Origin of the sequence: Ideonella livida (assembly GCF_010499455.1) — a bacterium.
GTDB lineage: Bacteria > Pseudomonadota > Gammaproteobacteria > Burkholderiales > Burkholderiaceae_C > Ideonella > Ideonella livida.
Genome location: NZ_JAAGOH010000012.1, coordinates 57,672 through 150,655 on the forward strand (window position 1 = coordinate 57,672; position 92,984 = coordinate 150,655).

Genomic DNA, 92,984 nt, shown 5'->3' on the forward strand with positions numbered 1-92,984 from the left:
AGCCACACACCAAAGCGGGTGCGCGTGGCCACAAAGCCCACGCCCACCGCCACGGCCAGCCCGCAGACGATGACCGCCAGACGCTGCGCCGGCAGGGTGCGAAAGCCCAGGTCCACCGGCTGCTGCAGCCAGGCCGGCCAGGCGATGAGCTGCACTTGCGGCCCGGCCAGGGCATTGAGGCTGGCCACCGCAAAGAAGCTCAACCCAATGGTGAACAGCACCTGGCTGAGTTCACTGCGGCGGTAGAGGTGGCGCAGCACGCCCTGCTCCAGCGCCGCGCCCAGCAGGCCACAGCCCAAGACGGCCGCGGCCACGGCGGGCAAAAAGGGCCAACCCAGCTCCCGGGTGAACACAGCGGCCAGGTAGCCGCCCACCGTGGCCAGCGCACCATGGCTGAGGTTGACGAAACGCATCAGCCCAAGGGTGACGCTCAGGCCCACGGCGATGACAAACAGCACCATGCCGTAGGCCAGACCGTCGATCAGGATGTTGAGCAGCAACATGGCAGTTCCTGAGAAATCGGGGCCGGGTCCGGGCTCACTGGCCTTGCCCGTGGTCGGGCTGCGGACCAAAGCTCTGCAGCTCTTTGTTCACCAGTGCGCCGCCGGGGGCGCGCTCCACCTGGCGCAGGTACACGTTCTGCACCAGGTGGCGGGTGGCGGGGTCCACCTTCACAGGGCCGCGCGGGCTTTCCCACTGCAGGCCCTTGGCGGCGGCCAGGGCCTTGGCGCCGTCACGCTGGCCGCCGGTGGCGGCGATCATCTGGCCGATGAGGTGCAGGCCATCCCAGGCGCCCACCGAGGCGTAGTTGGCCACCGGTGCACCGGGCTGGGCCGCCAGCGCCGCCAGGAACTGCCGGTTGACGGCCGAGTCGTGCGCCCACGCTGTAGTGGAAGGCGGTGGTCAAGCCCAAGGCGGCGTCGCCCAGCTTGGGCAGGTCAAACTCGTCGGTTTCGGCTGTGCCCAGCAGGCGCAGGCCGGCCTTGGCCAGGCCGTTCTCCTGGTAGGCCTTGACGAAGCCCAAGGTGGGTGGGCCGCCGGGCAGAAAGGTGTAGACCGCCTGCGCGCCGCTGGCCTTCAGGCGCTGCAGAAAGGGCGTGAAGTCGGTGGTGGCGATGGGCATGCGCACGCTCTCGACCACAGTGCCACCTTGGCGCTGGAATTCGGCCTTGAAGGCGGCCTCGCCGTCCAGGCCGGGGCCGTAGTCGGTGACGGCGGTGACCACCTTCTTCAGGCCGTTCTTGGCGGCCCACTGCGCCAGCGGCACCGTCACCTGCCACAGGGTGTAGCTGGTGCGCAGAAAGTAGTCGCTCTTGGCGGTGATGGCCGAGGTGGCGGCGTTGAAGATCACACACGGCGTCTGGCTTTGCTGCACCAGGGGCGCGGCGGCCAGGGCGTTGGGCGTGAAGACGAAGCCGCCCAGGTAATCCACCTTGTCTTTGACGATCAGCTCCTGCACTAGGCTGCGGGTCTGGGCCGGGTTGGGGCCACCGGTGTCGCGGTAGAGCAGCTCCACTGCGTGGCCGCCCAGCTTGCCGCCCTGGCTGGCCAGATAGGCCTCGGCCCCGCCCTTGAACAGGCCGCCGTAGTGGGCAAAGGGGCCCGAGAACGGCCCCAGGATGCCAATGCGCACGGGGCCACGCTGCGCCTGGGCCACGCCCGGCAGCGCCAGCCCGGCCGCCAGGCCGGCCCCAGCGGCCAGCACGGTGCGGCGCGGCAGCGCAGCGCAGGTGGCGGTGGTCCACGCCAAGGGCGAAGACGGGAGAGGAAATCGGGATGTCATGGCTGTCTCCTGCCCGGGGTGGCCGGGCCTGGGGCGCACGGGCGTGCACCGTGTTTGATGTGGAACAAATGGTGTCGTCAATGAGTTGATATGTCAACCATTTGATTTGTCCATTTTTCTGCGGACTTTCCCGGCCGGCGCAGGGCCGGCGCGGGGGCCTGCGGTACATTGCGCGCCGACCATGCCCAGCCGACGCCGCAACCCCGCCCCCGAAGCCCCAAACCCGCCCGTGGCCGCGCCGGCCCCCGAGGGCGCGCGCCGGGTGGTGGACCTGGACCACTACGTGCCGGCCTACTTGACGTGGATCGCCAACAAGCTCTCGCGCGGGGCGTCGCAGCACTACCTGGCGCTGTTTGACGTGGGCATCGAGACCTGGCGCTGCCTGGTGCTGCTGGCGGTGGAGGGTTCGGTCTCGGCCCAGCAGGTGTCGCGGGTGATCGGGTTGGACAAGGGTGCGGTGAGCCGCTGCTTCAAGCAGATGCAGGCTCGCGGCCTGATCCGCCTGGGGCTGGATGAGCAGGATGGCCGCCTGCGCCTGGCCACGCTCACGCCCGAGGGCCGCGCCCTGCATGACCAGATCCTGCACCTGGCGCTGCTGCGCGAGCAGGTGTTCCTGAACGTGCTCGACGCCCAGGAACAGGCCACGCTGCTGGGCCTGCTGCGCCGCCTGCACGAGAACCTGCCGGCGGTGGAGGCCGCCACCGCTGCGGAGGTCAAGGCGCTGCGGGCACGCGGCGTGGGCCGCCCGGCCAGTGGCAACCCAGAGCCTGCGGACCCCGAGGACGACGACACGGCCCCCGGGGCTTGACGCCCACGGGACCCAGCGGGCGCGGCCTTCAGGCCACCACGCCGTCCACCGCGCCGGCGGCCGCGGATGGGCTCAGGTCTGCCGCCCCGGCCGCAACCTGCTGGGCCGCAATCAGGCCGCTGATCACGCGGCGCGCCCGCACCCCGCCCGCATCGGTGTGGATGTCCACCCAGGCGCTGGGGCCGCCGCTGCGCTGCATGGCGGCCCATTGCGACTCGATCACGCCCTTGTCCTCGTCAAAGGTGAAGCGCGTCTGCTCGATCACGGTGGACAGGGTGTCGGGCAGGTCGGGGTGGCGATTGGCCGACATGCTCCAGAAGTAGTGCGCGGTGGTCTCGGATTCGGGTGTGATGCCGTGGAAGCCGCGCATGTGGAAGCCCCCGCGCGCCGGATCGTCCAGCGCCGCCTCGCCCGGGGCCATGGCCCCGGTCCAGATGGCCAGGTGGCTGGGCTGGAACACGATCTCTTGCCAGCGGTCGCAGGTCTCGCCAAACGGCCAGGCGGCCCGGTAGGTGGGCGGCGGGGTGGAGCCCGCCATGTGCCGCACCACGGTCACGCCAAGGCCTTCGCTGCTGACGCGGGTGGGCGCGTTCATGTGCAGGCGGGCATTGCCGCCAATGGTCTTGAGGTGCACGTAGCCCAGATGGCTCAGGTCCAGCAAGTTGTCGTGGATGAGCTGCCAGGGGGCGTTGTAGTGGTAGCTGCCATGGCCAAAGCGGTACCGCGGATCGTCGTGAACGGGGTAATCGGGCGGCTCGCAGATGGGGGCGGTGCCCGCCTGGCGGGGCATCCAGATCCAGAGGATGTGGTCCTTCTCGCGCAGGTGATAGGCGCGCACCCGCGCCTTGGTGGGCACCTTGGGCTGGCCCGGGATCTCCAGGCAGCGGCCCAGGGCGTCAAACAGCAGGCCGTGGTAGCCGCAGCGCAGGCCTTGGCCCTCCAGCGTGCCGCGGGACAGCGGCAGGCTGCGGTGGCAGCAGCGGTCTTCCAGCGCGGCCACCTGGCCATCCGGGGTGCGGAACATGACCACCGGCTGGTCCAGGAAGCGTCGGCCCAGGGGCTGGTCCTTCAGTTCATCGGCAAAGCCGGCCACGTACCAGCGGTCCAGCGGGTAGCGGCGGGCCAGGGTCTCGTCGCTGGGGGCGTCGGCACAGGCGGCGGCACAGGCGGTCATGGGGTCTCCTTCGGGTGGGATGGGGCGTTTGGGGGTCAAAGGTCCAACAGCAACTCCGCGCTGCGGGCGCGCGAACAACAAGGGGCAAAGCGGTCTTGCGCAGCCTGCTCGGCCGGGGTGAGGTAGCTGTCGCGGTGGTCAGCCTGGCCACCCAGCAGCGGCAGCAGGCAGCTGCCGCACACGCCCGCCTCGCAAGAGCTCTCCACCGGCAGGCCGGCGGCCAGCAGGGCCTGCAGGGCCGTCTGGTCGGCCGCGACCGACACCGTCCGCCCGCTGCGCGACAGGCGTAGGGTGAAAGGCTGGTCGCCAACAGTGGGCGCGGCGGCGCCAAATGCCTCGGTATGAAAGTGGTCGGGGGGCCAGCCGGCCGCTGCGGCCTCAGCCTGCAGCGCCGCCATAAAACCCGTCGGCCCGCAGGCATAGACCCGGCTGCCCGCCGGCACCTGGCGCAGGCGAGCCCCCAGGCCCAGGCGCGCAGTGGTCCCCTCTCCCAGATGCAGGTGCACCCGGCCCGCCGGCAGGCGCGCGGCCAGCGCCGGGCTGAAGGCGGCGCGGTCGGCGCTGCGGCAGGCGTGGTGAAGTTCCCAGGCGGCGCCAGTCGCCTCCAGCACCTCGGCCATGGCCAGCAGCGGCGTGATGCCAATGCCGCCGGCCAGCAGCACCGTGTGCGGCGCCGGCAGCAGCGCAAAGTGGTTGCGCGGCGCGCCCACCCGCAGCACCTGCCCCGGTTGCAGGGCATGCACCGCGGCCGAGCCGCCACGCGAGTCGGCCGCGTGCAGCACGCCCAGCACATAGCGATGGCGCTCCCAGGGCGGGTTGCACAGGGAGTAGGCGCGCAGCAGGCCACCCGGCAAGTGCAGCTCCACATGGGCGCCGGCCGTAAAGGCCGGCAGCTCGGCGCCATCCGGCGCGGCCAGCACCACTTGGCGCACGCCAGTGGCCACAGCGTCCACCGACTGGACGGTGAGGGTCATCGTGTTCATGTTTGTAGTATCAACTGGTTGATATATCAACCTAATGAGGGTTTTCCAGCGTCCAGATGTCTGCAGCTTGCCGCTCTACTGGTGAACCTGAGCCAGCAGACGCCTGGGGTCTGCCACCCGGCCGCCCGATGCTTGGGCAACACCGACCGCTTCGACTCCCTCAGCCCGGCCCTGCGCATGGCCCTGCAGGAGTTCAACGGCGGCTACTTCCTCAAGCTGCTGGTGCATATCACCGGCATTGGCACGCCGCTGCCCACGGCTTGAGGCGCTCCCTTAGGGCCGCCGCCCCCAGGCGGGTGCACCGTCGCCACCCCCCCGCCCACCACCGGCCGCCCGCGCTGCGGGCAAACCCCCGTCCTATTGATTTCATCGAAAGCAAGGATGGACGCAAACCATTTGGTGAATGGCTGGGGCATTCGTAACCTCTCGGTATCCGCTTAACCGAGGTGCCCTCTCCAGTCTTTGGGCTGGATCAAGCACCCACCGCGCCGGGTCAGCCGGCCCTCGGCACGGCGCGCCGCCCCGGGCGCGTCGGGGCCGAGGCCGCTGGATCCGGCGCGGCGCACCCGAGAGACAAGCAGCACCATGCCCCCCCTGCCGATGGCGCCCACGGGCCGCCAGGGCAGCGCCTTGCCCGGCGCGCCCACCTCCTCCCCGGCCCCGGCCGCGGCCTGCCTGCCCGACCGGGCACTGAACCGGCGCAGCTGGCTGGCCCTGGGCGCTACCCTGGCCGCAGCCACCACCGGTACCCTGCTGGCTGACCTGACCCGGCCTGCGCTGGCCGCCACGGCCGCGGCATCGGCCACCACCCCGGCGCTGCAGCGGCCGGCCGTGTCCACCGCCCTGGGGCCGCGCTCGGTGTTGCAGGCGGTGGCCACCGCGGGCGACCGCCTGGTGGCCGTGGGCGAGCGCGGGCTGATCCTGGTCTCCACCAACCAAGGGCAGAGCTGGAGCCAACGGCCCAGCCCGGTGAGCACGGGCCTGACCGCCGTGCGCTTTGCCGATGCCCAGCGCGGCGTGGCCGTGGGCCATGGCGGCGTGGTACTGGCCACGGCCGATGCCGGCCAGACCTGGCGCCAGCTGCTGGACGGCGTGCGCGCCGCCGCGCTGCTGCGCGAGGCCGCGCAGGCCAGCGGCGAGCCGGCCGCCCTGCAGTCGGCCGAGCGCCTGGTGGCCGACGGGCCCGACAAGCCCTGGCTGGACGTGCTGATGCCCGGCCCCGACCAGCTGCGTGTGGTGGGCGCCTACGGCCTGGCCCTGGCCAGCGATGACGCCGGCAAGACCTGGCGGCGCTGGCTCAAGCCCGCCGACAACCCCAAGGAGCTGCACCTCTACGCCATCCGCCAGCGGGGCGCGCAGTGGTTGATCGCCGGCGAGCAGGGCACGGTGCTGCATTCCAGCGACGGCGGCCAGAACTTCCGCCGCCTGACCCTGCCCTACAACGGCAGCTTCTTCACCGCCGAGCTACCCGCCGATGGCAGCCTGCTGGTGGCCGGCTTGCGCGGCAACGCCTGGCGCTCCACCGACGGCGGCGCCACCTGGCAGGCCCTGACCACCCCGGTGCCGGTGAGTTTCACCGCCTCGGCCCAGCAGACCGATGGCCGGGTGCTGCTGGCCAACCAGGCCGGCATGGTGCTCAGCCTGGAGGCCGACGGCCGCCTGCAGCCCCTGCCGCTGCCCCCGCAGCCGCCGCTCACCGCCCTGCTGCCCCTGGCGGGCGACCAGTTGCTGGCCCTGTCGATCCAGGGCGCGCAGCGCCTGAGCCTGGGCCGCTGAGCCCGCCTTGCCCCGTCCGCCCACCAAGGCCCGCCCCATGCATTCCCACACGCCCACCCCGGCCGCCTCGCTGGCCGGCTTCGACCCCCGCTCGGGCTCGCTCATCGAGCGGGCCCTGTTCAACCACCGGCACATCGTGCTGCTGCTGTGCGCGCTGGTCACGCTGCTGCTGGGCTGGCAGGCCACCCACCTGCGCCTGGCCGCCAGCTTCGAGAAGACCATCCCGGCCACCCACCCCTACATCCAGAACTACCTGGCCCACCAGAAGGACCTGCAGGGCCTGGGCAATGCGGTGCGCATCGCGGTGGCCAACCCCAAGGGCGACTTGTATGACGCCCAGTACCTGGACACCCTGCGCCAGCTGAGCGACGAGGTCTTCCTGCTGCCCGGGGTGTCCCGCATGCAGATGAAGAGCCTGTGGACCCCGAGCACCCGCTGGGTGGGCGTGACCGAGGAGGGCCTGGAAGGCGGCCCGGTCATCCCCGACGGCTACGACGGTGGGCCGGAGAGCCTGCAAAAGCTGCGCGCCAACATCGCCCGCTCGGGTGAGATCGGCCAGCTGGTGGCGCTGGACGGTCGCTCCAGCGTGATCTTCGTGCCGCTGCAGGCGCAAGACGCCGAAGGCCGGCCTCTGGACTATGCCGCACTGGCCGACAAGCTCGAAGCCCTGCGCGCCAAGTACGAGCCCAGGGGCGTGGAAATCCACATCACCGGCTTTGCCAAGCTGGTGGGTGACCTGATCGAAGGCGTGCGCGACGTGCTGGGCTTCTTCGCCCTGGCGGTGGCCATCGCCACCGCCATGGTCTATGGCTACACCCGCTGCGTGCGCTCCACGGTGCTGGTGGTGGCGGCCTCGCTCACCGCCGTGGTGTGGCAGCTGGGCCTGCTGCCGGCCCTGGGCTTTGCGCTGGACCCGTACTCCATCCTGGTGCCCTTTCTGGTGTTTGCCATTGGCATGAGCCACGGCGCGCAGAAGATGAACGGCATCATGCAGGACATCGGCCGCGGCATGCACCGGCTGGTGGCCGCGCGCTTCACCTTCCGCCGCCTGTTCCTGGCCGGCCTGACCGCCCTGCTGGCCGACGCCGTGGGCTTTGCGGTGCTGCTGCTGATCGACATCCAGGCCATCCGCGAGCTGGCCATTGCCGCCAGCCTGGGCGTGGGCGTGCTGATCTTCACCAACCTGATCCTGCTGCCCATCCTGCTGAGCTTCACCGGCGTGAGCCCGAAGGCCGCCCAGCGCAGCCTGCGCGACGAAGCCGCCGCCCTGGCCGCCAGCGGCGACGCCAGCGAAAACAGCGGACGCTTCAAGCCCCAGGCCGGCCTGTGGGCGGTGCTGGACCGCTTCACCCAGCGCCGCTGGGCCACCGGCACGTTGGTGGTCTCGGCCCTGCTGGGCGCCGCCGGCTTTGCACTGAGCACCCAGCTCAAGATTGGCGACCTGGACCCGGGCGCCCCCGAGCTGCGCGCCGACAGCCGCTACAACCGCGACGTGGCCTACCTCAACCAGGCCTACGGTGCCGGCTCCGACGTGCTGGCCATCATGGTCAAGACGCCCGAGGGCGGCTGCTCCGCGCTGGAGACGCTCAACAAGGTGGACGCGCTGGAGTGGGAGCTGCGCCAACTGCCCGGCGTGGACAGCACCAACTCGCTGGCCCTGCTCAACCGCCGCGTGCTCACCGGCCTGAACGAGGGCAACCCCAAGTGGTACGAGTTCCTGCCCAACCAGGACATGCTCAACACCGTGACCGCCGGCGCGCCGCGCGGCCTCTACAACGACGCCTGCAGCCTGCTGGTGCTCAGCACCTTCCTCAAGGACCACAAGGCCGACACCCTGGCCGGCGTGGTGCGCCATGTGGAGGCCTTTGCCGCCGCCAATGACACGGCCGACGTGAAGTTCCTGCTGGCCGCCGGCTCCGCCGGCATCGAGGCCGCCACCAACATCGTGGTGCATGAATCGTGGACCCGCATGCTGCTGTTGGTCTACGCGGCCGTGGTGGCGCTGTGTTTCATCACCTTCCGCTCCTGGCGGGCGGTGGTGGTGGCGGTGCTGCCGCTGGTGCTCACCAGCTTCCTGGCCGAGGCGCTGATGGTGGCCCTGGGCCTGGGCGTGAAGGTGGCCACCCTGCCCGTCATCGCCCTGGGCGTGGGCATCGGCGTGGACTATGCGCTCTACATCCTGTCGGTCACGCTGACGGAGCTGCGCCAGGGCGCCAGCCTGTCGCAGGCCTACCACCGCGCGCTGCTGTTCACCGGCAAGGTGGTCATGCTCACCGGCATCACCCTGGCCATTGGCGTGATCACCTGGGTGGGCAGCCCCATCAAGTTCCAGGCCGACATGGGCCTGCTGCTGGCCTTCATGTTCTTGTGGAACATGCTCGGCGCCCTGGTGCTGCTGCCCGCGCTTGCCCACTTCCTGCTCAAGCCGGCGGCGCTGGCGCCGCTTGGCTCGGCCGCGGCCACCACCGCTGCGTCCAAGACGGTACCCGGCGGACGCGCCGCCACCGCCACCTGAACACCGCCCCCCGGTGCCCGGCCGCCTTGCTCCCCCTCCAGGCGGCCGGAACGACAGCCCCCTCCAGGAGACAGCCTGATGACCCGAACCGACAGCGTCCGCGGACGCCTTGCCCTCATGGTGGCGCACTGCGCCGGCATGATCGATCTGGTGGCCCTGCCCGTCTGGGTGGGCACCCTGGTGGCCCGCTACGGGCTGCAGCCCCAGCAGGCCGGCCTGCTGGCCACGCTTTTTCTGGCCGGCGCGGTGGTGGCCAGCCTGGTGGTGGCCCCGCGCTTTGACCGCCTGCCCGGCCGCCTGGTGGCCAGTGCCGGCTTTGGCGTGGCTGCCGCCGCCTTCGCCACGGTCGCCCTCCTGGACCTGCCCTACGCCGGCATGGCCGTGCTGCATGCGGTGGCGGGGCTGGCCACCGGCGCCGCGCTGAGCGTGACGCACGGCACCATCGCCCGCAGCGGCCGGCCGCACCGCCTGTTCGCCCTGGTGGGCATGGCGTTGGGCGTGTTCGCCATCCTGTTCCTGGGCGCCACCCCCGCCCTGGTGGCCGCCACCGCCGAACGCTTGGGCGGCGCCATGCTGTTCATCGAGTTTGCCGGCGTGATGGCCGTGGGCGCCGTGTTCGCCGCCTGGGCCTTTCCCTCGCCGGATCTGGCCGCGCAGGGCGTGGCGCGCGGCCCCGCGCTGCGCGCCCCGCTGTCGGGTGCGGTGTGGGCCGGCATGGTGGGCCTGGGCGCCATGGGCCTGACCCAGGCCATGACCTTCAGCTTCCTGGAGCGGGTGGGCGACCACCGCGGCTTTGGCCTGGCCGCCGTCACCGGCGTGCTCATCGCCCTGGGCGTGGTCAACCTGTTCCCGGCCGCCCTGGCCGCCGTGCTGGAGAGGCGCCTGCCCACCCGCGCGGTGCTGGTGGCCGGACCGTTGCTGCAATCGGCCCTGTGCGCGGTCATCATGACCAGCACCGAGTTTCTGCCCTATGCGGCGGCGGCCTCGGTGTTTGCGGCGGTGATGATCTTCACCCACACCTTCGCCTTTGGCGCGCTGGCCCGGCTGGACCCCACCGGCCGCGCCCTGGCCGCCACCCCCGCCATGCTGATGGTGGGCGCCGCCCTGGGCCCCATCGTGGGCGGCACCCTGGTGCAAACGCAGGGCTACGCCAGCCTGGGCGCCGCGGCGGTGCTGATCGGGCTGGTGGCCGTGGGCTGCTTTCTGCAAGTGCGGCCTGAACGCGCTGCGCCCGCGGCGTCCACCGGGGCGCCCCACGCCCAGCCGCACGGCTGAGCCGGCCCGCACCCGCCACCGGCACGCGATGACCCCGCCTTCGGCCGCCGCGGCGGCCGTCCCTTGCACCGCGCCAGGCGCAGCCCCCATGGCGCTGCGCCTGTCCGTCCTTCACCCCTGACCCCGCCGAGAACCCCCCATGGCCCAACGCCCGCCCCGCGCCGCCCGCCGCCTGATCGACCTGTCGATCTACCTGGAAAACGACGTGCTCTCCGACCCGCCGCCCCTGGCGCCCAAGATCACCTACCAGAAGCACCAGGACACGCTGCACGAGTTCATGGCCATGATCCCCGGCACCCAGGCCGAGGACTACCCCGACGGCGAGGCCGCCGCCGCCGAATGGGTGACCTGCACCACCCACAGTGGCACCCACCTGGACGCGCCCTGGCACTTCCACAGCACCCAAGACGCCAAGAACGGCGGCGCCAAGCCCAGCATCACCATTGACCAGGTGCCGCTGGACTGGTGCCTGCAGCCCGGCGTGAAGCTGGATTTCCGCCACTTCCCTGACGGCTACGTGGCCACGGCCGCCGATGTGGAGGCCGAGCTGCGCCGCATCGGCTGGGAACTGCAGCCGCTGGACATCGTGCTGGTCAACACCCGCGCCGGCAGCCGCTACGGCCACAACGACTTTGTCAGCGCCGGCTGCGGCATGGGCTACGAAGCCACCATGTACCTGCTGGAGCGCGGCGTGCGCCTGACCGGCACCGACGCCTGGAGCTGGGACGCCCCCTTCAGCTACACCGCCAAGAAGGTGGCCGAGACGGGCGACAAATCCCTGATCTGGGAAGGCCACAAGGCCGGCCGCGACATCGGCTACTGCCACCTGGAAAAGCTGCACAACCTGGAAGCCCTGCCCGCCCACGGCTTCACCGTGAGCTGCTTCCCGCACAAGATCCGCGGTGCCAGCGCCGGCTGGACCCGCGCCGTCGCCATCATCGAGGAGTGAGCCATGCGCGCTGATGTTGATGCTGTGGTTGACCGCCGCCGCCGCACGCTGCTGGCCCAGGGCCTGAGCCTGGGCGCCAGCGCCATGGCCGGCGCTGCCCTGCTGCCCGGGGCCGCCCAAGCCCAGGCGCACTACCCGGCCAAGCCCATCCGGCTGGTGGTGCCCTTCCCGGCGGGCACCTCGCCCGATGTGGTGGCCCGCCAGTGGGCCGAGCACTTCGCCAAGTTCGCCGGCCAGGCGGTGGTGATCGAGAACAAGCCGGGTGCGGCCACCATCATCGCCACCCAGGCGGTGGCCCAAGCCCCGGCCGACGGCTACACCCTGTACTGGACGGTCAACAACACCTTCTCCATCAACCCCTTCGTGTACCGCAAGCTGCCGTACAAGCTGGAGGACTTCACGCCGGTGCAGCGCATCCTGACCGTGCCGCTGGTGCTGATGACCGGGGCCGATTCCAAGATCCGCAGCGTGGCCGACCTGGTGCGCGAAGCCAAGGCCCGCCCCGGCGCGCTCACCTACGCCAGCGCCGGCATCGGCACCTCGTTGCATGTGGTCTTGGCGCGGCTGTTCAACCAACTCGGCATCAGCCTCACCCATGTGCCCTACAAGGACGCCTTCATCACCGACCTGGCGGCCGGCCGCATTGACGTGGCGCTGGACGCCAGCACCACCGCCATCGGCAACCTGGCCGGCGGGCGGCTGCGCGGCCTGGGCCTGACCAGCGCCACCCCGGTCGACGCGCTGCCCGGCCTGGCGCCCCTGGCCTTGCAGGTGCCCGGCTTTGAGGGCACCTCGTGGCACGGCCTGTTTGCCCCCAAGGGCCTGCCGGACGACGTGCTGGCTACCCTGGTGAGCCTGTCCGACAAGGTCATGGCCCTGCCGGAGTTCCGCGCCAAGCTCAGCGGCTGGGGCCTGCTGCCTGCGGGCGGCAGCCCGGCCACCTTCCGCCAGTTCTTGGCCGAGGACGCGCGCGGCTGGGCCAAGGTGGTGCAGGACAACCAGATCACCGTGGAGTGAGCACCGAGATGAGCGCCCCCTCCCCCTTCCCGTCCATCCACCGCGTGGTCACCGGCCACGACGCCCACGGCCGCGCCGTGGTGGCCAGCAACGGCCCCCTGCCCACGGTGGCCGAGATCGCCGCCGTGCCCGGCACCGTGTTCCACGAGGTCTGGAGCACCGCCGCCACCCCGGCGCCCGTGGACAACGGGCCCGACCCCAGCACCGGCCCGCTGATGTTGCCGCCGCCTGCGGGCGGCACCCGCATCCGCTTTGTGGACATCCCGCCCGACACCGAAGAGCTGCTGGCCCACGGCGCTGCGCGCATGCAGGCCGCCTTCAGCCTGCTCGGTGACGCCGCCGCCTCCACCGTGCAGGCCGGCTCGCCCCACCCGCTGATGCACCGCACCCAATCGGTGGACTACGGCGTGGTCATCGAGGGTGAACTGACCCTGGTGCTGGACGAGGGCGAGGTGCAGCTCCGCCCCGGCAGCGTGGTGGTGCAGCGCGGCACCAACCACGCCTGGGCCAACCGCAGCGGCCGGCCCTGCCGCATGCTCTTTGTGCTGGTAGACGGGGTGTACGACCCCGCCATCGCCGCCGCGCTGGGCCCCTTCACCCACCGGTGATGCCGGCCAGGCCTGCCACCGCTTTTGACTCCTCGCGATGACCTCTTGCAACCTCTCCCGGCGACAGACCTTGGCCTGTGCCACCGGCCTGGCCTTGGGCAGCCTGGCCGCCCCTGCCGCCCGTGCCCAAGCCTTTCCCCAACGCCCGCTCTCCTGGGTGGTGCCCTACCCCAGCGGCGGTTTTGGTGACGCCCTCTCGCGCCTGCTGGCCCAGAAGATGGAAACCGCCCTGGGCCAGACCGTGCTGGTGGACAACCGGCCCGGCGCGGGCGGCCAGATCGGCGCAGCCTTTGTCAAACAGCAGCCGGCCGATGGCCACACGCTGTTCTACGGCGACATTGGCCCGTTCGCGATGAACGGCGCGCTCTACCCCAAGCTCAACTACGACACCCTGGCCGACTTCCAGCCCCTGAGCCGGCTGGTGCTCACCCCGCTGCTGGTGGTGGTGCCCGCCAACAGCCCCTGGAAGGACTGGAACGACCTGGTGCAGGCCGCCCGGCGCGGGCCGCCGCCCAGCTACGGCTCTTACGGCGTGGGCAGCCAGCCGCATGTCTGGACCGAGATGCTGGAGCGCCAGTTGGGCGCCAAGCTCAACCATGTGCCCTACAAGGGCGCCGCCCCGGCCTTGCAAGACCTGCTGGGCGGCCGCCTGGACTTCATGTGCGACGTGGCCCCCTCCAGCCTGCCGCTGGTGCGCGATGGCAAATTGCGCGCCCTGGCCGTGGTGGGCAGCCACCAGCGCCTGAGCCTGCTGCCGCAAGTGCCCACCGTGGCCGAGCTGGGCCTGCCGGCGCTGAACCTGCCCGGCTGGAACGGCGTGATGGTGCGACGCGGCACGCCCGAGCCCGTGCTGGCGCGCCTGCACCAGGCCCTGCTGGCCGCGCTGCAGGCGCCTGAGGTGGCGCAGCGCTACCAGCCCCTGGGCCTGACACTGGCGCCGCAAAGCCCCGAGGCCTTTGGCGATTTCATCCGCCAAGAGGCGCAGCGCTGGGGCCAGGTGATCCGCCAAGCCGCCATCACACTGGAATGAGCACGCTCATGCGCGACCCGCTCTTTTCCCTGGCTGGCAAGGTGGCCCTGGTCACCGGCGGCACCCGCGGCCTGGGCCGCGCCATCGCCGAAGCCTATGCCCGCGCCGGCGCCCAGGTGGTCATCAGCAGCGAAGACGCCGCCGCCTGCGCCCAGGCCCAGGCCGAGCTGCAGGCCCTGGGCCTGCCCATCACCGCCCAGGTGGCCGATGTGCGCGACGACGCCGCCCAGGCCGCCCTGGTGCAGGCCACCGTGCAGGCCCATGGCGGGCTGGACGTGGTGGTGGCCAACGCCGGCGTGGGCGACCCCATGCAAGGCAGCTTGGCCCCCAGCCCTGAGGCCTACCGCCGGGTCATGGACATCAACCTCGACAGCATCGTGCGCCTGTGCGCGCTGGCGGTGCCGCACCTGCAGGCGCGCGGCGGCGGCAGCCTGATCCTCATGTCCAGCCTCTCGGCCCTGCGCGGCAACAAGGCACTGGGCCCCTACGCCCTGGCCAAGGCCGCGCTGTCGCAGCTGGCGCGCAACCTGGCGGTGGAGCTGGGGCCGCACCACATCCGCACCAACGCCATCGCGCCGGGTTTCATCGCCACCGAGCTGAGCGGCCCGCTGCTGGCCGATGCCAGCTTCATGGCTCGCCGCCTGCAGATGACCCCGCTGCGCCGCCCCGGCACGCCGGATGAGGTGGCCGGCCCCGCCCTGCTGCTGGCCAGCCCGGGCGGCGCCTTCATCAACGGCCAAACCCTGGTGGTGGATGGCGGCACCGTCATCACCGATGGGAGCTGAGGCCGGACGCCCCCGCCTTCCCGAGACCTTCTTCGCCCCTTCCCCCGCCACGGGCCGACCGCTTCCCCCGGCCGGCCCGTGGTGTTTTCAACCTCATCGTCCCTGACAGACCCGACCGATGAAACTCGCCACCCTGGACAACGGCCGCCCCGACGGCCAGCTCGTCGTGCTCAGCGCGGATGCCCGCCTGTGCGCCCCGCACCCCGCCTGGCCCACCCTGCAGCAGGCGCTGGAAGCCTGGACCGAGGCCGAGCCCGCCCTGCGCGCCCTGGCCGCCCAGCTCAGCACCACCGGCACCGCGCCCAGCGCCCAAGCCTTTGACGCGGCCCGCGCCCTGGCCCCGCTGCCGCGCGCCTGGCAGTGGCTGGACGGCTCGGCCTTCCAGTCGCACGGCGACCTGATGTCCACCGTGTTCCACATGGACAAGCTGCCCTACGACGAGCGCCCGCTGATGTACCAGGGCCTGTCAGACCGCTTCCTGTCCGGCACCGCCGATGTGCCGCTGCCCAGCGAGGCCGACGGCATCGACTTTGAAGGCGAGTTTGGTGTCATCACCGACGCCGTGCCCATGGGCTGCACGCGCGAGCAGGCCGCCGGCCACATCCGCCTCTTGGTGCTCATCAACGACTGGTCGCTGCGCCGCATCGCCCCGGTGGAGATGAAGACCGGCTTTGGCTGGGTGCAGGCCAAGCCGGCCTGCAGCGTGGCGCCCATCGCCGTCACGCCCGACGAGCTGGGCGAGGCCTGGCGCGACAGCCGCTTCCAGATGCACCTGCAGGTGGACTGGAACGGCCAGCGCTTTGGCCTGGCCCACGCCGGCGCCATGGCCTTTGGCTTTGACCAGCTGGTGGCCCACGCCGCCTACAGCCGCGACCTGGTGCCCGGCACCGTCATCGGCTCGGGCACGGTGAGCAACGAGACCTACCGCGAGGTCGGCTCCTCGTGCATTGCCGAGCGCCGCGCCATTGAGATGCTCGACGAAGGCGCCGCCCGCACACCCTACATGGCCTTTGGCGACACGGTGCGCATGCAAGCCAAATTTGAAGACGGCCGCGATGGGCCGTTTGGGGTGGTGGATCAGCAGGTGGTGAAGGGCTGAGCGCCGCGCTGAGGTCCGCGCTGAGGTCCGCGCTGAGGGCTGCCCGCCAAACGGCGCAGCAGGCCTTCGGGCAGTCGGTACTGGCGCTTGACGACTTGGTTGGCCAGGTCGTGTGTCCAGGCCGGGCGGCGCGCCAGCTCTGCCAGCACCTCGTGCAGGGCCGCCAGGACCTGGTCGATCTGCGCCGCTGTCACGGTCAGCGGCGGGTAAAAGCGCAACACCGGATGCTCGGCCTTCTCATTGAGCGAGTGGCCGGCGTGCACGCCCCGGCGGGCCAACCCCGCCGCCACGGCGGTCTCCACCGCCGGATTGCGCATCTTCAGGCCGGTCATCAGGCCCACGCCTGGCGCGTCCAGCACAAGCTGCGGATGGGCAGCGGCCGCCCGGGCCAGCCCCGCCTGGAGCTGGGCGCCCAGCAAGCGGGCCCGCCTGGGCAGCTCGTGCTGCTCAATGAATTCCAGGGCGGCCAAGCCGGCGGCGCAGGCGTAGGGCGAGCCACCGGAGTCACTGCCCAGCCACCGAGGATGAAAGTCCGGGTGGGACTGGACACGCTGCACCAGCGCCTCACGCATCACGGCCACGGCCATGGCGGTGTGGCCCCCGGTGATGCCCTTGGACAGCAGCACCACGTCGGGCAGCACGGTGGGGTCTTCGTCAAAGGCGAACAGGCGACCACACCGCCCAAAGGCGGTCTGGATCTCGTCGGCCACCAGCAGGGCGCCGGCCTCACGGCACAAGGCTGCCACCTGGCCCACATAGCCCGGGGGTGGCACCTGCAGGTAGGCGCCGCCCAGAATGGGCTCCAGAAACACGGCTGCCACCTCTGGCGTCACCGCCCGTCGCATGGCCGGCAGGTCCCCAAAGGGCACGAAGTCCACCTCCTGCATCAGCGGCAGAAAGGGTTGACGGTGGCCGGCCTGCCCCAGCAGGTTCAAGGCGCCCAGCGTCTTGCCGTGGTACGCATGGCGCATGACAACGATGCGCCGACGAGGGCGCTGGGCTGCCAGCACCGCGCGCAAGGTCAGCTCCGTGATCTCGGCGCCCGAGTTGCCGATGACCACCCGGTCCAGGTCCGCCGGCAACAGGCTGGCCAGCTTGGCCATGAAGGCGGCGCAGGCCGGGTGGGCCACGCCCCAGGGCAGCAGCGCCGCCTGCTCCAGCTGGGCCAGCGTGCGGGCCTGTACCTGCGGGTTGGCATGGCCGACGATGAACACGCCGTAGCTGCAAGCAAAGTCCAGAAAGCGGCGACCGTCCTCGTCGATCACCTCACAGCCCTGCGCGTGGCTCTCTACCGTGCGGTGGGCTAAGGCGTAGAGGGTGGCGGCGGTGGGGTTCCAGTGCTGGCGGCACAGCGCCACCAGCTCGTCGCGGCTGCGGGCGGGTGTCCAGGTGGCGGGGCTCATGCCGGCACCTCCTGGGTGGCACCCGGGCGGCCCGAAACCGCGCCAAGGTCCGCCGGTGGCACATCGTCCAGCGCCTGCGCCCAACGGGCCAGGGCCAGGTCCAGCTCGGCCTGTGTCAGGGTCAGCGGGGCCTGCAGCAGCAGGCGCTCGCCCTGTGGCGGGCGCAGGCGCACGCCGCGCGCCCAGGCCGCCTGCCACACCTGCTGGGCCCGCTGTGCGCTGCAAAAGTCCACGGTGGCCAAGGTGCCGCACTGCTGTACCCGCACCAGGCCCGTGCCGGTGCGCCCCGCATGCCCGGCCAGCACCAGGCGCAGGTGCACGCCCAGGCGCCGGTGCCGCTGCACCAACCCTTCAGACTCAATGGCCTCCAGGGCCGCCAGCGCCGCCACGCAGCAAGCGGGGTTGCCGCCGGTGGTGCTGCCGTGCAGCGAGGGGTTGCGGCGCCCGTAGACCCGGTCGTTGATGGCCTTGCGGGTCACGTAGACCCCAATGGGCACACAGCCTCCGTCCAGGCCCGGCCCCAGCACCAGCACGTCGGGCTCCACGCCGGTCTGCTCCACCGCAAACAAGCTGCCGCACCGGCCCAGACCGGTGCGCAGCTCGCTGACGATCAGCAAGGCGCCGGTGGCCGTGCACCGCGCCCGCAGCGCCTGCCAGAACCCAGCGGGCGCCTCCAGAGCGCCCTGCCCCAGCGACAGTGGCTCCACCAGCACCGCCGCCGTGTCCGGCCCAATGGCTTCGATCCAGCGGGCGGTCTCGCCCAGGGGCAGGGGGCGGGCCTGCAGCGGCAAGCCCGCCAGCAGCGTGCCGGTGCCCCCGGCCAGGTGCTGGCCGTGGCTCAGGCTGCCGTAGTCGCCGCCCTGGCCCACCACCACGGTGGTGCGCTGTGGGGCGTGGCCCTTGGCCAGCTTCAGGGCAGAGTCCAGTGCCTCTTCGCCCGAGTTGCAGACGTAGGACACCGACAGGCTGCCGGGGGCCAGCTCGGCCAGGCGGGTTACCAGCTCGGTCAAGGGCCGGTTGACCAACAGACGGCTGGACAGGGGGCCTTTGCGCACCTGCGCCGCCACAGCGCGGCGCACCGCCGGGTGGCCGGCACCAAAGCCGCCAGACGCCAGGTCAATAAAGTGCCGGCCGTCGGCCGCCTCTACCGTGGCGCCCTGGGCCCGGGCCAGGGTGATGTCGGCGGTGCGCCACTCGGGCGAGGCCGCATGCCGGCGGTAGAGCGCACGGGTGGCGTCCACCGGGCCGCCAGAAGAAATGGGGGTGAGCATGGGAGGTTCTGACAGAAGAGGGTTTACCTGGGGCCCCGGTTGGCCGCGCCTGAGGGGCGCGCCCAAGCGGGTGCGCAAGGGTTGTGGCCTGGCTCAGGCCTGCGGGTGGTGCGCCTGTGGCGGCACATGCCGGCCCAGCGCGCCCAGTAGCAACGCCAGGCCGGCCAACACCGCGAGACTGACGCGAAAGCCGGCGGCTTCAGCGGTGGGCGCCGCACCGGCCATGCCTACCGCAGGCCACAGCACCAGGGCCACCGGGCCCAGGCCCATCTGCAGGGCGGCCAGCAAATGGATGCCCACGGCCGCCCCCAGCTGGCGGCCCAGCTGCATGGCGGCGGTGTGGCTGCCCAGGGCACCGGCCGGCGCCTGGTTCTGGGCCAGCAACAGGGTGCTGGTGGCCACAAAGCCCATGCCCAGCCCCACCGACAGCTGCGCCGCCGCCCAGCCCCACAGAGGCCATGATGGCGGTGCCACCGCCAAGGCTGCGGTGCCCAGCGCCAACGCGGCGGCGCCCATCACCACCGGGGTGCGGTGCCCCCAGCGGCCCAAGCGCTGGCCGCAGACGGCCGAGCCCACCACCCAACCCAGGGCCGCCGCCATGACGACCAGCCCGCCCCGCACGGCGTTCAGGCCCGCGCTTTGGTGCAGGTACAAGGGCAGCAAGGTGACCACGGCATACAGGATGGCTGCCGCGCCCACGGTGCAAGCCAGTGGCGCCCAGCCCGCGCGCTGGCGCAGCAGGGACAGCGGCAGCGGCGAGGCCTGCGGACGCTGGCGCACCCGGGCCCACAGTCCCGTGCCCCCGCCAATCAAGCCGGCCAGCGCGGCGGCCAAGCCCCCCGCCCCCAGCCCATGGGCCGGAGCCATGAGCAGTGCCAGCAGGCTGACCAGAACCAGGGCAAAGGCAGCCTGGGACGGCAGATCCAGCCCGGCTGCACCACCGGCTGCCCCTGTGCGGGACGGCCCGCCCGCCGGCCCTGCCGGCAGGCCCACCGCCAGCAGGCCCAGGGCCAAAAAGCCCAGCGGCACGTTCAGGCCAAAGGCCAGGCGCCAGCCCGCCAGCTCATGCAGGGCGGCGCCGGCCAAAGGGCCCACCACGGCGGCCAAACCCCACACCAGGCTCAACAGGGCCTGCATGCGGCCGCGCTGGTTGCCGGTGTAGAGCTGGCCAATGAGCACGTAGGCCAGCACCGTCACCATGCCCGCGCCCAGGCCCTGCAGCACCCGCGCGGCCACCAGCCCGGGCACCGTGGGCGCCGCCCAGACCGCGGCCGAGCCCAGCATGAACAGCACCAGCGCCACCTGCAGGGCACGCCGCCCGCCCCAAGCGTCGGCCAGCTGCCCGGAGACGGGCGTGACCACGATGCCGGCCACGATGAAGCCCGACATCAGCCAGGGGTAGAGGCTGGAGCCAGGATCCTGCGCGGTCATGTAGGGCAGCAGGGTGCCCACCACGGTGGCGTCCATGGCGGCCAGGAACAAACACAGCAGCACCACCCCCACCACCAAGGGGCGCCGGGCCGGCGCCGTGGCGGCTTCAACCCTCACCGGGGCGGCACGGGCCGGGGTGGCCAGCGGCAACAGGGGCTCAGCCATGGCGGGCTCCTGCGGCGTGGTGCACCACGGCGCTGGCCGAGAAGGATTCGATCAGCCGGCGGCCCGCGTCGTCCATGGCGTCGTCCACCCGGCGCAACGCCGGCCACGGCGCACCGGGCGCGGCCGGCGCGCCCCAGACCAGGCGCCGGAAAGTCTGCGTCAGCTGCAGCTGCACGGCATGGCCGCGATTGCCAGCGGTGTAGTCCAGGCCAAAGGTCTGCTGGGCATGGGCCTGGAAGCGCAGGGCCACCTCGGCGTTGAGCGCCTCGGTGGCCTCCAGGATCTGCTGCATGCGGCGCCGCTCGGCCAGCGTGAAGGTGGGCACCACCTGCTCGAACACGAAGTGGTCGGTCTGCACATGGCGCGCCTCGTCCAGCCCGTGGGCATGCAGCAGCTGGGTGAAGAAGTGGCGCCGGCCGGGGTCCAGGGCATGGGCGCGGCGCTCAAAGACGGTGATCACCGATTCGCCCACATAGGCTGAAGCGCACAGCGCCGCGAGCTTGACGAAGGGCGAGTCGTCCCCTTGGTAGAGCGCCACGCGCTGGCTGAAGAGGTTGTCGGGCTGCCCGAAGTCCTGCCCCGACAGCAGCCGGACATAGCGGTAGAACATGTTGGCGTGGTGCAGCTCTTCTGCCGCAAAGCACGACAGCGCGTCATGCAGGGCGAAGCCGCTGGACAGGGGTACAGCGTGGGCCTGCATCTCGGCCATGACGTAGGTGAGAACGGCTGAGACATGGCGCTCAATCTCCGCCAGCTGCGCCAGTTCCTTGGCCACATAGGCCACGGCGCCGCGTTCATGGCCCGGTGCCTCAAAGGCCATGTCAGAGAGAAAGGCCAGCTCGGCCGGGCCGAAGGCCTCGGGCCAGGCCAGCTCGCGGGGGTGGACCGTGTCCACATGGGACTGGGCGTTGATGCCAAAGAGGTGTTGGAGGTCGGTCATGGGGTGTTCCGGAGGGCTACGGGCGTGGGCCGGTCCTGGCGCCCTGGGCGGCAGAGGCGATGGCCGGACAGGCCCAGCGGTGAGGAGAAGCGGCGACGGTGGCCGCAGGCTCAAGCCGTGGCGGGCGCAGGAGATGAGGACGGCGGCGGGGCCAGCATCTCCCGCTCATACGTGCGGAAGCCGTCCTCGATGCCGATGAGCACGTCCTGGAAAGTCACCAGGCCGTCGCGGAAGACGGGGCTCTCGCGCAGGGACTCGATCAGGAAGTAGTAGGACTTCAGGTCTGCAGTCTCGAAGATCATGAAGTCAGAGCAGCGGGCGCTGAAAGCCTCGGCGTCGAAGAAGCGCACCGACACCTCCCCGGCGAAGCGCTCGAAGACCGGGCGGATGTGCTGGCGCTCATACGCCGCGCGCTCCTCCCAGGTCTTGCGCAGCCAATCGGGGTGGAAGGTGTAGGTGACGATAACGGTGTAGGTCATGGGGGTCCTGCGTGGGGCCGGCAGCCCGCGGGCCTGCCGGGCCGAGGGGGTCAGAGGTAGCTCAGGGCGTTGAAGATGCGCCGGCTGGGGTCGTCGATGGCGCGCCGGCCATGCATGACTCGGGTGTTGTCGATCAACACCACGTCGCCGGTCTGCCAGTCGATGTTCTCGGTCAGGGCCTCGGTGACCTGCTGCACCTCGGCCAGCAGGTCAGCCGGCAGCGCGCGGCCATCGGCAAAGGTGATGCGCGGACGCTCGTAGTGGTAGGACGGGCCCAGCAGGCTGTTGGCAAAGGCCAGACCGTCACCGAACAAGGTGGTGTGCACCGCGCCCACCTGGAAGCGGTACTGGATGGCGCCATCGGCCTCCAGGCTGATGCGGGTGCGCTGCGGGTCCCCGGCCTGCGCCACCAAATCGTCCACGGTGATGTGCGCCAGCGGCTTGGCCCCGCCCAGCATGTGGAAGGCAAAGCGCTTCCACTTGTCCTCCTCCACGCGGCGGCTGTAGACGATGTCCTGCTGCAGGAAGGCCTGGCGCGCAGGCGCGCTCAGGGCCGCCCAGACCCGCTGGCCGTCGCAGACGGTGGTCTGGGAGCCGGTCCTCGGCCCTTGCTCGCAGTAGAACCAACACAGGTCTGGCATGAAGGGGCTGTTGCCGTTCTCGCAGTGCAAGCCCACGGCGTCCAGGCCGGCGTCCACTTTCTGGGCCACACCGCCCTGGCCGCCAAAACTGCGCGCAGGATCCAGGGTGATGCGGCGGCTGAGGCGGCGCACCAGGTCGCTGAAGTCATCCATGGTGGGGCCGTAGCCCCGCAGCAGCACAAAGCCGGCCTGGGCCAGCCGCGACAGCAGCGGTGCCGGTGCCAACGCCTGCACCGAGGACCCGGGCGGGGCCAGCAGCAACAGGCCGCGACTGCCGGCATGGCCGGCCTGGGCTGACAGGGGCGACACCTGCGCGGGCAGGTCGGTAGCCCACGGCGCGGCAGACTGCAGGGCGGGTTGCGGTGCCCCGCGCATCGCCGGTGCTGCGCGGTCTTCTGCGGTCCCCTTCGGGGCACCGGTCGCGCCGGCCAGAGGCGCCAGGTACTGCGCCCAGATCTGGTCACGGCGCGGCCGGCCGGTGACGGTGAAGCCCTCACGCTGCACCTGCGGCCCGGCGGGCACCAGCACCAGGCGCTGCGCCCGCTCCACCTCCGACAGGTGTTCCTGGCCAAAGCGCTCGATGGCCACCTGGGCGGCTTCCAGGGTCCAGCCCGGCGCCACCACAAAGAAGCCACACACGGCGGGCAAGCCCTCGCCAAACAGTACGGCCTGTTCCACACACGCCAGCGTGCGGTAGCGGGACTCCACCCATTCAGGCGCGACGTTGCGGCCATGGGCGGTGATGAAAACGTTCTTCAACCGGCCCTTGACGGTGATGAAGCCCTCAGCGTCGATCTCGGCCAAGTCCCCGGTGTGCAGCCAACCCTCGGCGTCCACCCCGCAGCTGGACGGGTCGCCGCCGTCATAGCCGGCAAACAGCGAGCTGCTGCGCACCAGCAGTTCACCGGCGGGCGACAGCCGCACCTGCACATGGTCCAGCGCCTGCCCCACGGTGCCGGCCTTGAAGTGCCCGGGTGCATTCCAGGCCACCACCGAGCTGTTCTCGCTCAGGCCATAACCCTCATGCAGGGTCAGGCCCAGCGCGGCCAGTTGGGCCAGGGTCTGGGACGCCACCGGGGCGCCGCCGCAGGCCATGAAGGGCGGACGGGCACGGCCAAACAGGCGCTCGCTGCGCTGCACCGTGTCCTCCAGTATGTGGGTCTGGGCGGCGGCCAGCAGCGCCTCCACCATGGAGGGCGGCAGGGTGAGCGCCGAGGGCCGGGCCTGGCGCAGGCAGGGCAGCAGGGCCACCGGCGTGCCGCCCAGCTCGCCCAACAGGGGTATGGAGTCGGGTGGAAAAACCAGCGTGCCTCCGTCCAGCAGCGTGAGGTACACCGCGGTGACCTGCTCGATGAGCAGGCTCAGGGGCACCAGCGAGAAGGATCGGGCGTAGGCCCGCGCCGGCGCCCGCCGGCGCAGCGAGACCAGCAGGTCCGACAGGCCCTGGCTGCGGATGCGCACCCCCTTGGGCAGGCTGGTGGTGCCAGAGGTGTGGATGACCTTGCACACGTCGTCTTCGCGGGTCCAGCGGCGGCGGGCCCGCACAGTGTCACGGCTCAGCAACTCGTCCAGGTCTACGTTCAGCACGGCGGGCGGGCGGCGCCCCGCCCAAGCGGGCGAGGCGAGCCAGGCGTTCAGCCGCGCCTGCCCGGCGCGGTCTACCAGGCAAAGGTCTACCGGGGCCAGCAGGTGGTGCGCCTGCTCGGCGCTGAAGGCCAGGGGCACTGGCACCTCCACCGCGCCGGCGATCAGCAGGGCCAGGTCGGCCACCACCCATTCCGGACCGTTGGCCATGACCAGGCCCACCCGGGGCGAGACGGCCTGGGCGGGCAGCAGCGCTGTGAGTTGCTCGGCCGCGGCGTGCACCTGGGCATAGGTGCACGCCCGGGCGGGCGCGCCGCCCAGGCCCTGCACCTCCAGCATCAGCGCGCCAGGGTGGTCCAGGCAAGCCTGGATGAGTTGTTCATGCAAAGGCATGGGGAGTCTCCGGTTGGCGTTGGGGTTGGGGCTGCGGCTCGGCCAGCTGGACCACGGGGTTGAAGAAGCTGTAGCGCCCGGTGAAACGGCCGAACTGCCGGGACATCTGCTCCAGGCTGACGAAGCCCGTCTGCGGCGACTGGCGGTAGTAGGAGCCCCAGGCGGCCAGCGCCCCAGCGTCCAGCCGCTGCGGGTCGGCCTGCACCAGGGGCGTGAAGCAGATGCCCACGTCCTCAAACAGCGCGCGCAGCGGCCGCGTGGCCGTACACAAGATGTAGCGTTTGCCCAGGCACCAGCACAGCAGCGGCAAGGCCCGGATCAGTTCGGTGCCGGCGCGATAACTCACGGAAGCCAGTGCACCCACCTCCAGCACCGCCTCGCGGGCCACCGGTTGGCCCTCTTGCTGGCCAATGGCACGGTGGGCGGGGGTGTCCAGATAGGCTTCGGAGAACAACGGCGTCTGCCGGCTGAAGGTCAGGCCGGCGCAGGCCACGGCCCGTGGCTGCGGGCCGTCGTCTTCCAGGCAGACGACAAAGCGGTCGGGATGCGGATGGACGTCGGCGGCAAAGGCCTTGCGGTACTTTTCGCGGACGATGCGCACGGCGGCGTCCCATTCCGCGGTTTCAGGGGTGGCAACCTTGATCTGCACGATGAGGGGCTCCCATAGGGTTGGCAGGTTGGAGGTCAGAGGGGGAAGCGGAAGAAGCGGTGGGCCGCGCGGGCGGCAAGGGGGGCAACGGCACGGCCAGGGTTCGGCCCGGGGGTTCGGTGGTGAAGGCGTCGGCCGCCACACCTTGGCGCTCCAGGGCCTCGGCCAGCAGGTGCGGCGGCTCGTCCAGCGGCTCGGCGGTGAGCACAAACGTGCCCCAGTGGATGCCCACCGAGCGACGCGCCCCCAGGTCACGGTGGATGCGGACCGCCTGGTCCGGGTCCACATGCTTGTCCTGCATGAAGTCGCGCGGGCCGTAGCCGCCAATCGGGATGAGGGCCAGGTCAAACGGGCCCAGCCGCTGGCCAATCGCTTGAAACAGGGGCTGGGCGTAGCCGGTGTCGCCACCAAACCAGATCCGCTGGCCGTGGTGCTCCATCGCCCATCCGCCCCAGAGCGTGCGATCGGTGTCCAGCAAGCCCCGCCGCGACCAATGTTGGGTGGGGGTGAGCGTGAAGCGCATGTCGCCCACCTGGGTGCTCTGCCACCAGTCCAGTTCCACCACCCGGTGCACGCCCAAACGGGCGAACCAATCTCCAAGCCCCAGGGGCACCAACCAGCAGACCCGGTCGCCCAGGCGCGCCACGGTTTCGCGCTCCAGGTGGTCGTAATGGTTGTGCGAAATGAGCACCACCTGCAGCGTCGGCAGATCTTCCAGACGGGCTGGCGCGGGGGTGTAGCGGCGCGGGCCGATGAACGGCAGCGGCGAGGCCCGCTCCCCCAGCACCGGGTCGGTCAGCACGTTCATGCCCTGGCTCTGGATCAGCGCGGTGGCATGGCCCAGCCAGGTGACCTGCAGGGGATGCGCTGGCGCCTGCAGAAGCCCGCGGTCCAGGGGCGCCACGGCCAATGCGGCATGGGGCCCGGGCACAGGAAAGGGCGAGTCCCACCACTTCATCTTCAAGTAGGGCCACAACCCCTTGTGCACCGCAGCCTCACCGTGCAGGTTGCGAAAGCCCTGCCCGGTGTGGTGCGCCGGCACCCCGCCCGCTGAATCACCGTCACTGGCCAACGCCGCCAGGCCCAGCAGGGCGGCCAAGCCGCGCCGGCGATGCCCTGGGCCCCGTGGCGGACCGCCGGCCCCTGGCCGGGGCCGCCGCAGAAAACGATTCTCTTCAGTGGCGCGCACAGTTCCTCCCTCGGGGAGCCCAGCTCCCAAAGCAAGATGTCAATTCATGACGAAACGTCAAACACGGCCGCAGCCAAACGCGGGCTGCCCTGCCCCTCGCCTTGAGGCGCAGCGTCCACCCGCTGGCCGGCTCCCACACCGGCTCACATGGGTGTCAGCGTCTCGTCGGGCTCCGCACCGTGGGCAGGGCCTCAGGCCATCACCGGCCCGGCCGCGGCAGCCGTGTCCCGCGGCGTTGGCTCGGCCGTCAGCCTGAACACCTCACCCAGCCGGCGCCAGGTGTCGCGGTCGTCCTGCACGGTGGACAGGGGCGTCCAACCCATGCCGTCCAGCAGCAGCGTCACGTTGCGGCGGAAGGCTTCCGGGACTTCCAGCCGCCGGATGGAAGTGGCCTGTTGGGCAGACTGCAACAGCGCGGTGGTGCCAAAACTCACCGCCCAGTGGGCAAAAGAGATGTCGGCCACCGTGGTACCCGGTGGCAGGCGAAGGTCTCCCGCCGCCACCGCCTCACGGACCAGGGTGTCCACCCGCTCGGTCACCCGGGCCTCCAACCGCTGGCGGTCGGCCATGCGCCGGGCAGAGGTCTTCTCCACCACATGGGGCGACAGCCCCGTGAGCACACACATAAACAGCGTGGGATGACGCTGGGCGTACAGGTGGTACGCGTAATGCATGCCCATCATGCGTTCACGGGTGCTGCCTTCAAAGGCCTGCAGGGCGCTGAACATGGCCATCTGCATTTGCATACCCCGCACGCACAAAGCGGTGAACAGGTCTTCCTTGCTGGTGAAATGGTTGTAGACCGTGCCCTTGGAGAAGTTCGTACGGGTGGCCAGCTTCTCCAGCGTCAGCCCGGAAAAGCCCGACGCCTCCAGCATGTCCAGGGCGCAGTCCATGAACAGGCCTTCGCGCTGTTCCAGCTCCAGCTGTTTGCGCTGGGCGGTGCCGCGGAGGATGGCCGGGCGTGACTCGATGGTGGAGGTGCTCATGTCCGTGAGACGGGGGGACGCCCGTCAGCCCTGCTGAAGGAATGGGCACATTCTAGAAACTTTTGACTGATCGTCAAAATTTGATTGTTCGTCGTTGTAACGCCCAACGGCGGTGCGGCGCGCCTGCACCAAAGCGCGTCGCTCCTGACCAACTCCCTCGGGTTCGCCCTGCCAGAGTGCGCAGGCCGGCCCCCCGTGACACGGCGGTAGGGGGGTCCCCTGGCGTCGCCCGGTCCCTCCATCCGGGTCGGCAACGGTCAGCGCATCGCCGAGACATTCACAACAGGAGACAGCCATGTCATACAGCAACCGGGGCGTGGTCTACATGGGCCAAGGCCATGTCGAAGTCCAGCCCATCGCCTTTCCCGAGCTCGTCAACCCGTCCGGACGCGTCGCCCAACATGGCGTGATCCTGAAGGTGCTGACAACCAACATCTGCGGCTCCGATCAGCACATGGTGCGCGGCCGCACCACCGCGCCCACCGGCCTGGTCCTCGGCCACGAGATCACCGGCGAGGTGCTGGAGGCCGGCCGCGACGTCGAGACCCTGCGCAAAGGCGACATCGTCTCGGTGCCCTTCAACGTGGCCTGCGGCCGTTGCCGCACCTGCAAGGAGCAGCACACCGGCGTCTGCCTGAGCGTGAACCCCTCGCGCGCCGGCGGCGCCTATGGCTACGTCGACATGGGCGGCTGGATCGGCGGCCAGGCCGAGTACGTGATGGTGCCCTACGCCGACTTCAACCTGCTGAAGTTCCCCGACCGCGACCAGGCCTTCGAGAAGATCCGCGACCTGACGTGCCTGTCAGACATCCTGCCCACCGGCTACCACGGGGCGGTCACCGCCGGCGTGGGCACCGGCAGCACGGTCTACGTGGCCGGTGCCGGGCCGGTGGGTCTGGCCGCGGCGGCCTCGGCCCGGCTGCTGGGCGCGGCGGTGGTCATCGTCGGCGACATCAACCCGGCGCGCCTGGTGCACGCCCGCGCCGTGGGCTTTGAGACGGTGGACCTGTCGCAGGACGCCAGCCTGGGCGAGCAGATCGCGCAGATCCTGGGCACGAACGAGGTCGACTGCGCCATCGACGCCGTCGGCTTCGAGGCCCGCGGCCACGGCCATGCCGGCTCGCAGCAGGAGGCGCCGGCCGCGGTGCTGAACTCACTGATGGAGATCACCCGCGCCGCCGGCAAGATCGGCATTCCCGGCCTGTACGTCACCGAGGATCCGGGCGCCACCGACAAGGCCGCCAAGCAGGGCTCCCTCAGCCTGCGCCTGGGCTTGGGCTGGGCCAAGTCGCACAGCCTGCATACCGGCCAGACACCGGTGATGAAGTACAACCGCGGCCTGATGCAGGCCATCCTGTGGGACCGCCTGCGCATCGCCGACATCGTCGGCGTGCAGCTGATCGGCCTGGACCAAGCGCCCGAGGCCTATGCCGCCTTCGACGCCGGCGCGCCGAAGAAGTTCGTCATCGACCCGCACGCGCAACTGACGGGCACGGCGGCGGCATCTCGGGTGGCTGAGCCGGCCTGACGGCAGGGCGGCGGAGCGCCGATGCGTCGGCGAATGCGGCCCCACCTGCTGCGGCGACCCGTGGGCAGGGTCTGGCGAGGGGACGGGCGTGGCGCAGTTCCCGTCCCCAACGTTCTACATGGCCCAGGTAACCCCCCCCGGATGCACCACGCCACGGCCCGCCGGACGGTGGAAAAGAGGGCGGCCACCCGGTCAGGCGGCCTGGGATCGGCCGCTTATTCCCGCCCCGCCACCACCCGCACCGCCGCAGGCTCAGGCAAGGGCTCGGAGTCAAAGCGCTCAAAGCCGCAGTAGCACAGGAAGTGCTTGTTGGCGGCGCGGCCGAACAAGGTCATGCCCAGGCGGGTGGCCAGGTCGTGGCCCATCTGGGTCACGCCATTGCGGCTGACGACGATGGGCACGCCCATGTGCGCGGCCTTCATCACCATTTCGCTGGTCAAGCGGCCGGTGGTGTAGAAGGTCTTGTCAGCACCGCCCACGCCGTGCAGCCACATCCAGCCGGCGATGGTGTCGATGGCGTTGTGGCGGCCCACGTCTTCGATGAAGACCTGCATCTGCTCGCCCTGGAACAGGGCACAGCCGTGCACCGAGCCCGCCTTGCGGTGGATGCTGTCTTGCTGGCGCATGGCCTCCAGCAGGCGTTGCAGCGTGCCCTGGCGGATGCGGGCCTGGTCGGGCGGTGGCAGGGTCAGGCCGTCCACCTGGTCCATCAGGTCGCCAAACACGGTGCCCTGGCCGCAGCCGGTGGTGACCACGCGGCGCGCGGTGCGCGCCTCCAGGTCGGCCACGCCGCGGCGGGTCTTGACGGCCGCCGCGCCCACCTCCCAGTCCACGGTGATGGAGTCGATGTCGGCCAGGTCCTGCACCAGGCGCTGGTTGCGCAGGTAGCCCAGCACCAGCATCTCGGGGGCGGCGCCCAGGGTCATGAGTGTGACCAGTTCGCGCTTGTCCACAAAGACGGTGAGCGGCCGCTCGGCCGGGATGTGCAGGGTGCGGCGCTGGCCGTACTCGTCCAGGATCTGGATCTCGCGCAGCAGGGGCTCGCGCGCGTCGGTCATGCGCGGGGCGCCGGGCGGCAGGGCCAGCCGCAGGGCATGGCCGTGCACGGCGTCGACGGGGTCGCCGGCCACCACCGGGCGGGCGGTGGCCTCGGACGCGGGAGTCTGGCGGTTGACGGCGACGGGGGCCATGGCGGCGTGCTCCTGAAGGACGCGGTGAGGGGCGGCGGAGGGGCGCTCCGGCGGGGCTCAGGCTGGGCGGACCGCCGTTCAGCCCTTCTTGGCGGCCGAGGCGGCCGCCGGGGCAGCGGGCGCAGCGGTGGCGGTGGCCGCCGGGGCGCTGGCTGGGGCCGGCGGGGTGTAGACGAAGGGGCCGGGGTCGGCGCAGGCGGGGGTGTCCACCTGGGCGCCCGGTTCCTTGCCGGCCTTCTTGGCGTCGGCGCGGTAGCGCTCGGCCACCTTCTCGCGGCTCTTGCAGAGCTGGAAGTCGGCCACCTTGTTGCCGTGGGCGGTCTTGGCGGCGGCCTCGGCGGCCTTGGCCTTGGCCTCGTCACTGAGGGCGGGCAACTTGGCCGAGACGCCGACGGCGCCCATCACCAGGGCCAGGGAGAGCAGCAGCGTGCGGATCATGGGGGTTCTCCTGTGTTCTCGGGATGCGGCCGCGGCCGGGCGCCTCAGGTGCGGGCGGGCTGGCCGCCCGGGGCGCCAGGTCCGGCAGGCTGGCTGCGCTGGGCGGGGATCTTGCCGGCCTGGATGTCGTCGTACCAGAGCTCGTGGTGCTCCTTGGCCCAGGCCTCGTCCACGTAGCCGGTCTTCATGGCGCCGTAGGCCCCCTTGACGCCGACGGTGCCCATGTAGATGTGGCCGGCCAGCAGGGCCATCATGAGGATGGCAGCCACGGCGTGCACCATGTGGGCGATCTGCATCTCACCGCGCAGCTCGCCCCAGCCGGGGATGAGCTTGTCCAGCACCAGGCCGGAGGCCACCACGATGAGCCCCGGCACGGTGACGCCCCACCAGAACATGCCCTTCTCGCCGGCATTGAAGCGGTGCGAGGGCACTTCCTTGTCACCCAACATGCCGCCGGCCTTGGACAGCCAGATGAAGTCGGCCTTGTTGGCGATGTTGTCCTTGATGAAGGTGAGGATGACGATGAGCAGCGAGACGGCGAACAGCGGCCCGACCAGGTTGTGCGCGGTCTTGAGCAGGTAGGTGAGCCAGCCGAACAGGGTCTGGCCCAGCACCGGGGCGAGCACATACTTGCCGAAGGCCATGGTCAGACCGGAGACGGCCAGCACGGTGAAGGCGCCGGCGTTGGCCCAGTGCGCCGCCCGCTCAAAGGGGGTGAAGCGCTCGATCTTGCGGCCGGTGTCGGGCAGGTGGCCGCCCAGGCTGCCCTTGGTCTTGTAGAAGATGGCCAGGGCCAGGGCGACGATGAACAGCAGCGCCCCGCCGTAGGGCAGGATCCACTGGTTGCGCACCTGCCGCCAGGCCTCGCCCGCGGTGGTGCGGGCGGAGCCGGGGTACTGGGCCATGGACTGGATGAGCACGCCCTTCTCGGCACCGGGCAGCGAGCTGTAGCCGGCCTGCTGGCCGGACTCGCGCACGCTGCGCCAGTAGGGGGCGTTGTTGCCGGGCTGGCTCTTCTGGCGCTCGGCCTGGCTCTCGTCCGGCCGGGGTTCGGTCTGGGCCTGGGCAGCCGAGGCCGCGGTGGCGGCGGCAGGCGCAGGCGCGGCGGCACCACTCTGGGCCTGGGCGGACGGGCCCAGGGCCAGCAGGGCCAGCACCAGGGTGGGGATCAAGCCTCGCATGGCGGCTCCTTGTTCCGGGTTGCGGCGCGGGGCGGTGAGGCTCACTGCGCGGCCTGGCCCACCGGGGCGGCGGGGGCGCGGGTGTACTCGTTCTGGCCCTGCCCGCGGGTGCGGATCTGGGTCTGCCAGCTGGTGGCGTCTCCAGCCTGCCAGCCCGGGGCGGTGTAGGCGCTGCCGGTGCCGGTGTGGGCGGGGGTGTCGCTGCGCTTGGCCGCCGGGGCGGGGGCCTTCTCGCTGCAGGCGGTGGTGACCAGGGCCAGGGTGGCGGCGGCCAGGGCGGAGCCCAGGCGCAGGGCGGAGGTGCAGCGCTTCACGACTGGCCTCCTTGCTTGGCGGGCGCGGCGGTGGCGCCGCCGGCGGGCTTGCCGTAGGCGGTGCCCCAACCCCAGATTTCGCTGCCCTTGTTGCGGGTGATGACGCGGGTGCGGAAGATGTCGGCCACCACGTCGCCGTCGCCACCCAGCAGGGCCTTGGTGGAGCACTGCTCGGCGCACAGCGGCAGCTTGCCTTCGGCCAGGCGGTTGCGGCCGTACTTCTCGTACTCGGCAGCGCTGCCGTTGTCCTCGGGGCCGCCGGCGCAGAAGGTGCACTTGTCCATCTTGCCGCGCAGGCCGAACGTGCCGTTGCTGGGGAATTGCGGCGCGCCGAAGGGGCAGGCGTAGCTGCAGTAGCCGCAGCCGATGCACACGTCCTTGTCGTGCAGCACCACGCCTTCGTCGGTGCGGTAGAAGCAGTCGACCGGGCACACGGCCATGCAGGGTGCGTCAGAGCAGTGCATGCAGGCCACCGAGATGCTCTTCTCGCCGGGTTGGCCGTCGCCCAAGGTGACGACGCGGCGGCGGTTCACGCCCCAGGGCACGTCATGCTCGGCCTTGCAGGCGGTGACGCAGCTGTTGCACTCGATGCAGCGCTCCGAGTCGCAGATGAACTTCATTCTTGCCATGGTGGATCTCCGTCTCGGTCAGCGTTCAGGCCACGTCACGCACGATCTGGCAGACCGTGGTCTTGGTCTCCTGCATCATGGTCACGCTGTCATAGCCGTAGGTGGTGGCGGTGTTGATGGCCTCGCCGCGCACCACGGGCATAGCGCCCTGCGGGTAGTGCGCCGCCATGTCCAGCCCCCCCCAGCGGCCGGAGAAGTGGAAGGGCATCCACACGGTTTCGGCGTCCACGCGCTCGGTCACCAGGGCCTTCATGCGCAGGCCCTTGAAGCCTTCCACCGCGGCCATGGGCGGGGTTTTGACCCATACCCAGTCGCCGTTGCGGATGCCGCGGTCATTGGCGGCGCGGGGGTTGATCTCGACAAACATGTCCTGCTGCAGCTCGGCCAGCCAGGGGTTGGAGCGGGTTTCCTCGCCACCGCCCTCGTACTCCACCAAGCGGCCGCTGGACATGATGAGCGGGAAGTCCTTGCCGATGTCCTTGGCCTTGTCCTGCACCGTCTTGTAGAGGGTGGGCAGACGCCAGAAGGCCTTCTTGTCGTCGTGCGTCGGGTACTTGGCCACCAGGTCGGCACGGGTGGAGTACAGCGGCTCGCGGTGCTTGGGCACCGGGTCGGGGAAGTTCCACACCACGGCGCGCGCCTTGGCGTTGCCGAAGGGGTGGCAGCCGTGCTTCATGGCCACGCGCTGGATGCCGCCCGAGAGGTCGGTCTTCCAGTTCTTGCCCTCAGCGGCCTTTTGCTCGGCCTCGCTCAGCTCGCCCCACCAGCCCAGCTTCTTGAGCAGGATGTGGTCGAACTCGGGGTAGCCGGTGGTCAGGTCCGCGCCCTTGCTGTGCGAGCCGTCGTTGGCCAGCAGGGAGACGCCGTCGCGCTCCACGCCGAAGTTGGCGCGGAAGTTACCGCCGCCGTCCATCACATGGCGGCTGGTGTCGTACAGGTTGGGCGAGCCGGGGTGCTTGATCTCGGGGGTGCCGTAGCAGGGCCAGGGCAGGCCGAAGTAGTCGCCGTCGAGCTTGTAGCCGGTCTCGGCGTCCACGCCGCCCTTGGCGCGCAGCGTCTTGACGTCAAACACATGCATGTTGCGCATGTGGGCCTTCAGGCGCTCGGGGCTCTGTCCGGTGTAGCCAATGGTCCACAGGCCCTGGTTGATCTCTCGCAGGATGGACTCGGTCTCGGGCTCCAGCATGCCGCCCTTGCCCTTGACCATCTTGTAGTTCTTGACCAGTTCCTTGCCAAAGCCGAGCTTCTCGGCCAGCTGGTACATGATCATGTGGTCGGTGCGGCTCTCCCAGAGCGGCTCGATGACCTGCTCGCGCCACTGGATGGAGCGGTTGGAGGCGGTGCAGGAGCCCGAGGTCTCGAACTGGGTGCAGGCCGGCAGCAGGTAGACCGCGCGGTTCTTGTTCAGGTCGGCCGGGTTGCCGGGCATGGCGGCCATGGCGGCGGTGGCGCTGGGGAAGGGGTCGATGACCACCAGCAGGTCCAGCTTGTCCATGGCCCGCTTCATCTCCAGGCCGCGGGTCTGGGAGTTGGGCGCATGGCCCCAGAAGAACAGGCCGCGCAGGTTGCTGTCCTGGTCGATCAGCTCGTTCTTCTCCAGCACGCCGTCGATCCAGCGCGAGACGGTCATGCCCGGCTTGGTCATCATGGCCGGCGAGGCGTAGCGGCCCTTGATCCAGTCGTAGTCGGCGCCCCAGACCTTGGCAAAGTGCTTCCACGAGCCTTCGGCCAGGCCGTAGTAGCCCGGCAGGCTGTCGGGGTTGGGGCCCACGTCGGTGGCGCCCTGCACGTTGTCATGGCCGCGGAAGATGTTGGTGCCGCCGCCGCTCTTGCCGATGTTGCCCAGCGCCAGCTGCACCAGGCAGGACATGCGCACGATGGCGTTGCCGATGGTGTGCTGGGTCTGGCCCATGCACCAGACGATGGTGCCCGGCCGGTGGTCGGCCATCAGCTTGGCGATCTTGTAGGTGGTCTCGCCGTCCACGCCGCAGGCCTCTTCCACCTTCTCAGGCGTCCAGACGGTGAGGGCCTCCTCGCGGATCTTGTCCATGCCCCAGACCCGGTCGTCGAGGTACTTCTTGTCCTCCCAGCCGTTCTTGAAAATCTGGTGCAGCAGGCCGTAGAGGAAGGGGATGTCCGAGCCCGAGCGGATGCGCACGTACTCGTCGGCCTTGGCCGCCGTGCGGGTGAAGCGCGGATCCACGACGATGACCTTGCAGCCGTTCTCCTTGGCATGCAGCAGGTGCAGCATCGACACCGGATGCGCCTCGGCGGCGTTGGAGCCGATGTAGAGCGCCGCCTTGGCGTTCTGCATGTCGTTGTAGGAGTTGGTCATGGCGCCATACCCCCACGTGTTGGCCACGCCGGCCACGGTGGTGGAGTGGCAGATGCGCGCCTGGTGGTCGGTGTTGTTGGTGCCCCAGTACGACACCCACTTGCGCATCAGGTAGGCCTGCTCGTTGTTGTGCTTGGACGAGCCCACAAAGAACATCGAATCCGGGCCGCTCTCCTGGCGCAGCGCCATCATCTTCTTGCTGATCTCCTCGTAGGCCTGGTCCCAGCTGATGCGCTGGTACTTGCCGTCCACGAGTTTCATCGGGTAGCGCAGGCGGTACTCGCCGTGGCCGTGCTCACGCAGAGCGGCGCCCTTGGCGCAGTGCGCGCCCAGGTTGATGGGCGAGTCGAACACCGGCTCTTGCCGAACCCACACGCCGTTCTCCACCACCGCATCCAGCGCGCAGCCCACGGAGCAGTGGCCGCAGACCGTGCGCCGCACCACCGGCTTGGCGCCACCGGTGCCGGTGGCCACGGTGGTGCTGGCGGCCTCGGCCTTCTGCACCAGGGTCAGCTGCGAGGCGGCGATGCCGGCACCCACGCCCAGGCCCGAGCGGCGCAGGAAGGCACGGCGGTCCAGCGTGGGCATGGCCCGGCCGACGCTGCGCGCCAGGCTGGTCACCAGCGGGGAATGCTGGGCGCTGGCGGCGGTGCGGGCCAGGGCCTGCGCGTCGGCCGCGGCGGCGGGGGGTCGGCGGGTCAGCAGCATGTGAACTCCTGCGAACGGAACAGCCGCCAGGGCGCGGCAGGCGCGGGCGGCGGGGGATCGGATTCAGGCGGACCGGCAAGGTCCGCCGCGGGGCGGGCAGCGTGGGCCGCGGCGTGGGGGCCGCGCGGCGCTCAGACCCGGGCGGTCTGGTAGTAGCGCTGCACGTGTTCGGACAGGCGGTAGCCGCCGCCGGCCTCGGGTGGCTCGGCCGGGGCGGCCGCCGCCACCGGGGCGGCGGACTGCACGCCCGGCAGCACGGCGGCCGCCGCGGCCAGGGCACCCACCGTGCCGGCGCCGGCAAACAGGCGCCGGCGGGCCAGGGGGGTCGAAGCGGTCTTGGGGTCTTGGGGCTGGCTCATGGGAGGTCTCCAGGGCTGGCAGCGGGCGGGGCCTCCGCCGAGCGTCGGGTCGTGACGCATGTCAACATATGAAGCGCGCTGCAAAGCTGGGGGGCATTACCGCCCAGGGCAAACCCTTTGGCAATACGCGCCAACCCCGGAAAAGCGCGACAAGTTGTCGCAACCCGCAGGACAAGTTGACGCAGCCCTGCCAAGCTGACGCCAGCGCCTGCCAGACCCGCCGCCGCACCGGCTCCCGCCGTGCGGGCGGCCCCTCCGCTCCCGCCTCACGCCATGACCCTCACCGCCGACGCCGCCCCCCTTCCCGCCGACCACTGGCCCCTGGCCAGCGTGCTGGTGGTCGATGACGAGCCGGGCATGCGCAGCTTTCTGGAGAAGGCCCTGGCCGGCCGTGTGGGCCAGGTGCGGGTGGCCGCCCAGGCCGATGAGGCCGACGCCCTGGTGCGCCGCCACCGCTTTGACCTGGTGATCCTGGACATCACCCTGCCCGGACGCAGCGGCATCGCCTGGCTCAAGGAGCAACGCGAGCAGGGCCAGGGCTTCGAGGCGGTGCTCATCACCGCCTTCGCCGACCTCGACACCGCCATCGAGGCCCTGCGCGCCGGCGCCAACGACTTCATCCTCAAGCCCTTTAGGCTCACGCAAATGCTCAACGCCGTGCGCCACGGCCTGGAGCGCGCCAGCCTGCGGCGCGAGAACTTCCTGCTGCGGCGCACCGTGTCGCAGCGCACCCCCACGGCCGATGGCCTGGTGGGCTCGTCCATCGCCATCCGCGGCCTGCAGGCGGCCATCCACCGGGTGTCCCAGGTGCACAGCACGGTGCTGCTGACGGGGGAGTCGGGCACCGGCAAAGAGCTGGCCGCCCTGGCCCTGCACCGCCACAGCGCCCGCGCCGGCGGGCCTTTCGTGCCGGTCAACTGCGCCACGCTCTCGCCCGATCTGGTGGAGATCGAGCTCTTCGGCCAGGCCGCGCGCGCCACCCCCGGCGGGCGGGCCGGCCGCGACGGCCTGTTCGTCTACGCCCAGGGCGGCACCCTGTTCCTCGACGAGATCGGCGACCTGCCGCTGGCCCTGCAGGCCACCTTGCTGCGGGCGCTGGAGGAGCGGCGCATCCGCCCGGTGGGCGGCGAGCAGGAGATCCCGGTGGACGTGCGCATCATCGCCGCCACCCACCGCCCCCTGGCACAAGAGGTGGCCGCCGGCCGCTTCCGCAAGGACCTGTACTACCGCCTGCAGGTGGTGGAGATCAACCTGCCGCCGCTGCGCTCGCACAAGGAGGACATGGCCGAGCTGGTGGCGCACTTCATCGACACCCTGGCCCCGCAGCTGGGCGTGCCGCCCATCGAGGTGACAGGCGACGAGCTGGCCTTTCTGGGGCAGTACGACTGGCCGGGCAATGTGCGCGAGCTGCGCAACCTCATCGAGCGCTCGCTGATCCTGGGCGCGCTCAACGTCTCGGCCCTCTACCCCAGCCTGCCGCGCGCCCCCGCCACCGGCTTGGGCGGTGGCGGCGCGGTGGCCGGCGTGGGGGTCGGCGGCGCCCCCACCGACCTGCACACCCTGGAGAAGCAGCACATCCTGGCGGTGCTGGAGAGCGTGGGCGGCGACAAGACGCAGGCCGCACGCCTGCTGGGCATCTCGCGGCGCACGCTGGAGCGCCGCGTGGCCGAGTGGGGCCTGCATGCTGCTGACTGAGCAGGCCCCAGGGCAGCGCCGCCGCAGCGGGCGACTGGCCAGGCTGCCCATCCGCAGCAAGCTGCTGATGCTGGTGCTGGTGCCGCTGGGCGTGGTGCTGCCGCTGCTGGGCCTGCTGCTGCTGGGCTGGAGCAGCGTGGCGCTGGACCGCCTGCTGGTGGCCAAGGTGCGCGCCGACCTGGCGGTGGCCCACGGCTACTTTGAGCGCCTGCAGGCCCGGGTGGGGGCCAGCACCCGGGCGGTGGCCGAGTCCCACGCGCTGCACCTGGCGCTGGATCAGGCGCTGGACCCGGGCCGGCCGCCGCCGCCGGGGCGGGCCGCCAACGCCCTGCCCCCGCTGCCCGAGCTGCTGGCCCACTGGCGTGAGCGCGAGGGCCTGGACTTTGCCCAGCTGCTGGGCCCGGACGGCCGCCCCCTGGCCCATGACGCCGGCCTGGACCTGCCGGCCCTGCCCCTGCCGGCGGGGCAGGACGGCCCGGCCGCCGCCCAGCTCGTGGTGCTCTCGCCCCAGGCGCAGGCCGCCCTGCCGCCGGCGTTGCGCGCACGGGTGGCGGTGGCCCTGCGGCCCACCGACGGCGCCCAGCCCAGCGCGCGCACCCAGGAAGACCGCGCCCTGCTGCTGTTGGCGCGGGTGCCCGTGCGCCCGCAGCCCGGGGGCGCCGTGCGCGGCCACCTGCTGGCCGGCGTGCTGCTCAACCGCAACCTGGACTTCATCGACCAGCTCAACGACATCGTCTACCCCGCCGGCTCCCTGCCCTGGGGCAGCCATGGCACCGCCACCCTGTTCCTGGACGACGTGCGGGTGAGCACCAACGTACGCCTGTTCGGCCAGACCGAGGCCTCCGCCGCCCCGGAAGACGCGCCGGGCGCGCGGGCCGCCGGCAGCAGCGCCCGGCCGCCCACGGGCGAGCGCGCCATCGGCACCCGCGTCTCGGCCACCGTGCGCCAGGCCGTGCTGGACCGCGGCGACACCTGGCTGGACCGGGCCTTTGTGGTCAACGCCTGGTACGTCTCAGGCTACCTGCCGCTGGCCGACGCCCAGGGGCAGCGCGTGGGCATGCTCTACGTGGGCTTTCTGGAGCGGCCCTTCACCTGGCTCAAGTACGGCGTGCTGGCCGGCATCGGCCTGGTGTTCTTCCTGGTCATGACCGGCGCGGCCTGGGTGTGCCTGCGCTGGGCCCGGCGCATCGCCCATCCGCTGGAGCGCATGAACGCCGTCATGCAGCAGGTGGAGGACGGACAGGGCGGTGCGCGGGTGGGACCGGTGGGCGATGCCGACGAGATCGGCCACCTGGCCGCCCACTTGGACCACCTGCTGGACGTGGTGGCCGACAAGACCGCCGCCCTGGAACGCTGGAACGCCGCGCTGGACGCCAAGGTAGCCGAACGCACCCGCGAGCTGCAGGAGCGCACCCACACCCTGCAGGAGCGCACCGACGAGCTGCAGGCCACCCAGCGCCAGCTGCTGCGCCAGGAGAAGCTGGCCGCCGTGGGCCAGCTCACCGCCAGCATCGCCCACGAGGTCAACAACCCCATCGCCGTCATCCAGGGCAACCTGGACCTGGCGCGTGAGCTGCTGGGCGCGCAGGCCCGCCCGGTGCAGGCCGAGCTGGACCTGATCGATCGCCAGATTGAGCGCATGCGCCTGATCGTCACCCGGCTGCTGCAGTTCGCCCGCCCCGGCGACTACGCGGGTTATGTGGAAGCGGTGGACCTGGCCCAGGCGCTGGACGACGCCCTGGTGCTGGCCGGTCACCACCTGAGCCAGCACGGCATCGCCGTGCAGCGCCGCGACGGTGCCACCCGGCCCGCCCCGCTCAACCGCCAGGAGCTGCAGCAGGTGCTGGTCAACCTGCTGGTCAACGCCGCGCAGGCCATGCCCACCGGCGGCGCCCTGAGCCTGGAGACCGCGGACTGGGGCGCCCACGGCGTGGTGCTGCGGGTGGCCGACACCGGCCCTGGCCTGCCCGCCGACCTGCTGGACCGCCCCTTCCAGCCCTTTTCCACCCGCAAGCCCGAGGGCACCGGCCTGGGCCTGTGGATCAGCCACAGCCTGCTGGAGCGCTACGGTGGCGAGCTGCGCGCGGCCAACCGCCCCGGGGGCGGCGCCGAGCTCAGCGTCTGGCTGCCCGGCGAGGGCACCACGCCCGCCAGCGTGACGGATCCGACACCGGCGGATCCCGACAAACCCTGAGCCCCGGCCCGCCAGCCACCCCTTGCGACAGCTTGTCGCAACCCGGCCCGTAGACTGATCCGCACGGGTGCAACGCCCGTGCCCCCCTGACCGCACGCCCCTTCCGCCATGGACGCCCCCACCGCCGCCGACCCCCCCCACCACGCCGCCGCTCCCCGCCCCAGCCTGCGGGTCGCCGTCGTCATGGAACGCCTGCGCGCCCCCAGCGCCTGGGAAGACTGGCGCCACCGACTGGCCGAAGTGCTGGTGGACGAGGGCCAGTACGGCAGCGCCCCGCGGGTGCTGCGTGACGATGGCCAGACCCGTCAGACCCTGTTCCCCGGCCTGGAAATGAGCCTGTGGCGCGACGAGGGCGAGGGCTACTACCTCAACCTCAGCAGCGGGGCGCCGGTGTGGTTTGTCATGTGGCGGGTGGACGACGAAGACCCCTCCCGCGCCTGGCCCGAGCTGGTCACCCTGTCCTACAACGAGGCCGGCCGCCTGCTGGATGCCCAGGAGCGCGTGGACAACCACCCCCTGCCCGCCCCGCTGCAGGCCTGGCTGCAGGCCTTCACCGACGAGCACTACCGGCCCGAGCCGCGCAAGCGCCGCCGCCCCGTCTCCTTCCAGGAACCCGGCCAGCGGGGCGGCTGATCGCCCGCCGCCGTCCCGCTCCGCTCTGCCCGGCCCCGACATGCCCTCCACGCCCGACCCGCGCCGCCCCGCCGACGACGACACCGGCGGCGGCTTCTTCTCGCGCTGGTCCCAGCGCAAGCAGCAGGCCCGCCACGGCCAGCCCCTGGCCGAACCTGCCCCGGCCCCGGCCCCCGCCCCGGCCCCCACCGCCGCCGCTGCCGTGCCGGTGGCCGCCGCCACCCCGCCGGCGGCCCCCACCGTGGCCGCCCCCCCGGCCCCCCCGGCCCCCACCGCCGCCGACCTGCAGGCCCTGGACGCCGGCGACCCCGCCGCCGACTTCAGCCGCTTCATGCAGCCCGGCGTGGATGGCGCGCTCAAGAACGCCGCGCTGCGCAAGCTCTTCACCGACCCCCACTTCAATGTGATGGACGGCCTGGACGTCTACATCGAGGACTTCGGCCAGCCCGACCCCCTGCCGCCCGGCATGCTGGCGCAACTGGCCGGTGGGGACTTCCTGGGCCTGCGCCAGCCTGAACCCGCCCCCGGGCAGCCCACGCCCGGGCACGGCGCCGAGCCCCCCCGGACCGCCGCGGACACGGCCGCCGACCCGTCGCCCACGCCGCAGGACGTCACCCAGAACGTCACCCCGGACGACCTGCCGCCGCCCGACGCCCTGGCGCCCCGGACCGAGCCGGCCACCGCCGACCCCGCCGCCCCCCCCGATTTCCCCTCTCCCCGCCCGTCCCCATGAAAACCCTGCTCTGCGACTGCAACCGCACCCAGCCCCTGGACGGCCCGGCCCTGTCCCGCGCCCTGGCCGCCACCCCGGGCGCCAGCGCCGACGGCACGCAAACCGTGCACAGCCTGCTGTGCCGGCGCGAGGCCCCGGCCTTCCAGCGCGCCGCCAAGAGCGGCGAGGAGCTGCTGGTGGCCTGCACCCAGGAAAGCCGCCTGTTCCTGGAGCTGGCCCAGGCCACCGAAGGCGCGCCCGGCCTGGCCGAGCGGCCCATCCGCTTCGTCAACCTGCGCGAGCGCGGCGGCTGGAGCCGTGACGCCGCCCAGGCCACCCCCAAGCTGGCCGCCCTGCTGGCCACCGCGCAGCTGCCGCCGCCCGAGCCGGTGCCCGGCGTGGGCTACCGCTCGGCCGGCCGCACCCTGGTCATCGGCCCGGCCGGCGCCGCTGTGGCCGCCGCCGCCCTGCTGGCCGACGCGCTGGACCTGACCCTGCTGACCGACGGCCCCGACCCCACCGGCCTGCCCCAGCAGCGCGACTGGCCGGTACACACCGGCCGCCTGCTGCGCCTGCAGGGCTGGCTGGGCGCCTTTGAGGCCGAATGGGAAAGCCACAACCCCATCGACGCCGAGCTTTGCACCCGCTGCAACGCCTGCGTGGCCGCCTGCCCCGAAGGCGCCATCGACCTGAGCTACCAGATCGACCTGGCCCGCTGCGGCAGCCACCGCGACTGCGTCCAGGCCTGCGAGGTGGCCGGCGCCATCGACTTCCAGCGCACCCCGCTGCGCACCACCGAGTCCTTCGACCTGGTGCTGGACCTGCGGGAAGCGCCCGCCTTCAGCCAGCACCAGCCGCCGCAGGGTTATGTGCACCTGCCCCCGGGCCGGGGCGAGGCCCAGCGCCTGCAGGCCCTGCTGGCCCTGCGCGGCCTGGTGGGCGAGTTCGACAAGCCCCGCTTTGTGCGCTACACCCAGCGCCTGTGCGCCCACAGCCGTAACGAGAAGACCGGCTGCACCGCCTGCATCGACGTCTGCTCCACCTCGGCCATCCGCAGCGAGCCCAGCCGCAAGGGCCAGGCCGGCACCAAACCGCCGCGCGGCCCCGCCGCAGCCCAGGCCCCGCTGCAGCTCACCGGCGGCGCCGTGGTGGTGGACCCGCACCTGTGCGCCGGCTGCGGCGCCTGCACCACCGTCTGCCCCAGCGGCGCCCTGGCCTTTGCCGCCCCCGACCTGGCCTGGCAGGGCCAGCGCCTGCGCACCCTGCTGGGCACCTACCAGCGCGCCGGCGGCCGTGACGCCCTGCTGCTGATCCACAGCGAGGGCGACGGCGCCCGCCTGCTGGACGACCTGGGGCGCGCCGCCCGGCTGGACCCTGACCTGCACGGCCTGCCCGCCCGCGTGCTGCCCCTGCCCGCCTGGCACACCGCCAGCCTGGGCCTGGAGGTCTGGCTGGCCGCTTTTGCCATGGGCGCCGCCCAGGTGCGCGTGCTGCTGACCGGCGAAGAGGCGCCTGAATACCGCCAGGCCCTGGGTGAGCAGATGGCCCAGGCCCAGGCCCTGCTGCACGGTCTGGGCTGGCACGGCGAGCACCTGGGCCTGCTGGAGGCCCGTGACGCCCGCGACCTGGCGGACCTGGACCGCGCCCTGCGCGGCCCCACGGCCCAGGGCATCGGCCGGCCCCAGTCGCCCGCCCTGCCCAGCGCCAAGCGCGACGCGCTGGAGCTGGTGCTGGGCCTGCTGCTGGAGCAGGCCCCTGCCCTGCATCCCCAGGCCGCCCCGGCGCCGGAGGCCATCGCCCTGCCCGCCCGCGGCGCCCTGCTGGGCAGCGTGCAGGTGGACACCCAGCGCTGCACCCTGTGCCTGTCCTGCGTGGGCGCCTGTCCCGAGGGCGCGCTGCTGGACAACCCCGACCGGCCCGAGCTGCGCCTGTTGGAGAAGAACTGCGTGCAGTGCGGCCTGTGCCAGCGCACCTGCCCCGAGCAGGCCATCACCCTGCAGCCGCGCCTGTGGCTGGCCCAGGCCGGCCAGGCCCGGCGCCAGCCGCGCGTGCTGGCCCAGACCCAGCCCTATGGCTGCATCCGCTGCGGCAAACCCTTTGGCACCCTGCAGGCCGTGGAGGCCATGCTGGGCAAGCTGGCCGGCCACCCCGCCTTCCAGGGCGAAGCGCTCAACCGCCTGAAGATGTGCGGCGACTGCCGGGTGATCGACCAGTTCAGCCGCCCGCACGAGCAGACCCGCATCACCGACCTTTGACGCCCCCTCGCCCCATGACCCCTCAAGCCCTGAGCTTCAACGCCCCCGGTGACGCCGAGGAACTGGCCCGCGCCGAGCTGTACGGCCTGCTGGCCCGCCTGTGGTGGGCCCCGCCCGACGAGGCCTTGATGGCCCAGTTCCGTGTGGCCGTGACCCAGGCCCCGCAGCCCGGCGGCTTTCTGGAACACCCCTGGGAGCGGCTGGTGGCCGCCGGCCGCGCCAGCACCGTGGACAGCGCCAGCGCCGCCTTCGAGGCCCTGTTCGGCGGCGTGGGCAAGCCCGAGGTGCTGCTCTACGGCAGCCACCACCTGGCGGGCTTCCTCAACGAACAACCCCTGGCCGACCTGCGCGCCGACCTGGCCCGCCTGGGCCTGGCCCGCGACCCCCAGCGCGGCGAGACCGAGGACCACCTGAGCTTCGTCTTCGAGGTCATGCGCTACCTCATCGCCGGTGACGACGTGGCGGTGTGCAACCTCACCCAACAGCAGGCCTTCTTCCGCCGCCATGTGCAGACCTGGGTGGAACGCTGCGGCGAGGCCGTGGCCAGCCACCCGCTGGCCCAGGACAGCGCCGGCTTCTACGCCGCCCTGGCCGCCCTGACCACCGCCTTCATGCAGGTGGAGACGCAGGCCTTCGACCTGATCGACTGAAGGCTCCGCCCGCCATGACCCTGACACCCCCCTCCCGAGACGACATCACCGGCCTCATCCTGGCCGGCGGCCGCGGCAGCCGCATGGGCGGCGTGGACAAGGGCCTGCAGAACCACCAGGGCATGCCCCTGGCCCTGCATGCCCTGCTGCGCCTGCAGCCCCAGGTCGGCCAGATCCTGCTCAATGCCAACCGCAACCTGGCCGCCTATGAGTCCTTTGGCGTGCCCGTCTGGCCCGACGCCCTGCCCGACTACCCCGGCCCCCTGGCCGGTTTCATGGCCGGCCTGGCCCAGTGCGAGACGCCCTGGCTGGTGACCGTGCCCTGTGACAGCCCGCGCTTTCCCGCCGACCTGGTGGCCCGCCTGGCCCAGGCCGCAGCCGCAGCCGACGCCGAGGTGGCCCTGGCCGCCACCCGCGAGCCCGACGGCAGCCTGCAGCCGCAGCCGGTGTTCTGCCTGCTGCGCGCCGAGCTGCTGGACAGCCTGAACCGCTTCATCGCCTCCGGCCGGCGCCGCATCGACGTCTGGACCGCCCAGCACCGCCAGGTGCTGGTGCCCTTTGACCAGCCCCACGACGACCCCGACGCGTTTTTCAACGCCAACACGCTGGAAGAACTGCGGCTGGGGCCGCGGCACGCGGGCTGAGCGCGTGCCCTGGCCTGCGCCTCAGTCCCGCAGGCCGGCCAGCATGGGCCAGTCGCCCCCGTCGGCCTCGATCTGGGCGTCCATGCGGCGCACGGCGGCGCGGAACAGGTCACGCAGCCACATCAGGCCGGGGTCCTGGCTGCGGTAGCGGTGCCACTGGAGGCTCTGCGGCATGGCCGGCAGGTCCACCGGCACCGGCTTGACCACCAGGGGCCAGGCGCCCTGCAGGGCGTGGGCCATGCGGGCATGCACGGTGGCGATGGCATCGGTGCCCACCACCATGGCCGGCAGCGGGCCAAAGGCGTGGGTGAGCACGCCATAGCGCCGCTGGATGCCGGCCTGGCGGATGAGCATGGCCTCATAGGACTCGCTGGCGGCGCTGAGCTGCGGGGGCACCATCATCACGTGGCGCGCGTTCTCATAGCGCATGCGGGTGAGCGTGCCCTGGGCCAGCACGCTGCCCGACCACACCACGCAGACAAAGCGGTCCTCCAGCAAGGTCTCGCTGGGGTGCTCGGGGGAGGTGTAGCGGTGCGGGATGATGAGGAAATCGGCCTCGCCCCGTTCCAGGTCGCGCTGCGGGTTGTTGACCTGCGGGCGGAACTCGATTTCGGCCGTGCAACCCTGGGCCTGGGCCAGGGTCATGAGATGCGGGCCCAGGATGAGCTGGGTGTAGTCCGAGGCGATGACCTTGAAGCGCCGGTTGCTGCGCGCGGGGTCGAACTCGGGCTGGATGGCGATGGTGGAGTCCACCCGCATCAGCACGTCACGCACCGGTTCGCGCAGGCTCTCGGCGCGGGGGGTGGGCTCCATGCGGCGGCCCACCTGCACCAGCAGCTCGTCGTCAAAGTATTCGCGCAGGCGGGCCAGCGCGTTGCTGGTGGCCGACTGGCTGAGGTTGAGCCGCTCGGCCGCCCGGGTGATGCTGCACTCGTCGAGCAGCGCGTCCAGGGCGACGAGGAGGTTGAGGTCGAGCTTGTTGAATCGCATGGGGGCGCCGATGGTAGGCGCTGGGCCGATGGGCCTCAAGGGTGGTGGCCCTGCCCCCTTTCCCGCCTTAGCCCAGCCAGGGCAGCAGGGCCTGCAGGTCCAGGCCGGCGTCGCTGGCGTCCAGGTGCAGGCGGCCCTGGGCCAGGTCGGCGGTCAGGGTGGCGTGGTGGGCGCCTTGCGTCCAACGCAGCTGCAGGCGCTGGCCGTCCAGCAGGCGGTGCACGCAGGTGCCGGCAAAGGCCGGGTGGCGGTTGCGCAGGGCGATCAGCGCCAGCTGGGCCTGCACCACGGGTTGGGCCAGGGCGGCGTCCACCTCTTCGGGCGTGTAGTGGTGGCGGTTGATGTCACGCCCCACGCGGGTCTGGCGCAGCAGGTCCATGTCGTTGCGGCCGGCCAGCAGGCCCACGTAGTACACCTGCGGCACCCCCGGGGTGAAGAACTGCAGGGCGCGGGCCAGCAGGTAGCGGCGCGGGTCGGCGCCCAGGGCGTCGTAGAAGGTGCAGTTGACCTGGTAGAGGTCGACGTTGGAGGCGGCCGCACCGGTGGCCTCACGGCTCTGGCCGGCGCAGTTGTCGTGCATCCAGTCCACCAGGCGGTCCAGCTCGTCGTCGGGCACCAGACCGGGCAGGCGCTGGGCACCGGCGCCCGAACCGCCAATGTCGATGATGCCGATGCCATCATGGGTGTCGAGCACGGTGATGGCGTTGTGCGGGCGGATGTCCAGCCAGTGGGCCAGGCGGTCGGCCCGGCCAAAGCACAGGGCATGCAGCACCAGCGGTGGCAGGGCGAAGTCGTAGACCCAGTCCACTTTTTGGGCGATCTCCACCTGCTTGGCAAAGTGCGAATGCACCTCCACCAGCACCTCCAGGCCCAGGGCGCGGCCGCGGGCGGCGAAGGCGGCGATGAAGTCGAAGGTCTCGGGCAGCATGAAGCTGCTGGTGCCGGCCTTCTTGACGGCGTAGCCCACGGCGTCCAGCCGGATCATGGAGATGCCGGCGTCGGCAAAGGTGCGCAGGATCTCGTCCAGATAGGCCTGCCCGGCGGGCGTGGCCACGTCGATGTCCATCTGCTGGGCGGTGAAGGTGGTCCACATCAGCCGCTTCTGCCCGCCGGCCGTGACCGCCGTGAAGGGCAGGCCGGGGCGCGGCCGGTACAGGGCCAGCAGGTCGGCCTCGGTGGCGCCCTGCGGGAAGACGCTGGCCAGCGACAGGAACAGCCCGGCGTAGGCAGAGGCCTCGCCCCGCGCGAGGAAGTCCTGGAACTGCGGCGAGGCCGAGGACATGTGGTTGACGATGACATCGGCCATCAGCGGCACATCGGCCGCCAGGGCGCGCACATCGTCCCAGCCGCCCAGGGTGGCGTCCACCTGCAGGTGGTCGATGGGGTCGAAGCCGGCGTCAGCGCCGTGGATGGAGTGGAAGAAGGGCAGCAGGTGGACGCCGGCAAAGACGCCGGGCAGGCGCTGGCGCAGCAGGGCCTGCAGGCCGCGCAGGTCGCTGCGGCCGAATCGGTCCACATAGGTGATGAGCTGGACGCCGTGGTTCATGGGGTGTGGGGCTGCGGTGCGTGAAGGGGAAAGACGATGGGGTTTCAGACCTGGCCGATGCGCCGGCCCTGGGCGTTGAACAGCAGCAGGTGGCCGGCGCGGGGCAGCACGCTCAAGGTCTGCCCGGCCACCATGTCCGGCTCCCACTGCGCCACGCGCAGGGCCAGGGGGGCTTCCAAGCCCGGGACTTGGGCATAGAGCAGGGTGGCGTCCCCCAGGCGCTCGACCAGGCTGAGCGTGACCGGCCAGCCGGCAGCGGTGCTCTGCAGGTGCTCGGGGCGGATACCCACGTGGCGGACCTCGCCGGCCGTCACCCCGGCGGGCACGGCGTCCAGTCGCCACTCGCCCAGGCCCTGCACCTGCAGGCGCGGCGCGCCGCCGTCGGTGTGCAGGGTGGCGGGCAGCAGGTTCATGCGCGGCGCCCCCAGGAACTGGGCCACAAAGACGTTGTCGGGCCGCTGGTACAGGTCCATGGGCGCGCCCAGCTGCTGCACCACACCCTGGTTGAACACGGCGATGCGGTCGCCCATGGTCATGGCCTCGGTCTGGTCGTGGGTGACGTAGAGCATGGTGGCCCCCAGCTCGCGGTGCAGGCGGATCAGCTCCAGCCGCATCTGCACCCGCAGGCTGGCGTCCAGGTTGGACAGGGGCTCGTCGAACAGGAAGACCTTGGGCTTGCGCACGATGGCCCGGCCAATGGCCACACGCTGCCGCTGCCCGCCCGAGAGGGCCTTGGGCCGGCGGTCCAGCAGGTGGCTGATCTGCAGGATCTCGGCGGCGCGGCCCACGGCGTCGCGGATCTCGGCCTTGGAGCGGCCGGCGATCTTCAGGCCGAAGCCCATGTTCTCGGCCACGGTCATGTGCGGGTACAGGGCGTAGCTCTGGAAGACCATGGCCACATCGCGGTCCACGGGGGCCAGGTCGTTGGCCCGGCGCCCGCCAATGTGCAGTTCGCCGCCGGTGATGTCTTCCAGCCCGGCAATCATGCGCATGAGGGTGCTCTTGCCGCAGCCCGACGGGCCGACGAAGACCATGAACTCGCCCTCGGCGATGTCCATGCTCACGTCACGGATGACGGGCACGCCGCCGGCGTAGGTCTTGGCGATGTTCTTGAGGGAGATGGCAGCCATGGTGAGGTTCAGCCCTTGATGCCGCTGGAGATCGCACTCTTGACGAACCAGCGCTGGAAGACGATGAAGACCAGCAGGGTGGGCAGGGTGGTCATGACGGCGAACGCCATGACCGGCCCCCACTGCCGGGGAAACTGGCCGAAGAAGGTCTGCATGGCCAGGGGCAGGGTCTCGAAGACCGGCCCGCGCACCACCATCACCGGCCACAGCAGGTCGCCCCAACGGGCCAGGAACTGCAGGATCACCACGGTGGCGATCACCGGCTTGGACAGCGGCAGGACGATGCTCCAGTAGATGCGCAGCGGCCCGGCGCCGTCCATGCGCGCGGCCTCCTCCAGGTCACGCGGCAGGGCGATGAAGAACTGGTAGAACAGGAACACCGAGAAGGCGTGGGCGATGAAGGGAATCACCTGCACCTGGTACGAGTCCAGCCAGCCCACCTGCCCGCCCCACCAGGGCAGCTGGTTGACCAGCAGCAGCAGCGGCACGGCGATGGCCTCAAACGGCACGATGATGAGCGCCACGATGGCCGAGACCAGCAGGCCGCGCCCGGGGAACTGCAGCCGCGCCAGCGCATAGGCCAGGGCGCTGTTGACGAAGACGCCGGCCACCACCGTCAGCCCCACCACCAGGGTGGAGTTGCCCAGGGCGCGCAGGAAGTTGGTCTGCCCCAGCACCTGGGTGAAGTTGTCCCAGCCCACGGTGCCGTGCAGGCGGAAGGCGTCAAAGCCGGCCATGTCGCGCAGCAGCTGGGCCTCGTCGGTCTTGAAAGCCGACACCGCCATGAAGGCCAGGGGAAACAGGAAGAACAGCAGCAGCAGCGCGCCGGTGGCGTACCAGGTGGCCACGCCCAGCCAGCGGGACAGGCGCGCGCGCCGGGCGGCGGCAATATGGGGTGTCGGGTTCATGCGCGCTCCTCCTTGACCAGCACGCGCTGCAGCAGCGAAATGGACAGCACCAGCAGGAAGAACACCACCGACAGCGCCGAGGCGTAACCCACCTTGCCGCTGGTGAAGCCGCTGTGGACCATCAGCATGACCACGGTGCGGAAGGCGTCGATGGGGGCCGAGGTGCCGCTGCTGGCAATGATCTGCACCTGGGTGTAGAGCTGGAAGGCGTAGATGGTGGTGGTGATCACCACGAACAGCGTGGTGTTGCGCAGCATGGGCACGGTGATGTGCAGGAACTGCTGGCGGGCCGAGGCGCCGTCCATGCGCGCGGCCTCGTAGAGGTCACCGGGAATGGCCTGCAGGCCGGCCAGGAACACCAGCATCTGAAAACCCACACCCTGCCAGATGGACAGCACCATCACCGCGTACATCACCAGCGCCGGGTCGCGCAGCCAGTCTTGTGGGCCCACCTGGCCGAAGGTGAGCAGGCCCACCAGGCGGTTGACCACGCCCGCGTCGGGCGCGTAGAGCAGCGACCAGATCACCGCCACCACGGCCATGGTGGTGGCCACCGGCATGAAGAACACGGTGCGCAGCAGCCGGCTGCCGGCCAGCGGCCGGTTGACCAGCACCGCCAGCAGCAGCGCCAGGGCCGACTGCAGCGGCGCCACGATGACCACGAACAGGAAGTTGTTGCCCAGCGCGGCCCAGAAGGCCTCGTCCTCCCACAGGCGCAGGTAGTTGCGCCAGCCCACAAAGTCGGTGCCCAGCGCCTCGTGGCTGATGAGGCGCTGGTTGGTGAAGGACAGGCCGAAGGCCATGAGGAAGGGCACCACCATGAAGGCCAGTAGCAGCAGCAGGCCCGGCCCGGCCAGGACGGCCGCGGCCAGCAGCTCGCCCCGGCGGCGGCCCGCAGCGGTGCTGGCCGCGGTGGAGGAAGGGAACATCGACAAGACAGGGGCTCCAGAAGATTCGGGGCCGTACCGGGTGGGACGGGGGCCGGAGGGGAAAGGCAGGGTGGGATGGCGCCTCAGCGGGCGGGCGTGGCGGCGGCGGCGGTCGTCACCGCCGCCGGCAGCGGCACCGGCTTGGGGGGCGGGGCCTCCAGCAGGGTGTCGATGCGGGCCGCCGCCGCCTGCAGCGTGCGCTCGGCGTCGGCCCCGTCGGCCAGTTGGCGCACCGCCTGGGCAAACTCGGCAGACACCACCGGATAGGCCGGGGTGACGGGCCGCAGGCGCGCCTTGCGGTCCAGGATCTGGTCCACGTACAGGCGCAGCGGACCCTGCGCGCCGTAGGTCTCGGAGGCGAAGATGGCCTCCAGCGTGCCGGGGATGGCGCCATTGATGCGCGTGACCCGCAGCACCTCGGCCGGGCTCATGAGGTGCTCCAGCACCTGGGCCGCCTCCTGCGGATGCGGGCAGCTGGCCGACACCGCCCAGGCCCAGGACCCCGCACCCGTCACCGGCCGGCCCGGCCCCAGGCGCGGCATGGGCAGCAGCACCAGGTCGGCGCCCAGGGCCTTTTGGTACTCGCGGTAGGTCCAGTGGCCCACATAGGACAGGCCGGCGCGGCCCTCGACAAAATCACGCCCGCCCTGCCCGCTCGCGTCCACCCAGCCCTGGCGCACCCAGTGCTGGAAACGCTTGAAGGCCTGGACGCTGGCCGGGCTGTCCAGCGCGCCACGGGCCTGCAGCCGGCCGCCGCGCAGGGCAAGCAGGTCCCCGCCCTGCGCCTGCACCAGCGGCAGGAAGGCGTAGGTGAGCCATTCGCCCACGCCGTAGTCGAACTTCATGTCCAGCGGCTGGCGGGCGCCGGCCTTCTTCAGGGCCGCCAGCACCTGCTCAAACTCCTCGCCGCTCCAGGGCTCCAGGCCCGAAGCCGGGATGCGGGCGCCGATCTTCTGCAGCCAGCCCCGGTGGCCCCACAGGGCCAGGCCCGAGTCGTACTGGCCCAGGGCATAGAGCTTGCCGTCCACCTGCCCCTGGGCCTGCAGGGTGCGCAGCAGGCGGCGCTGGTAGGCCGCACGGTCGAGCAGGTCGTCCAGCGGCCGCAAGGCGCCACGGGCCACCCAGTACGGCAGGTTGGGCCCGTCAAGGTCGAGCAGGCAGGGCAGGGCCCCGCGCTCGGCCGCCGCCGTCAGGGCCGCCTGGTAGCCCCCCTCCTCCTGGCCCACCAGGGTCAGGCGGATATGGGGCCGGGCCTGCTGGAAGGCCCGCACCGAGGCCTCCAGCGCCTCGCGCTCCGGCCCGGGGCCGGAGTGCATCCACACCGTCAACGCCACCGGCGCGGCGGTCTGGGCGGCCTGGCCCGGCAGCGCGGCCCCCAGCCACAGGGCCAGGCACAGCGCCGCCGCGGGGCGCAGGAGCAGGGTGGACAGGCAGGACATGGCGCTGGCGGGGGGGTCAGCGGCTGGGGTAGCCGTTGTTGTCCTCGATGTCCTGGTCGATCTTGCGCACCGCCTTGTCCAGCTCCTTCTTCACATCGCCGCCGTTGACGATGTTGTTGACCGCCTCGGCAAAGGCCGCGCTGATGACCGGGTAGGCCGGTGTCTCCGGGCGCACCCGGGCCACGCCCTGGCTGCTCTGGGCCACATACAGGCTCAGCGGGCCGCCGGCCTTGTAGGCGGGGCTGTCGGCCTGGGCGGCGGCGGTGGCGGGCACGGCGCCGTTGGCGGCGGTGATGCGCAGGATCTCGGCCTTGCCCATCAGGAACTCCAGCGCCTTGGAGGCGGCCTCCGGCGCCGGGCAGCTCTTGGCGATGCCGAAGTTCCACGAGCCCGCGCCGGTCACGGCCTGCGCGCCCAGCTTGGGCATGGGGATCAGCACCAGCTCCTCGCCCAGGGCCTTGCGGTAGTCGTTGTAGGTCCAATGACCCACCCACGACAGGGCCGAGACGCCCTGCACAAAGTCACCGTCGTTCTTGGTGCCCGGGTTGACATAGCCCTTCTTGACCCAGCCCTGCAGCATCGTCATGGCCTCCACCGCCGCCGGGCCGTTGAGGGCACCCTTGGCGCTGCGGTAGGTCTTGCGGTCGATCAGGTCGCCGCCCAGGCTCTGCACGATGGGGGCAAAGCCGTAGCTGATCCACTCGCCAATGCCGTAGTTGAACTTCATGTCCAGCGGCACCTTCACGCCGGCGGCCTTGAGCTTGGCCAGCGCGTCCTCAAACTCGGCGCGGCTCCAGGCGTCGGCCGGGCCCTTGGGAATGCGCACGCCCGCGGCTTGCAGGGTCTTGCGGTTGCCCCAGATGGCCAGGCCCGAATCGAACTGCGCCACCGAGTAGAGCTTGCCGTTGTAGGTGCCCTGGCGGGTCAGCGTGGGCAGCAGGGGCTGGTCCTTGACCAGCTTGGCGATGCCCAGGCCGTCGAGCGGGCGGATCTTGCCCGACCAGGCGTAGTTGTAGAGGTTGGGGCCGTCAAAGTCGAGGATGCAGGGCAGCTTGCCGGCCAGCGCGGCCGCACTCACCTGGTCGTTGTAGCTGCCCTCGGGCAAGGCCACCAGGTTCACCTTCACGTCCTTCTGCGCGTCGTTGAAGGCCTTGATGGAGGCCACGTACACGTCGCGCTCCGGGCCGGGGCCGGCGTGCACCCACATGCTCACCTCGGTGGCGGCCTGCGCGGCCCCCATCGTGCCCACCACGGCGGCGGCCACCGCCGCCACGGCGGTCCACCGCCCTGCGTTCACACCCAGCATCTTGGCCATGTCTCGTCTCTACCTTTCGTGTCGGTGGTGGCGGCGCATCCGGCTGGACGCGGGCCGCCTGCTGACCCGGGCCGCCACGGTCCGGGCCTGCGCCCTTGCCGGCCCTGTGCCGGCTGCGCCGGCATCGGCCGGCCTTCAGCGTCCTGGAGCGCGGGGGCCGCAAGCGGCCCACCGTGCAGTGGAATCTTCAGGCAAAGCCAGCTCCAAAGCGCTTTGGATATTGTGATCCAAAGCGCTTTGGGGTGGGCCTGGGTTTTCCCCAGGCACCTTCTGTGGCCCCCGCCTTGACGGCCAAGGGCCCGGGCGGGGTACGCTCGCGCTCCTCATGGATCTCAAGCAGTTGTCTCAAGTGCTGGGCTTGTCCCAGACCACCATCAGCCGGGCGCTCAACGGCTACGCCGACGTGAGCGAGCGCACCCGCGAGCGCGTCATGGCCGCCGCGCGCGAGCATGGCTACCGCCCCAACGGCGCCGCGCGGCGCCTGGCGGTGGGCCGCTCCGAGGCCATGGGCATCGTCTACCCCACCGGCTCGGGCGACCTGGGCGACCCACGGTTTCTGGCCATGGTCGGCGGCCTGACCGATCGCTGCGCGGCGCGCAACATCGACGTGCTCATCGCCTCCTCCCCGCCCGAGGGCGAACTGGCCACCTACGAACGGCTGCTGCGCAACGGGCGGGTGGACGGCTACATCGTCCCCCATACCCGGCGCAGCGACCCGCGCATCGACTACCTGCGCACCCGGCGCGTGCCCTTCGTGGCCTATGGCCGCTGCGACGACTGCCAGGACATCGCCTGGTTCGACTTTGACAACGAGGCTGGCATGGCCCTGGCCGTGGCCCAGCTGCTGCGCGCCGGCCACCAGGACATCGCCCTGGTGCACGCCCCCACCAGCCTGAACTTTGCCCACCAGCGCCTGCTGGGCTACCAGCGCGGCCTGCAGGCCGCGGGCCTGCCACCGCAGCCGCAGCGGGTGGTGCCGGCGGAATTCACCCGCGTGGGCGGCTACCAGGCCGCGCAGACGCTGATGCAGTCGGCCCGGCCACCCACGGCCATCGTGGCCGACAACCATGTGCTGGGCGTGGGCCTGGTGCGCGGCCTGCTGGACCTGGGCCTGCGCCTGCCCGAGGACGTGTCGGTGATCGTCTACGACGGCATACCGGCCGACTCCCCCCTGCACAGCCTGGGCGTCAACGCCATCGAGCAGCCCGACGCCGCCAGCGCCGGCCACTGCCTGGCCGACCTGCTGCAGGGCCTGACCGAGGGCCGGCCGGTGGACGCCCTGCAGGTGCTGTGGCAGCCGGTGTACGCCCCCGGCCGCACCGTGGGCCCGCCGCGCGGGGCCTGAGCCGCCCGGCCCCGGGCGACCTACACGGTCCTGTCACACGGGCCACGCAAGATCGGTGGCGTTCGGGCGGCTTGCAGGCCGCTCCCCTTTGCACCCCGTGCAACGCCCACCGGGCCGCCTTCCGCCGGCGGCAACACCCATGCGACTCGCGCTGCTGACCCTCTCGGCCTTCGCCCAGGACCACCTGGCCCTGGTGTTCCAGCACTGGCAGCGGCAGGCCAGCTTCTACGTCCACGTGGACGCCAAGGTGCCCGTCTCCCCCGCGCTGGCCGACATCCAGAGCCCGCACTGGCGGCTGATGGCCCACCGCCACCGGGTCCACTGGGGCGCCTGGTCCATGGTCGCCGCCGCCCTGGACATGCTGGAGGCCGCCTATGCCGACGGCCACGACTACTTCGCCCTGATCTCCGACGACAGCGCACCGCTGCATGCTGAGCCGGTGCTGCGCCAGCGCCTGGCCCGCCACGGCGACCTGATGGCCGGCGCGCCAGTGGACCCGCAGTCGCACCTGGCCAACCGCTTCCAGTACCGCTATTTCCTGGACGTGGGGCCGCTGAACCCGCGTTTTGCCGAGCGCCCGCCCATGTACCGCTGGGGCTTCACCCCCGAGGAGGTGGAGCAGCTGCGTGCCGCCCTGGCCCAGCCCCAGCCCACGGCGCCCTACGGCACCTTCCACAAGGGCAAGGCCTGGTGGGGCCTGACCCGCGAAAGCGCGGGCGCGCTGCTGGCCGTGGTGCGCGAGCGGCCCGAAACGCTGCGTTTCTTCAGCGGCTGCGCCAACCCCGACGAATCCTTCTTCCAGACCCTGTACTTCCAAGAGCTGGGCCGCCCGTCGCGCAACCTGTTCATGTTCGACGACTTCAGCGACCCCAAGCAGCGCCCGCGGGTCTTCAACGCGCCCACCGACCCGCTGATCGACACCCGCTTCTGCTTTGCCCGCAAGGTGCGCCCCGGTCCTGAGGCGCTGGAAGCCCTGGGCCTGCACTACCGCCGCCTGGAACAGGCGGGCGCGCCCGGGCCCCTGCCGGCCGCGGCCCTCTGGCACCCCGGCGCGGGCGCCGCGCCGTTGCCCGCGCTGCCCATGGCGGGCCCCGCCACGCACTGAACCGCCCGGCAGCCCGGGCCAGGTCAGGCCTGACCCGGCCGCACCGACGCGCCATCGGCCTGCAGCGCCTGGCGCACCCCCTCCAGCAGCGCCTGCGCCGGTGCTGACGGCGGCTGCGCCACGTGGCGCAAGGCAAAAACCGGGTGGCGCGGGCTCTCGCGCAGGGGCCGCCACACCAGCACTCCAGGCGGCTGGGCTTGGGCGGTGAACCGGTCCACCACGGCCACGCCGGCCCCACTGGCCACCAGGGCGCAGGCCACCTGGCCCGAGCGCACCTCCAGCGCCGGCACCGGCCCACCGGCCGCCGCAGTGGGCGCCAGCGCCGCCAACAGCTGGCCCTGCGGCGTGTCGGCCGCAAAACCCACCAGCGCCTCGCCCGCCAAGTCCGCCAAGCCCACCGCCTCGCGGCCCGCCAGCCGGTGGTCCGGCGGGCACACCAGCCCCAGCGTCCAGTGGCCCAGGCGTTCGGCCTGCAGCAGGGGATGGGCCACCGGCAAAGTGCTGATGGCCAGGTCTGCCTCCTGCCGCACCAGCTGGGCACTCATCTCGCGCAGCAGCTGCGCCTGCAGCACCACCCGCAGGCCAGGGTGCCCGCGCACCAGGCGGGCCACCGCCTGCGGCACCACCTGCAGCGCCATGCTGGGGCTGCACAACAAGCGCAGCGTCAGCCCGGCCCCCGTGCGCAGGGCCTGGGCCCGCTCGTCAATGCGCTGCACACCGCGGTAGACCTGCTCGACCTCCTCATGCAGGGCCAGGGCCTCGGGCGTGGGCCGCAGCCGGCCCCGGCCCCGCTCAAACAGGCGCAAGCCCAGCTGCAGCTCAATGTGGGCCAGCATGCGGCTGATGCCCGGCTGCGAGACATGCAGCAGCCGCGCCGCCTGGGTGACCGAGCCGGTGCTCATCACCGCCCGAAAAACTTCAATCTGACGCAAGTTCATAACACCGTGTTATGCCATACGCAGGTCTTGGTATTGGTCAGGCATGGCCTGTGCCGCCACCATGGCCAGCCAGTGGCACGGGCCCACCGGGACGCCGCCCAGACGGCGTCAGGCGGCCTTACCCAGCCTCACGCAGCCTCACGCGGACCCACGCCACCCGCCGCCGGCACCAGCCGGAAGACCGGTCCTTACGCCAATCGGAGACACCCCATGACCACCTCCCTGCCCCGCCGCCAGGCGTTGGGCCGCCTGATGGGCCTCAGCGGCCTGGCCGCGCTGGGCCCCTCCGCCCTGCTGAGCCCCACCGGCGCCCTGGCCAGCGAGCCCTGGCCCACCCGGCCGCTGCGCCTGATCGTGCCCTTCGCCCCCGGCGGCGCGGCCGACAGTTCGGCCCGCGCGCTGGCCGACCCGTTCGCCACGGCCCTGGGCCAAGCGGTGGTGGTGGAGAACCGGCCTGGCGCCGGCAGCGCCGTGGGCGTCAAGCTCGCGGCCCAGGCCCGCGACGGCCACACCCTGCTCATGGGCAGCAACAGCATGGTCATCAACCCCTCACTGCAGCCCGCCATAGGGTACGAGGTGGCACGCGACTTTGAGCCGGTGGGCATGGTGTCGGTACAACCGTTGGTGCTGGTGGTGCCCGCCGGCTCGGGCCCGCGCTCAGTCAAGGACCTGGTGGCGCAGGCCAAGGCCCGGCCGGGCACCCTCACCGCCGGCAACAGCGGCCCGGGCACCCTGGCGCACCTCACCTCGGAGCTGTTTGCCGCGGAGATGGGCATCGACCTGATCCCCGTGCCCTACAAGGGCGAAAGCGCCCTGCTGCCCGACCTGCTGGGCGGCCTGGTGAACCTGGGCTTCCTCAACCTGCCCAGCGTGCTGCCCCACCTCAAGGCCGGCAAGCTGGTGGCCCTGGCCGTGTCGGCCCCGCAGCCGTTGGCCGAACTGCCCGGCGTGCCCACCCTGCGCAGCCAGGGTTTGCCCACGCTGGAGGTGCAGGGCTGGGCCGCCCTGCTGGCCCCGCGCGGCACCGTGCCCACCGAGGCGCTCACGCGTCTGGAAGGTCTGCTGGCCCAGGCCTTGGCCAGCGAGCCGGTTCGCGCGCGCTTTGCCGCCATCGGCGTGGCGCCCCACCCGCTGGGCCGGGCGCCCACCGCCGCCTTCTTGCAGCAGGAGGAGCGGCGCTATGCCGCCATCATCCGCAGCCGCGGGATCCGCCTGGAATGAGCGCCGCCCTGCCTGAGACCGCGGGCCCCCACGCCGCGCCCGCGCGCCACCTGGACGTGCTGGTATGCGGCGGCGGCGTGGCCGGCACCGTGGCGGCCGTGGCCGCCGCGCGCGGCGGTGCCCGTGTGGCCCTGCTGGAACGCTACGGCTTTCTGGGTGGCAACGCCACCGCCGGTGCCGTGGCCCAGTTCAACAGCTGGCAGACCGCCGCGGGCCGCACGGTGGTGGCCGGCCTGGCGCAGGAGGTGGTAGACCGCCTGCGCATCCTGGGCGGCGCCGGGGCGCATCAGCGCTTCCAAATGTCCACGGGCCACTGGATGGACCGGGTGGAATACGCGCCCGAGCTGCTCAAGCTGGTGCTGGACGAGATGGTGCTGGAAGCCGGCGTGACCCCCCTGCTACACACCAACTTGCTGGCGGTGCACACCGCGCCCCTGCCCGGGGCGCCTGCGGCCCGCGCCGTGACCGGCGTGGAGACGCTGGGCCGCGGCGGGCGCAGCCACTGGTGCCCGCGGGTGCTGATCGACGCCAGCGGCGACATGGAAGCCGCCCGCCTGGCCGGCGCCCCCCTGCTGGACCTGGGTCAGGGCGAGACCCTGCAGCCCGCCACCATGATGTTCCGCTTTGGCCCGGTGGACTTTGCCACCCTGGACGCCGTGCCCGCCGCCGCGCTGCAGGCCCTGGCCCGGCAGGGCCACGCCCAAGGCTGGCTGGCGCGCGCCGCGCTGCATGCTGCACGCGAGCCCGGTAGCGACGACGCCTGGTTCAACATCAGCCGCCTGGCGGTGGACGCCACCGACCCCGCCGCCCTGGGCCAGGCCGAGATGGAGGGCCGGCGCCAGGCCTGGCGGGCCGCCCGCTTTCTGCGCGAGCAGGTGCCGGGCTGCAGCCAGGGCCAGCTGCGTGCCTTTGGCACCCAGGTGGGCGTACGCGAAACGCGCCGGGTGCAAGGCGACTGGGTCCTGAGCGCCGAGGACCTGCTGCGCCCGACCGCGTTTGCCGACGCGGTGGCCGCCGGCGCCTACCCCATCGACATCCACCCCGCACAAGGCGGCGAGCTGGACTACCGCGGCCTGGGCGAGCACCACGCGTACCAGATCCCCTGGCGCAGCCTGTGCGCCCAGGGCCCGGTGAACCTGCTGGTGGCCGGGCGGGGCCTGTCGGCCACCCACCAGGCCCTGGCCGCCGTGCGGGTGATGACCATTGCCATGGCCCTGGGCCAGGCCGCCGGCACCGGTGCGGCCCTGGCGGTGGCCACCACCCCGGGCACCGTCCCTGCCCCGGTGCGCGCCGTGGCGGTCAGCGCCCTGCAGGCCCGCTTGCGGGCCGAGGGCGCCTGCCTGGCGTGAACTCAGCGCAGCGCCGGGGTGGGGGCCGCCTTGGCCCGCCACCCCACCGCCGCCAGGGCCACGGCCACGCCCAGGCTGCACGCCCCCAGCCAGGCGACGGCCGGCAGCAGGCCGCCGGTGGCCGCTTGCAAGGCTTGCAGCATCAGCGGGCTGAGGAAGCTGCCGGCAAAGAAGCAACTGCTCCACAGGCCCATGCCGCGGCCGCGGTGCGCCAGCGGAAAGCGGCCCAGGGCCCAGGCGATGAGTGCCGGGATGGCCACGCCGTTGCCGAACTGGGCCACCAGCGCCGCCGCCAAGGCGCTGGCCAGCGCCGGCGCGCCGCCCAGACCCAGAAAGCCCAGGCCGTAGCAGCCCAGCACCAGCGCCAGGTGCAGCGGCAAGCGGCCCACCGGCAGGCGGGTGAAGACCCAGCCACCGGCCAGCACCCCCACGCTGGAGAGCATGACGTAGAAGCCGATGCGCTCGGGCGAGGTCAGGCCATGTTCGGCCAGCAGGCGCCCCAGCTGCACCGCCTGCACAAAGTAGAGCGCCGAGACGGCCAGGGTGACGCCAGCCACCCGCAGCGCCACCGGCCAGGGCCACCCAGCGTCCGGAGCAGCGGCTGAGGCGGCGGTGGGCGCTGCCGTGGCCCCCACGGTGGCGGCGTCGCCAGCTGCCTGCGACGCGTGGGGCCGGGCCGGCTCCGGCAGGCACCAGAAGGCCGCCGCCAACACCGGTACGCCCAGCAGGTACAGCAGGAACGGCGCCTGCCAGTGCAGGCTGCCCAGCGCCCCGCCAACCACCACCAGCCCAGCGGCCAGCACGGGGCTGAGGATGCTTTGCCACCCCAGCCAGCGCTGGCGCGCCGGCCCCTCGAAGTAGTCCCCCAGCAGGGCGTTCTGGCTGGTGAAGATGCCCGCCTCGGCCAGGCCGACGGCCAGGCGGGTCCAGAGCACGGCGTGCAGCGATTCCATGAACACCGGCAGCACCCCGATGGCCGTGAACAGCACCAGGGACAGCAGCAGCACCGGGCGGCGCCCCCAGCGGTCCACCAACTGCCCGGCCAGCGGCGAGAGCAGCGCCACGCACAGCGACGGCAGCGTGAGGATCATGGGCACCAGCCAAGGCGCATGCGGGGTCTGGCCGAAGTGGGCGAAGAGCTGCGGCAGGTTGGGCACCAGGGACACGATGGCCATGGTGGGCAGCGCCACCACGGCGATCAAGGTGAGGGCCTGTGCGAGCCCGGGGGCTGCAGCCACGGCTTGGCGGGGGGCGTACACGCCTCAGCCCTCCACCGCATCCAGGCGGCGCTCGATCTGGCGCAGCAGCGCATGCTGGCGGCGCACCTGCTCCAGCGACCGCCAGGGCGCGCGGTCGCCCTCGTACTCGCTGGAGAGGTAGCCGCCGTAGCCGGCCTGCTTGAGCACCGGCAGCACCCGCTCCCAGGGGATGTGGGCGTCCTGCAGGCGCTCGTCGATGTGGTGGAACTTGGCCTGGATGAACACCACATGCGGCGCCAGGGCCAGAAAGTCCTGCGGATCGACGGCGATGCCGTTGAGGAAGTCGCGCCGCATCTCGGGGGTCTCGCCCGGCCAGTGCGGAAGCGGCCGGTCCTGGAAGATGCCCGTGTCCACCAGCAGACCGAAGTGGCGCGAGCCGGTGCGCTCGATGAAGCGCACATAGGCCTCCACCACCGGGTGGCGCAGCGGCGTGGGGGCATGGATCTCAGGGCAGATGACGATGCGGCGGCGCTCGGCCAGGTCCAGGCAGCGCTCGATGGCCTCTTCCCAGATGGGGTCGGGCACCAGGTCAAAGCTCACCACGCCGATCTTGGGGCGCACATAGGCAAAGCCCAGGCGCGCGGCCAGCTCGATGTCGCGCGACAGGTCGGCGGCGGCCTCGCGGGCGGTCATGGGCCGGGACAGGTGCAGCCGGGTGTCGATCCAGGCGCCGAAGTTGGTGGGCTCCAGGCGGTGGCGCTCCAGCAGGCGGAACCAGTGGTCGATCCAGGCGGTGTCGGGCTCGGGGTAGCCCGGCACATGGGCCTCGCCCAGCAGCTCAATGCCGGTGGCCCCCAGGTCGGCCACGGCGGCCAGCGCCTCCTCCAGGCCCATGACCGTGCCCAGGTCGTCGGTGAAGCTGTAGAGCGACACGCCGTAGCGGAAGGGTTTGCGTGTGGACGGTGTCATGGTCACCTCAGGGCAGGACGATGGTGGCCCAACGGGTTTCGACCACCACGCCGGGTTGGAACTCGATGGGGATGTAAGACTGGCGGATGCGCACCCCCACGGTGACTTCGTGCACCCCCGCCGCCAGCCCGCCGGGCCGGTCCACCTGGATGCAGGCGGGCTGGTCCAGCGGCCAGCGCAGGTCGCTGGCCTCGCGCAGCGCGGCCAGGTCCAGGCGGCGGCCCTGGAGCACGTAGTGGTTGAGGGTGTGGTCAAAGCGTTCACCGTCGACGGTGACGTCCACGCCATCCACCAGGCTGGCGCGCAGCCCCCGGTAGGACGGCAGGCGCAGCAGCAGCTCAAAGCCGGTGCGGGCGCCCTGCGGGCCGGTGTTGGCAAAGCCCCGTGACTGCACGAGGAAGCGTTCAAGCATGAGAACTCCAGAAAGAGGAGGAACAGCGCGGTGGCCTACAGGTCCACCACCAGCCGGGAGGACAGGGCGCGCGAGCAGCAGGGCGTGAACTGCCGCCCGGCTGGCCAGCCCTGCCTCGCCGCAGCCGCCCGGGTGGCCGCCAGCAGACCCGCCGGCCAGCAGCAGGCGCGGCGGCGGGGCGGCGCCCTGCCCTTCGCCCGGGTCGGGCCGCAGGGCGAACAGGTTGCGCGGTGCCCCCAGCTGCAGCACCTCGCCGCCCAGCAGCGCGCCACCCGCACCGGCCGCAGGCCCGTGGCGGGCGCGGCCGGCGGCATCACCGGCGTGTTCATGCCGCGCGGCCCCCCTGCTCGGCCGCGATCAGCTGGTCCAACAGGCGGCGGGCGCGCACGGCGGCGGCGTCGCTGGCCAGCAGCACCGGGTGGTGGTCCCAGAAGGGGGTGTCGCCCAGCGCACGCTGCTGCAACTCCAGCATGGGCAGGTCTTCGGTCTCAAAGGGCACGCGCAGCGCGGCGGTCTGCTGGCGGGCCAGGGCGGCGCCTTGCTCGCCCATGGCCTTGGGGAAGGCGATGCCGAACCAGTAGTGCGTGGTGGTGGCCGTCTCCGGGGTGAACAGGTGCGGCAGGAAGTTCTGCCGGCCCTCGCTGCGGGGGCGGCCGGTGGGCGTGGCGCCGGCATCCAGCAGCATGCTGGCGGGCGCGTCCCAGCGCACGTCGATCCAGCGGTCCACCCGCAGGCCCGGCGGCAGGCCCATGGCCTGGTAGAGGAAATCGGGCATCACCTCGTTCTCGGTCTGGCGCATCGACCAGACGGTCTGTCCCTCCTGCCGCAACTCGGTGTGGGCATGCTTGACGGCATCACTGCCCAGCGTGCCAGGGTGCAGGAACTCGATGTGTGAGAGGTCCAGGATGTTGTCCGTCTCCAGCACATAGTTGGCCCGGGCGTGCAGGTAGCCCTTGCCCACGTGCCAATGCGCGGGGTCCAGGGCCGAGAAGTCCGGAATGCGCGCGGCCTCGGCCAGGGCCGGGTCGCCCATCCAGATCCACAGGATGCTGTGGCGCTCCACCAACGGCCAGGACCGCACCCGCGCCGCCGCTGGCACCTTGCCATTGCCGTGCGGGTTGTGGGTGCAGGCGCCCGAGCCGTCAAAACGCAGGCCGTGGTAGGCGCACTGGATGGCCTGACCGTCGTCACACACCCGGCCGGCCGACAGCGGCACAAAGCGGTGCGGACAGCGGTCATCCAGCGCATGAGCCACGCCTTGCGCATCACGGAAGAAGACCAGCTTCTGGTCCAGCAGGGTGCGCGCCAGCAGGGCGCCGGGCTTCACCTCCTCGTCCCAAGCGGCCATGGTCCAGGCGTTCTTGAGGTAGCTCACGGGGTCTCCTTGTGGTGGGTAGAAAATGTGAACAGTGTTCACTTTAGAACCTGACGCCACCCACCACCCAGCGGGTAAACCCCCGGGCGCCCTGCACTGAGAATGCCGCCATGCCCCGCACGCGCGCCCCCCAAACCCCCGACGGCCCTGCCGACAACCTGACCGCCCCGGCGACCGAGCTCGCCCGCCAGACCCACCCCGCCACGGCGGACGCCCCGCGCCCCTACCACCACGGCCAGCTGCGCACGGCCGCGCTGGAGGCCGCCCGCCAGGTGGTGCGCCACCAAGGCCACGGCGCCGTGGCCATGCGGGAGCTGGCCCAGGGTCTGGGCGTGGCGCCCAGCGCCCTGTACCGCCACTTTGCGCACCGCACGGCCTTGCTGCTGAACCTGGCCGATGCGGTGCACGCCGAGCTCCTGGCCCAGTTGCAAGCCCTGGTGCAGGCCGAGGCCGACCCGCAGCGCGCCCTGCGCCACGCCGCGCACCAGTTCCTGGCGTTTGCGCAGGCCGAGCCCGGCCTCTTGCGCATGGTCTATGACGACGGTCTGATGAACGCCCCCGACGCCCAGGCCGCCCTGCCCGCCCTGCAGGCCACCCACGCCCTGCTGCTGGAGCTGACCCTGCGCGCCTGGCCGCAGCTGGGCCCGGCCGGCGCGCGGCTGCGCCTCATCGCCTACTGGTCCACGCTGTTCGGCTACGCCATGGTGCGCAGCCAGCACCTGCTGCAGCCCTATATGCACGCCGGCTTGGCCGACGCCGACATGGCGGCCGCCGTGGTGGCCGCCGCCATGGGTGAGACGGCGGTGGACTGAACGGGCCCGCCCACCTGCCACCAAGTGAGGGGCTAATCCGGTCGGGGAATGGCGTTGTACTGCGCCCGGGCGGCGTCGTATTGGCCGGCCTCGGTGGTCTGGTCGGGGTAGAGGCGGTAGCTGGGGGCCACGATGGGCTCCACGGTGTGGGGGTGCACCACGATCAGGGAGCGCAAGGCAAAGCGCTCGCCCGCCATGGCCTGCAGGGGGGCGGCCCAGCGCGCAAAGTCAGGGTCGTCCGCCGTGAGGACTTGCGCCCGGCCCTTGATCTTGCAGCCCTTCTGCACAAATACGTCGATGAAGCTCAGGCCCACCTGGGGGTGATGGCGGATATTGCGGACGGACTCCGGCGAGGCGATGTTGGCGATCACCACCCGCGCGCCGCCTTCCACCACGGCAAAGATCTCCTTGGGGCTGACGCTGGGCCCCCCTTCCGCGTCCACCGTGGCCAGCCAGCACAGGACAGAGCGGTGGGCGTAGGCGAGCAGTTCGGGATGGGTCATGGCCGGGGGGTGATGGGGCATGGGAAGCTGGTGAGGCGGGGGGAGCCGGCGGTGCAGTGGCGGTCGCGATGCATGTTGCCAAAGGTCGGGCAACGCCGTCGTTGGTGCCATCGTTGGTGCCGTCGCTGGTGCCATCGTTGACGCCACGCTTGGCTTCACTTCGCGCCGCCGTTCGCGCCGTGTTCTACCCCATTCACGCCCGCTACCGCCATTCCATCGCGACGGGCTGGCCAGGCCAGGGGCTGGAGCGGACAGTCAGGTCCATCGACACCGCTTTTGACCTCAAGGAGATTCTGATGACCCCCGCTTCTCACCTGCCCCTGTGGGTTCCCGTGCTGCTGGCTGTGCTGCTGGTGGTGGGTTGGCAGCAGTCGCAGCCGCGCCAGGTCAAGCCCAAGGCGCTGGTGGTGGTGGCGGCGGTGATGGCCGGGCTGTCGCTGCGCAGTGTGATGACGGTCTTGGGCGTTGAGCCGCTGGTGCTGGCCCTGTGGCTGGGCGGCTATGGCCTGGCGGTGGCGGCCGGGGCGCGCTACTTTGGCGCCCAGGGCTGGGTGGCGCGTGGTGAGGGCTCGGCGCTGCGGGTGCATGTGCCGGGCAGCTGGGTGCCCATGGGCCTGATCGTGGCGATCTTTGCAGCCAACACCGGCTTGAACGTGGCCCGCGCCCTGCACCTGCCGCTGCTGCAGGACGCTCTGGCCGCCGGGGTGGTGGCGGCGGTGGTGGGCGTGCTCAGCGGTGGCTTCGGGGCCCGGGCACTGGCGGTGCTGCGCTGCGCCCAGGCGGGCCGGCAAGAGCCGGGTCTGCCGGCGGCCGCCTGAGCGGCGCAGGGCCGGCGCAGACTGAAGCACAAGCCTGGGCCCCGGGCCCCAGGCTCATCAGTGGTTGTGCCCGTCACCATGCACCTGGCCGGGCCGGTGCACCACCGCATGCCCGGTGGAGGCGCGCAGGTCCACCCGGCGGCCGTGCTGCAGGAAGACCGTGGGCTGGGGCGCCGCGGTGGCGGCCAGGGCGTGGCGCCGCGTCGGCAGGCCGTCGGACAGGGGCTGCAGGGCCGCGGCCGAGGCCGGTGCCAGCGCGGTGAAGGGTGCCAGGGCGTGCACCGCCTGCCCGCCCACCACGGTCAGCAGCACCTGGTTGCGCGCCAGCTCCTCCTCGGGCACTTGCATGAAGTTCTTGTCAAGGACGATGAAGTCGGCGAACTTGCCCACGGCGATGCTGCCCACCTGCCGTTCCATGCGCAGCTGGTGGGCGGCGTTCAGGGTGATGGCGCGCAGCACGGCGGCACGGCTCAGGCCGGGGGCGTTGTTGATGGGGCCGGCAAAGTCGGGGCCAAAACCGTTGGGGCTTTCAGGGTCGCCCGCGCGGGTGACACCGATCTTCAGCGCCAGGAGCTGGTCGAAGGGGTCGATGGGCCAGTCGCTGCCAAAGGCCACGCGGGCGCCGGCCTGGTGCAGGTGGCCCGAGGGCTCCATGCGCGCAAAGCGGGTGGGGCCCAGGTGGTGCTCGGTCTCCCCCACCGAGTAGGGCGCGCGCTGGGCCCACTGGAAGGAGAAGGTGGCCGTCACGTCCAGCGCCCCGAAACGGGCGTCGTCGGCCGGGTCCACGGTCTCGTTGTGGGCGATGGCCGGGCGCCAGTCCACGCCGGGCAAGGCAGTGCGCACCTGGGCCACGCCGTCCAGGGCAGTGCGCACCGCACGGTCACCGGTGGCATGCATGTGCACATCCAGGCTGGCTTGAGCGGCTTGTCGGAGCACCGGGTTGAGCACCTCGGCCGGGAAGTACAGGTTGCCCAGGTTCTCGCCGGCCACCCAGTGCGGGGCCTCGGCCGTGCCGACGTTGGTGAAGTACGGCGTCAGCAGTGCGCCGGTATCGGCCGGGGCGTTGACCACCCCATCGACAAACAGCTTGGCGTGCCGGAAGCGCACGGTGGGCCGCACCTGCGGCGTGCCCTGGTCAAAGCGGGTGGCCAGGGCCTGCACCTCGGCCACGGCGGCGGCGGGGTCGGCCGCCGCCTCGTCAGGGCTGATCTGCACCGCGAAGAAGGCGCGGGCCGTCAGCTCACCGGCCTTCTGCAGGGTGGTGAACACCACGCCATGGTCGGCGCCGGAGGCTGCATCCATGAAGGTGGTAACGCCCTGGGTGCGCAGCGCCAACAGCGCGGCACGGCCCTGGGCCAGCTTGTCGGTGTCGCTGTCGGGCGGGATGAAGGCGGCCACCTGCCAGCTGGCGGCGTCTTCACAGATGCCGTTGGGTTCACCCGCGCTGTTGTGGGCAAAGGCGCCGCCCGCCGGGTCCGGCGTGTCGCGGGTGATGCCGGCCAGGGCCAGCGCCCGGCTGTTGACCAGGGCGGTGTGGAAGTCTGACGAGCGCACCAGGATAGGCCGCCGCGTGGTCAGCGCATCCAGCACGGTCTTGTCGGGGTCGGCGTCCACGGCCTGGGTGCCCTGGCGCGACCAGTTCACCACCTCCAGCCAGGCGTCGGGCTCTTTGCTGGCACTGCCGTCCAGGCAGGCCTGGATGGCGACCTGCATCTGCGCCCGGGTGAGCGAGGCGTATTTCAGGTCGCACAGCAGCAGCGCGCGGCCGCCGGCCAGGCTGTGCAGGTGGGCGTCCACAAAGCCGGGCATGAGCATGCGCCCGCCCAGGTCCATGACCCGGGTGCCACGGCCCACATGGGCCTCGGCGCCAGCGTCGGTGCCCACGTAGACGATGCGTCCGTCCTTCACGGCCACGGCCTGCTGCACGCTGTCGGTGGCGTCCACGGTGTAGACGTAACCGTTGCGCAGCACCAGGTCGGCATCCTCAGGGCCGCCGCTGCAGGCGCCCAGCACCGCCAGCACCGCCAAGGCCACGCCCGCCCCCAGCCCGCCCGCCGCCCAGCGTCCGGCGCGCCGTGGGGGTCTGGCCATGGTGTTCTTGTTCATCGTCCTTCTCCGTCTCTGCACCTGCCCTCTGCAGGCCCAGCCAGCGTAAAGAAGGGTGAAGCCGCGCCGCCCCCTGCAGATGCAGAGGGACAGGGTTGGCCCGAGCCCATGAAGGTGCCGGCCAAGGTGCCGGTAAGGGCGTGCGCCGAAGTCGCCCAGGTCAGCGATGGCTCAAGCCCAGGGCCTGGGCCAGCTCCACCTTGTGGCGCACGCCCAGGCTGCTGTAGACGGTGCGCAGGTAGGTGCGCACCGTGGCCGGGCTCAGGCCCAGCTGGCGGGCGATGGCCTTGTAGGTGACGCCGCTGGCATAGAGCAGCGCGGCCTCGCGCTCGCGGGGCGAAAGGTCCTGACCGGGCCCGCCGGGCCGGCCCAGGTGCAGGGCCAGCAGCTCGCCGCAGGCCGAGACGGCCAGGCTCTGGCGCCCCAGCCGTAAGGCACTGCCACCGCCCGTCAGCCGCGCCAGCAGCGCCGCCGGCAGCTGGGTGCCGCGCCAGCCCGGATGGGCCTGCTGCAGGGCGCGGGCCAGGTCGGCGCCCAGGTAGAGCAGGCGGCCATCGGGCTGGCACAGGGCCATCTGCCGGGCATCGCCCACCAGGCTCTGGCGCAGGGTGTCCTGCACCACGTCGCTCCAGTGCTGGCGCAGGTGCTGCAGGTACAGGCCAAAGAGCAGTGCCTCGTCGTCGCTGAAGGCGGGCTGGCCGGCCGGGCGGTACAGCGAGACGAAAAACATCAGGCCACTGACCGGCAGCTCCAGCGTGACCGCCATGGCGTGGTGCAGGCCGTGCCGGCGCACAAAGGCGGCCACCGCCGGCGGGTCGTCGGCATCACCGCTGTCCCGGCAAACCTGGCCCAGGCGCGCCATGGAGCCCTGGCCAAAGCTGTCCACGCTGCTGAGCGCGTTCCACTCGTCGGCAAAGCTGGGGGGCAGGCCCAGGCTGCCGTGCTGCCAGTTGTGCGCGGGCTGTGGGCCCACAGCGCCACTGTTCTCGCCCCACCAGGCGCTGGTGAAGGGCAGCAGGCCGTGAAACTCCTGCAGCGCCACCTGCAGCCACTGCGCCGGCTGGCCATGGCGGGCCAGTTCATGCAGACGCAGCAGGCAGGCGCTGAAGGCGGGCAGCAGGTCGGCGCGGGCCACCGGCTGCCCGGGTGGGCCGGTGCGGCTGGGCGAACGGGACGCGTGACGGCTGCCAGGGCTCATGCCCCGGCACCTTACACGGCTTCAGCCCAGGGCGCGCAGCGGCGCCCAGGCCGCCTGAAAGCGCGCCCGCCGCGCCAGCAGCGGCGCGCGCGCGGCCGCCGGGCGGGGCTCGAACACCTGCTCGATGGCGGGCGGGGCCATCACCGCGGCCTCGGCGTGGCCCAGGCTGCACAGCGCCAGGCGGGCCGCGCCCAGGGCCGGCCCCACTTCGGCGGCCAGCGGGCGCTGCAGCGGCAGGTCCAGCACGTCGGCCAGCACCTGCAGCCAGCGCCCAGACCGGGCGCCGCCGCCGGTGGCCAGCAGGGCCTCGGGGCGGGCGCCAGCCTCACGCAGTGCGTCCAGGCCGTCGGCCAGGGCAAAGGCCACGCCTTCCAGCACCGCCTGGGTCATGTCAGCGCGGCCATGGCTGGCGCGCAAGCCCAGGAAGGCACCGCTGGCCGCCGGGTCGGCATGGGGCGTGCGCTCGCCGCTGAGGTAGGGCAGGCACAGCGGCAGCTCGGCCGCCGGGTCCAGGGCGGCGGCATCCAACTCGGCCAGCAGGGCGGCCACGGGCTGGCCACACACCTCCGCCCACCAGGCCAGCACGCTGGCGGCGTTGAGGTGCACCGCCATCTGGTGCCAGGTGTGCGGCCGGGCGTGGCAGAAGGCATGCACGCCGCGCGCCGGGTGCGGCTGGGGCTGCGCGGTGGGCAAGAAGATCACGCCCGAGGTGCCCAGCGACACCAGGCCCTGCCCGGGATGCAGCACCCCCAGGCCCAAGGCGGCGGCGGCGTTGTCGCCCGCGCCTGCGGCCACATGGACCGCCGGTGACAGGCCCCAGGCCCGTGCCCACTGCGGCAGCAAATGGCCGACGACCTGGGCGCTTTCATGCAGTACGGGCATGTGGCGCCGCTGCAAGCCGGTGGCCTTGAGCTGTTCATCCGACCAGTCGCGCCTGGCCAGGTCCAGCCACAGGGTGCCCGCCGCATCGCTGGGCTCGCTGCTGGCCACGCCGGTGAGCTGCAGCACCAGCCAGTCTTTGGGCAGCAGCACCCGGTCCAGGCGCTCGAACACAGCAGGTTCGTGCGCTGCCACCCACAGCAGCTTGGGGGCGGTGAAGCCGGCCATGGCCACGTTGCCGGTGTCCTCGCGGCTGTTCGGGGCGCGCACTTCCAGCTCTGCGCACTGGGCCTGGGCGCGGCCGTCGTTCCAGAGGATGGCCGGGCGCAACGTCTGGTCCTGCGCGTCCAACAGCACGGCGCCGTGCATCTGGCCGGCCACCGCCAAGGCGCGCACCCGGGCCCAGGCGGCCGGCGCCAGCTGCGCGCGCAGGGCGTTCACCGCGGCGTCGGTCGCGGCCCACCAGTCGGCCGGGTCTTGCTCACTCCACAGGGGGGCCGGGCGCGAGACGGTCAGTGCCGCATGCGCTTGGGCCAACAGCGTGCCGTCGGCCTGCAGGGCCACCGCCTTCACGCCTGAGGTGCCCAGGTCCAGGCCCAGGGTCACGTCGTCGGTGCGGGCGCTCATGGCCGGGCTCCGGGGGGGCTGGCCTCTGCGCCGGGGGCGGAGCCGGCGCCCAAGCCGGCGCTGGCACCCGCATCACGCTCGACGGCCATCAGCGCCTGCACGCGTTGCATCAGGTCCAGCACGGCCGCAGTGGCCGCCACCGGGTGCTGCGGGTGCTCGGTCTGCCCGGCGCGGATGGCCTGGTGGGCGGCACGGAACATGGGCGCGTAGCCGGCCCCCTCGCGCGGGAAGTCCAGCTGCTGCACCTGGGGCGGGGCGGGCGGCCGGCCCGTGGAGACCTTCAGGCCGCCGGGCGAGAACAGCGGCTCCTGGAAGTCGATGGCGCCGCCGTCTCCGCCCAGCCAGCCGCGCGGCGGCATCCAGCCGATGATGGAGGTGGCCAGCTGGGCCATGGCGCCGCCGGCGTAGCGCAGGGTGATGGCCTCGGCCAGGTCCACGCCGTCCGGGCGCATCTGGCCGGTGACGCGCACCTCCTCGGGTTCGCCCAAGAACATTTGCGCCAGGGTCAGCAGGTACACGCCCATGTCGTACAGGGCGCCGCCGCCCAGCGCCGGGTCCCAGAAACGCGCCGGGCCGTTGGCGGGCACGGGGTAGCCCAGACCCGCCTGCAAAAAGCGCGGCTGGCCGATGACCCCCTCACGGACCAACTCGACCGCACGCTGCATGGCCGGGCTGAACTTCATCCACATGGCCTCCATGACCAGCACGCCGTGCTCGGCCGCCAGGCGGCCCAGGGTGCGGGCCTCGTCGGCGGTCATGGTCAGGGGCTTTTCGCACAGCACATGCTTGCCGGCCACCAGGGCCTGGCGCGCCAGCGCAAAGTGGGTGGCATGCGGGGTGCCGATGTAGACGGCGTCCACCTCGGGGCTGGCGCACAGCGCGGTGTAGTCGTCAAAGGCCAGGGGCAGGCCGTGCTCGGCCGCAAAGGCGTCGGCCCGCTCGCGCGAGCGCGAGCAAATGGCCACCAGCCGGGCCTCGGGGCACAGGCGCAAATCGCCCACGGTGCGGCGGGCGATGCCACCGCTGCCCACGATGGCCCAGCGAATCGGGCGGACGGCTGAAGAAGAAACGGACATGGTTGGAGGTCCTTTGGAGTAGGAACGCAAGGGCCTGGCCGCTGGGCCAGGCCCCCGAGGTCAATGCGCCGCCGGCGCTTCGCCCCCCGACACCGGTGCCGGTGCCGGGCTGAGGGCCGGCATGCGCCAGGCCAGCACCAGGCTCACCCCCAGCAGGCCGGCCAGGCCGGGCAAGGCCAGCAGCAGGCTGTGCGGGCCCAGGGCCGGCGCGCCGCCGTGGGGCAGCAGCGCCGCCACCAGGGCGATGGCCGCCACGGCGGCAAACTGCCGCCCGGCATTGACCGCGCCCGAAGCACCACCGGCCTGGGCCCGCGGCACCGACTGCAGCGTGACAGCCGTCAGCGGCGGGCCGATGAAGCCCACGCCCAGGCCCAGCAGCGCCTGGGAGAGCCACCCGGGCAGGCCCTGCACCGCCGCCACGGGCGCGCCCAGCATGCCGGCCGCCACGGCGGCCATCAGCCCCACCCCCAGGGTCTGCAGCAGCAGGCCCCAGAAGATGCAGCGCGCGCCCAGGCGGGCAAAGGCCAGCCGGCCCAGCCAGCTCACGCTGGCCATCACGCCCAGGGCGATGGGCAGGCACAGCAGAGCCATCTGCGTGGCCGACAGGCCGGCCCCCATCTGCCAGGCCAGGGTGAGCACGAACAGGTGCGCCGGCACCACCCCCGTGCACAGCAGCGACAGGCCCAGGCCCAGGCGGTAGCCCCGGTCCTGCAGCAGCGCGGGCTGCACGATGGGCTGCCCGCCCCGGGCGGCCAGGCGCTGGCAGTGCCGCCACAGCGCCCAGGTCCAGCCCGGCGCGCTGGCCAGCAGGGCCAGCAGCGGCAGCGACCAGCCCTGCTCCGGCCCCTGCACCAGCGGCACGGCCCAGGCGCAGGCGGCCAGCAGGCACCAGCCGGTGCCGGCCAGGTCCAGCGAGGTGCCGGGCTGGGGCGGGTCGGGCGGCAAGAGGCGCAGCGCGCCCACCATGGCCAGCCCCCCCACCGGCAGGTTGATGAGGAAGACCACCCGCCAGCCCAGGCCCAGCGGGTCGGCGTCCAGCAGCAGGCCGCCCACCACCGGCCCCAGGGCGGCCGACACCCCGCCCAGCAGGCCGAACAGGGTGAAGGCGCGCATGCGCTCATGCGGGGCATAGAGCGCCTGCATGAGGGTGAGCACCTGCGGCACCATCAGCGCGGCGCAGGCCCCCTGGGCCAGCCGCGCCGCCACCAGGGCCGGGGCCGTGGGCGCCAGCCCGCAGGCCAGCGAAGCCAGGGTGAAGCTGCCCACGCCCCACAGGAACATGGTGCGGTGGCCGTACAGGTCACCCAGGCGCCCGCCCACGATGAGCAACACCGCAAAGGCCAGGGCGTAGCCGGCCACCGTCCACGCCACCTGGGCCGGCCCGGCGGCCAGGGCCTGGCCCATGGCCGGCAGGGCCACGTTGACGATGGTGACGTCCAGCAGGTCCATCACGAAAGCGATGAGCACCACCGTGAAGGCCAGCGTGCGCCGGCGGCCGTCGATCATCGGGTGGCCGGCCATCAGACGAAGCGGTTGAGCAGATTCTCCAGCCGCTCCTGGCGGCCGGAGCGGGGCTGCGGGGCCACGCCCTGGGCGTGCACCCGCTCGGCCAGGGCGTCCAGGCTGGCGCCGGCCTCAATGGCAAGGCCCAGCTCGCCCTGCCAGCCGGCGTAGCGCTCCGCACGCGGCTGCTCCAGCGCGCCGGACTCGTACAGCTCAGCGGCGCACAAGAAGGCGCGGGCCAGGGTGTCCAGCCCGCCGATGTGGCCTTCGAGCTGGTCGATGGGGTCGAGGCTCTGGCGGCGCACCTTGGCGTCGAAGTTCATGCCGCCCTGCCCCAGCCCCCCGGCGCGGATGATCTCCAGCATGGCCGGCACCAGCTGCACATGGTTGTGGGGGAACTGGTCGGTGTCCCAGCCCAGTTGCTCGTCGCCCCGGTTGGCGTCAATCGAGCCCAGCAGGCCCAGCGCGGCGGCGGTGGCCACCTCGTGCTCAAAACTGTGGCCGGCCAGCGTGGCGTGGTTGACCTCCAGGTTGACCTTGACCTCGTTCTCCAGGCCATAGCGCTTCAAAAAGCCGTAGACCGTGGCGGTGTCGTAGTCGTACTGGTGCTTGGTGGGCTCTTGCGGCTTGGGCTCGATCAGGATCGTGCCGGTGAAGCCGATCTTGTGCTTGTGCGCCACCACGGCGGCCAGGAAGCGGCCGTACTGGTCCAGCTCGCGCTTCAAGTCGGTGTTGAGCAGGGTCTCGTAACCTTCGCGGCCGCCCCACAGCACATAGTTGGCGCCGCCCAGGCGGTGCGTCCATTCCAGCGCATGCTTGACCTGCGCGGCGGCATGGGCGTAAACGGCGGGGTCGGGGTTGGTGGCTGCGCCGCTCATGTAGCGCGGGTGGCTGAACAGGTTGGCCGTGCCCCAGAGCAGTTGGATGCCGCTGTCTTGCATCTTGCGGGCGGCGCGCTCCAGCACGGCGTCCAGCAGGGCGTTGGACTCGCGCAGCGTGGCGCCCTCGGGGGCCACGTCGCGGTCATGGAAGCACCAGAACGGCAGGCCCAGGCGGGTGAAGAAGTCAAAGGCGTTGTCCAGCTTGAGCTGGGCCGCGGCCAGCGGCGCGCCCTGGAACCAGGGGCGCTGGAACAGCGGATCGCCCAGGGCAAAGGGGTCTTGCCCGCCCCAGCAGAAGGTGTGCCAGTAGCAAACAGCCGGGCGCAGGTGTTCAGCCAGGGTCTTGCCCAGCACCACGCGCTGGGCGTCGTACCAGCGGAAGGCCAGGGGGTTGTGGGAGTCGGGGCCTTCGTAGCGGACGAAGGGCAGGTCGGCATAGACGTGGGCGGTCATGGCAGGTCCATCAGGAACAAAGGGGCGAGCACAGGCCTGCCGCGCCCGGCAAGGGCGCAACGGCAGGGCTCAGGCCACCAGGATGAGAGAGGGAGAACCCCCTAGGCGGCACCGGCCGGCACCAGACGGCGCCGGCACCGGCCGGGCGCTGCGGGGGTGGGGACGGGATCCGGTGGAGATCAGGACCGGACCCCGGCGCCTCACCGGGCCAGCGCGGTGCGGGCGGGCCCTCCCCGGCCCACCCACTGCTGACCCACGGCGATGACCAAGCAGATCACGCCGGACACCAGGAAGACATGCAGCAGGTTGCCGCCCACCCAGCCACGCACCAAGGTGACATAAAGCGGCGAGACGAACTGCCCCAGGAAGAAGGCACTGCACCACCAGCCCATGCCACGGCCGCGGAAGCGCTCGGGCAACTCGCGCAGGCTCCAGCCCACCAGCACCGGGATGGCCATGCCCGCGCCCAACTGCTGCACAAAGGCCGCCACCAAGGCCACGCCCAGGCCCTGGTCCAGGCCAATGCCCGTCAGGCCCAGGCCCAGCAAGGCGAAGAGCGCCGAGAACTGGGTGGCCACGCTGCGCTTGGACAGCAGCTTGTAGACCAGCGCGCCCACCGGCACACCCAGGCTGACCAGGCCGGTGTAGAGGCCCAGGTCACCGCCCCGCTTGATGCCCATCTGGTCCAGGGCCAGCGAGAACTGCAAGGTGTAGACGAAGTAGATGGCCGACAGCACAAAGGTGGTGGCGGCGATGCGCACCATGAGCCCGCTGGGGAAGGCCATGATGGTGGCGGTGCCGGGCTCGTTCACGCCGGGGGCCTGGGCGCGCGGCGGCTCGTAGGCGGTGAAGAAGGCGAAGGCCGCCATGACCAGGGCCAGGCCGTAGATCAGGAAGGGCAGGTTCCACTGGATCATGGAGAGGTGACCGCTGCTGGTGATGAGCAGCACGCCCGCGCCCGGGCCCACCAGGCTTTGCCACATCAGCCACTTGGCGCGCTCCTCCTTCTGGAAGTAGTCGCCCAGCAGCGCGTTGCCCACGGTGAGGATGAAGGCCTCGCCTACCCCCAGCAGCAGCCGGCCGGCGAACAGGGCCTCAAAGCTGTCCAGGAAGAAGGGCAGCACGCCGCCCAGGCCATAGAGGGTGGTGAAGATCAGCAGCAGGCGGCGCCGGCCAATGCGGTCGGTCAGCGCGCCGGCAAAGGGCGAAAACAGCGCCACGCACAGGCCAGGTGCGGACAGCACCAGCGGCGCCAGGGTCTGGATGCCGGGCACATGCTGAAAGTTCTTGACCAGGGCCGGCACGATGGGCATCAAGGTCACGATGGCCATCATCGGCAGCAGGCCGATGACCACGATGACCAGGCCCTGGGCCAGGCCGGCAGTTCGGGCAGCTTGCATGGGATGTCTCCGTTGTCGTTGTCCAAGGGGGCGCCCGACCCCGCAGGGGTGGGGCGCCGTCAGCTTCAGGCGCTCAGCGCCGGGGAATGACCGTACTCGCTGGCGATGTAGCCGCAGGCCCGGGCGGTCAACGCCATGGTGGTCAGCGTCGGGCCGCAGGTGCCATTGGTGACAAAGCAGCTGCTGTCGGTGACGAACACATTGGGCGCGTCCCAAACCTGGTTGTGTGCGTTGAGCACCGAGGTCTTGGGGTCGTCACCCATGCGCGCGCCGCCGCACTCGTGGATGGCGCCACCCACGGCCACGCTGCGCTTGTAGGCCAGGCGGAACATCAGGCGCTCATACCACTTGGCGCTGGGCATAAAGGGACCGTCGGAACTGATGCCCAGCGGGCTGATGAGGAAGTCGGCTTGCAGGCCGGCGGCCTTCATGACTTCCTTTTGCACCTGCACCTGGTCGCGCAACAGCTTCAGGTCGTTGTCGCGCAGCCGCACGCTGACCGAGGGGATGGGCACGCCCAGCCGGTCGCGGCGCGCGGCCAACTGCACCCGGTTGTCCACATGGGGCAGGATCTCGCCATGACCGGTCAGGCCGAAAACCGAGTCCAGGTGCGCCGGCAGCATGGGACGGCCCACGATGCCCTGCAGGTTGAAGCCGCCGGCATAGCCCAGCTCGCCCGGCTTCTTGAGCTGGCGGAAACGCGGGACGTAGATGCCGCCATGGTTGTCGGCCGGGCTGGTGCCGTCCACCAGCTCACCGCCCTTGAAGCCCGGCGCGGTGCCAAAGCCCAGCGTCAGCATCTGGTCCATGAAGTAGCGGCCCACCAGGCCTGAGCTGTTGCCCAGCCCGTGAGGATGCCGCTCTGCCTTGGAGTTGAGCAGCAGGCGGATGCTCTCGATGGTGGAGGCGCAGAGCATCACCACATTGGCGCGCACCTCGTGGCGCTGGCCGGTGGCCTTGTCGATGTAGGTCACGCCGGTGGCGCGGCCGGTGCGCGCGTCGGTGTTGACGCGCTCCACGGGCGAGTGGGCGCGCAGCGTCAGGTTCCCGGTGGCCGCGGCGGCCTGCAGCGGCGTGGTGGTGCGGTGGCGCTGGGCGTCGGCGGGCGTGGCTTCCTTGCGCACATAGCGCCAGGCCATCACCTTGGCATCGCTGAAGCGGCCCTCCACCGCGGCCTTGAACTTCTGCTCAGCCTGAGAAAGGCCTGCCGGCCGCACGTAGGCACCGGACGGACAGTAATCGATGCCATCGTCATTGCCCACGATGCCCAGAAACCGCTCCACCCGCTCGTACCAGGGCGCCAGGTCGGCATAGCCGATGGGCCAGTCAAAGCCGGCGCCTTCATGGCTCTTGAACTTGAAGGTGTAGTCCGACATGCGCAGCGCCACCCGGCCCCAGGCCAGGAAGCGGCCGCCCACTTGCTTGCCCCGCAGCCAGAGGTAGAAGTCCTCGGGCGACTCGTAGGGATGCTCGTTGTCGTTGACGAACAGAAAGGCCTTCTCGGGCGAGTAGAAGGAGGTAAGCGCCTGCTTGTGCTGGCCGCTCAGGCCGGCCTTGATGCGCGCCCAGGAACCGATGGCGGCGAACTGGGCCTTGGCGGCCAGCTCGAACTTCTCCTCGGGCAGGGGGCCACCAGCCTCCAGCACCAGCACCTTGAGACCGCGCTCGGTGAGTTCCTTGGCGGCGATGCCGCCGGTGGCGCCGGAGCCAACGACGATGGCGTCGAATGCGTCTTGGGTCATGTCAGGCTCTTCAGGCGGTGGGGGTCTCGGGATCGGTGGCGTAGGGCGCCGGCGGGCGCGGCACCACAGCCTGGGCGGTTTGGGTGCTGTAGGCCTGGTAGAAGTCCTCGGCCGGCGCGTCGGTGTCGGGCAGCCACACCGGCTTGCCGTCGTGGCCGAAGTAGGCCAGGTTCTCGTGGAAGGTCTGGAAATCGGGCACGGCTTCGGTGCAGGCGGCAAAGTCGATCCAGTTGCGGCCATAGGGCGCACGGAAGACCTCGAAGCAGCGGAAGCGCCAGATCTTCCAGACGCCGTCCTGCAGCAGGGCGTGCATCTCGTACTTCATCGCCACCCAGTGGGCCCACACCTTCTGGCCGTTGACCAGGTCCTTCTCGTACAGGAAGGCGGGCGCGTTGGCCGCCTGCGCCGGGTCGGTCAGGCCGGACTCGACGCCGCCGACGATCCAGATGCCGCGGGCGCTCTGCCCGTCGGCCGCCACCTGGATCGACGGCGTGGTGCTGTAGTGCAGCAGCAGCTTGCCCACCGGCTGGGGGCGGCCGCGGTGGTAGGCGGTGATGCTGTCCCAGTTGGTGTACAGGCCCTTGTTGGAGTACTGGGCCCGCATGCCGGGCGTGCCGGGCTTGACCCACAGGTCGATGATCTGCTCGTCGGCGTAGCCGTTGTGCAGGTGCATGTAGTTGGAGAACAGGTTCTCCACCTCGCCCCGGGCCTCGGCGCGGGCGACGCGGGCCTGCAGGGCCGCCAGCTGGGCCTGCAGGTCGGTGTGTTCGGCGGTGTGCATGTCGGCTCTCGGATTCGTGGCCCGGGCTCAGAGGCCCAGGGTGCGGCGCGTCAGCGCCAGCGATTGATCAATGGGCAGCGTGGGCAGGTACTCCAGGCCGATGGACCCGGTGTAGCCGCGCTGGCGCAGCAGGGGCAGCAGGCCGGACCAGTCCAGCGCGCCGGTGCCGGGCTCGTGGCGGCCTTCAAAGTCCGCCACCTGCACATGCGCGACCAGGCCGGTGCGGTCGGCAAAGGCCTGGGCGAAGGTCTCGCCGCTGACGGCGCCGTGGTAGACGTCGGCCAGCAGGCGCAGCGCCGGGTGGTCCACCGCCTCGACGAGGTCCAGGCCCTGGCGCACCTGGTGCACCGCCATCAGGTGGCCGCCGATGACCATGTGCACCGGCTCCAGCAGCAGTTCCACACCGCCATCGGCGGCGATGCGGGCGGCCTCGCGCAGCACGGCGACGATGTTCGCGCGCTGCTCGGCCTCGGCCACGCCGGGCATGGCGAAGCCCGAGGCCAGGATGATGCGGGCGGGCGCACCGGCGCCCTTCAGTTGACCATTCACACGGCGGGCCACCGGCACGGTGTCGCGCACGGCGGCCAGCACGGCGGCGTGTTCGGCGGGGTTGACCAGGCTGGCGCGCGGGTCGGCGCACAGGCTGAACACCTGCACGCCGGTCTCGGCCACCGCGTCGGCCACCGCGTCCATCGGCTTGTCCCGCCACAGCCACATGTCGACGGCGTCAAAGCCGTCGGCCTGGGCCGCGCGGAATCGGTCGGTGAACCCGGGATGCTCGGCCTTGTAGAGCATCTCGATGCAGGGGATGAGCTTCACGCCGCCACCTCCGACAGGCCGAAGACCTCGCGCGTGCGCTGCAGCGAGGCCAGGGTGCCGTTGCTGGGGCGGTACTCCAGGCCGATGGCACCGCTGTAGCCGGCGGCCTTCAGGTCGGCCAGCCAGGTGGTCCAGTCGATGGTGCCGGTGCCGGGCTCGTGGCGGCCGTGGGTGTCGGCCACCTGCACGTAGCCGATCAGGTGGGCGCGCTGCAGGATCTGGCGGTGGTCCTCGCCCATCACCTCGGCGTGGTAGGCGTCGTACAGCAGGCGCACGGCCGGGTGGTTGACCGCTTCGACGATGTCCAGGCCCTCGATGGCCGAAGCCATGAAGAAGCCGGGGTGGTCCACGCGGGTGTTCAGCGGCTCCAGCAGCAGGCGCATGCCGGCCGCCGCGGCCACCGGGGCCAGGTGCTTGAGGTTGTGCACCATGGCGGCATGCTGCTCTTCGGCGGACACGTCCTTGAGCGCCGGGCCGCCGGCGATCACCATGTCGGTGGCGCCCCAGCGCTGGCAGGCGGCGATGGTGCGCTCCAGGGCCTCGATGATGAAGGCGGTCTTGCTGCGGTCCACGCAGCCCACACGCGGGCCCACGGTGATGCTTTGCAGGTGGACGCCGGTTTCCTTCAGCGCGGCCTCGACCGCGTCGGCATCGACCTGGTTCCACATGTGGAACTCGACGTGCTTCAGGCCGGCCGCCGCAGCGGCGCGGATGCGCGCCGGCAGGTCGCCGGCTTCGTTGAACATGTACAGGTCTTCAATGACGGCGCACAGTTGCATGGTGTGTTCTCAATGGGGTTGCAGGGTCAGGCCAGCAGCGGCTGCAGCACATGGCGAACGGTCCAGGCGTTCTGCATCATGGCGGCGGCCTGGGGCGCCGGGCCCTTGTCGCTCTCGACGATCAGCCAGCCGTCATAGCGGGCCTCACGCAAGGCCGTCATGAAGGCGGTCCAGTCCACCAGGCCGCTGCCCAGCTCGCCAAACCAGCGCTGTACGCCGCGCTGGCCGCCGGCCAGCAGCAGGGCGCGCTCGGCATTGGGGGCGCGGTATTCGCCCTCGCTGTCCACGGCCAACGCATCCTTCAGGTGGATGTGCCAGACGCGGGGCTGAAAGCGCCGGTACCAGGCGGTCACATCGTGGCCCGCCATGGTGAGCTCGGCGGTGTCCAGCGCCAGGCCCACGGTGGTGGTGTCCAGCTGCTGCAGCCAGGCCTCGACCTCGTCCAGGCTGCGCAGGGCCGAGAGCGCATCCAGGTGCAGCACGGTCTTGACGCCCAGGGCCGCGGTCATCGCGCCGACCGCGTTCCAGCAGTCGGCGGCAGCGGCCTGGCGCTCAGCGTCCAGCCCACCATGCTTGCCATAGGGCGGCAAGGCACGCACAACCAGGCAGTCGCCGCCGACCTCGGCCAGGAAGCGGGCGAAGACCTCGGCCTGTTGCAGCAACAGGGCATGGTGGCTGCGGTCGGTGCAGTCCAGGCCGTGGTGCAGTTCCTCGAAGCTCATCTGCAGCGGGTCGAGGAACAGGCTGGCCACGCGGCGGATGCCCCACTCGCGCAGCTTCAGCTTGAAGTGGTCGACCGAGCCGAAGTTGATGACGATGTTCTCGGGCCGGCCCATCGGGTCCCAGCGGCCAGTGCCGGCGCTGAGCTCGATGGCGTCGAAGCCGCAGGCGGAGGTGACCTTCAACGCGCGTTCGTGCTGTTCCAGCCGGGCGAAGCCGGTGAAGCCGGCCTTCCATTGGTTGATGGCGTAGGCCCACTGGGCCCCGCCGACGCTCTTCTTCACATCAGTCATGAATCGGCCTCAGCACGTTGCGCAGGTACCAGGCCGCGATGGCCGTGCTCTCCGGGTAATTGCCGCCGCCCACGTCGGCCTTGTCGTGCTCGACGCCGACCCAGCCTTGCCAGTTCGTGTCCTTCATGGCGCCATACAGGGCCGGGAAGTCCACCAGGCCGCCCTCGGTGCCCATCTCGTAGAACCAGCGGTCGGTGGTGGGGGCCATGACCTCGGCGTCGGGCTTGCGGCGGTAGTCGCCGTTCACGTCCACGTGGTGGGTGTCCTTCAGGTGGAAGGCCGCCACACGCTCGCGCTGGTCGATGAACAGCTGCACCGGGTCGACCCCGGCGATCACGTGCTGCGCCGTGTCCAGGCACAGGAAGACGTAGCGCGGGTCGGTCCAGTCGTAGAACTTGCGCAGCTGCTCGGCGCTGCGGATGCCGCAGAAGAACTCGTGGTGGCAGCAGGTCTTGACGCCGTAGCCCTCCAGCGTCATTTTTCCGATGCGGTTCCACAGCTCGGCGCAGGCCCGGATCTTGTCGTCGGTGACCGGCTCCACGTCAAAGTACAGGCCGGCGGGCATGACGATGAAGTTCTGCACCCCCAGGCCGGCGCTGCTCTTCATGATGTGTTCGGCGTACCCGGCCATGCGGTCGTGCGTGGCGCGCACGTGCGGCGTGCTTTGGCGCGCGTCGTACATCACCGCGTGGAACAGGCTGAGCACGCGGTCGATGCCACGGCTTTGCATGTGGGCACGCGCCGCCTCCAGCGAGCCGAACAGGTCGCGCAGCACCGGCAGGTGGAAGTCGAAGGTCTCGATGGCTTCGTAACCCACGCCGGCGATCTGCTTGAGAAAAGCGTCGAAACGCTCCACCGAGCTGTACTGCGAGACCTGGCCCTGGGCCGTGTCCACGCGCCAGTGGTCCATGTAGGCGTAGCGCAAGTTGCGCCCGGACAATGTCTGCCCCACGGCCGACGAGTACGTCGTCCGGTCCCCCGAGGGGACGGCGGGCCGGCTTGGGAGCGGCCCGGCGCTCGGCCCGCTCACGCTGCTTGCCCCGTGTGCTTGGCGATCACGCGCCGGGCCTGCGCCTGGTGCTTGGCCACCATCTCGAAGGCGTCCACATTGCGCATGTAGAGGTGGCCCTCCCATTCGCTGGACATGAAGCCGGTGAAGCCGCCGTCGTGGAAGACCGGCAGGATGCTGTTGTAGTCGATCGAGGCCTCGTCGCCGTGTTCGTCGAAGTCGTAGAACTTGCCGTGCACGTGGACCACCTGCGGCATGATCTCCTTCCACATCTCGGCGGTGCCGGGGCTGAGGATGTTGAACATCACGGCCAGTGCGCTCACGTCCGCCGGGTCGGCGTTCAGGGGCTCGACGCGGCGGGCGAACTCCTGGCGCTTCCAGCCCGCGTCTTTGGGCAGCTGCCACACGTCCAGGGCCAGCTGGATCAGGTCCTCGGGCAGTTCCTGGCGGCGCAGGTTGGCGATGTAGGTGGCCGGCAGGCGGCTGGCGCAGCAGCCGAAGTCGGGAATGAAACCCAGCAGCGGCGAGTTGGCCTTGGCATAGGCCTCGCGCCAGGCCATCACCGGCGGCGAGCTGGGGTTCAGCGGCGCGTGCACCTCGGGGCCGATCTTGATGCCGTGCTTCTCCAGCAGCGGCAGCAGGCGGATGATCACCTCCACCGGCGCGGCGAACTGGCAGCGCACCGTGGGAAAGCCCATCTTGGCGGCGGCCTCGATCTGCGGCGCGTGGTAGGCCACGGCCTCGTCCACGCTCATCATCGTGCCGCGGCGGATGGCCATGTCGGCGTTGATGCTCAGGCAGCTCGGGGTCAGGCCGTGCTCGGCCATCAGGTCCTTGAAGCGGGCGGCGAAGTCGTCGCTGACGTTCGGAAAGCCGCGGATGCTGGAGAAGCCGATCAGCTCCAGGCCCGGGCCGAGCTGGCGCTTGGCCACTTCGGCGATCAGGTCCTCGAAGCCGTAGCGGCGCTCATGCCACTCGTTGGTGAAGCTGTAGAGCGTGGAGCCGAGCTGGAAGCCCTTGGCGGGTGTGGTCGTCATGAAAGGTCGCTCCTCAAGCTGCTTGGATTTGCGCGTCGCCGCGGGTCACATGGGTCAGCATCGGGATGTAGGGCGGGTAGAGGTTGAGCGTGACCACCACGTGGTGCGGGCCGGCCGACAGGGGCTGCGGGGTGGGCACGTGCAGCAGCACCGAGTCCTGGATGAACCAGGAGGTGCCGGTCTGCTCGGGGAGTTCCTCGAGGGTGTAGCGGCGGCCTTCGTACTCGACGGTGGCGCCCTCCAGCGAGAGGGGCTGGCCGTCGACCAGCAGCTGGGTCGGCATCACCACCGACAGCGGCAGCGAGCGGTACCAGGGCAGGCGCAGGTCCAGCACCAGGCCTTCGGGCGTGACGAGGGAGTCCTCGGGGGTGATCAGGTAGTCGCTGAAGGCGTTCTTGAAGAATCGGGCCATGGTGTGCTCCTTCCGGGGGTGCAGCTCAAGCCGCCAGGGTGAGTTGTCGGCCCGTGCGCGTGGTGGGCACAAAGGGCAGGTAGGACACGCGGTAGCGGATGGCCAGGTCCACCTGGTGGGCGCCGGCGCTCAGGCCGCCCGGCTGGGCGATGAGCACCTGGGCCTTCTCGCCAAAGTTCCACTTTTCGTCAAAGCAGGCCTCCATCTCGTCCAGGCTCCAGCTGCGGCCGCGCAGGGCCAGGCGCACCGCCTCACGCGGGATGGCCTGGCCATCCACGCAAACAGCGATGTCCTCGACCATGGACAGGCCCAGGCCGCGGTAGTAAGGCAGGCGCGCCCGCAGGGCAAAGCCGGTGGTGTTTCCGTTCTCCACGACGTTCTCGAAGCCGTCGTCGCAGAGCATGTGTTGATCCATCATGGTGGGGTTCTCCTCGTGTCTCTTGGCGTCGGCGGGTTCAGCGGGCTTGCGCTTGCAGCGCGGCGGGCATGGGCTCGTCCAGCAGGCGGCAGAGCATGCGGTGCTGGCGCTTGACCTGTTCCACCGACTCCACCGGGTGCGCGTCCTCGATCCAGCGGTTGCCTTCGTACTCGCTGCAGATGTGGCCCTTGAAACCACCGGCCTTCAGCACCGCCACGATCTCGTCGTAGGGGATGGAGTACTCCACGTCGTCCTCGGTCATCTCGTAGAACTTGCCGTGGATGTTGTGGATGCGGGGCATGAAGTCCAGCATGCGCTTGGGCTCGAAGGCGGCGTTGTGGCGCAGGGTCTCGGCCATGGCCAAGGACGGGCCGGTGCCGCCCATCTCGCGCACGTCCAGCAGCACGTACTCGCTGAGCACGCGGTCCTCGTAAGCCTTCTCGATGTAGTCCGCAATGTGCTGCGGCACACCGTTGCGCACGAAGCGCTCCTTCCACACCCGCGGGAAGCGGTGCACGAACATGCCCATGTCCGGCAGGAAACCCAGCGCCTTGGAGCCGGACTTCTCGTAGGCCTCGGCGTGGCGAATGATCCACGGGTGGTCGAAGTGCAGCGGGGCGTGGATCTCGATCAGGATCTTGATGCCCTTGTCCTCGGCATAGCTGGCGCAAGCCACCAGCACCTCGGGCGCGATGGACACCAGGGCGCGGATGTAGGGCGCGCCCAGAGCGGCACCAAAGTCGATGTCCTTCTTGACGCTGGCGACCTGCTCGTCAAAGCTCAACAGGCGGCCCTTGACGCGCTTGTAGTCCAGCATGAAGTCGTGGCAGACCGGGTAGGTGCCGTACTTCTCCATCAGCGCATGCCAGTGGGCGACCTCGGCCATGGGCATGCCCACCTCGGGCCAGCCGGTGAAGGTCTGCTCACCCACCACCTCGATGCCCTTGGCGCCGATCTCGGCGCAGGTGCGGATGCAGTCCTCCAGCGTCATGGTGCGCAGGAAGGTGTCGTTCTGGAAGCTGTAGAGGCTGACGCCCCGCTTGATTTGGTGGTTCTGACTCATGGTGTGTGTCTCCGAAGGTCGGGCCCGCTCGGGCCCTGCAAGGATGTGGGGTGGCGCCTGGGCCTGTCGGCCCGGCCCTGCCGCGGTGCGCTTACCGCGGCAGGGCCACCCACTGGCCGCCGGCACGCCCGGAGGCCACCACGGTCTCAATGAAACGCACGCCGCGCAGCCCGTCGGCCAGTGTGGGGAAGTTCAGCGCCGCCTCGTCCAGGCGGCGGCCCTCGCGACGGGCGTAGAGGGCCTGGGCCACCTCGCTGTAGACGGTGGCAAAGGCTTCCAGATAGCCCTCGGGGTGGCCGCCCGGCGTGCGGGTGACCTGTTGGGCCGCCGCGCCGGCGCCGGCCGCGCCGCGGCCGATGACGCGGGTGGGTTCACCCAGGGGCGTGTACAGCAGGTCTTCCGGCTGCTCCTGGCGCCAGGCCAGGCCGCCCCGGCTGCCGTACACCCGCAAGGCCAGGCCGTTGCGGTGGCCGGGCGCCACCTGGCTGGCCCACAGCGTGCCGCGTGCACCGCCCGCAAAGCGCAGCAGCACCTGCACGTCATCGTCCAGGCGCCGGCCGGGCACAAAGGTGGACACCTCCGCCAGCAGGCTGTGCACCTGCAAGCCGGTGACAAATTCGGCCAGCTGGAAGGCGTGGGTGCCGATGTCGCCCACGCAGCCGCCCGCGCCGGAGCGGGCCGGGTCGGTGCGCCAGTCGGCCTGCTTCTGGGCGGTGGCCTCCAGCGGCTCGGCCAGCCAATCTTGCGGGTACTCCACCTGCACCACCCGGATCTCGCCCAGGGCACCGCTGCGCACCAGCTCGCGCGCCTGGCGCACCATGGCGTTGGCGCTGTAGTTGTGGGTCACGGCAAACAGCAAGCCGCTGCGCTCCACCGTGGCCTGCAGGGCCAGCGCCTCGGCGCTGGTGGTGGTGACGGGCTTGTCGCAGATGACGTGAATGCCCGCTTCCAGAAAGGCCTGAGCGGCCGGCGCGTGCAGGTGGTTGGGGGTGACGATGGCCACGGCCTCGATGCCGTCGGGCCGTGCGGCCTCGGCCTGCGCCATGGCGCGGAAGTCGCTGTAGAGGCGATCCGGCGCCAGGCCCAGGGCCAGGCCCGATCGCAGGGCCTTTTCGGGCGTGGCCGAGAGCGCACCGGCCACCAGGGTGTAGTGGTCGTCCAGCCGCGCGGCCATGCGGTGCACCGCACCGATGAAGGCCCCTTCCCCGCCGCCCACCATGCCCAGGCGGATGCGGGGAGGCTTGGCGCCGGGTTCCGAACTGCTGCCCATGACGTCTGCTCCTGTGTCGTGATTGTCGGAGGGGTGGGGCCGTGCGTCAGCCCGCCAGGCCCAGCATGCGAGCCAGCTGCGCGGGGTCGGCGGCCGCGCCGGCAAAGTCGTCGAAGGCCTTCTCGGTCACGCGGATGATGTGGTCGCGGATGAACGGTGCGCCTTCGGCAGCGCCCTGTTCGGGATGCTTCAGGCAGCACTCCCATTCCAGCACCGCCCAGCCCTTGAAGTTGTGCTGCGCCATCTTGGAGAACACGGCCTTGAAATCCACCTGCCCGTCGCCCAGCGAGCGGAAGCGCCCGGCGCGCTCCACCCAAGGCTGGAAGCCGCCGTACACACCCTGCCGGCCGTTGGGGCGGAACTCCGCGTCCTTGACGTGGAAGACCTTGATGCGGTCGTGGTAGAGGTCGATGAACTGCAGGTAGTCGAGCTGCTGCAGCACGAAATGCGAGGGGTCGTAGGCAATGGCCAGGCGACGGTGGCCGTCCACGCGCTGCAGCAGCATGTCGAAGGTCACGCCGTCGTGCAGGTCTTCGCCAGGGTGCAGCTCAAAGGCCAGGTCGCAGTCCGCCGCGTCAAAGGCATCCAGGATGGGACGCCAGCGTCGGGCCAGCTCGTCAAAGGCCTTCTCCACCAGGCCGGCGGGGCGCTGCGGCCAGGGGTAGAGGAAGGGCCAGGCCAGCGCGCCGGGGAAGCTGATGTGGGCCTTCAGGCCCAGGTGGGCCGAGGCCTGCGCGGCCAGGTGCATTTGTTCCACCGCCCAGGCCTGGCGCTCGGCCGGCTTGCCGCGCAGCGCCTCGGGGGCAAAGGCGTCAAAGGCCTCGTCATAGGCGGGATGCACCGCCACCAGCTGGCCCTGCAGGTGGGTGCTCAGCTCGGTGATGGCCAGGCCGTGGGACTGGGCGATGCCGGCGATCTCGTCGCAGTAGGTCTTGGACCGGGCGGCCAGGGCCAGGTCGAACAGGCGGGCGTCCCAGGTGGGGATCTGCACGCCGCGATAACCCAGCGACGCGGCCCAGCGGGTGATGCCGTCCCAGGTGTTGAACGGGGCCTGGTCGCCCGCGAACTGCGCCAGGAAGAGGGCCGGGCCCTGAAGGGTGGTGGGCATGAAAGGATGGATCCTGTCTGCGTGCCCCGCGCCCGGGCTTGTGGCGCGAACGCGGGGAGGTGGCAAGTCTTGGGGTCAGGTAAGGGGCGGCAGCGGGCGGCGAACCCGCCCGCCGCACCCGGCGTCACATCAGAACTTCATGCCCAGGCGCAGGCCGTAGGTGCGGGGATCGCCCACGGCGAAGGCGCCCGGCACGCGGCTCTCGAGGGTCACTTCGTTCTCGATGTTCTTCACATAGAGCTGGGCGCTGTACTTGCCGGTGGCGCTGGTGTAGCCCAGGCTGGCGTCGCTCTTGCGGAAGGCGGGCTGGGTGTAGCGGATGCCCTCAGCCGGATCGCTGATCATGTAGCTGCCGTTGAGGCGGGTGCCCACGGTGGCCAGCAGTTCGGCGCCGTCGCCCAGCACAAAGGCGTGGCTGTAGCCCAGGCTCAGCACCTGCGCCGGCGCGCGGTCCAGACGCTGGCCGCTGAAGTCCACGTCCTCGGTCGGCCGGTAGGTCTTGAACTTGGCCTGGTTGAGCGACAGGCCAAAGCGCAGCACGCCAAAGTCGCCCACGCGCAGCTTGCCCTCAGCCTCGGCACCGTCCACCGTGGCGTTGGCGGCGTTGGTGGTCAGCGAGCCGCAGCTGTCGGGCGAATCGCTGGTGCAGACCACCGAGTTCAGCTGCAGGTCGCGGTAGTCGTAGTGGAAGGCGCCCAGGGACAGCTGCAACGCATCGCCCAGGAAGCGGCCCTTGATGCCGCCTTCGTAGGCGGTCAGGTTCTCGGGCTTGTAGGAGGACGAGCCGCCGTGGTCATTGAAGCCACCGGCTTTGTAGCCGGTGGCCACATGGCCGTAGACCATGGTGCGGCGGTCCAGGTCATGCTCCACGCCCACCTTCCAGCTCGTGTTGCTGAACTTGACTTTGGCGGTGTAGGCGGCCGAGCTGCTGGTCTGCCCCGTGGGTGCGGCGGTCCCGGCCAGCGGGTCGCGGCCCGACTTCTGGTCTTGCGTCACCCGCAGGCCCAGGGTCAGCCGGGTGGCGGGCACCAGGGCGTAGGTCATTTGGCCAAACAGGGCCTTGGACTGGTTCTCGATGTGCGGCAGGAAGGGCACGTTCACCGTGAACGCGCCAAAGGGGGCGGTGATGAAGGTGTTGTACTGCGTGTCGCGGTCGATGGATTCGTCGAACAAATAGGCGCCGGCCACCCAGCGCAGCGGCCCCTGGCCCAGGCTGTTCAGGCGCAGCTCGTGCGACACCGACTTGGAGTCACCCCGGATGCGGCCCTCGAAGGGGAAACCAAAGTAGGACCCGTTCTGCACGTCGTCCTGCTCGGTCTTCAGCATCGCCAGCTGGTAGGTGAACTCGGCGAAAGACAGCCCGGTGCGGAACTCGGCGCGCAGGGCGGTGTTGTCGTCGTCGCGGCGCGCGTCATGGGCCGCGAAGGGCAGGCCGGCGGTGAGCTGCGCCGTGGTGCCGCGGTCGACGTACTTGGGGTTGGCGATGTTGTTGCCGGTGCCCGCCGGAGAGAAAGGCAGACGGCCGGTGTAGGTGCCCTCAAAGAAGTTGCCAATGGGCACCGGCGTGGAGCCGCCGCCGCCGTTGTGGCTGGTCTCGGCGGTCAGCAGCAGGCTGGTGTCAGGCGAGAACTTGCCCAGCAGGTGCAGGCGCGCGGCGTGGTCGTCCTGGCTCTCCAGCGGAATGTCGCTGTTGGGGCCCGGCTTGAGGTAGGTGTCGCGCTGGGTCTTGCTCACCGCGGCGCGGGCGGCCCACACCTCGGACAGCGGCACATTCAGGGTAGCGTCCAGGCTGCGGCGGCCGTAGTTGCCCACCTCAGCGCCCACACTGCCGCCAAAGGTCTGGGTAGGCTTGTTGGTGATCAGGTTGACCGCGCCGGCGGTGGCGTTGCGGCCGTACAGGGTGCCCTGCGGGCCACGCAGCACTTCCACGCGCTCCAGGTCCATGAAGCTGCCCAGCTGGGCCTCGGGGCGGGCGATGTAGGCACCGTCCACGTTGAAGGCGGCCGAGGGGTCACCCTTCTCGGTCATGTCCAGGCTGACCACCCCGCGGATGGCGATCTGCGCCTTGCCGCTCTCTTGGCCGATCTGAACCCCCGGGGCCACGTCGGTCAGGCCACGGGCATCGGTCACGCCGGCCGCGCGCAGTTCCTCGCCGCCCACCACGGTCAGCGCCACAGGGGTCTTGGAGGCGGGCTGACGCACCTTCTGGGCGGTCACCACCACCTCCTGCAGGCGAGCCGGCGTGGCGGGGGCCGGGGCCTCGGCCGCCGGGGCACTGGCGGCGCCGGCGGCCGCGGGTGCGGCATCTTGCGCCAGGGCGGGGGCCATGGGCAGGGCCAGGGCCAGCAGGCCGCCTGCGGCCAGCTGCCGGGCCAGGGGGGTGAGCAAGGGTTGACGGTTCATCTTGAGTCTCCTGGGGTAGGCCCGCCGGCATGCTTGGCCGGGGGCTCGGGCGTTCGGGGGCCGGCCGGGCATGGCCGGCCCTCGCGAATCGGGTTGCGTGGGGCGTTCAGGTGGGGGCGGCGCCGCCACCGGGTGTCAGTCGACCTTGAAGGTGAAGTCCTGCACGGCCACCATCTCCTGGTCGTTGGCGGCGCAGCCGTAGCGACCCACCGCCGCGCGCACCGCGGCATGGAAGATGCGCGGGCCGCTGAGGATGTTGACCCGCGTGACCTTGCCGCCCTGGATGTGCAGCTCGGCCTTGACGGTGCCGCTGGTGCCGTCCTCGATGGCCTGCTCCGGCACCTGCGGGGTGACCTGCTTGGGGCAGGCCACGGCGATGTCGGCCTTGAGCGGGCCGGCCGGCACGGGAGCCGGGGGCGGCGGTGCGGGCGGAGCCGGCGGCGGCGGGGCCACTGGGGCCACGCTTTGCACCGCCGTGATGACCGGGGCGGCGGCCACCACGGCCGGCGGCGTCACCTCGGGCGGCGGCACGTAGGCCGGCGGCGGGGCCTGGGGCGGCGGCGGGGGCAGCTTCTCCAGCTTCGGGGGCGGGGGCGGCGGCGGCGGGGGCGGCAGCTGCACCTCTTGCACGATGGTGGCTTCCAGCGGCTTCTTGACGATTTCAAAGGCCTGGCGCGCCAGGCCGCTGACCAGCAGGTAGCCAATGGCCACGTGGGCACCCACCATCACCAGCAGCCCTACGGGGCCGAACTTGTGGCGGGGCTTGTAGCGCTTGCTGCCGCCCGGGGCCCGCAGGCCGCCTGCCGGGTGGACCGGCGTGTTCAGGGTGGCGGTGTTCATGGGACAAACTGCTCCGATCCAACCACGCCGATCTTGTTCAGGCCCAGGCGCTGGGCCGAGGCCAGCACGCCGGCCACCACCTCGTAGCGCGCCTTGCGGTCGGGCCGCAGGTGCACCTCGGGCTGCACCGGGCGGGCCACCTGCTCGGCCATGCGCTGCTCCAGGTCCTCGCGCCCGCTCACCACGGTGCCGTTCCACAGCACCTGGCTGGCCGGGTCGATGTCAATGCGCAGCACCTCGGGCTTTTCCAGCTGCGCCGGCGGGTTGCCCGTGGGCATGTTCAGGTTGACCGAGTGCAGCTGCACCGGGATGGTGATGATCATCATGATCAGCAGCACCAGCATCACGTCGATGAGCGGTGTGGTGTTGATGTCGGCCACCGGCGCGGCCTCCACCGGCGCGGCGCGGCGCTTCTTGCTCTTGAGTGCCATGGCGTTCAGCTCCTGGCCGGCGGCTCGGTGATGAAGCCGATCTTGACGATGCCCGCGCGCTGGCAGGCGTAGATGATCCGGCCCACGGGCTCGTAGTCGCTCTTGAAGTCCCCGCGGATGTGCACCTCGGGCTGCGGGTTCATCACGGCAATCTTCTTGAGGCGCGCCACCAGGTCTTCGGTGTTCTTGACCGGGGCGTCCAGCCAGAAGAGCCGACCCCCCGCGTCCACCGAGATCACGATGTCCTCGGGCTTGGCCTCGCGCACTTCATTGCGCTCCTTGGGCAGGTCCACCGGCACCGAGTAGTTCACCACCGGGATGGTGATCAGGAAGATGATCAGCAGCACCAGCATCACGTCCACCAGCGGCGTGGTGTTGATGGCCGAGACGACCTCGTCGGCCCCGCCCTCGGCGGGGATGTTCATGGCCATGGCAGGCTCCTCAGCTCAGAGTGGGGGCTGAGGGATCTCAGGCGGCGGCGCCTGCAGCCCCACCGGCCAGCAGCACGGTGTGCAGCTCGCCCGAGAAGTCGCGCACCTCGTCCATGACGGCGCTGTTGCGGCGCAGCAGCCAGTTGTAGCCCAGCACCGCCGGCACAGCCACGGCCAGGCCGATGGCGGTCATGATCAGCGCCTCGCCCACCGGGCCGGCCACCTTGTCGATGCTGGCCTGGCCGGCCACACCGATGGCGGTGAGCGCGTGGTAAATGCCCCAGACCGTGCCAAACAGGCCCACAAAGGGGCTGGTGGAGCCCACGGTGGCCAGGAAGCTCATGCCATTGGTCAGGCGGCGCTGCACCCGGTCGGTGGCGCGGTGCATGGACAAATCCACCCAGTCGGCAAAGTCCACCTTGGCGTGCAGGCCGCCGTGCTTCTTGCTGGCCTCCAGGCCGGCCTCGGCAATGAAGCGGAAGGGCGAGCCCTCGGCCAGCTTCTCGGCACCCGAGCGCACGGTGCCCGCGCCCCAGAAGTCGGTCTCTGCGGCCTTGGCCTGGCGGTTCATGCGGCCCTGCTCCAGCAGCTTGGTCACGATGACGTACCAACTGCCCATGCTCATCAGCGCCAGGATCACCAGCACGCCCTTGGCCACTGCGTCACTCTGGCTCCACAGCGCTTCCACGCCGTAGGGGTTGTCGATCTTGGCGGGGGCCGGCTTGGCGGCGGCGGCAGCCACCGGCGCGGCGGGGGCGGCGGAAGCGTCTGCCCCCACCGCCGGGGTGGCGGGCGGGGTCACGTTCTGAGCTTGGACGGGGGCCAGGGTGCTGGCCAGAACAAGGGCGGCCAGGGCCGCGATTCGCCGGAAGTGGCGCATGGTTGTCTCCTGTTGGGGTAGCCGGGGGCGAGGACTGCCGCCCCCGTGGAAGCGCTTGGTATGGGAAAGCAATGTAATCGTTTACCCATTGGGTCGATTTGGTGTTTCCCCTAAGTGAATGTCTGACATCCACGCCATGAATGCCAGGCATTGGCAGAATGGTGGGAAAACTTTTCCCCACATCCTTTCATGGCCTCAGAGTCCGTCCCCATCACCGCCGTGGCAGAACTGGCCGGCGTGTCCGTGGCCACCGTGTCGCGGGTCATCAACAACAGCAAACCGGTCAATGCCGAAACGCGCGAGAAGGTGGAGGCCGCCGTCGCACAGCTGGGCTACCGCGCCAACGCCATCGGCCGCATCCTGCGCAAGAGCGAGACGCGCATGCTCCTGGTGCTGGTGCCCGACTTCGCCAACCCCTACTACGCCGAGATCGTGCAGGGCGTGGAGTCGGTCACCCGCGACCGCGGCTACCACCTGCTGCTGGCCGACGCGCCCCAGCGCTGGGAGCGCGGCGCCACCGCGCTGGACGCCCTGCACAACCGCCTGGCCGATGGCGTGATCTGCCTGGCCCACATCGACCCTGAGTCCGAACTGCACAAGGAGATTGCCCCGCTGCCCTGGGTGGCCTGCTCCGAGGTCATGCCTGGCTCCAAGGTGCCGCATGTGAGCATCGACCACCACCAGGCCGCCGTGGACGCGGTGCAGTACCTCCTCAACCGCGGCCACCAGCGCATCGCCCTGATCACCGCCGAGGAGGAATTCCTCTGGGCCCAGCAACGCCGCCAGGGCTATCTGGACGCCATGGCCCGCGCCGGCATCGCCGTGGACCCGCGCTGGATCCAGACCGCGCGCAAGGCCGACTACGCCGACGGCCACATGGCTGCAGGTGCCCTGCTCTCCCTGGCCGCCCTGCCCACCGCCGTGTTCGCCGTCTCCGACACCCTGGCCATCGGCGCCATCAAGGCCTTCCGCCGCGCCGGGCGCCAGGTGCCGCAGGACATCGCGGTGGTGGGCTTTGACAACCTGCCCCTGTCCGAGGTGTTCGAGCCCGCGCTCACCACCGTGGCCCAGCCCATGCGCGAGCTGGGCGCGCAAGCCACCCGCCTGCTGCTGGCCCGCCTAGCCGGGGAGACACCGGCCTCCCTGACCCTGGCCCACAGCCTGGTGGTGCGCGAGTCGGCTTGAGCCTCGGCGGGCCGGCAGGCCGGCGGGGTTGGCGGCGACGCCCAGCCTGGGTTTGTCCGGATGTGATTGGGTAATCGTTTTCCTAGACTGTGCGCCAGAGGGCTGCCGCAGGCGGCCCCACACCGCCCCTTGCGGCCTGCGCCGCCCACGGTCTGATGTCCGCCACCTTGTCCACCCTGCGCCCGGTCCACCGGTCCTGGCCGGCCCCCGCTCCCGCCCGGGCTTGCGCCCCCATGGCGCTGGCCCTGTGCTGCAGCGCCCCCGCGCTGCAGGCCCAGCCGGCCCCTGCCCCCGCCGGCCTGCCCAGCCCGGCCGCCCGGGCCTCTGCCCCGCTGGACCCCCGCCTGCGCGAGGTGGCAGAGCGGCCCTATCGCTGGATCATCCAGGCCGACGAGATCGCCCGGCGCCAGGCGCCCCCCGCCCCGGCGCCCGCGGCCAAACCGGCCCGGCCCAGCCCGCCGCCGGCACCGGGGCTCAGCACCGCCAACGCAGGCAGCAACGGCACCACGGGCGCGGGCTCTCCGGCCGGGGGGATG

84 protein-coding genes and 1 pseudogene (1 of these 85 only partly in view) are annotated in these 92,984 nt (G+C 71.4%); 27 read left to right on the forward strand and 58 right to left on the reverse strand.

The window, feature by feature from the left end; all coding sequences use genetic code 11:
* The 3 genes in view from G3A44_RS11480 to G3A44_RS11485 are tightly spaced (at most 34 nt apart) and all read right to left on the reverse strand, a layout consistent with a single transcriptional unit that may run on beyond the window.
* On the reverse strand, positions 1–503 hold the 5' portion of the coding sequence (locus G3A44_RS11480; RefSeq protein WP_163457661.1) for a branched-chain amino acid ABC transporter permease. 355 nt of this gene lie to the left of the window's left edge; 503 of the gene's 858 nt are visible here — the first part of the coding sequence; its start codon is at positions 501–503; the stop codon falls past the left edge of the window.
* 34 nt (positions 504–537) lie between these two features.
* Complete coding sequence (locus tag G3A44_RS23940; protein WP_203561382.1) at positions 538–849, reverse strand: ABC transporter substrate-binding protein; 312 nt, start codon at positions 847–849, stop codon at positions 538–540.
* On the reverse strand, positions 734–1,783 hold the full coding sequence (locus G3A44_RS11485; RefSeq protein WP_203561378.1) for an ABC transporter substrate-binding protein: 1,050 nt from the start codon (positions 1,781–1,783) through the stop codon (positions 734–736). Before G3A44_RS11485 ends, G3A44_RS23940 begins: the two co-directional genes overlap by 116 nt.
* 181 nt (positions 1,784–1,964) lie before the next feature.
* On the opposite strand from G3A44_RS11485, the gene G3A44_RS11490 reads away from it, so the two are divergent.
* Positions 1,965–2,591: a MarR family winged helix-turn-helix transcriptional regulator gene (locus tag G3A44_RS11490; protein ID WP_163457662.1), complete on the forward strand. Its 627-nt coding sequence runs from the start codon at positions 1,965–1,967 to the stop codon at positions 2,589–2,591.
* Positions 2,592–2,619: 28 nt separating this feature from the next.
* Here G3A44_RS11490 and G3A44_RS11495 read toward each other — a convergent pair whose 3' ends face one another.
* The gene (locus G3A44_RS11495) at positions 2,620–3,765 is read right to left on the reverse strand and encodes a Rieske 2Fe-2S domain-containing protein (RefSeq protein WP_163457663.1); all 1,146 of its coding nucleotides are present in this window, start codon (positions 3,763–3,765) and stop codon (positions 2,620–2,622) included.
* Positions 3,766–3,800: 35 nt separating this feature from the next.
* Complete coding sequence (locus G3A44_RS24085; protein WP_163457664.1) at positions 3,801–4,748, reverse strand: PDR/VanB family oxidoreductase; 948 nt, start codon at positions 4,746–4,748, stop codon at positions 3,801–3,803.
* Positions 4,749–4,829: 81 nt separating this feature from the next.
* On the opposite strand from G3A44_RS24085, the gene G3A44_RS11505 reads away from it, so the two are divergent.
* From G3A44_RS11505 to G3A44_RS11550, 10 genes are all read left to right on the forward strand, one after another.
* Positions 4,830–5,012, forward strand: coding sequence for a hypothetical protein (locus G3A44_RS11505; protein WP_163457665.1), 183 nt, complete (start codon positions 4,830–4,832; stop codon positions 5,010–5,012).
* Positions 5,013–5,333: 321 nt separating this feature from the next.
* Positions 5,334–6,524 carry a WD40/YVTN/BNR-like repeat-containing protein gene (locus G3A44_RS24090; protein ID WP_163457666.1) on the forward strand — a complete coding sequence of 397 codons (1,191 nt, stop codon included), beginning with the start codon at positions 5,334–5,336 and terminating at the stop codon, positions 6,522–6,524.
* Positions 6,525–6,561: 37 nt separating this feature from the next.
* Entirely contained in the window at positions 6,562–9,039 is a 2,478-nt protein-coding gene (locus G3A44_RS11515) for an efflux RND transporter permease subunit (RefSeq protein ID WP_163457667.1), read from the forward strand.
* 78 nt (positions 9,040–9,117) lie between these two features.
* Positions 9,118–10,314, forward strand: coding sequence for an MFS transporter (locus G3A44_RS11520; protein ID WP_163457668.1), 1,197 nt, complete (start codon positions 9,118–9,120; stop codon positions 10,312–10,314).
* 139 nt (positions 10,315–10,453) lie between these two features.
* Positions 10,454–11,263, forward strand: a complete 810-nt coding sequence (locus G3A44_RS11525) for a cyclase family protein (RefSeq protein ID WP_163457669.1) — start codon at positions 10,454–10,456, stop codon at positions 11,261–11,263.
* A 3-nt stretch (positions 11,264–11,266) separates the two neighbouring features.
* On the forward strand, positions 11,267–12,280 hold the full coding sequence (locus G3A44_RS11530) for a Bug family tripartite tricarboxylate transporter substrate binding protein (protein WP_163457670.1): 1,014 nt from the start codon (positions 11,267–11,269) through the stop codon (positions 12,278–12,280).
* 8 nt (positions 12,281–12,288) lie between these two features.
* On the forward strand, positions 12,289–12,888 hold the full coding sequence (locus G3A44_RS11535) for a cupin domain-containing protein (RefSeq protein ID WP_163457671.1): 600 nt from the start codon (positions 12,289–12,291) through the stop codon (positions 12,886–12,888).
* A gap of 37 nt (positions 12,889–12,925) precedes the next feature.
* A complete protein-coding gene (locus G3A44_RS11540) occupies positions 12,926–13,918 on the forward strand; it encodes a Bug family tripartite tricarboxylate transporter substrate binding protein (RefSeq protein ID WP_163457672.1) in 993 nt (330 codons plus the stop codon).
* Between the two features lie 8 nt (positions 13,919–13,926).
* Positions 13,927–14,703, forward strand: coding sequence for an SDR family NAD(P)-dependent oxidoreductase (locus G3A44_RS11545; RefSeq protein ID WP_163457673.1), 777 nt, complete (start codon positions 13,927–13,929; stop codon positions 14,701–14,703).
* A gap of 118 nt (positions 14,704–14,821) precedes the next feature.
* The gene (locus G3A44_RS11550) at positions 14,822–15,802 is read left to right on the forward strand and encodes a fumarylacetoacetate hydrolase family protein (RefSeq protein ID WP_163457674.1); all 981 of its coding nucleotides are present in this window, start codon (positions 14,822–14,824) and stop codon (positions 15,800–15,802) included.
* On the opposite strand, the gene G3A44_RS11555 is transcribed toward G3A44_RS11550, so the two are convergent.
* From G3A44_RS11555 to G3A44_RS11595, 9 genes are all read right to left on the reverse strand, one after another.
* A complete protein-coding gene (locus G3A44_RS11555) occupies positions 15,781–17,205 on the reverse strand; it encodes an aspartate aminotransferase family protein (RefSeq protein ID WP_163457675.1) in 1,425 nt (474 codons plus the stop codon). The genes G3A44_RS11550 and G3A44_RS11555 overlap by 22 nt on opposite strands.
* The gene (locus tag G3A44_RS11560; RefSeq protein ID WP_163457676.1) at positions 17,202–18,476 is read right to left on the reverse strand and encodes an aminotransferase class III-fold pyridoxal phosphate-dependent enzyme; all 1,275 of its coding nucleotides are present in this window, start codon (positions 18,474–18,476) and stop codon (positions 17,202–17,204) included. The genes G3A44_RS11555 and G3A44_RS11560 overlap by 4 nt, the downstream gene beginning before the upstream one ends.
* A 93-nt stretch (positions 18,477–18,569) precedes the next feature.
* Positions 18,570–20,072 carry an MFS transporter gene (locus tag G3A44_RS11565; RefSeq protein ID WP_163457677.1) on the reverse strand — a complete coding sequence of 501 codons (1,503 nt, stop codon included), beginning with the start codon at positions 20,070–20,072 and terminating at the stop codon, positions 18,570–18,572.
* A complete protein-coding gene (locus G3A44_RS11570; RefSeq protein ID WP_163457678.1) occupies positions 20,065–21,012 on the reverse strand; it encodes a diiron oxygenase in 948 nt (315 codons plus the stop codon). The genes G3A44_RS11565 and G3A44_RS11570 overlap by 8 nt, the downstream gene beginning before the upstream one ends.
* A 110-nt stretch (positions 21,013–21,122) precedes the next feature.
* A complete protein-coding gene (locus G3A44_RS11575) occupies positions 21,123–21,491 on the reverse strand; it encodes a darcynin family protein (protein WP_163457679.1) in 369 nt (122 codons plus the stop codon).
* A gap of 50 nt (positions 21,492–21,541) precedes the next feature.
* A complete protein-coding gene (locus G3A44_RS11580) occupies positions 21,542–24,109 on the reverse strand; it encodes an AMP-binding protein (RefSeq protein WP_163457680.1) in 2,568 nt (855 codons plus the stop codon).
* Positions 24,096–24,758 carry a thermostable hemolysin gene (locus tag G3A44_RS11585; RefSeq protein ID WP_163457681.1) on the reverse strand — a complete coding sequence of 221 codons (663 nt, stop codon included), beginning with the start codon at positions 24,756–24,758 and terminating at the stop codon, positions 24,096–24,098. Before G3A44_RS11585 ends, G3A44_RS11580 begins: the two co-directional genes overlap by 14 nt.
* A complete protein-coding gene (locus G3A44_RS11590; protein ID WP_163457682.1) occupies positions 24,733–25,857 on the reverse strand; it encodes an MBL fold metallo-hydrolase in 1,125 nt (374 codons plus the stop codon). Before G3A44_RS11590 ends, G3A44_RS11585 begins: the two co-directional genes overlap by 26 nt.
* A 281-nt stretch (positions 25,858–26,138) precedes the next feature.
* Positions 26,139–26,936 carry a TetR/AcrR family transcriptional regulator gene (locus tag G3A44_RS11595; protein ID WP_163457683.1) on the reverse strand — a complete coding sequence of 266 codons (798 nt, stop codon included), beginning with the start codon at positions 26,934–26,936 and terminating at the stop codon, positions 26,139–26,141.
* 295 nt (positions 26,937–27,231) lie between these two features.
* On the opposite strand from G3A44_RS11595, the gene fdhA reads away from it, so the two are divergent.
* On the forward strand, positions 27,232–28,464 hold the full coding sequence (gene fdhA, locus G3A44_RS11600) for a formaldehyde dehydrogenase, glutathione-independent (protein ID WP_163457684.1): 1,233 nt from the start codon (positions 27,232–27,234) through the stop codon (positions 28,462–28,464).
* Between the two features lie 215 nt (positions 28,465–28,679).
* Here the strand turns inward: fdhA and G3A44_RS11605 are convergent, their stop codons facing one another.
* The 7 genes from G3A44_RS11605 to G3A44_RS11635 form a co-directional block, all read right to left on the reverse strand.
* Complete coding sequence (locus tag G3A44_RS11605) at positions 28,680–29,522, reverse strand: formate dehydrogenase accessory sulfurtransferase FdhD (RefSeq protein WP_239061834.1); 843 nt, start codon at positions 29,520–29,522, stop codon at positions 28,680–28,682.
* A 210-nt stretch (positions 29,523–29,732) separates the two neighbouring features.
* Entirely contained in the window at positions 29,733–30,092 is a 360-nt protein-coding gene (locus G3A44_RS11610; protein ID WP_163457686.1) for a hypothetical protein, read from the reverse strand.
* A gap of 44 nt (positions 30,093–30,136) precedes the next feature.
* A complete protein-coding gene (locus G3A44_RS11615) occupies positions 30,137–31,273 on the reverse strand; it encodes a formate dehydrogenase subunit gamma (protein WP_163457687.1) in 1,137 nt (378 codons plus the stop codon).
* Between the two features lie 41 nt (positions 31,274–31,314).
* Entirely contained in the window at positions 31,315–31,587 is a 273-nt protein-coding gene (locus G3A44_RS11620) for a hypothetical protein (RefSeq protein ID WP_163457688.1), read from the reverse strand.
* Complete coding sequence (gene fdh3B, locus G3A44_RS11625; protein ID WP_163457689.1) at positions 31,584–32,216, reverse strand: formate dehydrogenase FDH3 subunit beta; 633 nt, start codon at positions 32,214–32,216, stop codon at positions 31,584–31,586. The genes G3A44_RS11620 and fdh3B overlap by 4 nt, the downstream gene beginning before the upstream one ends.
* Before the next feature lie 25 nt (positions 32,217–32,241).
* Positions 32,242–35,259, reverse strand: a complete 3,018-nt coding sequence (locus tag G3A44_RS11630) for a formate dehydrogenase subunit alpha (protein WP_163457690.1) — start codon at positions 35,257–35,259, stop codon at positions 32,242–32,244.
* Between the two features lie 131 nt (positions 35,260–35,390).
* On the reverse strand, positions 35,391–35,618 hold the full coding sequence (locus G3A44_RS11635; RefSeq protein WP_163457691.1) for a formate dehydrogenase: 228 nt from the start codon (positions 35,616–35,618) through the stop codon (positions 35,391–35,393).
* 273 nt (positions 35,619–35,891) lie between these two features.
* On the opposite strand from G3A44_RS11635, the gene G3A44_RS11640 reads away from it, so the two are divergent.
* The 7 genes from G3A44_RS11640 (at position 35,892) to mobA (ending at position 44,401) form a co-directional block, all read left to right on the forward strand.
* The gene (locus G3A44_RS11640) at positions 35,892–37,313 is read left to right on the forward strand and encodes a sigma-54-dependent transcriptional regulator (protein ID WP_163457692.1); all 1,422 of its coding nucleotides are present in this window, start codon (positions 35,892–35,894) and stop codon (positions 37,311–37,313) included.
* A complete protein-coding gene (locus G3A44_RS11645) occupies positions 37,300–39,507 on the forward strand; it encodes a cache domain-containing protein (RefSeq protein ID WP_163457693.1) in 2,208 nt (735 codons plus the stop codon). Before G3A44_RS11640 ends, G3A44_RS11645 begins: the two co-directional genes overlap by 14 nt.
* 108 nt (positions 39,508–39,615) lie before the next feature.
* Positions 39,616–40,140, forward strand: coding sequence for a DUF3305 domain-containing protein (locus tag G3A44_RS11650; RefSeq protein WP_163457694.1), 525 nt, complete (start codon positions 39,616–39,618; stop codon positions 40,138–40,140).
* A 40-nt stretch (positions 40,141–40,180) separates the two neighbouring features.
* The gene (locus G3A44_RS11655) at positions 40,181–40,873 is read left to right on the forward strand and encodes a DUF3306 domain-containing protein (protein ID WP_163457695.1); all 693 of its coding nucleotides are present in this window, start codon (positions 40,181–40,183) and stop codon (positions 40,871–40,873) included.
* Positions 40,870–43,107, forward strand: coding sequence for a 4Fe-4S dicluster domain-containing protein (locus G3A44_RS11660; protein WP_163457696.1), 2,238 nt, complete (start codon positions 40,870–40,872; stop codon positions 43,105–43,107). Before G3A44_RS11655 ends, G3A44_RS11660 begins: the two co-directional genes overlap by 4 nt.
* A 14-nt stretch (positions 43,108–43,121) precedes the next feature.
* A complete protein-coding gene (locus tag G3A44_RS11665) occupies positions 43,122–43,757 on the forward strand; it encodes a TorD/DmsD family molecular chaperone (RefSeq protein WP_163457697.1) in 636 nt (211 codons plus the stop codon).
* A gap of 14 nt (positions 43,758–43,771) precedes the next feature.
* Entirely contained in the window at positions 43,772–44,401 is a 630-nt protein-coding gene (gene mobA / locus G3A44_RS11670) for a molybdenum cofactor guanylyltransferase MobA (RefSeq protein WP_163457698.1), read from the forward strand.
* A 21-nt stretch (positions 44,402–44,422) separates the two neighbouring features.
* Here the strand turns inward: mobA and G3A44_RS11675 are convergent, their stop codons facing one another.
* The 7 genes from G3A44_RS11675 to G3A44_RS11705 form a co-directional block, all read right to left on the reverse strand.
* On the reverse strand, positions 44,423–45,391 hold the full coding sequence (locus G3A44_RS11675) for a LysR family transcriptional regulator (protein ID WP_163457699.1): 969 nt from the start codon (positions 45,389–45,391) through the stop codon (positions 44,423–44,425).
* A 67-nt stretch (positions 45,392–45,458) separates the two neighbouring features.
* Entirely contained in the window at positions 45,459–46,937 is a 1,479-nt protein-coding gene (gene gtfA, locus G3A44_RS11680; protein WP_163457700.1) for a sucrose phosphorylase, read from the reverse strand.
* A 44-nt stretch (positions 46,938–46,981) separates the two neighbouring features.
* Complete coding sequence (locus G3A44_RS11685) at positions 46,982–48,067, reverse strand: ABC transporter ATP-binding protein (protein ID WP_163457701.1); 1,086 nt, start codon at positions 48,065–48,067, stop codon at positions 46,982–46,984.
* An 8-nt stretch (positions 48,068–48,075) separates the two neighbouring features.
* A complete protein-coding gene (locus tag G3A44_RS11690) occupies positions 48,076–48,975 on the reverse strand; it encodes a carbohydrate ABC transporter permease (protein WP_163457702.1) in 900 nt (299 codons plus the stop codon).
* Positions 48,972–49,904, reverse strand: a complete 933-nt coding sequence (locus G3A44_RS11695) for a carbohydrate ABC transporter permease (RefSeq protein WP_163457741.1) — start codon at positions 49,902–49,904, stop codon at positions 48,972–48,974. Before G3A44_RS11695 ends, G3A44_RS11690 begins: the two co-directional genes overlap by 4 nt.
* An 83-nt stretch (positions 49,905–49,987) precedes the next feature.
* Positions 49,988–51,343 (reverse strand): ABC transporter substrate-binding protein, encoded by a 1,356-nt coding sequence (locus G3A44_RS11700; RefSeq protein WP_163457703.1) that lies wholly within the window; start codon positions 51,341–51,343, stop codon positions 49,988–49,990.
* A gap of 16 nt (positions 51,344–51,359) precedes the next feature.
* Positions 51,360–52,658, reverse strand: a complete 1,299-nt coding sequence (locus tag G3A44_RS11705; RefSeq protein WP_239061826.1) for an ABC transporter substrate-binding protein — start codon at positions 52,656–52,658, stop codon at positions 51,360–51,362.
* 325 nt (positions 52,659–52,983) lie between these two features.
* Here G3A44_RS11705 and G3A44_RS11710 point away from each other — a divergent pair, with 325 nt between their 5' ends.
* Positions 52,984–54,003 (forward strand): LacI family DNA-binding transcriptional regulator, encoded by a 1,020-nt coding sequence (locus tag G3A44_RS11710; protein WP_163457704.1) that lies wholly within the window; start codon positions 52,984–52,986, stop codon positions 54,001–54,003.
* Between the two features lie 139 nt (positions 54,004–54,142).
* Positions 54,143–55,108 carry a beta-1,6-N-acetylglucosaminyltransferase gene (locus G3A44_RS11715; protein ID WP_163457705.1) on the forward strand — a complete coding sequence of 322 codons (966 nt, stop codon included), beginning with the start codon at positions 54,143–54,145 and terminating at the stop codon, positions 55,106–55,108.
* 23 nt (positions 55,109–55,131) lie between these two features.
* On the opposite strand, the gene G3A44_RS11720 is transcribed toward G3A44_RS11715, so the two are convergent.
* Positions 55,132–56,046, reverse strand: coding sequence for a LysR family transcriptional regulator (locus G3A44_RS11720; protein ID WP_163457706.1), 915 nt, complete (start codon positions 56,044–56,046; stop codon positions 55,132–55,134).
* A 210-nt stretch (positions 56,047–56,256) separates the two neighbouring features.
* On the opposite strand from G3A44_RS11720, the gene G3A44_RS11725 reads away from it, so the two are divergent.
* Together G3A44_RS11725 and G3A44_RS11730 are read left to right on the forward strand one after the other, a co-directional pair.
* Positions 56,257–57,267, forward strand: a complete 1,011-nt coding sequence (locus G3A44_RS11725; RefSeq protein WP_239061827.1) for a Bug family tripartite tricarboxylate transporter substrate binding protein — start codon at positions 56,257–56,259, stop codon at positions 57,265–57,267.
* The gene (locus G3A44_RS11730; RefSeq protein WP_163457707.1) at positions 57,264–58,616 is read left to right on the forward strand and encodes an FAD-dependent oxidoreductase; all 1,353 of its coding nucleotides are present in this window, start codon (positions 57,264–57,266) and stop codon (positions 58,614–58,616) included. Before G3A44_RS11725 ends, G3A44_RS11730 begins: the two co-directional genes overlap by 4 nt.
* 2 nt (positions 58,617–58,618) lie before the next feature.
* Here G3A44_RS11730 and G3A44_RS11735 read toward each other — a convergent pair whose 3' ends face one another.
* From G3A44_RS11735 to G3A44_RS11750, 4 genes are all read right to left on the reverse strand, one after another.
* Positions 58,619–59,875, reverse strand: a complete 1,257-nt coding sequence (locus G3A44_RS11735; RefSeq protein ID WP_163457708.1) for an MFS transporter — start codon at positions 59,873–59,875, stop codon at positions 58,619–58,621.
* A 3-nt stretch (positions 59,876–59,878) separates the two neighbouring features.
* Positions 59,879–60,784 (reverse strand): sugar phosphate isomerase/epimerase family protein, encoded by a 906-nt coding sequence (locus G3A44_RS11740; RefSeq protein ID WP_163457709.1) that lies wholly within the window; start codon positions 60,782–60,784, stop codon positions 59,879–59,881.
* Positions 60,785–60,791: 7 nt separating this feature from the next.
* Complete coding sequence (locus G3A44_RS11745) at positions 60,792–61,196, reverse strand: C-glycoside deglycosidase beta subunit domain-containing protein (protein ID WP_163457710.1); 405 nt, start codon at positions 61,194–61,196, stop codon at positions 60,792–60,794.
* 325 nt (positions 61,197–61,521) lie between these two features.
* Positions 61,522–62,571, reverse strand: a complete 1,050-nt coding sequence (locus G3A44_RS11750; protein WP_163457711.1) for a Rieske 2Fe-2S domain-containing protein — start codon at positions 62,569–62,571, stop codon at positions 61,522–61,524.
* Between the two features lie 110 nt (positions 62,572–62,681).
* Between G3A44_RS11750 and G3A44_RS11755 the strand changes: the two genes are divergently transcribed.
* Entirely contained in the window at positions 62,682–63,383 is a 702-nt protein-coding gene (locus G3A44_RS11755; RefSeq protein WP_163457712.1) for a TetR/AcrR family transcriptional regulator, read from the forward strand.
* 32 nt (positions 63,384–63,415) lie between these two features.
* On the opposite strand, the gene G3A44_RS11760 is transcribed toward G3A44_RS11755, so the two are convergent.
* Complete coding sequence (locus G3A44_RS11760) at positions 63,416–63,886, reverse strand: pyridoxamine 5'-phosphate oxidase family protein (protein ID WP_163457713.1); 471 nt, start codon at positions 63,884–63,886, stop codon at positions 63,416–63,418.
* Between the two features lie 296 nt (positions 63,887–64,182).
* On the opposite strand from G3A44_RS11760, the gene G3A44_RS11765 reads away from it, so the two are divergent.
* A complete protein-coding gene (locus G3A44_RS11765; RefSeq protein ID WP_163457714.1) occupies positions 64,183–64,704 on the forward strand; it encodes a DUF6622 family protein in 522 nt (173 codons plus the stop codon).
* Positions 64,705–64,761: 57 nt separating this feature from the next.
* Here G3A44_RS11765 and G3A44_RS11770 read toward each other — a convergent pair whose 3' ends face one another.
* The 24 genes from G3A44_RS11770 to G3A44_RS11890 form a co-directional block, all read right to left on the reverse strand.
* The gene (locus tag G3A44_RS11770; RefSeq protein WP_239061828.1) at positions 64,762–66,810 is read right to left on the reverse strand and encodes an amidohydrolase; all 2,049 of its coding nucleotides are present in this window, start codon (positions 66,808–66,810) and stop codon (positions 64,762–64,764) included.
* A 160-nt stretch (positions 66,811–66,970) separates the two neighbouring features.
* Positions 66,971–68,008, reverse strand: coding sequence for a helix-turn-helix transcriptional regulator (locus G3A44_RS11775; RefSeq protein WP_163457715.1), 1,038 nt, complete (start codon positions 68,006–68,008; stop codon positions 66,971–66,973).
* Between the two features lie 21 nt (positions 68,009–68,029).
* Positions 68,030–69,514, reverse strand: a complete 1,485-nt coding sequence (gene xylB / locus G3A44_RS11780) for a xylulokinase (protein ID WP_203561379.1) — start codon at positions 69,512–69,514, stop codon at positions 68,030–68,032.
* Complete coding sequence (locus tag G3A44_RS11785; protein ID WP_163457716.1) at positions 69,511–70,590, reverse strand: Gfo/Idh/MocA family protein; 1,080 nt, start codon at positions 70,588–70,590, stop codon at positions 69,511–69,513. The genes xylB and G3A44_RS11785 overlap by 4 nt, the downstream gene beginning before the upstream one ends.
* 60 nt (positions 70,591–70,650) lie before the next feature.
* Positions 70,651–72,111 carry an MFS transporter gene (locus G3A44_RS11790; protein ID WP_163457717.1) on the reverse strand — a complete coding sequence of 487 codons (1,461 nt, stop codon included), beginning with the start codon at positions 72,109–72,111 and terminating at the stop codon, positions 70,651–70,653.
* Complete coding sequence (xylA, locus tag G3A44_RS11795; RefSeq protein ID WP_163457718.1) at positions 72,111–73,427, reverse strand: xylose isomerase; 1,317 nt, start codon at positions 73,425–73,427, stop codon at positions 72,111–72,113. Before xylA ends, G3A44_RS11790 begins: the two co-directional genes overlap by 1 nt.
* 200 nt (positions 73,428–73,627) lie before the next feature.
* Entirely contained in the window at positions 73,628–74,827 is a 1,200-nt protein-coding gene (locus G3A44_RS11800) for an MFS transporter (protein ID WP_163457719.1), read from the reverse strand.
* A 65-nt stretch (positions 74,828–74,892) separates the two neighbouring features.
* Positions 74,893–76,569, reverse strand: coding sequence for a GMC family oxidoreductase (locus G3A44_RS11805; RefSeq protein ID WP_163457720.1), 1,677 nt, complete (start codon positions 76,567–76,569; stop codon positions 74,893–74,895).
* A 10-nt stretch (positions 76,570–76,579) separates the two neighbouring features.
* Positions 76,580–77,350: a nuclear transport factor 2 family protein gene (locus G3A44_RS11810; protein ID WP_163457721.1), complete on the reverse strand. Its 771-nt coding sequence runs from the start codon at positions 77,348–77,350 to the stop codon at positions 76,580–76,582.
* 27 nt (positions 77,351–77,377) lie between these two features.
* Entirely contained in the window at positions 77,378–78,169 is a 792-nt protein-coding gene (locus G3A44_RS11815; RefSeq protein WP_163457722.1) for a TIM barrel protein, read from the reverse strand.
* Positions 78,166–78,948 (reverse strand): TIM barrel protein, encoded by a 783-nt coding sequence (locus G3A44_RS11820; protein ID WP_163457723.1) that lies wholly within the window; start codon positions 78,946–78,948, stop codon positions 78,166–78,168. Before G3A44_RS11820 ends, G3A44_RS11815 begins: the two co-directional genes overlap by 4 nt.
* A 26-nt stretch (positions 78,949–78,974) precedes the next feature.
* Positions 78,975–79,961 (reverse strand): sugar phosphate isomerase/epimerase family protein, encoded by a 987-nt coding sequence (locus G3A44_RS11825; RefSeq protein ID WP_163457724.1) that lies wholly within the window; start codon positions 79,959–79,961, stop codon positions 78,975–78,977.
* On the reverse strand, positions 79,954–80,886 hold the full coding sequence (locus G3A44_RS11830) for a sugar phosphate isomerase/epimerase family protein (protein WP_239061829.1): 933 nt from the start codon (positions 80,884–80,886) through the stop codon (positions 79,954–79,956). The genes G3A44_RS11825 and G3A44_RS11830 overlap by 8 nt, the downstream gene beginning before the upstream one ends.
* A 101-nt stretch (positions 80,887–80,987) precedes the next feature.
* On the reverse strand, positions 80,988–82,007 hold the full coding sequence (locus G3A44_RS11835; RefSeq protein WP_163457725.1) for a sugar phosphate isomerase/epimerase family protein: 1,020 nt from the start codon (positions 82,005–82,007) through the stop codon (positions 80,988–80,990).
* 13 nt (positions 82,008–82,020) lie between these two features.
* Positions 82,021–82,419, reverse strand: coding sequence for a C-glycoside deglycosidase beta subunit domain-containing protein (locus tag G3A44_RS11840; RefSeq protein WP_163457726.1), 399 nt, complete (start codon positions 82,417–82,419; stop codon positions 82,021–82,023).
* Positions 82,420–82,444: 25 nt separating this feature from the next.
* Positions 82,445–82,837, reverse strand: coding sequence for a C-glycoside deglycosidase beta subunit domain-containing protein (locus G3A44_RS11845; RefSeq protein WP_163457727.1), 393 nt, complete (start codon positions 82,835–82,837; stop codon positions 82,445–82,447).
* A 37-nt stretch (positions 82,838–82,874) separates the two neighbouring features.
* Entirely contained in the window at positions 82,875–83,900 is a 1,026-nt protein-coding gene (locus G3A44_RS11850) for a sugar phosphate isomerase/epimerase family protein (RefSeq protein ID WP_163457728.1), read from the reverse strand.
* A gap of 91 nt (positions 83,901–83,991) precedes the next feature.
* A complete protein-coding gene (locus G3A44_RS11855; protein ID WP_163457729.1) occupies positions 83,992–85,170 on the reverse strand; it encodes a Gfo/Idh/MocA family protein in 1,179 nt (392 codons plus the stop codon).
* A 46-nt stretch (positions 85,171–85,216) separates the two neighbouring features.
* Positions 85,217–86,278, reverse strand: a complete 1,062-nt coding sequence (locus G3A44_RS11860) for a sugar phosphate isomerase/epimerase family protein (RefSeq protein ID WP_163457730.1) — start codon at positions 86,276–86,278, stop codon at positions 85,217–85,219.
* Positions 86,279–86,407: 129 nt separating this feature from the next.
* Entirely contained in the window at positions 86,408–88,681 is a 2,274-nt protein-coding gene (locus tag G3A44_RS11865) for a TonB-dependent receptor (protein WP_163457731.1), read from the reverse strand.
* Positions 88,682–88,816: 135 nt separating this feature from the next.
* Positions 88,817–89,521 carry an energy transducer TonB gene (locus G3A44_RS23275; RefSeq protein ID WP_239061830.1) on the reverse strand — a complete coding sequence of 235 codons (705 nt, stop codon included), beginning with the start codon at positions 89,519–89,521 and terminating at the stop codon, positions 88,817–88,819.
* Positions 89,518–89,952, reverse strand: coding sequence for an ExbD/TolR family protein (locus G3A44_RS11880; RefSeq protein WP_163457733.1), 435 nt, complete (start codon positions 89,950–89,952; stop codon positions 89,518–89,520). The genes G3A44_RS23275 and G3A44_RS11880 overlap by 4 nt, the downstream gene beginning before the upstream one ends.
* 5 nt (positions 89,953–89,957) lie before the next feature.
* Entirely contained in the window at positions 89,958–90,383 is a 426-nt protein-coding gene (locus tag G3A44_RS11885; RefSeq protein ID WP_163457734.1) for an ExbD/TolR family protein, read from the reverse strand.
* Between the two features lie 37 nt (positions 90,384–90,420).
* Positions 90,421–91,263 carry a MotA/TolQ/ExbB proton channel family protein gene (locus G3A44_RS11890; RefSeq protein WP_163457735.1) on the reverse strand — a complete coding sequence of 281 codons (843 nt, stop codon included), beginning with the start codon at positions 91,261–91,263 and terminating at the stop codon, positions 90,421–90,423.
* 189 nt (positions 91,264–91,452) lie between these two features.
* Between G3A44_RS11890 and G3A44_RS11895 the strand changes: the two genes are divergently transcribed.
* Positions 91,453–92,448 carry a LacI family DNA-binding transcriptional regulator gene (locus G3A44_RS11895; protein ID WP_163457736.1) on the forward strand — a complete coding sequence of 332 codons (996 nt, stop codon included), beginning with the start codon at positions 91,453–91,455 and terminating at the stop codon, positions 92,446–92,448.
* Positions 92,449–92,603: 155 nt separating this feature from the next.
* A pseudogene (locus G3A44_RS11900) lies at positions 92,604–92,984 on the forward strand (hypothetical protein); the annotation flags it as partial.

Excerpts from the sequence above, each read along its gene's own strand:
- G3A44_RS11485 (WP_203561378.1), bottom strand. The coding sequence starts at position 1,783 with ATGACATCCCGATTTCCTCTCCCGTCTTCGCCCTTGGCGTGGACCACC.
- G3A44_RS11490 (WP_163457662.1), top strand. The coding sequence starts at position 1,965 with ATGCCCAGCCGACGCCGCAACCCCGCCCCCGAAGCCCCAAACCCGCCC.
- G3A44_RS11495 (WP_163457663.1), bottom strand. The coding sequence starts at position 3,765 with ATGACCGCCTGTGCCGCCGCCTGTGCCGACGCCCCCAGCGACGAGACC.
- G3A44_RS24085 (WP_163457664.1), bottom strand. The coding sequence starts at position 4,748 with ATGAACACGATGACCCTCACCGTCCAGTCGGTGGACGCTGTGGCCACT.
- G3A44_RS24090 (WP_163457666.1), top strand. The coding sequence starts at position 5,334 with ATGCCCCCCCTGCCGATGGCGCCCACGGGCCGCCAGGGCAGCGCCTTG.
- G3A44_RS11515 (WP_163457667.1), top strand. The coding sequence starts at position 6,562 with ATGCATTCCCACACGCCCACCCCGGCCGCCTCGCTGGCCGGCTTCGAC.
- G3A44_RS11520 (WP_163457668.1), top strand. The coding sequence starts at position 9,118 with ATGACCCGAACCGACAGCGTCCGCGGACGCCTTGCCCTCATGGTGGCG.
- G3A44_RS11525 (WP_163457669.1), top strand. The coding sequence starts at position 10,454 with ATGGCCCAACGCCCGCCCCGCGCCGCCCGCCGCCTGATCGACCTGTCG.
- G3A44_RS11530 (WP_163457670.1), top strand. The coding sequence starts at position 11,267 with ATGCGCGCTGATGTTGATGCTGTGGTTGACCGCCGCCGCCGCACGCTG.
- G3A44_RS11535 (WP_163457671.1), top strand. The coding sequence starts at position 12,289 with ATGAGCGCCCCCTCCCCCTTCCCGTCCATCCACCGCGTGGTCACCGGC.
- G3A44_RS11540 (WP_163457672.1), top strand. The coding sequence starts at position 12,926 with ATGACCTCTTGCAACCTCTCCCGGCGACAGACCTTGGCCTGTGCCACC.
- G3A44_RS11545 (WP_163457673.1), top strand. The coding sequence starts at position 13,927 with ATGCGCGACCCGCTCTTTTCCCTGGCTGGCAAGGTGGCCCTGGTCACC.
- G3A44_RS11550 (WP_163457674.1), top strand. The coding sequence starts at position 14,822 with ATGAAACTCGCCACCCTGGACAACGGCCGCCCCGACGGCCAGCTCGTC.
- G3A44_RS11555 (WP_163457675.1), bottom strand. The coding sequence starts at position 17,205 with ATGAGCCCCGCCACCTGGACACCCGCCCGCAGCCGCGACGAGCTGGTG.
- G3A44_RS11560 (WP_163457676.1), bottom strand. The coding sequence starts at position 18,476 with ATGCTCACCCCCATTTCTTCTGGCGGCCCGGTGGACGCCACCCGTGCG.
- G3A44_RS11565 (WP_163457677.1), bottom strand. The coding sequence starts at position 20,072 with ATGGCTGAGCCCCTGTTGCCGCTGGCCACCCCGGCCCGTGCCGCCCCG.
- G3A44_RS11570 (WP_163457678.1), bottom strand. The coding sequence starts at position 21,012 with ATGACCGACCTCCAACACCTCTTTGGCATCAACGCCCAGTCCCATGTG.
- G3A44_RS11575 (WP_163457679.1), bottom strand. The coding sequence starts at position 21,491 with ATGACCTACACCGTTATCGTCACCTACACCTTCCACCCCGATTGGCTG.
- G3A44_RS11580 (WP_163457680.1), bottom strand. The coding sequence starts at position 24,109 with ATGCCTTTGCATGAACAACTCATCCAGGCTTGCCTGGACCACCCTGGC.
- G3A44_RS11595 (WP_163457683.1), bottom strand. The coding sequence starts at position 26,936 with ATGAGCACCTCCACCATCGAGTCACGCCCGGCCATCCTCCGCGGCACC.
- fdhA (WP_163457684.1), top strand. The coding sequence starts at position 27,232 with ATGTCATACAGCAACCGGGGCGTGGTCTACATGGGCCAAGGCCATGTC.
- G3A44_RS11605 (WP_239061834.1), bottom strand. The coding sequence starts at position 29,522 with ATGACCGACGCGCGCGAGCCCCTGCTGCGCGAGATCCAGATCCTGGAC.
- G3A44_RS11610 (WP_163457686.1), bottom strand. The coding sequence starts at position 30,092 with ATGATCCGCACGCTGCTGCTCTCCCTGGCCCTGGTGATGGGCGCCGTC.
- G3A44_RS11615 (WP_163457687.1), bottom strand. The coding sequence starts at position 31,273 with ATGCGAGGCTTGATCCCCACCCTGGTGCTGGCCCTGCTGGCCCTGGGC.
- fdh3B (WP_163457689.1), bottom strand. The coding sequence starts at position 32,216 with ATGGCAAGAATGAAGTTCATCTGCGACTCGGAGCGCTGCATCGAGTGC.
- G3A44_RS11630 (WP_163457690.1), bottom strand. The coding sequence starts at position 35,259 with ATGCTGCTGACCCGCCGACCCCCCGCCGCCGCGGCCGACGCGCAGGCC.
- G3A44_RS11635 (WP_163457691.1), bottom strand. The coding sequence starts at position 35,618 with ATGAGCCAGCCCCAAGACCCCAAGACCGCTTCGACCCCCCTGGCCCGC.
- G3A44_RS11640 (WP_163457692.1), top strand. The coding sequence starts at position 35,892 with ATGACCCTCACCGCCGACGCCGCCCCCCTTCCCGCCGACCACTGGCCC.
- G3A44_RS11645 (WP_163457693.1), top strand. The coding sequence starts at position 37,300 with ATGCTGCTGACTGAGCAGGCCCCAGGGCAGCGCCGCCGCAGCGGGCGA.
- G3A44_RS11650 (WP_163457694.1), top strand. The coding sequence starts at position 39,616 with ATGGACGCCCCCACCGCCGCCGACCCCCCCCACCACGCCGCCGCTCCC.
- G3A44_RS11655 (WP_163457695.1), top strand. The coding sequence starts at position 40,181 with ATGCCCTCCACGCCCGACCCGCGCCGCCCCGCCGACGACGACACCGGC.
- G3A44_RS11660 (WP_163457696.1), top strand. The coding sequence starts at position 40,870 with ATGAAAACCCTGCTCTGCGACTGCAACCGCACCCAGCCCCTGGACGGC.
- G3A44_RS11665 (WP_163457697.1), top strand. The coding sequence starts at position 43,122 with ATGACCCCTCAAGCCCTGAGCTTCAACGCCCCCGGTGACGCCGAGGAA.
- mobA (WP_163457698.1), top strand. The coding sequence starts at position 43,772 with ATGACCCTGACACCCCCCTCCCGAGACGACATCACCGGCCTCATCCTG.
- G3A44_RS11675 (WP_163457699.1), bottom strand. The coding sequence starts at position 45,391 with ATGCGATTCAACAAGCTCGACCTCAACCTCCTCGTCGCCCTGGACGCG.
- gtfA (WP_163457700.1), bottom strand. The coding sequence starts at position 46,937 with ATGAACCACGGCGTCCAGCTCATCACCTATGTGGACCGATTCGGCCGC.
- G3A44_RS11685 (WP_163457701.1), bottom strand. The coding sequence starts at position 48,067 with ATGGCTGCCATCTCCCTCAAGAACATCGCCAAGACCTACGCCGGCGGC.
- G3A44_RS11690 (WP_163457702.1), bottom strand. The coding sequence starts at position 48,975 with ATGAACCCGACACCCCATATTGCCGCCGCCCGGCGCGCGCGCCTGTCC.
- G3A44_RS11695 (WP_163457741.1), bottom strand. The coding sequence starts at position 49,904 with ATGTTCCCTTCCTCCACCGCGGCCAGCACCGCTGCGGGCCGCCGCCGG.
- G3A44_RS11700 (WP_163457703.1), bottom strand. The coding sequence starts at position 51,343 with ATGTCCTGCCTGTCCACCCTGCTCCTGCGCCCCGCGGCGGCGCTGTGC.
- G3A44_RS11705 (WP_239061826.1), bottom strand. The coding sequence starts at position 52,658 with ATGGCCAAGATGCTGGGTGTGAACGCAGGGCGGTGGACCGCCGTGGCG.
- G3A44_RS11710 (WP_163457704.1), top strand. The coding sequence starts at position 52,984 with ATGGATCTCAAGCAGTTGTCTCAAGTGCTGGGCTTGTCCCAGACCACC.
- G3A44_RS11715 (WP_163457705.1), top strand. The coding sequence starts at position 54,143 with ATGCGACTCGCGCTGCTGACCCTCTCGGCCTTCGCCCAGGACCACCTG.
- G3A44_RS11720 (WP_163457706.1), bottom strand. The coding sequence starts at position 56,046 with ATGAACTTGCGTCAGATTGAAGTTTTTCGGGCGGTGATGAGCACCGGC.
- G3A44_RS11725 (WP_239061827.1), top strand. The coding sequence starts at position 56,257 with ATGACCACCTCCCTGCCCCGCCGCCAGGCGTTGGGCCGCCTGATGGGC.
- G3A44_RS11730 (WP_163457707.1), top strand. The coding sequence starts at position 57,264 with ATGAGCGCCGCCCTGCCTGAGACCGCGGGCCCCCACGCCGCGCCCGCG.
- G3A44_RS11740 (WP_163457709.1), bottom strand. The coding sequence starts at position 60,784 with ATGACACCGTCCACACGCAAACCCTTCCGCTACGGCGTGTCGCTCTAC.
- G3A44_RS11745 (WP_163457710.1), bottom strand. The coding sequence starts at position 61,196 with ATGCTTGAACGCTTCCTCGTGCAGTCACGGGGCTTTGCCAACACCGGC.
- G3A44_RS11755 (WP_163457712.1), top strand. The coding sequence starts at position 62,682 with ATGCCCCGCACGCGCGCCCCCCAAACCCCCGACGGCCCTGCCGACAAC.
- G3A44_RS11760 (WP_163457713.1), bottom strand. The coding sequence starts at position 63,886 with ATGACCCATCCCGAACTGCTCGCCTACGCCCACCGCTCTGTCCTGTGC.
- G3A44_RS11765 (WP_163457714.1), top strand. The coding sequence starts at position 64,183 with ATGACCCCCGCTTCTCACCTGCCCCTGTGGGTTCCCGTGCTGCTGGCT.
- G3A44_RS11770 (WP_239061828.1), bottom strand. The coding sequence starts at position 66,810 with ATGAACAAGAACACCATGGCCAGACCCCCACGGCGCGCCGGACGCTGG.
- G3A44_RS11775 (WP_163457715.1), bottom strand. The coding sequence starts at position 68,008 with ATGAGCCCTGGCAGCCGTCACGCGTCCCGTTCGCCCAGCCGCACCGGC.
- xylB (WP_203561379.1), bottom strand. The coding sequence starts at position 69,514 with ATGAGCGCCCGCACCGACGACGTGACCCTGGGCCTGGACCTGGGCACC.
- G3A44_RS11785 (WP_163457716.1), bottom strand. The coding sequence starts at position 70,590 with ATGTCCGTTTCTTCTTCAGCCGTCCGCCCGATTCGCTGGGCCATCGTG.
- G3A44_RS11790 (WP_163457717.1), bottom strand. The coding sequence starts at position 72,111 with ATGGCCGGCCACCCGATGATCGACGGCCGCCGGCGCACGCTGGCCTTC.
- xylA (WP_163457718.1), bottom strand. The coding sequence starts at position 73,427 with ATGACCGCCCACGTCTATGCCGACCTGCCCTTCGTCCGCTACGAAGGC.
- G3A44_RS11800 (WP_163457719.1), bottom strand. The coding sequence starts at position 74,827 with ATGCAAGCTGCCCGAACTGCCGGCCTGGCCCAGGGCCTGGTCATCGTG.
- G3A44_RS11805 (WP_163457720.1), bottom strand. The coding sequence starts at position 76,569 with ATGACCCAAGACGCATTCGACGCCATCGTCGTTGGCTCCGGCGCCACC.
- G3A44_RS11810 (WP_163457721.1), bottom strand. The coding sequence starts at position 77,350 with ATGCACACCGCCGAACACACCGACCTGCAGGCCCAGCTGGCGGCCCTG.
- G3A44_RS11820 (WP_163457723.1), bottom strand. The coding sequence starts at position 78,948 with ATGCAACTGTGCGCCGTCATTGAAGACCTGTACATGTTCAACGAAGCC.
- G3A44_RS11825 (WP_163457724.1), bottom strand. The coding sequence starts at position 79,961 with ATGACTGATGTGAAGAAGAGCGTCGGCGGGGCCCAGTGGGCCTACGCC.
- G3A44_RS11835 (WP_163457725.1), bottom strand. The coding sequence starts at position 82,007 with ATGACGACCACACCCGCCAAGGGCTTCCAGCTCGGCTCCACGCTCTAC.
- G3A44_RS11840 (WP_163457726.1), bottom strand. The coding sequence starts at position 82,419 with ATGGCCCGATTCTTCAAGAACGCCTTCAGCGACTACCTGATCACCCCC.
- G3A44_RS11845 (WP_163457727.1), bottom strand. The coding sequence starts at position 82,837 with ATGATGGATCAACACATGCTCTGCGACGACGGCTTCGAGAACGTCGTG.
- G3A44_RS11850 (WP_163457728.1), bottom strand. The coding sequence starts at position 83,900 with ATGAGTCAGAACCACCAAATCAAGCGGGGCGTCAGCCTCTACAGCTTC.
- G3A44_RS11855 (WP_163457729.1), bottom strand. The coding sequence starts at position 85,170 with ATGGGCAGCAGTTCGGAACCCGGCGCCAAGCCTCCCCGCATCCGCCTG.
- G3A44_RS11860 (WP_163457730.1), bottom strand. The coding sequence starts at position 86,278 with ATGCCCACCACCCTTCAGGGCCCGGCCCTCTTCCTGGCGCAGTTCGCG.
- G3A44_RS11865 (WP_163457731.1), bottom strand. The coding sequence starts at position 88,681 with ATGAACCGTCAACCCTTGCTCACCCCCCTGGCCCGGCAGCTGGCCGCA.
- G3A44_RS23275 (WP_239061830.1), bottom strand. The coding sequence starts at position 89,521 with ATGAACACCGCCACCCTGAACACGCCGGTCCACCCGGCAGGCGGCCTG.
- G3A44_RS11880 (WP_163457733.1), bottom strand. The coding sequence starts at position 89,952 with ATGGCACTCAAGAGCAAGAAGCGCCGCGCCGCGCCGGTGGAGGCCGCG.
- G3A44_RS11885 (WP_163457734.1), bottom strand. The coding sequence starts at position 90,383 with ATGGCCATGAACATCCCCGCCGAGGGCGGGGCCGACGAGGTCGTCTCG.
- G3A44_RS11890 (WP_163457735.1), bottom strand. The coding sequence starts at position 91,263 with ATGCGCCACTTCCGGCGAATCGCGGCCCTGGCCGCCCTTGTTCTGGCC.
- G3A44_RS11895 (WP_163457736.1), top strand. The coding sequence starts at position 91,453 with ATGGCCTCAGAGTCCGTCCCCATCACCGCCGTGGCAGAACTGGCCGGC.